The organism is Marinimicrobium locisalis (assembly GCF_039822625.1).
Lineage (GTDB): Bacteria > Pseudomonadota > Gammaproteobacteria > Pseudomonadales > Cellvibrionaceae > Marinimicrobium > Marinimicrobium locisalis.
Genome location: NZ_JBDLLG010000022.1, coordinates 1 through 105,075, shown reverse-complemented (window position 1 = coordinate 105,075; position 105,075 = coordinate 1). Strand labels below are relative to the sequence as shown.

87 protein-coding genes, 2 tRNA genes and 1 pseudogene are annotated in these 105,075 nt (G+C 59.1%); 54 read left to right on the top strand and 36 right to left on the bottom strand.

Translation table 11 applies throughout. The features are described 5' to 3' along the window. Positions 1–102 precede the first annotated feature (102 nt). The 3 genes from AAE514_RS14525 (at position 103) to AAE514_RS14515 (ending at position 4,628) form a co-directional block, all read left to right on the top strand. The gene (locus tag AAE514_RS14525; protein WP_347332274.1) at positions 103–1,053 is read left to right on the top strand and encodes a glycoside hydrolase family 43 protein; all 951 of its coding nucleotides are present in this window, start codon (positions 103–105) and stop codon (positions 1,051–1,053) included. 29 nt (positions 1,054–1,082) lie between these two features. After that, complete coding sequence (locus AAE514_RS14520; protein ID WP_347332273.1) at positions 1,083–2,123, top strand: arabinan endo-1,5-alpha-L-arabinosidase; 1,041 nt, start codon at positions 1,083–1,085, stop codon at positions 2,121–2,123. 117 nt (positions 2,124–2,240) lie between these two features. Next, positions 2,241–4,628: a beta-L-arabinofuranosidase domain-containing protein gene (locus AAE514_RS14515; protein ID WP_347332272.1), complete on the top strand. Its 2,388-nt coding sequence runs from the start codon at positions 2,241–2,243 to the stop codon at positions 4,626–4,628. Between the two features lie 293 nt (positions 4,629–4,921). Here the strand turns inward: AAE514_RS14515 and AAE514_RS14510 are convergent, their stop codons facing one another. After that, on the bottom strand, positions 4,922–5,587 hold the full coding sequence (locus AAE514_RS14510) for an SDR family oxidoreductase (protein ID WP_347332271.1): 666 nt from the start codon (positions 5,585–5,587) through the stop codon (positions 4,922–4,924). Positions 5,588–6,006: 419 nt separating this feature from the next. Between AAE514_RS14510 and AAE514_RS14505 the strand changes: the two genes are divergently transcribed. The 18 genes from AAE514_RS14505 (at position 6,007) to AAE514_RS14420 (ending at position 29,429) form a co-directional block, all read left to right on the top strand. After that, positions 6,007–8,814 (top strand): TonB-dependent receptor, encoded by a 2,808-nt coding sequence (locus tag AAE514_RS14505; RefSeq protein ID WP_347332270.1) that lies wholly within the window; start codon positions 6,007–6,009, stop codon positions 8,812–8,814. A 209-nt stretch (positions 8,815–9,023) separates the two neighbouring features. Continuing rightward, a complete protein-coding gene (locus tag AAE514_RS14500) occupies positions 9,024–10,085 on the top strand; it encodes an aldose epimerase family protein (protein ID WP_347332269.1) in 1,062 nt (353 codons plus the stop codon). A gap of 191 nt (positions 10,086–10,276) precedes the next feature. Further along, the gene (locus AAE514_RS14495) at positions 10,277–12,166 is read left to right on the top strand and encodes a family 43 glycosylhydrolase (RefSeq protein ID WP_347332268.1); all 1,890 of its coding nucleotides are present in this window, start codon (positions 10,277–10,279) and stop codon (positions 12,164–12,166) included. Between the two features lie 257 nt (positions 12,167–12,423). Continuing rightward, entirely contained in the window at positions 12,424–15,852 is a 3,429-nt protein-coding gene (locus AAE514_RS14490; protein ID WP_347332267.1) for a LamG-like jellyroll fold domain-containing protein, read from the top strand. 103 nt (positions 15,853–15,955) lie between these two features. After that, the gene (locus tag AAE514_RS14485) at positions 15,956–18,751 is read left to right on the top strand and encodes a TonB-dependent receptor (RefSeq protein ID WP_347332266.1); all 2,796 of its coding nucleotides are present in this window, start codon (positions 15,956–15,958) and stop codon (positions 18,749–18,751) included. A gap of 521 nt (positions 18,752–19,272) precedes the next feature. After that, on the top strand, positions 19,273–20,013 hold the full coding sequence (locus AAE514_RS14480; RefSeq protein WP_347332265.1) for a FadR/GntR family transcriptional regulator: 741 nt from the start codon (positions 19,273–19,275) through the stop codon (positions 20,011–20,013). Between the two features lie 72 nt (positions 20,014–20,085). Next, positions 20,086–20,586, top strand: coding sequence for a transcriptional regulator NrdR (gene nrdR, locus AAE514_RS14475; RefSeq protein ID WP_347332264.1), 501 nt, complete (start codon positions 20,086–20,088; stop codon positions 20,584–20,586). 4 nt (positions 20,587–20,590) lie between these two features. Continuing rightward, positions 20,591–21,706, top strand: a complete 1,116-nt coding sequence (gene ribD, locus AAE514_RS14470) for a bifunctional diaminohydroxyphosphoribosylaminopyrimidine deaminase/5-amino-6-(5-phosphoribosylamino)uracil reductase RibD (protein WP_347332263.1) — start codon at positions 20,591–20,593, stop codon at positions 21,704–21,706. Between the two features lie 21 nt (positions 21,707–21,727). After that, positions 21,728–22,387, top strand: a complete 660-nt coding sequence (locus AAE514_RS14465) for a riboflavin synthase (protein WP_347332262.1) — start codon at positions 21,728–21,730, stop codon at positions 22,385–22,387. A gap of 37 nt (positions 22,388–22,424) precedes the next feature. Beyond that, positions 22,425–23,543, top strand: coding sequence for a bifunctional 3,4-dihydroxy-2-butanone-4-phosphate synthase/GTP cyclohydrolase II (ribBA, locus tag AAE514_RS14460; RefSeq protein ID WP_347332261.1), 1,119 nt, complete (start codon positions 22,425–22,427; stop codon positions 23,541–23,543). Between the two features lie 74 nt (positions 23,544–23,617). Further along, positions 23,618–24,088 carry a 6,7-dimethyl-8-ribityllumazine synthase gene (gene ribH, locus AAE514_RS14455; RefSeq protein ID WP_347332260.1) on the top strand — a complete coding sequence of 157 codons (471 nt, stop codon included), beginning with the start codon at positions 23,618–23,620 and terminating at the stop codon, positions 24,086–24,088. A 2-nt stretch (positions 24,089–24,090) separates the two neighbouring features. After that, positions 24,091–24,543: a transcription antitermination factor NusB gene (gene nusB, locus AAE514_RS14450; RefSeq protein ID WP_347332259.1), complete on the top strand. Its 453-nt coding sequence runs from the start codon at positions 24,091–24,093 to the stop codon at positions 24,541–24,543. A gap of 52 nt (positions 24,544–24,595) precedes the next feature. Beyond that, positions 24,596–25,576, top strand: a complete 981-nt coding sequence (gene thiL, locus AAE514_RS14445) for a thiamine-phosphate kinase (RefSeq protein ID WP_347332258.1) — start codon at positions 24,596–24,598, stop codon at positions 25,574–25,576. Continuing rightward, positions 25,576–26,067 (top strand): phosphatidylglycerophosphatase A family protein, encoded by a 492-nt coding sequence (locus AAE514_RS14440; RefSeq protein WP_347332257.1) that lies wholly within the window; start codon positions 25,576–25,578, stop codon positions 26,065–26,067. The genes thiL and AAE514_RS14440 overlap by 1 nt, the downstream gene beginning before the upstream one ends. A 55-nt stretch (positions 26,068–26,122) precedes the next feature. Then, positions 26,123–26,776: a GTP cyclohydrolase II gene (gene ribA / locus AAE514_RS14435; protein WP_347332256.1), complete on the top strand. Its 654-nt coding sequence runs from the start codon at positions 26,123–26,125 to the stop codon at positions 26,774–26,776. 190 nt (positions 26,777–26,966) lie between these two features. After that, a complete protein-coding gene (gene dapB / locus AAE514_RS14430; protein WP_347332255.1) occupies positions 26,967–27,773 on the top strand; it encodes a 4-hydroxy-tetrahydrodipicolinate reductase in 807 nt (268 codons plus the stop codon). A 26-nt stretch (positions 27,774–27,799) separates the two neighbouring features. Continuing rightward, positions 27,800–28,582 carry an endonuclease/exonuclease/phosphatase family protein gene (locus AAE514_RS14425; protein WP_347332254.1) on the top strand — a complete coding sequence of 261 codons (783 nt, stop codon included), beginning with the start codon at positions 27,800–27,802 and terminating at the stop codon, positions 28,580–28,582. Positions 28,583–28,631: 49 nt separating this feature from the next. Next, entirely contained in the window at positions 28,632–29,429 is a 798-nt protein-coding gene (locus AAE514_RS14420) for a transglutaminase-like domain-containing protein (RefSeq protein ID WP_347332253.1), read from the top strand. A 15-nt stretch (positions 29,430–29,444) separates the two neighbouring features. On the opposite strand, the gene AAE514_RS14415 is transcribed toward AAE514_RS14420, so the two are convergent. Further along, complete coding sequence (locus tag AAE514_RS14415) at positions 29,445–30,032, bottom strand: NnrU family protein (protein WP_347332252.1); 588 nt, start codon at positions 30,030–30,032, stop codon at positions 29,445–29,447. A 60-nt stretch (positions 30,033–30,092) separates the two neighbouring features. Here AAE514_RS14415 and AAE514_RS14410 point away from each other — a divergent pair, with 60 nt between their 5' ends. After that, on the top strand, positions 30,093–30,503 hold the full coding sequence (locus tag AAE514_RS14410) for an MAPEG family protein (protein ID WP_347332251.1): 411 nt from the start codon (positions 30,093–30,095) through the stop codon (positions 30,501–30,503). Positions 30,504–30,553: 50 nt separating this feature from the next. Here the strand turns inward: AAE514_RS14410 and AAE514_RS14405 are convergent, their stop codons facing one another. Both AAE514_RS14405 and AAE514_RS14400 read right to left on the bottom strand, forming a co-directional pair. Next, positions 30,554–31,525, bottom strand: coding sequence for a calcium/sodium antiporter (locus AAE514_RS14405; protein ID WP_347332250.1), 972 nt, complete (start codon positions 31,523–31,525; stop codon positions 30,554–30,556). Between the two features lie 114 nt (positions 31,526–31,639). Then, the gene (locus tag AAE514_RS14400; RefSeq protein ID WP_347332249.1) at positions 31,640–33,706 is read right to left on the bottom strand and encodes a catalase; all 2,067 of its coding nucleotides are present in this window, start codon (positions 33,704–33,706) and stop codon (positions 31,640–31,642) included. A gap of 251 nt (positions 33,707–33,957) precedes the next feature. Here AAE514_RS14400 and AAE514_RS14395 point away from each other — a divergent pair, with 251 nt between their 5' ends. The 5 genes and pseudogenes from AAE514_RS14395 to AAE514_RS14380 all read left to right on the top strand — a co-directional run bounded on the left by AAE514_RS14395 (position 33,958) and on the right by AAE514_RS14380 (position 36,897). Beyond that, positions 33,958–34,188, top strand: coding sequence for a ChaB family protein (locus AAE514_RS14395; protein WP_347332248.1), 231 nt, complete (start codon positions 33,958–33,960; stop codon positions 34,186–34,188). An 85-nt stretch (positions 34,189–34,273) separates the two neighbouring features. Continuing rightward, positions 34,274–35,524 (top strand): permease, encoded by a 1,251-nt coding sequence (locus AAE514_RS14390; protein ID WP_347332247.1) that lies wholly within the window; start codon positions 34,274–34,276, stop codon positions 35,522–35,524. Beyond that, positions 35,521–35,565, top strand: a pseudogene (locus AAE514_RS18685) (hypothetical protein); the annotation flags it as partial. The gene AAE514_RS14390 and the pseudogene AAE514_RS18685, both read left to right, overlap by 4 nt. Next, a complete protein-coding gene (locus tag AAE514_RS14385) occupies positions 35,566–35,697 on the top strand; it encodes a hypothetical protein (RefSeq protein WP_347332246.1) in 132 nt (43 codons plus the stop codon). Positions 35,698–35,928: 231 nt separating this feature from the next. Further along, positions 35,929–36,897, top strand: a complete 969-nt coding sequence (locus AAE514_RS14380) for a virulence RhuM family protein/type II toxin-antitoxin system death-on-curing family toxin (protein ID WP_347332245.1) — start codon at positions 35,929–35,931, stop codon at positions 36,895–36,897. A gap of 170 nt (positions 36,898–37,067) precedes the next feature. On the opposite strand, the gene AAE514_RS14375 is transcribed toward AAE514_RS14380, so the two are convergent. Genes AAE514_RS14375 through AAE514_RS14360 form a run of 4 tightly spaced genes read right to left on the bottom strand, consistent with a single transcriptional unit; the run spans position 37,068 to position 40,525 of the window. Then, on the bottom strand, positions 37,068–37,700 hold the full coding sequence (locus tag AAE514_RS14375) for an ABC-type transport auxiliary lipoprotein family protein (protein ID WP_347332244.1): 633 nt from the start codon (positions 37,698–37,700) through the stop codon (positions 37,068–37,070). Next, complete coding sequence (locus AAE514_RS14370) at positions 37,697–38,593, bottom strand: MlaD family protein (RefSeq protein ID WP_347332243.1); 897 nt, start codon at positions 38,591–38,593, stop codon at positions 37,697–37,699. The genes AAE514_RS14375 and AAE514_RS14370 overlap by 4 nt, the downstream gene beginning before the upstream one ends. Position 38,594: 1 nt before the next feature. Beyond that, a complete protein-coding gene (locus AAE514_RS14365; RefSeq protein WP_347332242.1) occupies positions 38,595–39,398 on the bottom strand; it encodes an ABC transporter ATP-binding protein in 804 nt (267 codons plus the stop codon). Beyond that, on the bottom strand, positions 39,395–40,525 hold the full coding sequence (locus AAE514_RS14360) for an MlaE family ABC transporter permease (protein ID WP_347332241.1): 1,131 nt from the start codon (positions 40,523–40,525) through the stop codon (positions 39,395–39,397). Before AAE514_RS14360 ends, AAE514_RS14365 begins: the two co-directional genes overlap by 4 nt. A gap of 413 nt (positions 40,526–40,938) precedes the next feature. Here AAE514_RS14360 and carA point away from each other — a divergent pair, with 413 nt between their 5' ends. The 3 genes from carA to greA all read left to right on the top strand — a co-directional run bounded on the left by carA (position 40,939) and on the right by greA (position 45,875). Continuing rightward, a complete protein-coding gene (carA, locus tag AAE514_RS14355; RefSeq protein ID WP_347332278.1) occupies positions 40,939–42,099 on the top strand; it encodes a glutamine-hydrolyzing carbamoyl-phosphate synthase small subunit in 1,161 nt (386 codons plus the stop codon). A gap of 81 nt (positions 42,100–42,180) precedes the next feature. Next, positions 42,181–45,402: a carbamoyl-phosphate synthase large subunit gene (gene carB, locus AAE514_RS14350; protein WP_347332240.1), complete on the top strand. Its 3,222-nt coding sequence runs from the start codon at positions 42,181–42,183 to the stop codon at positions 45,400–45,402. Further along, positions 45,399–45,875, top strand: coding sequence for a transcription elongation factor GreA (gene greA / locus AAE514_RS14345; protein ID WP_347332239.1), 477 nt, complete (start codon positions 45,399–45,401; stop codon positions 45,873–45,875). Before carB ends, greA begins: the two co-directional genes overlap by 4 nt. Before the next feature lie 92 nt (positions 45,876–45,967). On the opposite strand, the gene AAE514_RS14340 is transcribed toward greA, so the two are convergent. After that, complete coding sequence (locus tag AAE514_RS14340; protein ID WP_347332277.1) at positions 45,968–46,270, bottom strand: YhbY family RNA-binding protein; 303 nt, start codon at positions 46,268–46,270, stop codon at positions 45,968–45,970. 67 nt (positions 46,271–46,337) lie between these two features. Between AAE514_RS14340 and rlmE the strand changes: the two genes are divergently transcribed. The 7 genes from rlmE to AAE514_RS14305 all read left to right on the top strand — a co-directional run bounded on the left by rlmE (position 46,338) and on the right by AAE514_RS14305 (position 52,988). Continuing rightward, positions 46,338–46,958, top strand: coding sequence for a 23S rRNA (uridine(2552)-2'-O)-methyltransferase RlmE (rlmE, locus tag AAE514_RS14335; RefSeq protein WP_347332238.1), 621 nt, complete (start codon positions 46,338–46,340; stop codon positions 46,956–46,958). 100 nt (positions 46,959–47,058) lie between these two features. Then, positions 47,059–48,996 carry an ATP-dependent zinc metalloprotease FtsH gene (gene ftsH, locus AAE514_RS14330; RefSeq protein ID WP_347332237.1) on the top strand — a complete coding sequence of 646 codons (1,938 nt, stop codon included), beginning with the start codon at positions 47,059–47,061 and terminating at the stop codon, positions 48,994–48,996. A 131-nt stretch (positions 48,997–49,127) separates the two neighbouring features. Beyond that, positions 49,128–49,964, top strand: a complete 837-nt coding sequence (gene folP / locus AAE514_RS14325; protein ID WP_347332276.1) for a dihydropteroate synthase — start codon at positions 49,128–49,130, stop codon at positions 49,962–49,964. Positions 49,965–50,002: 38 nt separating this feature from the next. Then, positions 50,003–51,340, top strand: a complete 1,338-nt coding sequence (gene glmM / locus AAE514_RS14320) for a phosphoglucosamine mutase (protein WP_347332236.1) — start codon at positions 50,003–50,005, stop codon at positions 51,338–51,340. Positions 51,341–51,535: 195 nt separating this feature from the next. Beyond that, positions 51,536–52,291 (top strand): triose-phosphate isomerase, encoded by a 756-nt coding sequence (tpiA, locus tag AAE514_RS14315; RefSeq protein WP_347332235.1) that lies wholly within the window; start codon positions 51,536–51,538, stop codon positions 52,289–52,291. Between the two features lie 56 nt (positions 52,292–52,347). Next, a complete protein-coding gene (gene secG, locus AAE514_RS14310; protein ID WP_347332234.1) occupies positions 52,348–52,722 on the top strand; it encodes a preprotein translocase subunit SecG in 375 nt (124 codons plus the stop codon). Positions 52,723–52,903: 181 nt separating this feature from the next. Next, a tRNA-Leu gene (locus tag AAE514_RS14305) sits at positions 52,904–52,988 on the top strand. Positions 52,989–53,252: 264 nt separating this feature from the next. Here AAE514_RS14305 and AAE514_RS14300 read toward each other — a convergent pair. The 6 genes from AAE514_RS14300 to AAE514_RS14275 form a co-directional block, all read right to left on the bottom strand. Beyond that, positions 53,253–53,642 (bottom strand): hypothetical protein, encoded by a 390-nt coding sequence (locus AAE514_RS14300; RefSeq protein WP_347332233.1) that lies wholly within the window; start codon positions 53,640–53,642, stop codon positions 53,253–53,255. A 45-nt stretch (positions 53,643–53,687) separates the two neighbouring features. Further along, positions 53,688–54,071 carry a hypothetical protein gene (locus AAE514_RS14295; protein ID WP_347332232.1) on the bottom strand — a complete coding sequence of 128 codons (384 nt, stop codon included), beginning with the start codon at positions 54,069–54,071 and terminating at the stop codon, positions 53,688–53,690. A 34-nt stretch (positions 54,072–54,105) separates the two neighbouring features. After that, positions 54,106–55,164, bottom strand: a complete 1,059-nt coding sequence (locus AAE514_RS14290) for a LysM peptidoglycan-binding domain-containing protein (RefSeq protein ID WP_347332231.1) — start codon at positions 55,162–55,164, stop codon at positions 54,106–54,108. 342 nt (positions 55,165–55,506) lie between these two features. After that, positions 55,507–55,851 (bottom strand): DUF805 domain-containing protein, encoded by a 345-nt coding sequence (locus AAE514_RS14285; protein WP_347332230.1) that lies wholly within the window; start codon positions 55,849–55,851, stop codon positions 55,507–55,509. Between the two features lie 500 nt (positions 55,852–56,351). Continuing rightward, positions 56,352–58,052, bottom strand: coding sequence for a BCCT family transporter (locus tag AAE514_RS14280; protein WP_347332229.1), 1,701 nt, complete (start codon positions 58,050–58,052; stop codon positions 56,352–56,354). A 302-nt stretch (positions 58,053–58,354) separates the two neighbouring features. After that, on the bottom strand, positions 58,355–59,122 hold the full coding sequence (locus AAE514_RS14275; RefSeq protein ID WP_347332228.1) for a MauE/DoxX family redox-associated membrane protein: 768 nt from the start codon (positions 59,120–59,122) through the stop codon (positions 58,355–58,357). A 377-nt stretch (positions 59,123–59,499) separates the two neighbouring features. On the opposite strand from AAE514_RS14275, the gene AAE514_RS14270 reads away from it, so the two are divergent. After that, a complete protein-coding gene (locus AAE514_RS14270) occupies positions 59,500–61,776 on the top strand; it encodes a cellulose binding domain-containing protein (RefSeq protein ID WP_347332227.1) in 2,277 nt (758 codons plus the stop codon). A gap of 73 nt (positions 61,777–61,849) precedes the next feature. Here AAE514_RS14270 and AAE514_RS14265 read toward each other — a convergent pair whose 3' ends face one another. Beyond that, positions 61,850–66,400: a two-component regulator propeller domain-containing protein gene (locus AAE514_RS14265; RefSeq protein ID WP_347332226.1), complete on the bottom strand. Its 4,551-nt coding sequence runs from the start codon at positions 66,398–66,400 to the stop codon at positions 61,850–61,852. Positions 66,401–66,512: 112 nt separating this feature from the next. Further along, positions 66,513–66,992, bottom strand: coding sequence for a DUF6231 family protein (locus AAE514_RS14260; RefSeq protein WP_347332225.1), 480 nt, complete (start codon positions 66,990–66,992; stop codon positions 66,513–66,515). 168 nt (positions 66,993–67,160) lie between these two features. On the opposite strand from AAE514_RS14260, the gene AAE514_RS14255 reads away from it, so the two are divergent. Then, complete coding sequence (locus tag AAE514_RS14255) at positions 67,161–69,614, top strand: bifunctional acetate--CoA ligase family protein/GNAT family N-acetyltransferase (RefSeq protein WP_347332224.1); 2,454 nt, start codon at positions 67,161–67,163, stop codon at positions 69,612–69,614. A gap of 18 nt (positions 69,615–69,632) precedes the next feature. Here AAE514_RS14255 and AAE514_RS14250 read toward each other — a convergent pair whose 3' ends face one another. Together AAE514_RS14250 and AAE514_RS14245 are read right to left on the bottom strand one after the other, a co-directional pair. Next, positions 69,633–70,580 carry a histone deacetylase family protein gene (locus AAE514_RS14250; protein ID WP_347332223.1) on the bottom strand — a complete coding sequence of 316 codons (948 nt, stop codon included), beginning with the start codon at positions 70,578–70,580 and terminating at the stop codon, positions 69,633–69,635. A gap of 34 nt (positions 70,581–70,614) precedes the next feature. Then, positions 70,615–71,334: a DUF1499 domain-containing protein gene (locus AAE514_RS14245; RefSeq protein WP_347332222.1), complete on the bottom strand. Its 720-nt coding sequence runs from the start codon at positions 71,332–71,334 to the stop codon at positions 70,615–70,617. Positions 71,335–71,414: 80 nt separating this feature from the next. Here AAE514_RS14245 and AAE514_RS14240 point away from each other — a divergent pair, with 80 nt between their 5' ends. Next, positions 71,415–72,131: a DUF6445 family protein gene (locus tag AAE514_RS14240; protein WP_347332221.1), complete on the top strand. Its 717-nt coding sequence runs from the start codon at positions 71,415–71,417 to the stop codon at positions 72,129–72,131. Positions 72,132–72,244: 113 nt separating this feature from the next. On the opposite strand, the gene AAE514_RS14235 is transcribed toward AAE514_RS14240, so the two are convergent. Further along, positions 72,245–73,777, bottom strand: coding sequence for an alpha-N-arabinofuranosidase (locus AAE514_RS14235; RefSeq protein WP_347332220.1), 1,533 nt, complete (start codon positions 73,775–73,777; stop codon positions 72,245–72,247). A 207-nt stretch (positions 73,778–73,984) separates the two neighbouring features. After that, positions 73,985–74,764, bottom strand: coding sequence for a 4'-phosphopantetheinyl transferase family protein (locus AAE514_RS14230; protein WP_347332219.1), 780 nt, complete (start codon positions 74,762–74,764; stop codon positions 73,985–73,987). Positions 74,765–74,995: 231 nt separating this feature from the next. On the opposite strand from AAE514_RS14230, the gene AAE514_RS14225 reads away from it, so the two are divergent. Beyond that, complete coding sequence (locus tag AAE514_RS14225; protein ID WP_347332218.1) at positions 74,996–76,108, top strand: S-(hydroxymethyl)glutathione dehydrogenase/class III alcohol dehydrogenase; 1,113 nt, start codon at positions 74,996–74,998, stop codon at positions 76,106–76,108. A gap of 12 nt (positions 76,109–76,120) precedes the next feature. Then, positions 76,121–76,960 carry an S-formylglutathione hydrolase gene (gene fghA, locus AAE514_RS14220; protein ID WP_347332217.1) on the top strand — a complete coding sequence of 280 codons (840 nt, stop codon included), beginning with the start codon at positions 76,121–76,123 and terminating at the stop codon, positions 76,958–76,960. Positions 76,961–77,242: 282 nt separating this feature from the next. Here the strand turns inward: fghA and AAE514_RS14215 are convergent. Next, positions 77,243–77,319: transfer RNA gene (locus AAE514_RS14215), tRNA-Ile, on the bottom strand. Positions 77,320–77,551: 232 nt separating this feature from the next. Here AAE514_RS14215 and AAE514_RS14210 point away from each other — a divergent pair. Further along, positions 77,552–78,448, top strand: a complete 897-nt coding sequence (locus AAE514_RS14210; protein WP_347332216.1) for a DUF3014 domain-containing protein — start codon at positions 77,552–77,554, stop codon at positions 78,446–78,448. A gap of 113 nt (positions 78,449–78,561) precedes the next feature. Next, complete coding sequence (gene nagK, locus AAE514_RS14205) at positions 78,562–79,452, top strand: N-acetylglucosamine kinase (RefSeq protein WP_347332215.1); 891 nt, start codon at positions 78,562–78,564, stop codon at positions 79,450–79,452. A 97-nt stretch (positions 79,453–79,549) separates the two neighbouring features. Here the strand turns inward: nagK and AAE514_RS14200 are convergent, their stop codons facing one another. Beyond that, positions 79,550–80,512 (bottom strand): DUF4382 domain-containing protein, encoded by a 963-nt coding sequence (locus AAE514_RS14200; protein WP_347332214.1) that lies wholly within the window; start codon positions 80,510–80,512, stop codon positions 79,550–79,552. Positions 80,513–80,736: 224 nt separating this feature from the next. On the opposite strand from AAE514_RS14200, the gene AAE514_RS14195 reads away from it, so the two are divergent. Both AAE514_RS14195 and AAE514_RS14190 read left to right on the top strand, forming a co-directional pair. Further along, entirely contained in the window at positions 80,737–81,600 is an 864-nt protein-coding gene (locus tag AAE514_RS14195; RefSeq protein ID WP_347332213.1) for a DUF6502 family protein, read from the top strand. Beyond that, positions 81,597–83,081: a DUF5666 domain-containing protein gene (locus tag AAE514_RS14190; protein WP_347332212.1), complete on the top strand. Its 1,485-nt coding sequence runs from the start codon at positions 81,597–81,599 to the stop codon at positions 83,079–83,081. Before AAE514_RS14195 ends, AAE514_RS14190 begins: the two co-directional genes overlap by 4 nt. Positions 83,082–83,145: 64 nt before the next feature. Here the strand turns inward: AAE514_RS14190 and nagA are convergent, their stop codons facing one another. From nagA to AAE514_RS14165, 5 genes are all read right to left on the bottom strand, one after another. Then, a complete protein-coding gene (gene nagA, locus AAE514_RS14185; RefSeq protein ID WP_347332211.1) occupies positions 83,146–84,285 on the bottom strand; it encodes an N-acetylglucosamine-6-phosphate deacetylase in 1,140 nt (379 codons plus the stop codon). Between the two features lie 145 nt (positions 84,286–84,430). Then, positions 84,431–85,720, bottom strand: coding sequence for an ATP-binding protein (locus AAE514_RS14180; RefSeq protein ID WP_347332210.1), 1,290 nt, complete (start codon positions 85,718–85,720; stop codon positions 84,431–84,433). Beyond that, complete coding sequence (locus AAE514_RS14175) at positions 85,717–86,415, bottom strand: winged helix-turn-helix domain-containing protein (RefSeq protein WP_347332209.1); 699 nt, start codon at positions 86,413–86,415, stop codon at positions 85,717–85,719. The genes AAE514_RS14180 and AAE514_RS14175 overlap by 4 nt, the downstream gene beginning before the upstream one ends. A gap of 34 nt (positions 86,416–86,449) precedes the next feature. Further along, positions 86,450–86,794 carry a DUF3019 domain-containing protein gene (locus tag AAE514_RS14170; protein WP_347332208.1) on the bottom strand — a complete coding sequence of 115 codons (345 nt, stop codon included), beginning with the start codon at positions 86,792–86,794 and terminating at the stop codon, positions 86,450–86,452. Positions 86,795–86,867: 73 nt separating this feature from the next. Then, on the bottom strand, positions 86,868–87,857 hold the full coding sequence (locus AAE514_RS14165; RefSeq protein WP_347332207.1) for a MipA/OmpV family protein: 990 nt from the start codon (positions 87,855–87,857) through the stop codon (positions 86,868–86,870). Positions 87,858–88,190: 333 nt separating this feature from the next. Here AAE514_RS14165 and AAE514_RS14160 point away from each other — a divergent pair, with 333 nt between their 5' ends. The 3 genes from AAE514_RS14160 to AAE514_RS14150 all read left to right on the top strand — a co-directional run bounded on the left by AAE514_RS14160 (position 88,191) and on the right by AAE514_RS14150 (position 92,064). Continuing rightward, positions 88,191–90,296: a beta-propeller domain-containing protein gene (locus AAE514_RS14160; RefSeq protein WP_347332206.1), complete on the top strand. Its 2,106-nt coding sequence runs from the start codon at positions 88,191–88,193 to the stop codon at positions 90,294–90,296. 111 nt (positions 90,297–90,407) lie between these two features. Further along, positions 90,408–90,860 (top strand): DUF6174 domain-containing protein, encoded by a 453-nt coding sequence (locus AAE514_RS14155; protein ID WP_347332205.1) that lies wholly within the window; start codon positions 90,408–90,410, stop codon positions 90,858–90,860. A gap of 79 nt (positions 90,861–90,939) precedes the next feature. Continuing rightward, positions 90,940–92,064, top strand: coding sequence for a tetratricopeptide repeat protein (locus tag AAE514_RS14150; RefSeq protein ID WP_347332204.1), 1,125 nt, complete (start codon positions 90,940–90,942; stop codon positions 92,062–92,064). 157 nt (positions 92,065–92,221) lie between these two features. Here AAE514_RS14150 and pal read toward each other — a convergent pair whose 3' ends face one another. The 6 genes from pal to AAE514_RS14120 form a co-directional block, all read right to left on the bottom strand. Continuing rightward, positions 92,222–92,701 carry a peptidoglycan-associated lipoprotein Pal gene (pal, locus tag AAE514_RS14145; protein WP_347332203.1) on the bottom strand — a complete coding sequence of 160 codons (480 nt, stop codon included), beginning with the start codon at positions 92,699–92,701 and terminating at the stop codon, positions 92,222–92,224. Between the two features lie 247 nt (positions 92,702–92,948). After that, positions 92,949–94,229 carry a glutamate-1-semialdehyde 2,1-aminomutase gene (gene hemL / locus AAE514_RS14140; RefSeq protein WP_347332202.1) on the bottom strand — a complete coding sequence of 427 codons (1,281 nt, stop codon included), beginning with the start codon at positions 94,227–94,229 and terminating at the stop codon, positions 92,949–92,951. A gap of 57 nt (positions 94,230–94,286) precedes the next feature. Further along, positions 94,287–94,904 (bottom strand): thiamine phosphate synthase, encoded by a 618-nt coding sequence (thiE, locus tag AAE514_RS14135; protein ID WP_347332201.1) that lies wholly within the window; start codon positions 94,902–94,904, stop codon positions 94,287–94,289. A gap of 63 nt (positions 94,905–94,967) precedes the next feature. Further along, positions 94,968–95,801, bottom strand: coding sequence for a bifunctional hydroxymethylpyrimidine kinase/phosphomethylpyrimidine kinase (thiD, locus tag AAE514_RS14130; protein WP_347332200.1), 834 nt, complete (start codon positions 95,799–95,801; stop codon positions 94,968–94,970). Positions 95,802–95,835: 34 nt separating this feature from the next. After that, the gene (gene hemJ, locus AAE514_RS14125) at positions 95,836–96,261 is read right to left on the bottom strand and encodes a protoporphyrinogen oxidase HemJ (protein ID WP_347332199.1); all 426 of its coding nucleotides are present in this window, start codon (positions 96,259–96,261) and stop codon (positions 95,836–95,838) included. A 29-nt stretch (positions 96,262–96,290) separates the two neighbouring features. Beyond that, positions 96,291–98,048 (bottom strand): chloride channel protein, encoded by a 1,758-nt coding sequence (locus tag AAE514_RS14120; protein ID WP_347332198.1) that lies wholly within the window; start codon positions 98,046–98,048, stop codon positions 96,291–96,293. Positions 98,049–98,190: 142 nt separating this feature from the next. Here AAE514_RS14120 and argC point away from each other — a divergent pair, with 142 nt between their 5' ends. Genes argC through erpA form a run of 4 tightly spaced genes read left to right on the top strand, consistent with a single transcriptional unit; the run spans position 98,191 to position 100,891 of the window. Further along, positions 98,191–99,237, top strand: coding sequence for an N-acetyl-gamma-glutamyl-phosphate reductase (gene argC, locus AAE514_RS14115; protein ID WP_347332275.1), 1,047 nt, complete (start codon positions 98,191–98,193; stop codon positions 99,235–99,237). A gap of 46 nt (positions 99,238–99,283) precedes the next feature. Next, positions 99,284–100,024, top strand: coding sequence for a DUF6776 family protein (locus AAE514_RS14110; RefSeq protein WP_347332197.1), 741 nt, complete (start codon positions 99,284–99,286; stop codon positions 100,022–100,024). A gap of 37 nt (positions 100,025–100,061) precedes the next feature. Beyond that, on the top strand, positions 100,062–100,478 hold the full coding sequence (locus AAE514_RS14105) for a bactofilin family protein (RefSeq protein WP_347332196.1): 417 nt from the start codon (positions 100,062–100,064) through the stop codon (positions 100,476–100,478). A gap of 56 nt (positions 100,479–100,534) precedes the next feature. Beyond that, positions 100,535–100,891: an iron-sulfur cluster insertion protein ErpA gene (gene erpA / locus AAE514_RS14100; protein WP_347332195.1), complete on the top strand. Its 357-nt coding sequence runs from the start codon at positions 100,535–100,537 to the stop codon at positions 100,889–100,891. Between the two features lie 20 nt (positions 100,892–100,911). On the opposite strand, the gene AAE514_RS14095 is transcribed toward erpA, so the two are convergent. Both AAE514_RS14095 and AAE514_RS14090 read right to left on the bottom strand, forming a co-directional pair. Beyond that, the gene (locus tag AAE514_RS14095) at positions 100,912–102,045 is read right to left on the bottom strand and encodes an anhydro-N-acetylmuramic acid kinase (RefSeq protein WP_347332194.1); all 1,134 of its coding nucleotides are present in this window, start codon (positions 102,043–102,045) and stop codon (positions 100,912–100,914) included. Continuing rightward, positions 102,046–103,392: a peptidoglycan DD-metalloendopeptidase family protein gene (locus tag AAE514_RS14090; RefSeq protein ID WP_347332193.1), complete on the bottom strand. Its 1,347-nt coding sequence runs from the start codon at positions 103,390–103,392 to the stop codon at positions 102,046–102,048. Positions 103,393–103,673: 281 nt separating this feature from the next. Between AAE514_RS14090 and tyrS the strand changes: the two genes are divergently transcribed. Continuing rightward, positions 103,674–104,981: a tyrosine--tRNA ligase gene (gene tyrS, locus AAE514_RS14085; RefSeq protein WP_347332192.1), complete on the top strand. Its 1,308-nt coding sequence runs from the start codon at positions 103,674–103,676 to the stop codon at positions 104,979–104,981. Positions 104,982–105,075: the final 94 nt, after the last annotated feature.

The window sequence follows — 105,075 nt, the reverse complement described above, 5'->3', positions numbered from 1 at the left end:
ACCTGTCCCTGACATCGAGCACTGAGACCTTGCAAACGGGGAGGAGACCATATACGGATAAGCGAAGCGCATCCGCCATTTCTGAATATTGAAGAGGTATCCATGGCTGAACTACTGAAACCCCTGATCGAACAAAGAGCCGACCCGTACATCCACAAACACACCGATGGTTATTACTATTTCACGGCGTCCGTTCCGGCCTATGACCGCCTGGAGTTGCGCCGCGCCAAAACCATCGCTGGCCTGCCGGACGCCGAGCGCGTGGCCGTTTGGCACAAACCGGATACTGGCCCTCTTTGCGAACTGATCTGGGCTCCGGAAATTCATTTCAATCAGGGCGCCTGGTACATTTATTTTGCGGCGGCTCCGACTCGCGAAATCAAAGATGGTCTGTTCCAGCATCGTATGTACTGCATCAGCACCGAGGCGGCCAACCCGCTGGAAGGGACGTGGACCGAGCCCAAGCAGATCGACACCGGCATGGACACCTTTTGCCTGGACGCCACAACCTTTACCCACAAAGACCAGTTGTACTACGTCTGGGCACAGAAAGAAGAGGGCATTCCCGGTAACTCGAACTTGTACATCGCCCCCATGGATAAGCCCGATGCGATTGCCGGTGAGCCGGTGCGCTTGACCGTGCCCGAGTTGGAATGGGAAACCCGAGGCTTTCTGGTGAACGAAGGCCCCGCCGTGCTTATCCGCAACGGTCGTATCTTTCTGACCTACTCTGGTAGCGCGACCGATGAGAATTACTGCATGGGCATGCTCTGGGCGGATCAGGACGCGGACCTGCTGGACCCCAAGAGCTGGACTAAGTCCCAGAAGCCGGTGTTCCAGAGCGATATGGATAACGCCCTCTACGGTCCCGGCCACAACAGCTTTACCGTGGCTGAAGACGGCAAGACCGACATGCTGGTCTATCACGCGCGGACTTACACCGAAATCGAAGGTGACCCGCTGTGGAATCCCGATCGGCACACATTTATTAAACCCATCAAGTGGGACAGCGACGGTTTCCCGGTTTTCGGCAAGCCGTCCATGGTGGAATAGACCACGCTCTTTGAATGAGGTACGAGATAATGAATGTAACACAGTGGTTAAAGAACGTGGCCGCCGCTTCGATGGTGCTGGCTGCGCTGGGCTGTCAGGCAGAGCAGCCGAAGCAGGTCAGCATTCACGATCCGGTAATGGCCAAAGAAGGGGATACCTATTACCTGTTCAGTACCGGGCCGGGTATCACCATCTATAACTCTGAAGACATGGTGCACTGGCAGCGTCAGGGCCGAGCCTTTAAGGGTGAGCCGGACTGGGCCAAAGACGTGGCCCCGGAATTTAATGGTCATTTGTGGGCACCGGACATCATTTACAATGAAGAGACCGAGAAGTGGTACCTCTACTACTCGGTTTCCGCCTTTGGCAAAAACACATCGGGTATGGGCGTAACCACGACCCCAACCCTGGACCCCGAGTCCGACGATTACGGATGGGAAGATCAGGGCATGGTTATCCAGTCCGTCCCCAACCGGGATATGTGGAACGCCATTGACCCGAACGTTATTGTCGATGATGAGGGAGACGCTTGGTTCAGCTTCGGCTCCTTCTGGGGCGGCATGAAGATGTTCAAACTTAACGAAGACTGGACGGCCCCGGCGGAACCGCAGGAGTGGTACACCATCTCCAAGCGCGAGCGCTCCATTCTGGTGGATGACACTGAAGCCGGGCCCGCGGAAATCGAAGGGCCTTTCATTTTCAAGCACGGCGATTACTACTACCAGTTCGTCTCTTGGGGCCTGTGCTGCCGCGGTGCCGACAGCACCTATCATATGGTGGTGGGACGCTCCAAAGACGTGACCGGACCCTACGTGGACAAAGAAGGTACACCCATGAACAAGGGCGGTGGTACCGTGCTGCTAAAAGGCAATGAGGATTGGTACGGCGCGGGCCACAACAGCGTTTATACCTTTGATGGCAAGGACTACATGGTATTCCACGCCTACGAGGCGGCGGACAACGGCTTGCAGAAACTCAAGATTGCCGAGATCGAGTGGACCGACGATGGCTGGCCGGAAATTGATCCCGCCGTACTGAACGAGTACCATAGCGTTCTGATTGAAGAATAAACGGTGGATTGCCCTACGCGTGCACTCGTTACCGCGTAGGGCACGGTAAGGCGATAGCCGCCACCTGCCATAAATGATCAATTGTCCCACCATGATCACAATAACCTGGTGAGCCCCATGCAAAAACTTCTCCCAGCCCTATTCGCCGCCACCCTAGTCGCCGGCTGCGCCCAAACCAACGACCGCACCGAACCCACATCAGCCGCCGTTGAAACCTTCCCCCTCGGCAGCGTCCGTCTCCTCGACGGCAGTCCGTTCAAAAACGCCGAACAGACCAACCTGCAGTATATCTTCGCCATGGACCCGGACCGCCTTCTGGCCCCGTACCTGCGCGAAGCGGGGCTGGAGCCAAAAGAGGATACTTACGGCAACTGGGAAGGCTCGGGCCTGGACGGTCATATCGGTGGGCACTACCTGACGTCGCTGGCATTGGCCTATGCCTCCACCGGCAATGGCGAAGCCTTGAGCCGCCTGAACTATATGCTTGATGAGCTGGAGCGTGCCCAGGAGGCCAACGGCAATGGCTACTTGGGGGGCGTGCCGGGAAGTACAGAGCTGTGGGATGAAATTGAACGCGGTGATATTGACGCCGACTTGTTTGCTCTCAACGATAAATGGGTGCCTTGGTACAACGTGCACAAAGTGTTTGCCGGTTTGCGCGACGCTTACATTTACACCGGCAGCGAACAAGCCAAGCGCATGTTGGTGAACCTGTCCGACTGGACGATCGATCTGGTGGACGGTCTGACCGACGAGCAAATTCAGGCCATGCTGCGCACTGAATACGGTGGCATGAACGAAGTCTTCGCCGATGTGGCCGAGATCACCGGAGAGGAAAAATACCTGACCCTCGCCCAGCAATTTTCTCACCGCCTGATACTCGACCCGTTGTTGCAAGACAAGGACCGATTGAACGGTTTGCACGCCAATACCCAAATTCCCAAAGTTATCGGCTACAAGCGGGTATCGGAACTCAACGGCGATGAAAGCTGGAGTGAAGCCGCCGACTTTTTTTGGCACACGGTCGTTTACGAGCGCTCCGTGGCCATTGGCGGCAATAGTGTTCGCGAGCATTTCCATCCCACCGATGACTTCAGCTCCATGGTCAGCGACCGGGAAGGGCCGGAAACCTGTAACACCTACAACATGCTCAAACTCTCCAAGATGTTGTACGACGACGCGGCGCAGCTTGAGTACATCGACTATTACGAGCGCGCGCTCTACAACCACATCCTGTCCAGCCAACACCCGGAACATGGCGGGTTGGTGTATTTCACCTCCATGCGTCCGGCCCATTACCGCATGTATTCCCAGCCGGAACAGGCGATGTGGTGCTGTGTCGGCTCCGGTATCGAAAACCATTTCAAGTACGGGGAAATGATCTACGCCCACCGTGGTGAGGATCTGTTTGTAAACCTGTTCATCCCCTCCCGTTTGACCTGGGAAGCGCAGGGCATTTCCCTGGCTCAGGAAACCGCGTTTCCCGACTCGGAGACCACGCGATTTACGGTGGAGCAGGGCGGTGGTGACTTCTCCCTGAACCTGCGCTATCCGGTATGGGTCGCTGAGGGGGCGATGCAAGTGAGCGTCAACGGACAGTCCGTCGAGGTGGGCGCCGAGCCTGGAGAATACGTAACGGTCGGTCGCCACTGGCAAACGGGCGACAAGGTCGAGGTGACCTTGCCGATGACCACGCGTCTGGAACAGCTGCCGGACGGGTCAGATTATTACGCCGTGCTGCACGGCCCGATTGTGTTGGCCTCCAAAACCGACGTGTTCGAAAACGAGACCCTGAACTTCCTGAGCGACGACAGCCGTATGGGGCATATTGCCCAGGGTGCATTGTGTCCTCCGGAAGCGACCCCGGTAATGGTATCGGAACCGGAGGAGTTTTTGACCCAACTCAAGCCGGTGACGGGCCGGCCCCTGACGTTCGCCGCGAACGCCGGGTTGGATGTGCCGGACCAGGAAACGGTGGAGCTGGTGCCGTTTTTCCGAGTGCACGATAGCCGCTACACGGTTTATTGGCCTCAGGCCGGTGGTGACCAAAGTGCAGCGCGGATAAAAGAAGAACGGGCGCGCCTTGCGCTGGAAGCACTCACCATCGACAAGGTCGCGCCGGGCGAGCAGCAGCCGGAGGCCGATCACTTTTTTGAAGGTGAGGATACCGAAGCCGGTGTGCACCAGGGTCGCCACTGGCGCCATGCGAAAGGTTGGTTCAGCTATGACTTGCGGGACCCGCAGCAACAGGCCAAATTTCTACGTATTACCTATTTCGGCCCGGACGCCGGGCGCGAGTTCAGCATCAGCATTAACGGCCAGAAAGTGGCGGATGTTCAGCTGGAAGAGGGGAAGGGAGCTGACTTCTATTACGTAGACTATCCGCTCCCGACCGACCTGGTGCGAGAGGCAGATGATGGGGTGCTGACGTTGAAGTTTGAAGCCAAGCCGAGCTCAATCGCCGGTGGCATCTACGGCGTCCGCCTGCTGCGCGACAAGCCATAACCCGCGGCTGACGAAGCCCTGTCGTATAGGGTAGGTCGGTCCGACGCCTCGGAGGCGGTAGCCGCCACCTACCAAAAGAACCACATCGAGGCGAGGAAGCGTGACGTGTGGCAACGGTAGGTGGCGGCTACCGCCTTACCGTACCCTACCCCGTTCCAGATGGTCCCATGCGGAATAGGTAGGGCACGGTAAGGCGTCAGCCGCCACCTGCCATCATGGGTCAGACGAACCCATAGCCCGTAGGGTCGGATTAGCCAAAGGCGTAATCCGACAACGCGGTTATACCTTCCACGTTACCAGGGCAACACGCTTCCATTCGAGTGCCAAAACGTCCCGGTGTTCTCCAACGTCAATTCATCAATCCGCTGCACCAGCCGTTGAGCCGCCTCATCCGGCGTAAGGTCACCATGGCCGCCAATCATTTCGGTACCCACCAGCCCGGGGTGCAGTATGGCCACCGCCACGCCCCGACCTTTAAGGTCTTCACTCAAGGACTTACCCGCCGCGTTCAACGCGGCCTTGGACATGCGGTAACCATAACGGCCGCCGCTGGTGTTATCGGCAATAGAGCCCATGCGGCTGGTAATCAGAGCCACCTTTCCGCCATCGGAAAGCCGCTCGCTCAGCGCTTCGGTCACTAGCAGTGGCCCGAGCGCATTGGTATCGAACTGCGCGCGAATGGTGTCGGGGGTAAGCGAGCCCAGGGACTCATCCCGCAAAATACCCGCGTTGTTGATCAATAAATCAACGTTTACCCCGTCCAGCGCCTTCGCCAGCCGGGCGACGCCCTCCTCGGAGCTAACGTCCACCCCGTCCACGATGTGAGCGCCACTGTCCGCCAGAGCGTCAGACGCCTGGCGGCAGGCGGCGTAAACGGTATCTCCCCGCTCCAGGTAGCGCTTAACGAATGACAGACCAATGCCCCGGTTGGCGCCGGTAACCACCACGGTTTTACTCATACAGACCTCCTAGCCATTGAATTACCCATAGGAATGGGGCGTTTAGGCCCCTTTTCAACCCTTTTGATCTTATAGTTCCTGTGAGTATAAGCATATTTTATGACGAATTAATGGAATAAGTACGAGTTAAGAGCTATAAATAACGTTAAGAAAGGAGCCTAAGTGGACGAAAAGTGCCACCAAAAAAGGAAAATTACTTCAAAAAGGTAATTAATGCGCCGAATCGCCTAATATACGGACGGTTTTAAGCTGCGGTATTGGATTATTACGCAAATGTATTACAAAATGTTGATGGTCATTTTATAATACGATAGTATTCTTTTGCTCCATTTGAAAAATAACCAGTTACCTCGGCAGCAAGCCGAAAAATATCGGTCCCTCTCCGGGGTACACATGCAAACCGCAGGAGAGTTGCAAATATGTTTAAGCGTTCCCTACTGAGCCGCAGCATCGCTGCCTCTATCGCGTTGGCTAGCGTCCCCATGCTGGCCCAAGCCCAAAATGAGCCCGTGCTAGAGGAAGTCGTTGTCACGGGTATCCGTGCCAGTCTCGACAAAGCTCAAGACATTAAACGCGATTCCATGCAGGTCATGGACGCTATCGTTGCCGAAGACATCGGCAAGCTACCGGACAACAACGTGGTGGAATCGCTGCAGCGGGTTTCCGGTGTTCAGGTGACCGACCGCGGTTCCGGTGAAGCGAGTACCGTGACCATTCGAGGTCTGACGGACGTCAGCACCACGTTGAATGGCCGCGTTATGTTCACCGCTTCCGGCCGCGCACTGGCGCTGGCTGATATGCCCTCCACTTTGGTTAACCGGGTCGATGTCATAAAAAGCCGCTCGGCCAGCCAGTATGAAAACGGCATTGCCGGTCAGATCAATGTACATACTTTCCGCCCGTTTGATTTCGATGGTTCCCGGGTTCAGTTGAATGCCCGCGGCATTTATCAGGACCAGGCGGAAAAAACGGACCCGAATATCAGTGCGCTGTTCAGCGACCGCTGGGACACCAGTGCCGGTGATTTTGGTGCTTTGCTGAACGTGTCGTATGCTCGTACCAGTTATCGTGACCAGAATGTCCAAGCGGGTGCGCAGGTCCCTTACGCCACTGAGAATCCCCCCGAAGGGTCAGTGCTTGCACCGCTACAGCGCATTCGCCCTGATGATCCCGATGACGTTATTGCGGAAGACCCGGTATGGCAAACTGGCTTGCAAAATGGTTTGCCGATCGCCGAAGGCTCTACCATGCAAATCAACGGCACGCCTACCGAGTATTACCTGGCGCGCGATGCTATTTTCCAGAATGACCTGACGGGTGAGCGCGAGCGTTCGGCCGCCAACCTGTCACTGCAATTCGCCCCCAACGACGCCTCTGAGTACACCTTTGAAGCCATTTACAACGGCTACCGCAATGAGATGTCAAACAACCTGCTGTTTTCCTTTGTGGACTGGCACGGTGCGGTAGGGGCCGATCCGGCGGAAAGTTTCGAGCTCTATGAGGGCACCAACGTCATCAAGTCGCGCACAGTTGGGTTCCCCTACACCTTCGTCAGTGGCGATGTCACCGACGCGCAGACTGATAGCTTTATGTACGCCCTGACTGGTGAGTGGGAGTTGACCGACAGTCTGCAAGTCAAGTCCGACCTGGTGTACCAGGACAGTGAGTTTGAGGATGAGTTTACGGCCCAACGCCTGGACGGTGTGCAGTATCAGGTGAACGCCGACTTTGATGATGTGGCCGGATTTACCTTTTCTGACGACGAAACAACCCCCGACGTGGACGAGTCTGATGTGTCTAACCCTGAGCGTTGGACCATGGCCCAATTCTACGATAACGGCAATCGCAACGAAGGTTCCGCGGTGACCTTCACCACTGATGCCGATTATGACACTGGCTGGGACATTCTCCATACTCTGAACTTCGGCATCCGCTATGATGACCGCGATGCGGCGGAGTTTGACCGTGATCAGGCGCAGAACGACCCGTGCCCGGCTGTTGTGGACGATGCCTCGCTCTGCCAGCCCGGTACCTACCCCGACATGGCACACGTTAATAACGGCTTTATGGATGGCGAAGCGGTGACCACCACCAGCTGGTACAGCCCCAGCGCTGGCTACGTCACCAACAATAAAACCGAACTGTTGAACCTGTATCAGCTGGAAGTGGACCAGCCGCTGCTGGAAACGTTTAACATCAATGAGAAGAACACGGCGCTCTACGCTACCGGCCAGTTCACTATGGGTGATTTGGATGGTGAGCTCGGTTTCCGCTACGTTGATGTTCAAACGGACATGCGGTTTTACGAGCATCCGGCCGAAGGCCCCGTTGAGATTACTCGCGACTCCAATGACACCACCGAATTCCTGACGGACTTGATGTTGCGCTACTTTATCACCGATGAGCTGCTGGTGCGTGCCAGCTACGGTGAGACCCTGCGCATGCCGGATTTTGTCGACCTAAATGCCAACATCACCTACGAGGATGATGTGACGGATATTGGTTACGGCACCGCCTCGGGTGGTAACCCCAACCTGAAGCCGACGACCTCGCAGAACTACGACTTGTCGTTGGAGTACTACTTTGGGGATGCTAGCTCGGCCTACGTAACGTTGTTCCGTCGCGATATCGAAAACCTGGTGGTGTCTTTCCGGAACCGGATTGAGGCCGACGTTCCGGGCTTCAATGCCGACAGCTTTGTACTGACTCAGCCGAAGAACGCTTCGGAAGGTATGCTCGATGGTGTGGAAGTTGGTTTCAACTACTTCCCCGACAACCTGCCGGGTGCACTGGACGGCCTGGGTGTGACGTCCAGCTTGACCTCGCTGGATTCCGAGCAGACCAACCCTCAGACCAACGATGAAGGTGAAGTTACAGGCTACGAGACAGGCCCGATGTACGGCGTATCCGACACCTCCTACAACCTGACTCTGGCCTACGAGCGCGACGCTTTCGATGCGCGCCTGTCCTATGTATGGCGTGATAACTTCCTGTACGAGGACGACGCGGCCTCGTTCGCCAACCCGCTCAGCATCTACCACGATGCCGAAGAGAGCCTCGACATGCAGGTTAGCTATGACGCGACTGACAGCCTGACCCTGACCTTCGATGCGACTAACCTGACGGGTGATCTCTACAAAACCAGTTATGGCGACAGTCCGTACCATTCATCGGCCGCATCGCTGTACAGCACAACGTACGCCTTGGGTGTCCGCTACTCCTTCTAAGGAGTCTCGGGTAAAGCAAGACGTTACGCTGTTTTAAATCCAAGCCGAAACTTGGCCAACTCCTCGGGGTTGGCCTTTTTTGTGTGGGAATACGAAGAATCTTATGAGGCCACATAAGGCATGGCCCTTGCGTGGTGAAGGGGGATACCCCGGGGTCTGTGTTATATTATTGCCAAAATGTCACGCAATAACATCGAGGAAACGTTGTAATGGCTGGTAAAGCGTCTGTTAACTCCAAGGTCTTCGGTCACCTGCCGGATGGTCGCGAAGTCACTCAATTCTCATTGACTAACGACTCCGGCATGGAGGTCCGGTTGCTGAATTATGGGGGTATTATCACCCACGCATTTGTGCCGGACCGGGACGGCAAACTGGCGGACGTGGTGCTGGGGTTCGATACCCTCGAGCCCTACCTCACGGACTCGCCGTACTTCGGTGCGCTTATCGGCCGGTTTGGTAACCGAATTGCTGGCGGCCGTTTCACACTCGATGGGGTGGATTATGTGTTGGAGCAGAATGACGGCGAGAACCACCTCCATGGCGGGGTGGAAGGGTTTGATAAGAAGCTGTGGGATGCCGAGCCTCTTGACGATCAGAGGGGCGTGCGCCTGACGCTGACCAGCGTCGATGGTGACCAAGGGTACCCGGGGAATCTTAAGGTTACGGTGGACTACCGGCTGACAGAAGATAACCAGTTAGTCACCGAGTACTGCGCGACAACGGACAAAGCCACGCCGGTGAATCTGACGCAGCACAGCTACTTTAATCTCGCCGGTGCCGGTACGGTTCGTGAACACCAGCTTACCTTGAACGCCCCACAATTCACCCCGGTGAGTGAGAAATTGATTCCAGAGGGGGACTTGGTGGACGTCAATGGCACCGCATTTGACTTCACCTCTACAAAGGCCATTGGCGCCGACATCGATCAGGACGATACCCAGCTTAAACGGGCCAACGGAGGCTATGATCACAATTTCGTGATCCGGCGCGGGGGGTTGGAAGGGGAAGTGTTGGCGGCTAAGGCCTATGAGCCTAAATCCGGTCGCGAGCTTGAAGTTTGGACGGAAGAGCCTTGCTTTCAGTTGTATACGGGTAACTTTCTGGATGGGTCCACCGAAGGCAAAGGCGTTAAACATGTCCGCCACGGCGCTTTTTGCGTGGAACCCCAGCATTTTCCCGATTCGCCCAATCAGTCCCGTTTCCCTTCCGTCATCTTGCGCCCGGGCGAGCGCTATCACACTCGGATGAGCTTCCGGTTCTCAGCCCTGTAGGGAGCCCCCCTTTTTGCCATCGAGACAGCCGTGGGTGAGCCATTACCCGCGGCTTTTTATTGGGTGCTTGTTACCCGAACCTCCAGTCATCGCCAAGAAAAACCATGGGACTAAACTAAGCTCTATTGATAATACAAAATATAATAGTATATTATCGAGGTGCGAGGTGATGACATTCAACGAGGTAAATAATGAAAAATGCTATTCAACGCCTACTGGGCGTGGCAGGTGTATTGGCGGCCCTAATAGCGGGTGGCTGTGCCACTCAGGGCACCACCACCGAAGAGACGGCTGAGCGCGACGGCACTTTTACCAACCCCCTGTTTCCCAACGGCGCGGACCCCTGGCTGGAGTACTGGGACGGTAACTATTACCTGACCACTACCACCTGGACGGCCGAGCTGGTGATGCGCAAATCGCCGACCCTGGCGGGCCTGGCTGATGCCACCCCGGTCAACGTCTGGTCCGATACCGACCCCAAGCGCAACGCCAACTTCTGGGCGTTTGAATTTCACCGCCTGAAAGGCCCCAACGGCTACCGCTGGTACGTCGTGTACACCGCCGGCGAAGATGGCACTCTGGATAATCAGCACCTGAACGTGCTGGAAAGCGTGGGAGACGATCCCATGGGCCCCTATGAGTACAAGGCGCCCATAATGCCGGATCAGTGGAACATTGATGGCACCTACCTGGAACAGGATGGCAAGCTCTACTTGTTGTATTCCCAATGGCACGGGGACGAGCAGCTGAACCTGATCACCGAAATGGAAAATCCCTGGACCCTGAAAGAAGGGTCACCCAAAACCGTGATCACCCGTCCGGAGCTGGATTGGGAAATCAGTGGCCGCAAGGTGACCGAAGCGGCGCAGATTCTTCAGCGCAATGGCCGGACCTTCATGATTTATTCGGCCAGTTACTGCAACACGCCCGACTACAAACTGGGCATGCTCGAATTGGTGGGCGAGAACCCGCTCAACGCAGAGCACTGGAAACAGTACCCGGAGCCCGTTTTCCAGCGTGGCAACGGCGTCTATGGCCCCGGCCATAACGGCTTCTTCCCCTCCCCGGACGGCACCGAAGACTGGCTGGTGTACCACGGTAACTCCTCGGTAGAGCACGGCTGTAGCGCAACCCGCTCGCTGCGTGCCCAGAAATTCACCTGGAACGAAGACGGCACGCCGAATTTCGGCGAACCGGTACCCGAAGGTGAGCCGGTGCAGCGCCCCTCCGGGGAAAACGGCCCGCTGGTGACCCGCATTCAGGGGCAGCCCTTCCAGTTGGTTAACGGCACCACCGACCTATGCCTGGATATTGCCACCAACCCGGAAGACAACCGTACCCGTCAGGCGGCCTGTAATACCAACAATGGCCAGTGGGTGATCGATCCGGTGACCGACGGCTACTTCCGTATTGCCAACAATCACGACAGCAAGTTCCTGGAAGTGGAAAACTGCAGTAGCGGCGACAACGCCCGTGTGCGACAGGCGGCCTGGCGCAACAACGCCTGTCAGGAATGGAGCCTGGAGCCGGGTGAGGGTGGCCACAGTGTCATCACCAACCGCGCGACTGGTAAGCCTCTGGCCGTGGCCGGTTGCTCCGCCAACGAAAACCAGTCGGTACTGCAGCAGAGTGAGGACAGTGTGTGCAAACAGTGGCGCCTGCAGCCAATGAATGAGGTAGCGATTCTCAGCGAACAAAGCGGTCGGGCCGTCAGTGTGGCGAGCGAGGGCGACAACGTTGAGCAACGCGCCTGGAGCTACCGCGACAGCCAGAAGTGGCGCTTTAGGCCCACCGATTCAGGTTACTTTGAATTGAGCCCGGTAAGTGCCGGTGATCAGTGCCTGGCGGTAACCGACGAAGCGGTCGTGCCCGGGGCCAACCTGGAGGTGGATGAGTGTGGCTCAAAAACCAGCCAGTGGGGGCTCAAGTTCCTCGAGGGCGGCGCCGTGAGTCTGGTCAACCGCTATACCACCGAGGTGGTCGATCTGGCCCACTGCGGCCTGGCCGATGGCACCAACCTAGCCCTCGGGCCGGACCTGGAAAGCAAGTGCCAGCGCTACCACTTGAGAGCGCTGCCCTAGCGCTCGCTACCCCCTCCTCCTACCGGCGGCCGAGGCCTCTTCTCGGCTGCCTCTGTTCACTGCGGTCCATCGCGAAATTTCTCTTCACCAAGTCTTTACTTACAGAAAATAATGTGCCACTATCGTAGCATAGTATTATTGTCATACATAAAAAGCGCAGTAATACCGTTTCCCAAAGTAGCCGGTTCCTGCGGTGCCGGGACTCTTTGAAGAACAGATAACAGCTCACAAAATAACAACCCACAGAGGTACAACCCATGAAGCTCACGAGTCTAGTGTTTGTCGCTGGCAGCCTGCTGGTGCTAGCGGGCTGCGGTGGCAGCGACGACAACAAAACCTCCTCGACCCGCCCGGCCTCGGAAGAGCCAACCTACAGCAAACCGGCCCTGGCCGCTGATCTTGAACTCACGCAAGACGGTTCAATTGGTTGGGAGGACTTTAGTGTCCATGACCCCTCGGTTATAAAAACTGACGGCACCTATTATATTTTTGGGTCTCATCTTGCCGCTGCCCAATCGGATGACCTCATCAACTGGAGCGAGCTCGTCCCCCTCATCTCTGAAAATCACTTAGTGGATGAAAGCGAGCTGTTTGGCAATAACTACACCTCGGAAATCGCGGAAGGTATCGCTTGGACCGACGGCTACACCGGAAACTGGGCCGCGGATGTAGTGAAAGCACCCAACGGTAAATTCTGGTTCTACTACAACCACTGCGCTCAAGAAGATGCGGCTGAACCGGGACAACCCGGGGACTGTAACAACCGTTCTTACTTGGGGCTGGCTGAGTCTGATTCGATTGACGGCCCCTACAAAGACAAGGGTGTATTCCTGCGCAGCGGTTACCGCTCGGCCGCAGAGTTCGAGCAGTTTCCGCTGGACGACGGTCAGACCAGTTGGAGTGGCGCGGTTGATCCGAACGTGATCGACCCGACCGCCTTCTATGACCGAGACGGCAACCTGTGGATGGTCTACGGCTCCTACTCCGGCGGCATTTTCGTGCTGGCGATGGACGAGACCACCGGCATGCCCGAAGAAGGCCAAGGCTATGGCACCCATCTGGTGGGCGGCGACTACCGCGCGATAGAAGGGGCCTTTGCCATGTATAGCCCGGAAAGCGATTACTTCTACCTGTTCTACTCCGTGGCCGGTTTTGCCGCCGACGGCGGTTATAACATTCGCATTGCCCGCTCCCGGAATCCCCAGGGCCCCTACATGGACCCGGCGGGGAACAACATTGCGGATATCGACGGCACCCTGGAAATCGGGGGCAAGTTGATGGGTGGCTTTGAGTTCACCAAAGAGTTGGGCGAAGCGGGCGAGTCCTGGGGTTACCTGTCTCCAGGCCACAACTCCGCTTACTACGACGAGGAAAGCGGCCGCCATATCTTGGTGACCCACACCCGTTTCCCGTCCACCTCAACCGATTACCCGAACACCCCCGAAGCGCACGCCGTTCGCGTGCACGAAATGTTCGTCAACAAGGCCGGGTGGCTTGTTGCTTCCCCGCAGCGCTATGTGCCGCTTGAGGGCGAGAACACGGTGGATGTTGAAGACATTCCCGGTTACTACAAATTTATAAACCATGGGACTGAGAGCAACACTTCGGCTATCCGCTCGGACTACGTCACTTTGAATGAAGACCGCTCCGTTACCGGCGCCGATACCGGCTCCTGGTTCCCCCAGGGCGGTGACGCCATCCGCCTGGAGCTTGAATCCGGCAGTTACAACGGTGTGGTGAAGTGGCAGTGGGATGATAGAAAAGGTGAGCTTGTACCGACGTTCTCCGCCATGGCCGCCAGCGGCGCGACCGTCTGGGGTAGCCGTACGGATCCGATTTCCGCGACAGCGGAGGCGCTGGCAACCGTTGAGCAAGAACTTGAGATCAAGCCCGAGCTTACGGTAGAAGACGAAGGCTACGCTATTCCCATGACAGGTAAGAGCGGTGCCACTATTTCCTGGGAGAGCAGTAACGAATATTACATCGGTACCGATGGCTCCGTGTTCATTCCCACCCCGGATCGTGGGGACCAGTCCGTTATTCTGATGGCCACCATTGAGCTCAACGGCCAAGCCACGACGAAAGAGTTTGCCGTCACGCTCACGGCTCGGCCCGAGTTCAAAAATGCCGTGGCTCACTACACCTTCGATGGTGTGCTTGCCGACACCCTGGGTGACTATGCCAATGCTCGCACGACGGACAATAACCTGGAGAATGTCAATGCCACCGCAGAGACTTACGCCCAGGGTTATGCCGATCAGGCCTATGACTTTAACGGTGCTAACGGTGTGAGACTGCCGGACAACATCATTCAGTCCGATGCGTACACGGTGTCGTTCTGGGCGAGCGCGGAAGCGCTGACCGCCTATACCCCCGCCTTCTTCGCTGCTGCCAACCCTGAACAGTGGATTAGCTACATTCCGGATGAAGCCTCTCATTTCACCACTACCGCACTGCTCTGGAGCCGGTACTTCGAGAACGGCGTGGAAGATTGGGGCGAAATTATTCACACCGATAAGGCGCCATTGAACGAGTGGCAGCACGTGGCACTCACCTACACCGATGGGACCATGCGCCTTTATATCGACGGGAACTTGTCGGGCTCCATGCCCCGGCCTGATATGTTCAGCGCCGCGGGCGGTGCCTTTGCCTTGGGCGTGAACTATGGTTGGGATGTTCCCTTTAACGGCTTGATCGACGAGTTCATCGTGTATGACTACGCCTTGAGCGGCCTGGATATTCGCGGCGCCGCCATGAACAACCTGACCAGCCCCTCGCAGTTTGCCGGCTTCGTGAAGGACGCTCTGGAGTTGGGTGATCTGTCAGCCGTCCGTGGGAACTTTGAGTTGCCCCGAGTCGGACCGTTTGTCTCCGGTATTAGCTGGGAGTCAGACAGCAAAGCGTTCCTCAATCCGGTGAACGGTACCGCCGTGGTGAACCAACCCACCGCGTTGGAGGGTGATCAGACCCTTACGTTGACCGCCACCATTACCTATCAGGGGTTCACGGATACCAAAGAGTTTGAGGTTACCGTGAAGTCCATGGCGCCCGCCGAGTACAGCTTTGAGGGCGACCTGGATGAGTTTAGCGGCTCCTATGACGCTGGCTCCGTCGCGGGTAACCGAATCGATAATACCGGAAGCAGCGTGGATTACGTTGACGGTGTTAAAGGCCTCGCGGTTCACCTCAACGGTACCAACGGGGTGCGGTTGCCCAACAACCTGATTACCAGCAGCAACTACTCCGTGTCGCTGTGGCTGAAGCCGACCGCCTTTAGCGACTACACCACCGCCTTCTTTGCCGGTGCCGGCCCGAATGCCTGGATCAGTCTGGTTCCTTCCATGGGAGAGACCGCTAACACCCGTCTCTGGGCGAACATGGATGCTTTCTTTGATGGCGGCGAGTTGGACTACCGTATTCCGGCAAACGAGTGGACTCATATTGTTATCGTCTCCGAAGGCGACAGTACCGGGACCTTGAAGCTCTATGTCAACGGTTCACTGGAAATCGAAACCAGTGGTCTCCCGAGCGTGTTTACCGTGGCGGGAGAAACCAACGAGTTTGCGCTGGGCGTCAACTATTGGGATACGCCGTTCAACGGCGCGGTTGACGAGCTGAAGGTCTTCAGCGAAGCGGTGACCGCCGACTCGGTACAGGAGCTGTACGAAGAAGGTGCGGTCGAGTAATTGAGGGAGGGGGTGCGAGCCCCCTCTGCCCGCTCCCCCGGTCGCGCCCCACTAGGGCGCTTAGGGGAAGAGCGAATTTTAATAAAAATTCTGGAGTCGAATCATGTACTCAAAAACAGCGTTATCCAGTGCAATATTGGCGGTCATGTTGACACAGTCCGTGTCCGCGCAAGAGTTAGACCCGGTATTGGAAGAAATTGTCGTTACCGGTATCCGCAGCAGTTTGAACAAAGCGCTTGATATTAAGCGCGACAGCACCCAAATCGTGGATTCGATTGTCGCGGAAGATATCGGTAAATTCCCCGACAACAACGTGGTGGAGGCCCTCCAGCGCGTAACCGGCGTACAAACCACAGGGCGTGGTGCCGGCGAGGTAAGCACGGTGTCCATTCGTGGCCTGACCGATGTTCACACGACCGTTAACGGCCGGGACGTGTTTACCGGCACGGGCCGTGCCGTAGCGCTACAGGACATCCCGGCCAGCTTGCTGGCGGGGGTTACCGTTTACAAAACCCGCTCGGCCGAGCAAGTGGAGCGCGGCATTGCGGGCTCCATTGATATCCAAACACACCGCCCCTTCAATTTTGACGGCGCTCAGGTCGTGGTGGCGGGCCGCGCGATCTATTCTGATCAGCCTGAAGCGGTAGACCCGAACGTCAGTGCGCTGTTCAGCAACCGCTGGGACCTGGGTGATGCCGGTGAGTTTGGTGCGCTGCTGAATGTTTCCTACGCCGAAACCACCTATCGTGACGATACCATCACCGCCGGGGCGGTCTTCCCGTTCTTTACCGATGAGCCACACTATCAGTACGCGCCCTACGAACGAATTCCCAATCAGCACTCTGATGGTAGCGACATTTGGCAAGCTGGCCTGGAGCGGGGCCTTCCCTACGCCGAAGGTTCTACCCTGAACGTGGGGGGAACCGACGTAGAATACCTGATGATGCGCGATGCCATCTTCGGCACCTCGTTTACCGGCGAGCGCGAACGTCCGGCGGCCAGTGTTTCTTTGCAGTGGGCGCCCAACGAGGAACTGGAGTTTGTGGGTGAAGCGTTTTATACCGGCTATAGAAATGCGTCCCAAAATGCCATGTGGTTCAGCAATACCTTTGAGAACCAGAACGGCAATATTGATGTTCCCCTCGTGTACGAAGGCACTAACGTTGTTAAGGAGCACCAAGGCAAGCGCAATGGCGCGTTTCAAAGTGGTGACTCTTCCTATGGCGAGACGGACAGTTTTCTGTATGCACTCGGTGCCACCTGGGAGCCTACCCATAACCTGACCGTCAATTCAGAGCTGGTTTACCAGGACAGTGAGTTCTCCACGGATTTCTTCGCCATGCGATTTGATCGCGTCGGTTATGGATTGGATGTGGACTATAACGATCGTGACGGGGTTCCCGGCTTGGTCTTGTGGGACGACCCGAGCACGGCGAACGTTGACGAGTCGGCCATGGCGGCGGTCGCTAACTGGAACGCCGGTACGGTTTATGACAATGGCGATGCCAACAACGGCGACGCTTCCACCTTTACCGTTGACGCCGAATGGGAGCTGGATAACCGCTTCATTAGCGCTGTTCGAGCGGGAGGGCGCTACGAGGTTCGCACCGCCGAGGCGTTCACTCGAACTCAGGAGGCCGGCGGCGGGCAGCCCCTCGAAGAGTTGATCGATGAGCTGGCCCAGGCGGATGCGGCCGGTGACGGCTCTGGCCTGGTGTTTACCGTCGAGGACTACTTCGATGGCCGGGCGAGTGTCTTCGACCGCTACATCACGGCCGACGGCACCTATATGTTGGATAATGCCTCCGCCGTTCGCACCGCCTATGGGCTTGAAGCAGAGGCGGTTTACAAGACCTTCGACATTGAAGAAACCTCCGCCGCCGCCTATGTAACGGCCGACTTCCTGTTGGGCGATCGCGTCAGTGGCGAGCTGGGCGCTCGGTATGTTTCCTATGAGCAGGATATGCAGTTCTGGACCGAGACGGAAAATGCCGAAGGGACCGGAGAGGCGAACAAAGTCCTGCCCAGCCTGGTCGTCAACTGGGATATCACCAACGACCTCATCGGCCGCTTCGCCTATACCCAGACGCTACGGATGCCGGCCTTCGCCGACCTGAACGCGCTTCAGTACTGGACGCCGCCCTTGACCGAAGGGGCGACCTACGGCACGGGCACCGGTGGCAACCCGGAACTTGAGCCGACCGAATCCACGAACTACGACCTTTCGCTGGAGTGGTACTTTGCCGACGGTAGTTCCCTCTACGGCACCCTGTTCAAGCGGGAAATCGAAGGGCTAGTGGTGCCCGGCCGGACGATTGTCATGAGACCCGACGCCGAGAACGAAGGGGAAGAAATACCCCACATTCTCAGTGCGCCGATGAATGCCTCGGATGGTGAGCTGTCCGGTGCGGAGCTCGGGCTGGTTTACTTCCCGAACAATCTGCCCGAGGCTCTGGATGGATTGGGCGTGCAGGCGAGCTACACCCTGCTTGACTCCTCCCAGTCCACACCGGAGTTCAATACCGAGAACGGCCGCATTACCGGCTACGTGGACTCGGAGATGAGCGGTGTGTCTGACTCCTCCTATAGTATGGTGGTCGCTTACGACAAAGAGTTGTTTGATGTGCGCCTGTCCTATGTGTGGCGGGAGGCCTTTTACACGGGGAACGAGGCGGCCATCTTTGCCAACCCGATTCAGTTCTGGAATCGTCCCGAACAGAGCCTGGACTTTCAGTTCAGCTACGATGTGAGTGATAGCTTGTCGGTGACGTTTGATGCCACCAACTTGTTGGATGACGTCTACCAGAGCTACTACGGGGAAGGGAACCAAAACCTCTTTAACTTCAGCAACGGTATTTACTCCAGGACGTTTGCCCTTGGAGCTCGTTACCGGTTCTAAGAGTGTCCTGCTAGCCCTTTGGGGCAAGTGCTTTCAAACCCGGCCAAGTGCCGGGTTTTCTCGTCCTATAGGAAGACACCTCCGCGCTTGTCCCAAAAAACCGGGCGAGGCTTCATGGATGTGTTCCCTGATATTGACTTGTACAACTATTGTAATATAATACCAATTATCCAAAGGCGAATCGGAAATTGGACCGAAACGCTGGAGCCAGGGTGATCTTCTCTCCCACGACGTCACCGGGGTTCATTTGGATTCTCCTTAAGGCTATGAAGGCCGTCGGCGATGCCAAGCAGGTCGGCGGGTTTTGTGTCTCTCACTCGATGTTGGTTGATATCGAGGTCTCCCTCGCCCTTGTACCGGTCGGTACAAGGGCTTTTTTTATGAGTAAACTTATTCTCGCCAAAGGGGTTATTATCTGATAATTCCTTTATTGAACTTTGTTGACTAACGCGCTACCTTTGCAGGCTTAGATCCGAAATACCAATAACCAAGCTCAATCCCAACACCCTGGATTCACCGTTATGGCCGTATTTGAACGCAACTTTAACCTTTCTCAGCGTATGACCCAGGAGCTGGGCAAGGCGATCGTGTGCGGTGTGTACCCAAAGGACGAGAGTCTGCCCACCGAGGCAGAGTTGTGCGAGCAGTTTGGCGTCAGCCGTACCGCTGTGCGCGAGGCGGTTAAAATGCTCTCGGCCAAGGGGCTGATTTCCAGCCGCCCGCGTCAAGGCATTCGCATTTTGCCTGAACAGGAGTGGAACATCTTTGACTCCGACCTGCTGCGCTGGTCCCTGGAGGGTAATCCTTCTCTGCGGGTGCTGCGGGAGTTTCTTCAGATGCGCATTGCCATCGAGCCCGAGGCGGCCTCTCTGGCGGCCCGCTTTGCCGATGACAGCCGTATCCAGGCCATCGAAGAAGCGCTCGAAGGCATGCGCCAGGCCAAGAACAAACCGGAAGAGGGCTTGCAGGCGGACATTAACTTCCACGTGAGCATTCTGTTTGCGAGTCAGAACCGGTTTTATATCCGGCTGCGCGACTTCATTCAGACCGCGCTCAATGTCAGTATCCGCCACACCAACGTCATCAAAGGGGACCAGGACGCGATCATCGACGATCACGCCAAGGTCTACCACGCCATTAAAAACCGCAATCCCGAGCGGGCCAAGGCGGCCATGCTGCTGTTGATTGACGAGGCGCTGACCTTTATTGAAGGCGAGCTGGTCGAAGCGGGCGAAGTGGTGCCGGCACCCACTACGAGCTGACCGGGTTCTGGGGCGTTAGTGGCAAACTGTGCTAAGATGCGCGCAGTTTGAGAACCCACGAGGCCCCGTGCCATGCACTGTCCTTTCTGCGGCGCTGAAGATACCAAAGTCGTCGACTCCCGACTGGTGGCCGAAGGCGACCAAGTTCGCCGTCGTCGCCAGTGTCTTTCCTGCAATGAGCGTTTCACCACCTACGAAATCGCCGAGCTGGTGATGCCTCGCATTATCAAGCAGGACGGTACCCGTGAACCGTTTGATGAAGCGAAGTTGCGCGCCGGTCTGCTGCGGGCGCTGGAAAAACGCCCCGTCAGCATCGAATCCATAGAGTCGGCCATCAACCAGATCAAGCACTTCCTCCAGGCCACCGGCGAGCGTGAAGTCCCGTCGCTGAAAGTCGGCGAAAAGGTCATGGATGAACTGCGCAAGCTGGATGAAGTGGCCTATGTGCGCTTCGCCTCCGTATACCGTCGCTTCAAAGACCTGAACGAATTCCGACAGGAGATTGATCGGCTCGAACGGCACGAACCCGACACGCCCGAAGCCGACGCCCACACAACCAAGGCAAAGATATAAGCCCATGCCCCTAACGGAGCTGGACAGTCATTTTATGGCCCGCGCCCTGCGTTTGGCGGAGCGCGGCCGCTATACCACCATGCCCAACCCCCGGGTGGGGTGTGTGCTGGTGCGTGACGGCGAGCCGGTGGCCGAGGGTTGGCACGAGCAGGCGGGCCGAGCCCACGCGGAAATCAACGCCATCAACAACGCCGGCTCCCGCGCACCGGGGGCCACCGCCTACGTGACGCTGGAGCCCTGCAATCACACCGGCCGCACCGGGCCCTGCAGCCAAGCGTTGGTGGATGCCGGCATCGCCCGGGTGGTCTACGCTATGGAAGACCCGAACCCGCAGGTCGCCGGGCAGGGGCTGGAAACGCTCCGTCGGGCCGGCGTTGACGTTGTGGGCCCGCTGATGGAAGAGCAAGCCCGGGCGCTGAATGCCGGCTTTATCAAACGGATGGAGCAGGGGCGGCCTCTGGTGCGGTGCAAGCTGGCCATGAGCCTGGATGGCCGAACCGCCATGGCCAGCGGTGAAAGCAAATGGGTTACCTCGCGCCGGGCCCGGGAAGACGTACAGCGCCTTCGGGCGCGCAGCTGCGCCATTGTGACCGGCGTGGATACGGTGTTGATGGACCAGGCAGCGCTGACGGTGCGAGCCGCCGAGCTGCAACTGGACGACGCCGAGCGTATTGCCGAGCGCCAGCCACTACGAGTGGTGCTGGATTCTCACGCTCGCATGAAGCCCGATGCTCCCCTGCTGCAACACGCGGGGCCGGTGTTGTTGGTTCACGCCGGCGATGTTCCCCACCAAACGTGGCCCGCACAGGTGGAGACGTTGAGCCTGCCGGGTCGGCAGGGCCGCATAGACCTCAAAGCGTTGCTGGAAGAATTGGCCCGCCGTGATTGTAACGAGGTGTTGGTCGAGTCCGGCGCAACCCTCGCCGGAGCGTTTCTGGGGCTTGGGCTGTTGGATGAGGCGATCATTTACATGGCGCCCAAGCTGCTGGGCAGCAACGCCCGCCCCCTGTTCCAGTTGCCACTGGATACCATGGCGGCGCAGTTGCCCCTGAAGATTCACGATATTCGCGCCATCGGGCAGGATTGGCGCATCACCGCCAGCCCGGATCCGGAAGGGTAACGGTTAGTAGAGAAAACGCACATGTTCACAGGCATTATTGAAGCGAAAGGCCGGGTGGCCCGCCTTGAACCCAAAGGCGGCGACCTTCGGTTGTTGATCGAAACCGGCGACCTGTCGCTGGCGGACGTACAGCTGGGCGACTCCATCGCCACCAACGGTGTTTGCCTCACGGTGGTGGACTTGCCGGGCAATGGCTATTGGGCCGATGTCTCCGGCGAGACCCTGGAGCACACCACCGTTGGAACCTGGTCGACCGGCCAGCCGGTTAACCTGGAAAAGGCGCTGACCCCCACCACCCGGTTGGGCGGGCACATTGTCAGCGGCCATGTGGATGGGGTGGGTGAGGTGGTCGAGCGCTACAGCGACGCCCGCTCGGAGCGCTTTACCCTCCGCGCCCCCGATGCCCTGGCAAAGTACATTGCCCACAAAGGCTCGATTACCGTCGATGGCACCAGCCTGACGGTGAATCAGGTCGATGGGGCCGAGTTTGAGTTGAATATCGTCCCCCACACCCTCAAATGGACCATCATGGACAACTACCGGCCCGGCACCCGGGTCAACTTGGAAGTGGATGTCCTGGCTCGTTATCTCGAACGGCTGTTACTGGGGGACAAGGCGGCGGAAAGCGGGGGTGGCCTCACTCTGGACTTTCTGGCTGAACACGGTTTTACGCGCCGCTGAGCGAAGCGGCCATGAAGTGAAGGTTGAAAAGGTGGTTATGGAACTGAACACACCGGAAGAGCTGATCGACGATCTGCGCCAGGGCAAAATGGTCATCCTGATGGATGACGAGGATCGCGAAAACGAAGGCGACCTGATTATGGTGGCCGAGCAGGTGCGGGCGGAGGACATTAACTTTATGTCCACTCATGCCCGCGGTTTGATTTGTCTGACCCTGACGCCCGAGCGTTGCCAACAGCTTGGTCTGCCGCTAATGGTCTCCGACAATCAGGCGCGCTACTCCACCAACTTCACCGTCTCCATCGAGGCGGCCGATGGAGTTACCACTGGCATTTCAGCGGCCGATCGGGCCCGTACCGTGCGGGTAGCGGTCGGGCGGGACGCCCAGCCACGGGAAATTGTCCAGCCGGGGCATATTTTCCCGATCATGTCCCAACCCGGTGGGGTAATGAGCCGGGCCGGCCACACCGAAGCCGGTTGCGACCTGGCCCGCCTAGCCGGTTTTGAACCAGCGGCGGTCATTGTGGAGATTATGAATCCGGACGGTTCCATGGCGCGGCGCTCCGATTTGGAGGCCTTCGCCCAGACACACAACCTGAAAATCGGTACCATAGCGGACTTGATTCACTACCGGGCGGTGAAAGAGAAAACCGTTGAGTGCATCAACCGCCGCCAGGTAGAAACCGAATTTGGTCCCTTTGAGCTGCTAACCTACCGCGACTTGGCTCGCGGTGACCTGCATTTTGTCATGCTCAAAGGGCATGTGGACCCCGCCGAACCCACACTGGTGCGAGTTCATGTGATGGACGTGGCCCGCGACCTGATCGGGCTGAAACGTCCGGGCGAAGGGGCCGCTCGCTCCTGGACCTACCGCGAGGCGCTCCAAACCATTGCCGACCAGGGCCAGGGCGTGATGGTGCTAATCTGCCACGATGAAAGCACCAACAAGGTCGAGGAAGGCATTGACTGGATGCTTTCGGGGAAACAGCCGGTTCGCAGCCCGGACCAAGTGTACAAGCAGGTGGGTACCGGCTCGCAGATACTGCGGGATTTGGGGGTGCGTAAGATGCGTCTGATGTCCGCCCCCATGCGCTTTACCGCACTCTCCGGTTTTGATTTGGAAATCGTTGAACACCTGGAGCCGGACGCTCACTGAGCGCCTCCGGCCACCTCACACTATTGCTCGCTACTGATGTGGGCGAACGTTACAAGACAAGAGACAACACCGCTATGAGTCAAATCAAAGTTGTAGAAGGCGATTTCGCCGCTAGTAAAGGTCGCTACGCGCTGCTGGTCAGTCGCTGGAACAGTTTTGTGGTCGAGAGTCTGAAAGACGGTGCTCTGGACACCCTGCGCCGCCATGGCATCAAAGATGACCAGGTGACTATCTTCTACGCGCCGGGTGCCTTTGAGTTTCCCCTGGTGGCACAGCGCATCGCCGCCAAAGGTGAGTTTGATGCGATCATCGCCCTCGGAGCGGTCATTCGCGGCGGCACGCCTCACTTCGATTATGTCGCGGGAGAGTGCACCAAGGGGCTGGCCCAGGTCTCCCTGAACGCCAATGTGCCGGTGAGCTTCGGGGTGTTGACCGTGGACACCATTGAGCAGGCGATAGAACGCTCCGGCACCAAAGCCGGTAACAAAGGGGTGGAGGCGGCCTCCACCGCACTGGAAATGGTTTCATTGCTGGGACGAGTCTAATCATGCCCGAACCAACCAAAGCCCCCACACCCGCCGCTCGCCGAAAGGCGCGGCACTACGCCATGCAGGGGTTGTATCAATGGCAGATGGCCGGGGCCAACCTGGGCGCCATTGAGGCGGAGTTTCGCACCGACAACGACATGACCCATGTGGACGTGGACTACTTCCATGAGCTGCTGCACGCGGTGCCTCAATATCTGAGCGAAGTGGAATCCGTGTTTGTGCCCCACCTCCAAGGGCGCAGCCTGGAAGAGTTGGACCCGGTCACTCTCGCGCTGTTGCGCCTGGGCAGCTACGAGCTCAAGTACCGGGTGGATGTGCCCTATAAAGTCGTCATCAACGAGGCGGTGTCACTGGCCAAAAAGTTCGGCGCCGCGGAAAGCCATAAATTTATCAACGGGGTGTTGGACCACGCGGCCAATGACGTCCGCGCCATCGAGAAAAGCGCTCGTTAATTACGGCGCTCAGCCCCGTTCTACGCCAACATCGCCAACTGAACGGACTACAATGGGTGAATTCGAACTGATCCGCCATTACTTCCGCCAACACAGTGCCGAGTCCACCCCGGAGTCGGTGCTGCTCGGCGTGGGCGACGATGCCGCGCTGTTGCAACCACCGGCCGGTGAGTCCCTGGTGGTCACGGTGGATACCCTGATGGCCGGTGCTCACTTTCCCCAGGACGCCCCCGCCGAGGAGATCGGCCAGCGAGCGCTGCGGGTCAACCTCAGCGACCTCGCCGCCATGGGCGCCAGGCCGTTGTGGTTTACGCTGGCGCTGACGCTACCCGAGGCCTCCGAAGAGTGGCTGCGGGGCTTCAGCCGGGGCCTGTTCGCCGCCGCCGAAGAATACGGTTGTACCTTGGTGGGCGGTGATACCACCCGTGGGCCGCTGTCCATCACCGTTCAGGCCATGGGGGCGGTACCCACGGGGCTGGCTCTGCGCCGTGATGGCGCCAGCGCCGGGGATTACGTCCTGGTCACCCACACCCTGGGGGATTCCGCCGGCGGCTTGGCCGTGCTTCAGGAGCGCTTGAGCAAGGATCCGGGAGATGAGGTCCGCACCTTCCTGACCGAACGCTACTGGCGGCCCATGCCGCGCCTGGAGGCCGCCTCTCGGCTGACGGGTATTGCCAGCGCGGCGTTGGACATTTCCGACGGGCTGCTTGCCGACCTCGGCCACATATGCGAAGCCAGTGACCTGGGAGCGGAGATCTTCGTGGAAGATTTGCCGCTCTCCGCAGCGCTACAGGCCGCCACCGATCAAACCCAGGCCCGAGAGTGGGCCCTGACGGGCGGCGATGATTACGAACTGTGCTTTACCGTGCCCGAGAGCCAGATGGGCGAGCTCGGCATGCTGATCGCCTCCGGCGAACTGCAGGCGAGCGTTGTCGGCCGCATGCGGGCCGGCAGTGGGGTAGACTGTCGTTTACACGGCGAACCTTTTGCCACCCAATCCTTTGCGACCCAACAAGGTTATACCCATTTCTGATGCGTAAGCCCAAGCCCCAATACCCGACCCTGGGCGCCCTCTGGCGCAACCCCAACCACTTGTTTGCCTTCGGCTTTGGCAGCGGCCTCTTGCGCCCGGCCTCCGGCACCTTTGGTACCGTGGCGGCCGTACCGGTGTACTGGCTCATTCAGGACTTGTCTGTGCCCCTCTATAGTCTGTGGCTGCTGGTGACGTTTGCCCTGGGGGTCTACTGGTGTGATCGCAGCTCCAAGGCTCTGGGTGTTCACGACCACGGCGGCATTGTGTGGGATGAGATGGTGGGCTACTGGCTAACCCTGTTTCTCGCGCCCGCGGGCTGGCAGTGGATGCTCCTCGGCTTTGTGTTGTTCCGCTTTTTCGACATTCTCAAACCATGGCCCATCAGCTGGCTCGACCGGCGCGTGCACGGTGGCTTCGGCATCATGATTGATGACGTGCTGGCCGCTGTTTACGCCTGGCTGGTGCTTCAGCTGGTGGTTTTCCTTGTTTAACGGTTTGTTGGTTTAAAATGGTGGGCTCTGACTCACCCGCTTAAGAGGTCTGTGCGTGACCATACGCTTTGTAGAATCATCCAAGCTGCCGACGCCCTGGGGCATGTTTACCATGCATGGGTTTTCCGACGATCAATCCGATAAAGAGCACTTGGCGCTAACCTTGGGTGACATCAGTGGCGAGGCCCCGGTCTTGGCTCGTGTTCATTCTGAATGCCTAACCGGGGATGCTCTGTTCAGTATGCGTTGCGATTGCGGCCCTCAATTACAGGCGGCGATGCATAAGATTGCGTTGGAAGGACGGGGGGTGATTTTTTATCTCCGTCAGGAAGGGCGGGGAATTGGTCTGCTGAATAAGATCCGCGCCTATCATTTGCAGGATTGTGGGGCTGACACGGTGGAGGCGAATGAGCGTCTCGGGTTTGGGGCGGATATGCGCGATTACGGCATTCTCAAGCCGATGTTGGAGCATTTGAATATTCGTTCGCTCAAGTTGATGACGAACAACCCGCGCAAGGTTAAGGCGTTGCGGGATATGGGGATTACGGTGGCGGAGCGTATTTCCCACCAGACCGGGCGCAACCCGCACAATGCCCGCTACCTGGAAACCAAGCGGGGCAAGCTTGGGCACTTGTTCGCCGATGATGACGATAGCTGGATTTCCCAAGAGCCTCCGCCGTCGAAGGACGAGGGCGAGTCAGGCAAGTAGGTTATATTCGATACCGGTCCGGTTGGGGGTAAGGCTTTCCAAGACACGCTGCAAGTACGTCCCTGTACGCTCGAGAGCGCTAGTCCCACGGCTCACGGTCTTGGAAAGCCTTACCCCCAACCGGACCTCAGTGCCACACGATAAACTGAATGTGACTTGAACTTGAGAAGTAATTGATTAAGGAAACACTATGACCATCAAGATTGCCATCAGTGGCGCTTCCGGCCGTATGGGGAAAGCCCTGATTGAAGCCGTCAGCGCGAATGACCAGACGACTCTGACCGCCGCCATCGAGCGCCCCGAGAGCACGCTCATCGGCGCAGATGCTGGCGAACTGACCGGCATGGGGAAGCTCGGCGTTGCGCTCAGCGGTGACGTCGCGGCGGTGATCGATCAGTTTGATGTGCTGATCGACTTCAGCGCGCCGGCGGCCACGCTGAAAAACGCCGCGCTTTGTGCCGAGCATGGCAAGGGCCTGGTGGTCGGTACCACCGGTTTTAACGAACAGGAAAAGGCCGAGCTGGAAGGGCAGAGCAAAGCGACCGCATTGTGTATTGCCGCCAACTACAGCACCGGCGTAAACCTTTGCCTGAAGCTACTCGACACCGCCGCGCGGGTCATGGGTAACGACGTTGATGTGGAAATCTACGAGGCCCACCACCGGCACAAGGTGGATGCGCCCTCCGGTACCGCGCTGCGCATGGGGGAAGTCGTGGCGGATGCGCTGGGGCGTGACCTGAATAAGTCGGCGGTTTACGGCCGCGAAGGTCAAACCGGCGCCCGCGACCGGGATACCATTGGCTTTGCCACCGTGCGCGGCGGCGATGTGGTGGGTGACCACAGCGTGATGTTTATGGCCGATGGGGAGCGGGTGGAAATCACCCACAAGGCCTCCAGCCGGCAATCTTTCGCCCGGGGCGCCGTGCGCGCGGCTCTTTGGCTTTCCAGTCAGAAGCCCGGCCTGTACGACATGCAGGACGTGTTGGACCTGCACTGAATGGATGCCCCGCGCGAGGTCCGACCATGAGTTGCACGCTGCGCATACTGACGGTGAACACCCACAAGGGCTTCAGTCTGTTCAACCGTCGCTTTATCCTGCCGGAGCTGCGTGAAGCGGTGCGCTCGGTGGGGGCGGATATTGTGTTTCTGCAGGAAGTGCTGGGGGAGCACCAAGGCTGGTCCCGCCGGCTGGGTCCGCAATGGCCGGCGGCTTCCCAGTACGAATTTCTCGCCGACACCATCTGGCAGGATTTTGCCTACGGGCGCAATGCGGTTTACCCCAAGGGGCACCACGGCAATGCGCTGTTGAGTAAGTACCCGATCAAACAGTGGGACAATCACGACATCTCCCTCAGTCGCCTTGAGCAGCGCGGAATGCTGCACTGCACGCTGGACCTGGTGACCGAGCCCTTGCCGCTGCACGCCATTTGCGTGCACCTGAACCTGCGCGAGCATCACCGTCAGCGGCAGTTGCGCCGTTTGTGTGAGCTGGTCAACAGTATTCCGGAACACGAGCCGGTAGTGGTCGCCGGAGACTTCAACGACTGGCGCGGTCGGGCCCAGCGGCTCCTGGCCGAGCAGGCCGGTCTGCGCGAGGTCTTTACCCAGGAGTATGGCCTACCGGCACGCTCCTTTCCCGCCGGTTGGCCCATGTTGCGGTTGGATCGTATCTACGTACGTTCGGCCCGAGGGCACGCGCCCATCGTGTTACCGCGCAAGCCCTGGTCCGGATTGTCCGATCATAAGCCCCTATTGGCCGAAATTGAGTTAGAGTGGGAACAGGGCCACTATAAAACCGGTCCTTAACCACGAGTAAAGTGAAAAAGCCGAAAACCCCAATAGCCTGGAGGCCGACATGTGGCTACGCGCCGGTTGCGAAATTCAGTTTGATGAGAGTGAGCCCGCGCCGTTTATCCTGATGTTGCGCCCGCGCAGCGGCACCCACCAGTGGGTGGCTCGGGAGTCCTACACGTTTTCCCCGAGTATTCCGGCGCGTGAATACACGGACCCCTACAACAACCTTTGCCAGCGCCTGATTTCCCCACCGGGCAAGTTTGTGATTCGAACCTCCGCCGATGTGCTGACCGAAGACACCATTGAAGTGGCGCCGGGTGCCCCCTTTGTGCCCGTGCAGGATCTGCCGAATGACGTATTAACCTACCTGCTGCCCAGCCGTTACTGCGAGTCGGACCAGTTTATTCTGATGGGGCGGGAAATTACCGGCGATGCCAAGCCGGGGTATGACCAGGTGGCCCGTATCGAGCAGTGGATTCGCCAGCAGTTTCGCTACAACCCCGACGCCGCGCACTTTCAGCTCTCCGCTGCTGACTTCAACCAAATGAACGAAGGCGTCTGCCGGGACTTTGCGCACTTGGGCATCGCCCTGTGTCGCGGGCTCTGCATTCCCGCGCGCATGGTGGTGGGTTACCTCTACAAGCTCGAACCGATGGACTTTCACGCCTGGTTCGAGGCCTATGTGGACGGGCGTTGGTACACCTTTGACCCCACTCAGCATGAACCGCGAGGCGGGCGTGTGCGGGTGGCTTACGGACGGGACGCGGCGGACGTGGCGGTATTTAACCAGTTCGGCCCGGCCCTGTACCCCACGCGGATGGAAGTCCACGTGGAGGAGCTGGACAGTCCGCCGCAATAGGCGCGGTGGCAGGTGTTAGCCCATGGCCCCCATGGGCGCTACACCGATCAGCACCTGGTGTAAGTACAGCGCAAATACAACCCAAGCCACGAGTCCCACCACCAGCGTGATGCCGTCGCGCCCGAGCGAGCCAGGGTCTCGGGTCACCCCGGCGAGACGGTCCCGGCGGCGCATAATGGCGAACGCGGCGATGGCCCACACCAGAAACGCGCCGAACAGTAATACGTCCGCCACCGTGCCGTTGGCGAGCAGGTGGGCAAACGCCCAAATTTTGGTGCCCAATACCATCGGGTGGCCGACCTTGGCCTTGATCCGGCTCCCCGGCACATACGTAGCCACAAGCAGAATGAAGGCGGGAAGGGTCAGTAGCGCCGCCAGGTGGCGGGTCCACACCGGAGGGTGCCACAGCCAAATGGGTTCACCGCGAGCCAAACCGTAACCCCAAATAATCAACACGAAACCAACCAGCGACACTGCGGCGTAGGCTACTTTCCAGGTGGGCGCACCCAGGCGGGTTACCATGCGGTCTCGCCAATCAGGGGCAAACAGGCCGGTCGAGTGACTCCCGAGGAAAATCACCAGGCCGAGAATCAGAATTTCCATACACGTGTCCTTTAATCTAAAGCCATGAAGTGGTCACAATCGTAACAGGAGAATAGCGCAATGAGTGAGGAATACCAGCTGGCGTTTTGGGGGGTGTACTTAGTACTCATCACCCTAGTGGTCCAAATGTTGGCCGCGAGTGCGAGCAAGGCCAGCCAGCCGGGAGCGGTGCCCGGTAAAATCGATGAATCCCTCTCTCACGATTCGTTCGTGTTCCGTTCTCACCGGACGTTTATGAACTCGCTGGAAAACCTGCCGTTGTTTCTGGGTACGGTGTTTCTGGCCTTTTTTGTTGGAACGGACCCGACTTGGGTGGGGGTATTGGTCTGGGTGTTCGCGCTCTCGCGCCTTGCTCACATGGGGCTGTATTACGCGATTGCCACCGAGCGCAATCCGAGCCCGCGCAGTTATTTTTATTTGCTGGCGTTGCTGGCGAACCTGATTTTGCTGGGCGCAATCTTCGTGGTTTAAACGCACCGCTCACGGTTTAGGGGCGCCCGTGTTAAGGCGCCCCGTAACGGTTAACCAAATACCGTGTAAATCAAATAGGCGGTATAGCTGGCGTAAGCCAGCACCAAAACGCCGCCCTCAACGCGGTTGATGCGCCCTTGCCGGCCTCGCAAGCCGTAACCGAACACGAACAGTGATAGTGTCAACGCACTCATAACGACCACATCCCGGCTTAACACGTCGGGGTCCACCGCCATTGGATGAATGGCGCCGGCAATGCCCACCACGGCCAGGGTGTTGAACAGGTTCGAGCCGATCACGTTGCCCAGCGCCAGGTCGTGCTCGCCTTTGCGAACTGCGGCGATGGAGGAGGCCAGCTCCGGCAGGGAGGTGCCGATGGCCACAATGGTCAAACCGATAATCACATCGCTCACGCCCAGTGCCGTGGCGATATCCACCGCGCCCCAGACCAGCAGACGAGAGCTACCGACCAAAAGCACCAGCCCGATGGTGAGCCACATTAGGGACTTGGGCAGCGGCATGGGGTGTTCCTGAAGCTCCTTATCCATTTCTCCGCCGAGCACATCTCCTTTTCCGCGCATGCCCTGCCAGATGCTCCAACCCATAATCACCGTGAAAACCACCAGCAGAAGAATAGCATCGAGCCGGCTGATCTCCAGGTTCCACACCACCCAAACCGAGAGTACGGTTACCAGGGCCAGTATCGGCAGCTCCTTGCGCAATACCTGCGAGTGCACGGCAATTGGGCTGAGCACCGCCGTCAGGCCGAGGATCAAGGCGATATTGGTAATGTTGGAACCGTAGGCATTGCCCAGCGCCAGGCCGGGGCTACCTTGGGAAGCGGCGAGGGCGGAGACCACCATTTCGGGGGCGGAGGTTCCAAAGCCGATGATCACCATGCCGATCAGCAGCGGCGGCATGCCCAGATGACTGGCCGTGGAAACGGCTCCGTCCACAAAGCGGTCGGCACTCCATACCAGAATGATTAAACCGACAATGACAGCGCCCAGGGCAAGCAGCATGGAAAGACCTCGTCAAGAAACAGAGCGCCGCATGATCCAGCGTCGCTGTGATGCTGTCAAGCCTCGGGCGTCAACCTGGAAGGGGCCCAGGTTGACGCCCGCGAGCGATAGGGACTATGGGCGAGCCCAATACCGAAGCTCGGCACACTGTTGGATAAACGCCTTAACAGAGGCCTCATCCTTCAGCGGCGTGCACCCTTGGTCCTGGGAGTAGGCGATGCCCGACTCGTGCAAAAGCGTTTGGCCCTCGGAACTGAAACCGATGAATTTTTTGTGATGGAAGGCGTCCCGCACAAAGTTTTGCGCCGGTGGCAGGGCGCTCAGGGTTTTGACGCCTTCTTTGCTGGGCACCACGACCACCGCATCAAACAGAACGGAAGGGCCACCGTCGACTTTGTGAGTAACGGCCACGGCTCGTCCCTTATCGTCCTTAATTTCGCCACTGTGCGGCGCCACGGTTTCCGCTACGGCGCCTTCTTGTTTCAAAACGCTTTCAATGCTGGAAAGCAGATCGCCATCGGCACCGTCAGTGAGAAGGATGCCCAGCTTGCGGCCCTTAAAGTTCTTGGGTCCGTTCTTCAGGATGCTGAGCGCGTCCGAGGCCGGAAGGTCGTCGCGGGGGTTTACTGCCGGTTCGGCTGCCTTCGGCAAGGGGTCGATACCCAACCCCTGGGCCACGCTCTGGGCCAGGGCAGTGTCCACATTCAGCAGGTGCGACACCATCCGCTCGCGAATGGCAATTGTCTCTACTTTGCTCAGCTCAAAGATAAAGGCATCGGCAATGTGCGTCTGCTCCTCCTCGGTTTGGCTAATATAAAACTGTCTGGCTTGACTGTAGTGGTCCGAAAAGGTTTCGGAGCGCACCCGCTGCTTGTCCCCGCTGACCTGCGACGGGTAGCTGGTAAAGCCTTTGTCGGGGTTCTCCCTCGGGCCGCCTTCCTCCTTGCCCCAGCTATTGGGCTCGTAGTTGGCTCGGCCTGTCGGGTTCTTCATGGCCATGTGCCCGTCCTGCTGAAAGTGGTGCATGGGGCACTTCGGCGCGTTAACCGGAATGTGGGTAAAGTTGGGGCCACCCAAGCGCTTCAGTTGAGTGTCCAGGTAGGAAAAATTGCGCCCTTGCAGCAAAGGGTCGTCGGTAAAGTCAATGCCGGGGACGATGTTCTGGGTGCAGAAAGCGACCTGCTCGGTTTCCGCAAAGAAGTTGTCCACCACCCGGTCCAACACCAGCCGCCCGACGGGGCGAACGGGAACTTGCTCCTCTGGAATGATTTTGGTGGGGTCGAGAACGTCGAACTCGAATTCTTCCGCAAACGTCTCATCAAAAACCTGAAGGCCGAGTTCCCATTCCGGATATTGGCCGCTGCAAATGGCATCCCAGAGGTCGCGCCGGTGGAAGTCCGGGTCAGCCCCGTTGATCGTTAGGGCCTCATCCCACACCACGGATTGCAGGCCCCCTTTGGGTTTCCAGTGAAACTTCACAAACGTGGATTTGCCGCTGGCATCGACCATGCGAAAGGTGTGGACGCCGAAGCCTTCCATAAAGCGAAAGGAGCGGGGAATGGCCCGGTCGGACATGGTCCACATTAGCATGTGGACGCTTTCCGGTGTCAGAGTGACGAAATCCCAAAAGTTGTCGTGGGCGGTCTGAGCTTGCGGAAAGCCCCGGTCCGGCTCCTGTTTGGCGGAATGAATCAAGTCGGGGAATTTAATCGCATCTTGAATAAAAAAGACGGGAATATTGTTGCCGACAATGTCCCAGTTCCCTTCCTGTGTGTAGAGCTTGACGGCAAAACCGCGAACGTCACGGGCCAGGTCCCCGGAGCCTTTGTTGCCTGCCACGGTGGAGAAGCGGACAAAGGCGGGTGTTTTTTCACCTTTGCGCTGAAACAGATCGGCGCAGGTCAAATCCGAGAGTGAGTCGTAGTTTTCAAAATAACCGTGGGCGCCAAACCCTCGGGCGTGAACCACCCTCTCCGGTATGCGTTCGTGGTCAAAGTGAAACAGCTTTTCCCGCAGAATCTGGTCTTCCATCAGCGTGGCGCCGCGGGGACCCGCCCTTAATGAATTTTGGTCATCGGCGATGGGGGTGCCCTGCTGGGTCGTCAGGGTGTTGGCCTCTGTGTTGGCCTGCTGGTGCAGTTCGCCGCCATTGCCGTTTTTGCTGCCATAGTCGTCGCTCATGATGCATTCTCCTTTGGTGGTTGCGGACACGTGCGCCGAAAGCGGCCGGCGGTTCGACCACTGGCGGAACGTGGTAGGTTTTTCTATGTCGAACGCAATAATTAAGGTGTTTGCCATGGCGGATGCCACTAACACCGTGACCTAGGATTCCTCGAGTGGTTCACTGAAATGAAAGTCGACCGTTGGATAACCACCCGTTAATGCGCCATGGTTCAGGCGTTGCTTAATGAATGAGCATAGGAGGATTTCGCATGCCTTACCAAAAGAATTCGGAATTACCGGATGGGGTGAAGAACAATGTGCCATCCCATGGGCAGACCATTTACCGCAAGGCGTTCAATTCCGCCTGGGATGAATATAAAGACAGCGATGATCGGCGCGGTAACGCCAGCCGGGAAGAGGTGGCCCACCGCGTAGCTTGGTCCGCGGTCAAGGAGGAATACCACAAAGAGGGAGACCAGTGGGTCAGAGATAAATCGTGAGGTTGGCGGGACACCTATTTGTGTTTTATGGCTAGGGCCTTTAGGGTAATAGCAACGACTCTATGCGATTTAACAGGAGATAAGGATGGACCAGTTTTTTTCGCTGTGGCACGAAGCGGCCCGTACCTCCGTGGGTTTTTTCTGGATGGCCTTTTGGGCCTTTGCCCTGGGCTACCTTATCAGCAGCTTGATTCAGGTGCTTGTCACTCAAGAGCGAATGCAACGGCTAATGGGCAAAGACGGGCCGCGAAGCGTTGGGCTCGGCACTTTTTTCGGGTTCCTATCCAGCTCTTGCAGTTTTGCCGCTTTGTCCACCACCCGTGCGCTCTTCAATAAGGGCGCGGGGCTGGCACCCTCCCTTGCCTTTATGTTGGCCTCCACTAATCTTGTGATCGAACTCGGGATGGTCATCGCGATCTTTCTCGGGTGGCAATTCGTGGTGGGCGAATACGTCGGCGGCGTGCTTCTGATTCTGGTGGTATGGCTGTTGGTTCGCGTGACCCGTCCACGGCGGCTGGAAGCCCAGGCCCGAAAAAAGATGGACGACGGCGAAGAGGAAGAACACGGCGAGCACAAAAGCTGGAAGGAAAAAGTGACGAGCCGGGCCGGTTGGCAGCAGATCGGGCAGACCTATGTCATGGAATGGCAAATGGTCTGGAAAGACGTTCTGATTGGTTTCACGGTGGCCGGTATTATTTCCGCCATGGTGCCTGAGAGTTTTTTCCAAATGCTGTTTATCGGATCCGGCGGAGAGAACGCCGCCAACCCCGGTTTTGGCGCCGTGCTCGCACAAACCCTGGTGGGGCCACTAGCGGCCTTCTTCACCTTTATCGGCTCCATGGGCAACATCCCGCTTGCCGCGGTACTATTCGCGCAAGGCGTTACTTTTGCCGGCGTCATGGCGTTTATTTTCTCTGACTTGGTGGTGCTCCCGGTGCTTCGCATCAACGCCGCCTACTACGGTTGGAAAATGGCCCTGTACATCTTGGCCTTGATGTTGATCGGCATCGTTTCCGTGGCAATGACGATGCACTACGGCCTGGCCGCACTGGATATGCTGCCGGACTCCTCCAACGCCAAGAGCCCGGGCGAGCGCGAGTTTTTTCAGGTGAATTACCAACTCGTCCTGAACCTAGTGTTTGCGGCAGTCACAGCGGCGCTCTTGTGGTTATGGCGGCGCGCCCAAAAGGCGCACTCCCACGGCGGGCATGAACACCACGATCACGGCGGCAGCTCCCTGACCGACCGGGTGTTGCAGGTACTGGCCTCCGTCGCCGCTCTCTGGCTGGCCGGTGGCTGGCTGGCGGGTGCCTTTTCAGCGCCGGGCGCGGCATAGCGGTACGCGAGTACCGGGCCTACGCTGGCCCCGCTGACTACGTGCTGTTTGTCGACAAGGTCGCTTTGGGCGTTATTGAAGCCAAGCCCGAGGACTGGGGCCAGAAAGTCACTACCGTCGAGCCGCAATCCCAGACCTGCGCCGCCGCCAACCCCGTCAAGAGGAGCTACTGAACCTGCTGGACCAGTCTCAAATCACGAGAGAGCAGTTAGAGGCATGGTTTATTGGTCTATCCCAGCTGAAAATCCGGTTACTGAGGGCGCTTTTGGTTTGCCTCTGGGAGGCATGAAAAGGGGTCAAACCAGTGAAGGATGGCAACTAATGCTGTTTTTATATACAGTTTTCTCGTGCTATTCTTACTTGGTTAGTCCTTATTCTAGCGGGGTAAACCACAGGGAGGCTCCATGAATGAAATAGTGATTTTTGAAGGTGACGGCCAAGATGTGGAGGTACGCTTGGAGGCGGAAACCCTTTGGGTGACGCAGTCCCAGATGGCAGAGTTATTTGCTACCACCACAGACAATATCAGCCTTCACTTAAAAAATGTCTTTCAGGACAATGAGTTAGAGGAAGGCGCAACTACCGAGGAATTCTCGGTAGTTCGAAAAGAGGGGCAGAGGGAAGTTAGGCGGAAACTTAAGCACTACAATCTTGATAGCATCATTTCCGTGGGTTATCGCGTCAACTCCACCCAGGCGACCCGCTTCCGCCAATGGGCAACTCGTGTGCTCCGCGAACACCTCACTCAAGGCTACAGCGTCAATGAGCACCGCCTTGCTCGGCAGGGCCTGGATGAACTGACCCAGGCCGTGGATCTACTGGGCAAGACCCTGGCCCGGCAAGAACTGGTGACCGACATTGGTCGCGAGGTGGTTGGCCTGATTTTGGGCTACGCCCGCACTTGGCGCCTGTTGTTGGACTATGACGAAGACAAGCTGGCCCTGCCGGCGGGCAGCCGCCCGGCCAAGGGTGTACTGGCTTATGCAGAGGCGCGGCGGGCACTGGATGCACTTGCGGCTGAGCTGAAAAGCAGGAGAGAGGCCAGCGAGCTGTTTGCCCGCGACCGGGGCGATAATCTATCGGCCATACTCGGTAATATCGAGCAAAGCATGTTTGACGAGCCTCTGTACAAGACCCGTGAAGAGCGGGCGGCTCACCTATTATACTTTGTCATTAAAAACCACCCATTCTCTGATGGCAACAAGCGCTCTGGCGCCTTTCTTTTCCTTCTCTATCTTCGGCAGGAGGGAATGCGACTGCCTCTGGATGAAATGGGTTTGACTGCGCTGACCCTGCTGATTGCCGAGAGTGACCCAAAAGCCAAAGGTCTAATGGTTCGTCTGGTGATGAACCTACTGGCCCCCAATACCTGAGAGGCGAGACCTGAATGAGTCCGACCGCCCCAATAGCTTCCAAAGTCTGGAGTTTCTGCCTCACGCTTTGATTCGTGCCATGGTGGGTTGCGTACGTTCGGAACCTACAAGAATGTCTGGTATTACGATTATCGTACCAGTAGGGTAATGAGCCAGCCGCTTTTCTCAGGCTAGCGAGGGTCGCTCTGCGACTCGGCCTCTTTCCGGCTCCAATCAACTACTTGGGTGCTCAGCGTCTTGCCCGCCTGTCCGAAGGCGTCTACCACGTCTTCCAGTTGGTTGCTTCGGCTGGGTTGGCGTACGTCGAAGCGCTCGGTGGCCACGACCTGCTGAGAGGCGCTTTGAATCAGTTGGGCCTCCAGGGCGATGACGACCTCGGTCGAACCGTTCCGGTATTCGCCGTGAAAAGCGCGCAGGTCACTGGTCAGAACCAGGTCCGTTCGGGCGCTGCTGCGTTCGCTGAGCACCGCTTCAAAGGCCCCGCTCTGGCGCAGTGTTTCAATCAGGCGCTCGCGCACCAGGGCCGGGGCGTTGTCACTCCAGCGCCCGTCCGGGAAGACATTGATTTTGGAGGCCTCGGGCTTGACCAGAATTCGGGTGCTGTTGAGGGGGCCGTTGGCGCTGGGGGTGTCCAGGCGCAAAGTCAGCGGCAGCGTTTCGACGGAGGCGACCGAGGTGGCGGGGCTCAATTCATAGACGGCGGTCTGCTCCTGGCTCGGAAAGGGGCTGCAGGCGGCCACCCACAAAGTGGCGCCCAGGAGTCCGGCAAGGCTGAAACGGGGCGGCAAGCGTAGGCGTATCACGGGTTGAACTCCTCAATGGCATCGCGCCCGAACAGCAGGTCCGAGGGGTCCTCCTCCAGGTGGCGCGACAATTGTTGCAGTGAATCCAGAGTGCTGCGCAGCTCGCGCAGGGCTGGGCCCAGGTCATTGATGCCGCGCAGCCCCTGCTCCAGTGAGCCCCGATTGTCGTTCACCAGTTGCTCCAGGGTGGCGAGGGTGCGGTTGGCGCGCTCCAGGGTCTCGCGTCCCTGGTGGTCCACCAGAGTGTTCATACGCACGGTCAGTTGGCTGGCTTCGGTCATTAGCCGGTTGAATTGCGCCAGCCCGTCGGTGATCTCGCCCCGTTGCTCTGCCAGAGTGTCGGTGGTGGCTTTCAGGTTGTGAATCACTCGGGTCAGGTTCGCCGTATTCTCGTCCGAGAGCAGCCGGTTGGCGTTTTCCAACAGCCGGTTGATGTTGGTGATGATGGTCTCGCCATTGGCCAGCAGGTCGCTCAATGGCGAGGGCTCGGCCTGAATCAGGGCAGGGTTTTCCCGGTTGCTTTGGAGTCGCGGGCTGCCCGGGTCGCCGCCGCGCAACTGAATGCTCATCTGTCCGGTAATGTTGGCCAGCGCCAGGCTGGCAGTGGTGTCCTCGGTGATGGGGATGTCCCGGTACACCCGGATGAGGGCGAGCACCCGGCGGGGGTTCTCGGGGTCGAAGTCCAGCCCCACGACATCCCCCACTTCAATGCCGCTATAGAGCACGGCGTTGCCTACCGCCAGCCCCGTGACCGCGCGGTCGAACCCGATATCGTAGTAACGATAGTCCCGGTCGGAGGTGGCCTGTCCCAGCCAGAGCGCAAACAGCAGGGCGGCGCCGATGGCGAGCACCGTAAACAAACCGATCAATACGTGATGGGCTCTGGGTTCCATATCAGCTCTCCTGATGGGGCTGGGCCGCAGTCTGGGCAGCGCGGCCGCGAGGGCCATGAAAGTAGTCGTGAATCCAGGGGTCGTCGTGGTTGGCCACCACCGGCAGACGATCGGCCACCAGTACGCGCTGCTGCGCCAACACCGCCACGCGGTCACAGGCAGTATACAGAGTATCCAAATCGTGGGTAATGAGGAACACGGTCAGCCCCAGGGCGTTGCGCAGGGTGACAATCAACTCGTCAAAGGCGGCGGCGCCAATCGGGTCCAGCCCGGCGGTGGGCTCATCGAGAAACAGGATTTCCGGGTCAAGCGCCAGAGCGCGGGCCAGGGCGGCGCGCTTGATCATGCCTCCCGACAGCTCCCTGGGGTATTTGCGGGCGGCCTCCTTGGGGAGCCCGGCCAGCGCCAGTTTCACCCGGGCCAGATACTCCGCGTCCCGGCGCTTCAGGCGCGCCTGTTCAATCAGGGGCAGAGCGACGTTCTCCTGCAGGTTCAGCGAGCTGAACAGCGCGCCCTGCTGAAACAGAACACCAAATGGGCAGGCCAGGGTGGTCTCGGTTGGCGCGCCGGGCTGTTGCAGGTTGCGTTCGACCACTTCGATGCGCCCGGCCTGGGGTTTGTGCAAGCCGATGATGCTGCGCAGCAGCACCGACTTGCCGGTGCCCGAGCCGCCCACAACGCCGAGAATTTCACCCTGAAGAATATCCAGATCCAGCTGCTCATGGACGCTGACCGAACCAAAGCGGTTGGTCAGCCCCCGAATGGTGATCAGGGGGCCATCACTATTTACGTGGGAGCGACTCACCAGCCCATCTCCATGAAAAACAGCGCCGCGACGGCGTTGAGCAAAATGACCATAAAGATGGACTGAACCACGCTTGAGGTGGTGTGCTCACCCACGGACTCGGCACTGCCGGTGACTTTGAAGCCCTCCACGCAGCCAATCACGGCGATCACAAAGGCGAAAAAGGGCGCTTTGCTGATGCCCACCAGGAAGTGGTGCTCGGGAATGTCGTTCTGCAGAATGGTCACGAACTGCAACATCGATATGTCCAGAGTGAAGTAGCAGACCAGCATACCCCCGAAAATGCCGCTGAGCATGCCGACAAACGCCAGTATGGGGAGGGCGATCATCATGGCGACCACTCGCGGTAAGACCAGCAGCTCCACCGGGTTGAGCCCCAGGGCCTGTATGGCGTCTATTTCTTCGTTGGCTTTCATGGAGCCGAGCTCGGCGGCAAAGGCGCTGGCGGTGCGCCCGGCGAGCAAAATGGCGGCGAGCAGCACTCCAAACTCGCGCAGAAAAGAATAGGCCACCAAGTTCACGGTGTAGATGGTAGCCCCGAACTCTTCCAGTACGGTGGCCCCCAGAAACGCAACCACCGCCCCCACCAGGAACGTCAGCAGCGCCACAATAGGTACCGCCTCCAGGCCGGTTTGCTGGAGGTGGGCGCACAGCGGAGTAATGCGCCAGCGGTGTGGTTTGGGCAGGTTCTTTACCAGCGTCACCATCACCACGCCGATAAACCCGAGCAACATTTTCTGTTGGCGCCAAAGGGCTTCCGTACGCCGTCCGAGATCGGCCAGCGATGCGGCCAACGACGAGGGCCGCGGGTGTTTGGAGGGGAGGGGCTGGCAGAGGGTCTCGGCAATGGTTTCCAGCAGAGCCTGCCGAGCGGGCGACAGCTCGTCGGCCCAGTCGGCCACGCGTGTCAGTCGCTCGGCGCCGATCAGCTCTACCAGCAGAGCGGCGCCGGCGGTGTCGACCACATCGATGGTACCGAGCTCGATCGGGGTCTCGGCGGGAATGGGGCCGCATTTGGCAACGCGGGCCTTGAGGACGCGGTAGTGCCCCAGAGTCCAGTTTCCGGTAACCCGAATGCCACCGTCATGGTGCTCGACACGTCCGGCTTGTGATTGAATCGCTGCCATTGTCAGAGGCCCGCAGGCCAATTCTCGCTGTGAAAATCAGGGTTGAAGGGGCAGTGTAGCAGCTGAGTACCCCGGAGCGCAGGCCTGGGCTGCGCAGAATGGCGACCGTTTGAGGTCGGCGATCAGGAAACCGGCATTTCCATTGGACAGCACCCGCCACCTCGCGTAAAATTGCGGCGAAATTACACTTGGCCTAAACGCCGGTCAGCAGGATTGTCTCAAAGCGAGATGGGCTTAGAAACCCTTACCAAGGGGTGTTCGATGTCATCTCGCTTTTTTGCACCCGCGGCCGGGCTTTCACTCGCGCGCAGTCCGTCTAGCATACCGCTGATTTCGCACCCTCCGGGTTGTGCGGCTGCCTCGTTGAGCCTGTGGAAAGGCGTGAAATGCCCGGTGACACGGCCGTTGTTACCATGCTTGAGGAGGTTGACTTGACTACTGGGGCTCCCACACCCGCTGTACTTGTACTAGAAGACGGCAGTATTTTCCGCGGTACCGCCATTGGTGCCGAAGGCCTATCAGTGGGCGAGGTGGTGTTCAATACCTCCATGACCGGCTACCAGGAAATCGTGACCGATCCCTCCTACGCGCGGCAGATCGTCACTCTGACTTACCCTCACATCGGCAATACCGGCACCACCTCCGAGGACTCGGAGTGTGAGAAGAGCTGGGCCGCCGGTCTGGTCATCCGGGACCTGCCGCTGCTGGCGAGCAACTTCCGCAGTGAGCAGAGCCTGCCGGAGTGGCTGAAGTCGCAGAACATCATCGGTATTGCCGATATCGACACCCGCCGGCTGACCCGTATCCTGCGGGACAAGGGCGCCCAGAACGGCTGCTTGATGGCCGGCGAGATCGACGAGGACAAAGCCCTGGCGGAAGCCAAGGCTTTTGCCGGCCTCAAGGGCATGGACCTGGCGAAGGAGGTCAGTGTTAAGGCGTCCTATAAGTGGAACGAGGGCACCTGGCAACTGGGTAAAGGCCACGTCACCCCAACTGGCGAGCGCCCCTACAAAGTGGTGGCGTTCGACTATGGCGTAAAGCGCAATATCCTGCGCATGCTCGTCGACCGCGGCTGCGACATTACGGTGGTCCCGGCCCAGACGCCGGCCCGCGAGGTGTTGGCGATGAAGCCGGACGGCGTGTTCCTGGCCAATGGCCCCGGCGACCCGGAGCCCTGCACCTACGCCATTGAGGCGATTAAGGAAATCGTGGATACCGACCTTCCCGTCTTCGGTATCTGCCTGGGCCACCAGCTACTGGCTCTGGCCTCCGGCGCCAAAACCCTGAAAATGAAGTTCGGCCACCACGGCGCCAACCACCCGGTGCAGGACCTGGAAACCGGGCGGGTGATGATCACCGCTCAGAACCACGGTTTCGCCGCCGATGAAGCCACTCTGCCGGATAACCTGAAAGCGACGCACCGCTCGCTCTTTGACGGCTCGCTGCAGGGCATCCACCGCACGGACAAGCCCGCCTTTAGCTTCCAGGGCCACCCGGAAGCCAGCCCAGGCCCTCACGATGCCGACGGGTTGTTTGACCACTTTATTGATTTAATGAAAGACGCGAAACGGTGAACGGGGCGCGCTGAGCCCAGCGCTCAGGCACCGATAGAGGCACCGAGAACCCTTTGAACCGATTCGCAGAGCGAGACTGAGATGCCAAAACGTACCGACATTAACAGCATTCTGATCCTGGGCGCGGGCCCCATCGTGATCGGCCAGGCCTGTGAGTTTGACTACTCCGGTGCCCAGGCCTGTAAGGCCCTGCGCGAGGAGGGCTACCGGGTAATTCTGGTGAACTCCAATCCGGCTACTATCATGACCGACCCGGCCATGGCCGATGCCACCTACATTGAGCCCATCGAGTGGCAGACGGTGGAGAAGATCATTGAGAAGGAAAACCCGGATGTGGTGCTGCCCACCATGGGTGGTCAGACCGCGCTGAACTGTGCCCTGGACCTGGCCAAGCACGGCGTGCTGGAGAAGTACGGCGTGGAGCTGATCGGCGCCAATGAAGCGGCCATTAACATGGCTGAGGACCGCGACCTGTTCGACCAGGCCATGAAGCGCATCGGCTTGGAGTGCGCCAACGCCAAAATCGTCCACTCCATGGAAGAGGCGATGGAAATGCCCAAGCAGTTTGGCTTTCCCTGCATTATTCGCCCCTCCTTTACCATGGGCGGCTCCGGCGGCGGGATCGCTTACAACTGGGAAGAGTTTGAAGAAATCTGCCAGCGCGGTATCGAGCTCTCGCCCGTCAACGAGCTGTTGATTGACGAGTCCCTGCTGGGCTGGAAGGAATACGAGATGGAGGTCGTTCGGGACAAGAACGATAACTGCATCATCATTTGCGCCATCGAAAACTTCGACCCCATGGGCGTACATACCGGTGACTCCATCACCGTGGCCCCGGCTCAAACCCTGACCGACAAGGAATACCAAATCATGCGCAACGCCTCGTTGGCGGTGCTGCGTGAAATCGGGGTGGAAACCGGCGGCTCCAACGTACAGTTCGCGGTAAACCCCGATGACGGGCGCATGGTGGTGATCGAGATGAACCCGCGGGTGTCCCGCTCCTCCGCCCTGGCCTCCAAAGCCACCGGCTTCCCGATCGCTAAAGTCGCCGCCAAGCTGGCCGTGGGCTACACCCTCGATGAGCTGCAAAACGAAATTACCGGCGGTGCCACGCCGGCCTCGTTCGAGCCCTCCATCGATTACGTGGTAACCAAGATTCCGCGTTTCACCTTCGAAAAGTTTGGGGATGCGGATGCCCGCCTGACCACCCAGATGAAGTCTGTGGGCGAGGTGATGGCCATCGGCCGAACCTTCCAGGAGTCTCTGCAAAAAGCCATGCGCGGGCTGGAAGTGGGCTCATCGGGCTTTGAGTCCAAGGTGGATCTGCAGGATAGCGATACGCTCTCTCGCCTGCGGCGCGAGCTGAGTACCCCGGGCGCGGAGCGTCTGTGGTACCTGGGGGATGCGTTCCGCACGGGCATGAGTGTAGAAGAAGCATTCGAGCTGTCCAAAATCGACCCCTGGTTCCTGGTGCAGGTCAAAGACCTGATCGACTCCGAGCAAGCCCTGGAAGGCAAGGCCGTGCAGAACCTGGACGCCGACCTGCTGTTCCGCTTGAAGCGCAAGGGTTTTTCCGACAAGCGATTGTCGCTGCTGTTGCATACCAGCGAACAGGCCGTGCGCAGCCGCCGGCACGAACTGAACATTCGCCCGGCCTACAAACGGGTGGACACCTGCGCGGCGGAATTCGCCACTTCCACCGCGTACATGTACTCCACCTACGAGGAGGAGTGCGAAGCCCACCCGAGCGATAAGCAAAAGATTCTGGTGATTGGCGGCGGTCCCAACCGCATCGGGCAGGGCATTGAATTTGACTACTGCTGCGTGCACGCGGCCTTCGCCATGCGCGATGAAGGTTACGAGACCATCATGGTCAACTGTAACCCGGAGACCGTCTCCACCGATTACGACACCTCCGACCGGCTGTTTTTCGAGCCGGTAACGCTGGAAGATGTGCTGGAGATTGTCCACACGGAAAAACCCAAGGGCGTGATTGTGCAGTTTGGTGGGCAGACGCCGCTGAAACTCGCCCGGGCACTGGAAGCCGAGGGCGTGCCCATTATCGGCACCACCCCGGATGCCATCGACCGGGCGGAAGACCGCGAGCGCTTCCAGGGCATGATTCAAAAGCTCAACCTGAAGCAGCCGCCCAACGCTATTGTCCGCTCCTTTGAAGAAGCGCTGATTGCGGCCAAGGAAGTGGGGTATCCGCTGGTGGTGCGTCCCTCCTACGTGCTGGGCGGCCGGGCCATGGAAATCGTGTATAAAGAAGAAGAGCTACGCGGTTACATGACCACGGCGGTCGAGGTGTCCGAAGACGCACCGGTGTTGCTCGATCACTTCCTCAGCTCGGCCATCGAGGTAGACGTGGATGCGGTCTGCGACGGCCAGGATGTGGTGATCGGCGGCATCATGCAGCACATCGAACAGTGTGGGGTTCACTCCGGTGACTCCGCCTGCTCCCTGCCGCCGTACTCGCTGCCCCACGAGGTGCAGGACGAAATGCGCGAGCAGATCAAGGCCATGGCGCTAGAGTTGGGCGTGGTCGGGCTGATGAACACTCAACTGGCCTACCAGGACGGGGTTATCTACGTGATCGAGGTGAACCCGCGCGCTTCTCGCACCGTGCCGTTCGTCTCCAAGTGCATTGGCGTGTCCCTGGCGAAGGTGGCAGCGCGCTGCCAAGCGGGCATTAGCTTGAAAGATCAGGGGTTCACCAAGGAAATTGTGCCGGATTACTACAGCGTGAAAGAAGCGGTTTTCCCCTTCAACAAGTTCCCCGCTGTAGATCCCATCCTCGGGCCGGAAATGAAGTCCACCGGCGAGGTGATGGGGGTGGGAGATACCTTTGGCGAGGCGTTCGCCAAGTCCCAGCTTGGCGCGGGCAGCAAGCTGCCCACCAGCGGCACCGCCTTTATCAGTGTGCGGGACGTGGACAAGCCCGGCGTGGTGGTGGTTGGCAAAGAGCTGCACAGCCTTGGTTTCAAACTGGTGGCCACCCGTGGCACGGCCGCGGTCCTCAAGGAGGCCGGCCTGACCGTTGATGTGGTGAACAAGGTCGTCGAAGGGCGCCCCCACATCGTGGATATGATCAAGAACGACCAGATCAACCTGATCGTCAATACCACCGAAGGGCGGCAAGCGACACGCGACTCCGCCTCTATTCGTCGCAGTGCTGAAAATCACCGGGTCTACTATACTACGACCCTGGCCGCCGGTGAGGCGGTGTGCATGGCACTGCGTTTTGGTCAATTTACAGAAGTGCGGCGCTTGCAGGAGCTGCACGGGAGGATTGGTGCATGAACAAGGTACCGATGACAGTGGAAGGCGCGGAAGCCCTGCGCCACGAGTTGGATGATTTAAAAAAGGTTCAGCGCCCGCGCATTACCCAGGCCATCGCCGAGGCGCGCGAGCACGGGGACCTGAAGGAAAACGCCGAATACCATGCGGCGCGCGAACAGCAGAGCTTCTGCGAGGGCCGCATCCAGGAGATTGAAGGTAAGCTAAGCAACGCCCAGATCATCGACGTGAAGGCCATTGAGCCTTCGGGCAAAGTGATCTTTGGCACTACCGTGACCATCGTCAACACGGAAACCGACCAGGAAGTGCGCTACAAGATCGTGGGCGATGACGAGTCCGACGTGAAGAACAACAAGATTTCCGTCAACTCACCCATAGCCCGTGCCCTGATCGGCAAGGAAGAAGGAGACATCGCCATGGTGAAAACCCCAGGCGGCGAAGTCGAATACGAAATCGACAAAGTAGAGCACATTTAACACGCGAACGGGCACGGCGCGTGGACGTAGGGTAGGTAAGGGCGCGGAGCGCCCGCCACCTACCATCCTTGCCCCAATGAACCCGCTCCGCTCTACCGCAACAAATTCGACAACTTCGGGTTGGGCTTCGGATTCGCCCGATACAGCAGCGCAATCTTGCCCACCTGCTGAACCAGCTCCACCCCGGGCAGGGCCGCCAGCTCATCGAGCAGGATTTTGCGGTCCTCGCGCTCGCCCACCGCGATCTTGACCTTGATCAGCTCGTGGTCATCCAGCGCGCGGTTGAGCTCGGCGCGCACCCCGTCACTCAAGCCGTTGTCGCCCAGGGTGACAATAGGCTTTAGGTTGTGTCCCAGGGCTCGGAACTGTTTCTTGCGGTCGGCGCTCAGCGGCATGACAATACCTTCAAATCGTTCGGGTGGAAAAAGCCCGTCATTGTAACCCATCTCCGCCGGAACCATCATGGCCAGATCGAAAAGCAGCAACCGCTGGTTGGACGAACACTTCAACGACCCCTACGTAAAGCAGTCCCAAAAGGACGGCTACCGCTCCCGGGCCAGCTACAAACTGGTGGAGCTGGACAAAAAGGACAAACTCCTTAAACCGGGCATGACCGTGGTGGATCTGGGCGCGGCGCCCGGAGGCTGGTCCCAGGTGGCGGCGGAAAAGGTCGGAGAGCGCGGCCGGGTGCTGGCCTCGGACATCCTCCCCATGGATGCCATCGCCGGGGTCGATTTTATCCAGGGCGACTTTACCGAAGAGGCCGTGTTGGAGCAGCTTCTTGCAACGTTGGGCGAGGCCCGGGCCGACCTTGTAATCTCCGACATGGCCCCCAACATGAGTGGTATGAACGCTGTGGACCAGCCTGCCGCCATGTATCTGGTGGAACTGGCCCTGGATATGGCCCACCAGGTATTGAAACCTGGCGGGCATTTTGTTGCCAAAGTGTTTCATGGCGAGGGGTTTGACCCCTTGTTGCGAGACACGCGCAACGCTTTTGCCAAGGTGGCAGTGCGCAAGCCCGACGCCTCCCGCGCCCGCTCCCGGGAGGTTTACCTGGTGGCCCGGGGTTATAAAGGCTGATTTATGCCCTGATAGGGCGTCTTTATTGGTATGAAGGTGCCTTTGGGCACTATACTGTCACCGAATTGCAGTGAAAAACGAGGGTACCTCCTTGAACGACATGACCAAAAATCTCATCCTCTGGTTGATCATCGCCGCCGTGCTGTTCACGGTCTTCCAGGGGTTCAACCAGTCGACCACCAGCGAGCCCCTCAGCTATTCGGACTTTGTTCAGGCGGTGCAGAACGACCGTGTGCGCGAGGTCACGCTTCAGGGGCTCACCGCCCGCGGTACCTACTCTGACGGGAGCGAGTTCCGGACCACCCTGCCGCAGATCGGCGATCAGCAGCTAATGAACGACCTGCTGAACAACAACGTCACCGTCTACAACAAAGAGCCGGAGCGCCCGAGCCTTTGGCATCAATTGCTGGTGGCCAGTTTCCCGATCCTCATCATCATCGCGGTCTTTCTGTTCTTTATGCGCCAAATGCAAGGCGGCATGGGGGGTAAAAGTGGCCCTATGAGCTTTGGCAAAAGCAAGGCCAAGCTTTTGGGGGAAGACCAAGTTAAAACCACCTTTTCCGACGTGGCCGGCGTGGACGAAGCCAAGGAAGAGGTGCAGGAACTGGTGGAGTACCTGAAAGACCCCTCCAAATTCCAGCGCCTGGGCGGCCAGATTCCGCGCGGCGTGCTTATGGCCGGCCCTCCGGGTACCGGTAAAACCCTGCTCGCCAAGGCGATCGCGGGGGAGGCGAAAGTGCCATTTTTCTCCATCTCCGGCTCCGATTTCGTGGAAATGTTTGTCGGCGTGGGCGCCTCGCGCGTGCGCGATATGTTCGATCAGGCGAAAAAGCAGGCGCCTTGCATCATCTTTATTGATGAAATTGACGCCGTGGGCCGCCATCGCGGCGGCGGCCATGGCGGTGGCCATGACGAACGTGAGCAAACGCTCAACCAGCTGTTGGTGGAAATGGACGGCTTTGAAGGCAATGAAGGCGTCATTGTGATCGCCGCCACCAACCGCCCGGATGTGCTGGATAAGGCCTTGCTGCGACCCGGCCGCTTTGACCGTCAGGTGGTGGTTGGCTTGCCCGACATCCGGGGCCGGGAGCAGGTGCTGAAAGTCCACATGCGCAAGGTGCCCATCGACGAGAGCGTCGAGGCCCTCACCATCGCCCGGGGTACTCCCGGCTTCTCCGGCGCGGACTTGGCCAACCTGGTTAACGAAGCCGCTCTGTTTGCCGCTCGCGGCAATAAGCGCCTGGTGACCATGGAAGAGTTTGAAAAGGCCCGGGACAAAATCATGATGGGCGCGGAACGCCGCTCCATGGTGATGAGCGAGCAGGAAAAAGAAAATACGGCCTATCACGAGGCGGGCCACGCCATTGTGGGCAAAATCGTGCCAGAGCATGACCCGATCCATAAGGTCACCATTATTCCTCGTGGCCGGGCATTGGGTGTGACCCAGTTCCTGCCCGAAGGCGACAAGTACAGCATGAGCCGGCGGGCGATCGAATCCAGCATTTGTACCCTGTTCGGCGGCCGGATCGCCGAGGACATGACCCTCGGGTCGGAAGGCATTACCACCGGTGCGTCCAACGACATCGAGCGGGCCACCGAGCTGGCGCGCAACATGGTCACCAAATGGGGGCTCTCCGAAAAGCTGGGGCCGCTGCATTATGGGGAAGACGAAGGCGTAATGCCGGGCACCGGCTCGGTCAACTACTCGGGGGAAACCTCGAAGATGATTGACCAGGAAACGCGCCGTATTATTGATGAATGCTACAAGCGGGCCGAGCAGATTCTGCACGATAACCGCGACATTCTGCAGGCCATGAAGGACGCCCTGATGGAGTACGAAACCATCGACTCCGAGCAGGTGGACGACCTGATGAACCGTCGCAAAGTCCGTCCTCCGAGAGACTGGCATGACGACGACTTCAATGGTCACCTCCGCGGTCAAGGTGGTGGCGGTGAGTCCGCCGACGGCAAATCCTCCGACAAGGGTGCTGATGACAAAAAGTCCGGCCCCATCGGTGGCCCCGCCGAAGACCACTAAGCGGTCTGTTATAATCCCCGGCCAAGCGCCCTTGATGAACCATTGAGGACGCTTGCCGGGGATTTGTGTTCCCGCCCCCTCAAACCAGCCGATAGTTTGGAACCGTAGCTTTGTTGCCGACACCTCAGCCCATGCGTTTTGGCCGTCACACACTGGACCTGTCCCAGCCCCGGATCATGGGCATTCTAAATACCACGCCCGACTCGTTCTCCGACGGGGGTAGCTACTACCGCGACGGACGCCTGGCATTGGATTTGGCCCTAGAGCGGGCTCGGCAGATGCTGGCTGAAGGCGCTGAGATAATCGACGTCGGCGGCGAATCCACCCGCCCGGGCTCCACGCCGGTGAGCGAGGCGGAAGAGCTCGACAGAGTCGTACCCGTGGTCCAGGCGCTGGTGAACGAGCTGGGCGCCCTGGTGTCCGTGGATACCAGCAACCCGACGGTCATTCGGGAGACGGCCAAGGCCGGCGCCGGTTTGATTAACGATGTGCGGGCGCTGCAGAAAGAAGGCGCCCTGGAGGCGGCCGCGGCTACCGGTTTACCGGTCTGTCTGATGCACATGCAAGGCACGCCCGAAACCATGCAGGCCCACCCCCGCTATGATGACCCCGTGGAAGATGTGAAGTCCTTCCTGACCACCCGGGTTGAAGCCTGCCAAACTGCGGGCATTACCGCCGAGCGTATTCTGCTGGATCCGGGCTTTGGCTTCGGAAAAACGTTGGAGCACAACCTGGCCCTTTTGCGCCGGCTGGACGAGTTCCGGGCCCTGGGTTTCCCCGTCTTGGTGGGGCTATCCCGCAAGTCCATGTTGGGTAAGTTGTTGGGCCGAGAGGTCAATGAGCGACTGCCCGGTAGTCTGGCGCTGGCACTGGCCTCGATTCAGCGCGGCGCCGCCGTCATTCGGGTACACGATGTCGCGGCAACTCGCGATGTTCTGGCCGTACAGGCCGCCCTGGCCGAGGCGTAAGATTAACGAATAACACTTTAAGGGGAGCAAGGAACCTTATGGCGCGACAATATTTCGGAACCGATGGTATCCGCGGCGAGGTGGGCGAAGCGCCCATTACCCCGGACTTTATGTTGAAGCTGGGCTGGGCCGCCGGCCGAGTGTTGGTGGACCGTTTCTCTGGCCCCAATATGATCCTGATCGGCAAAGACACCCGTATCTCCGGCTACATGTTCGAGTCGGCCCTCCAGGCCGGGCTTATTAACGCCGGCGTCGATGTCGGGCTTCTGGGGCCCATGCCCACTCCCGGCATCGCCTACCTGACCCGGACTTTTCAGGCCCAGGCCGGCATTGTGATCAGCGCCTCCCACAACGCCTACGGCGACAACGGCATCAAATTTTTCAGCGGTAACGGCACCAAACTCCCGGACGATGTGGAGCTCGCCATCGAAGAGCAGCTCCAGCAGCCCATGACCACCGCTGATCGCCTGGGCAAAGCCCGCCGGATTGAAGACGCCTCCGGCCGGTATATCGAATTCTGCAAGGGCACCATGCCCTGGGGTTTCAGTCTCCAGGGGCTGCAGATAGTGGTGGACTGTGCCAACGGCGCCACCTACCACATCGCCCCCAGCGTCTTTAGCGAGCTCGGCGCCAAGGTCATTCCCGTGGCGGCGGACCCCAACGGCACTAACATTAACCGTGGCTGCGGCTCCACCAAGACCGAAATGGTCAAAGAGAAGGTGATGGAGTTGGGGGCGCACCTGGGTATTGCCTTCGACGGCGATGGCGACCGGGTCATGTTCGTGGACCACCGGGGCGAGATCGTCGACGGCGACGAGCTGCTCTACATCATCGCCGATTACCAGCAACGCTACAGCGGCGGCTGCGACGGGGTGGCCGGCACTCTGATGAGCAACTTCGGCATGGAGCTGGCTCTCAAGAAAATTGGTGTTCCGTTCGGGCGCGCCAAGGTTGGGGACCGCTACGTCATCGAAATGATGCGCGAGAAGGGGTGGACGCTCGGGGGTGAATCCTCCGGCCATATTGTGTGCAGCAATGTCACCACCACTGGGGACGGCATTATCTCTGCCCTACAGGTATTGTTAGCGCTCACTACCATGGGCGACTCGCTGCACAACATCAAAAAAGGCATGTATAAAATGCCGCAAACCATGATCAACGTACGCCGCTCCCGCCAGATCAACTTGGACGAGGACGCCGCCATCCAGGCGGCCATTGCCGATGTCGAGGCACAGCTGGCCGGCAGCGGTCGAGTGCTCCTGCGTCCTTCCGGCACCGAGCCCGTGGTTCGGGTAATGGTAGAAGGGGAAGACAAGGTCAGGGTTAAGGAGCTGTGTCAGGAGCTGGCCGCCGCCGTGGAAAAAGCCCTCAATTAGATCGGTTGCCAGCGGGAGCCTGCCACGGCCCGCTGAGCTACACTGATGGAAAACACGGGCATAAAACGCCCGTGAGAGGGCTAAACCAAAGTCCACCAACCGACCAGCTGAGAGAAATGCGGGGCCGGGAGCGATTTGGGATTGTATGTTCTCCCCAACTTCGCTAACATTGGCGCCCGCTTTAAGGGGGACCCCTTGAACGAGAGTAAAACACGCCGGCGTTTGGTCGTCGGCAACTGGAAAATGAACGGTAACCTGGCAACGAACGCCGAGTTGCTGGATGGCATCACCGCCCAGTGGCAGGGCGTAGACGGCGTGGACGCGGCCCTGTGCCCCCCGTTTGTTTACCTCAGCCAAGCGGCTCACGCACTGAAAAACAGCGTGATTGAGCTGGGGGCCCAGAGCGTCAACGAACACGACGCCGGCGCCTTTACCGGAGAGATTTCCGGGGCGATGTTGGATGACTTGGGATGCCGCTACGTGATCGTCGGTCACAACGAGCGGCGCCGTTTGGAAGGCGAAACAGAAGCCCGCGTGGCGGATAAGTTTCACGCTGCCCTTCAGGCCGGACTGATACCCATCCTTTGTGTGGGAGAGTCCGAACAAGAGCGGGACGCCGGCCAAGCGCTCGAAACCATCGGCCGCCAGTTGGGGGTCGTCATCGAGCGTGTCGGGCTTCAGGCCTTTGAGAACGCCGTGGTTGCCTACGAGCCCGTATGGGCGGTAGGCACCGGAAAAGTGGCCAGCCCCGAGCAAGCGGAAGAAGTGCATCGCTTCATTCGCGCCGAGCTGGGCAAGTTAGGGCCACAGACACAAATTTTGTACGGAGGCAGCGTCAAGCCGGGCAACGCCGAACAACTGTTCGCCCTGCCGGATATTGACGGAGCCTTACTCGGCGGCGCTTCACTGAACGCCGACGACTTTGTCGCCATTTGCAAAGCTGCCGGTTAACGCGGTGGCTTTGAAACGCTCACGGAGCGTTATTGCTTAGAGAGAAGAGAAATACCATGGAAAACCTCGTTCTCGCGGTACATGTACTGACAGCCCTGGCCATTATTGCCCTCATCCTGCTTCAGCAGGGCAAGGGCGCGGTCGCTGGCGCCTCCTTCGGTTCCGGCGCCTCGCAAACCGTATTCGGCAGCCAGGGCGGCGGCAGCTTCTTTACCCGCATGACTGCGATCTTCGCCGTCGTATTCTTCGCCACCAGTTTTGGTTTGGCCATCATCGCCAAAAACAAAGCCGGCGTTGCAGGCGACGCGGACATCCCCTCGGCGGTAGAGCAGCGGGCCCCGGCCGCGGAAGAATCCGAAGTCCCGGAAGTAGAAGGTAGTTCAACCGCCCCGGCGGAAGAAGTCCCCGAAGCACCGGAGTCTTCAAACTAAGTGAGTTCGACAAGTAGTTAGATTAACCCGTTTAATGCTCAAGTGGCGGAATGGGTAGACGACGCACATGGATGTGCTAGTGTCGCGGGAGGCAGGATGCCGGGAGCGACCACGCGTAGCGTGTCGGAAATGTGGCACGGACTACGCAAAGAAAGAAACAGTTAGATTGACCCCGTTTAATGCCCAAGTGGTGGAATTGGTAGACACGCTATCTTGAGGGGGTAGTGGCGCAAGCCGTGCCGGTTCAAGTCCGGCCTTGGGCACCATATTAAAGAAGGCTCTCCTTGCGGAGGGCCTTTTTTTATGTGTGCCAGTCCGGACCGAGGTCCGGCGTTGACTCGGCGCTTCCCTGCGCCTCGGTCCTTCGGACCGGCGTTGCCGTCCTAATTTGTTCCAGACCAATTAGTGGGCACCATACTAAAGAACGCTTCCTAGCGGAGGGCCTTTATCAAGCTTGTTGCCAGGTGGAAAGGCCGCCCACAATCGCGCCAAGCACCTCGCCAGAGGCTCTGAGCCAACAGAGCCTGCAACTAAAGGAAAGTGATAAGCGGCAACGAGAACCATGCAATTCCAGCCAAAGTTCCGATGATCATTAGGGAAAACTGAATGATACAGGTGGCCCGCAAACCCTTGCCGATGGGCAGGGGCGTTTCAAGGCCTTTGAAGCGTCGTTTTTTTGCCATGGTAGGCCAGGCAACCAAATAAATATAGTTGATGGCCTTGACCAGATACAGGGGGAAGAACCGGTAGTTGATCTGTTCCGCACGATTAAAGTAGGGAGCCTTAAACAGAATTGGGTCCAGTCGTGAGGATAGCAGCCGGTGAAGGATATACAGTACAGGGTAATAGATTGCACCGATCGCGAATATGATTAGCGTGAGGATAAACCCGACGAGTACAAGTGGCTGGGTGTCTTCCATAGGCCATTCACAGTGGCGTTATTAAAACGTAGAGGTTCTGATTGGTTACGCAAACGCCAGGAATAGAACCCAAATAATTCCCACCAGCACTCCAAATATCATCAGGGAAACCTGAAAGATACAAGTGGCTCGCAAGCCCCTGCTAATAGGCAAGGGCGTTTCAAGGCCTTTGAAGCGGCGCTTCTTGGCCATGGTGGGCCATGCTACCAAGTAGATATAGTTGATGGCCTTGACCAGGTACAGCGGGAAGAACCGGTAATTAATTTGTTCCGCACGATTAAAGTAAGGCTCCCTAAGCAATATTGGGTCCAGGCGCGGAGAGAGTAGTTTGTGAAGAACGTACCACATTAACAAGGCCGGAATATTAATTGCGAAGCCAGCGGCTGTCAGAATGATTGCCGTTAACATTATTGGGGTTACTTCTGACATTTATCTGTTAGCTCCGCATGTTCCGAGGTGATCATCAGCGCTGAAAAGTGCCTAACCCTTGCGTGATCTGTTGTGTGGCGGACGAACTGGTTGATCGGCCCGTGCGGCAGATTGCGTCTATATTGGCCTCCTCAACGAAATCGATTTGTCGACCATGCCGATCATAGAACCGTCTCGATAATATGCTGCCGCCGTAACCGGACGCGGCACCGCCAGCGCCGACAATCAGTGCACCCACCCACCCCACGGGGGTTGCCATGGCTGCGACGGCTATACCAGCACCAACAGCATACAGCAAACCGCCAAATACGCCCCCCACACTCTCCACCAGTATTTCATTCTGCCGATCCCTAGATTCAGTATGCGCGATTTCATGGCAGGCGAGGCCCAGTCCCGCCACTGAGAGGACGACGCCACCCCGGCTGGCCACCTTTGACAGGCTGCTCATCCGGCTGATCTCCCGGTCAATTCTGGCAGTGGGTGATACCCCGTTTCGGCGAGAAATTCGAATCACTTCTCCGGGCGTGCGGTCGCCGTAGAGGATGCCCTGCGTCGGTCCCAGGTTTCTCGACAGCTTCTCCAGCGCCTTGCGGCGGCGGTAGTCGTACTGGTTTTTGGTCAGTTCACCGCTTTGGTAGGCTTCATAGTGAGTGGCTACCTCTCCCACCAGAGGCGTGTTGCTCTTGAAGGTTGTTTTAATCGTGGAGAGGGCTGTCGATCCAGCGCCGATCAAAAAAGGCGAGGCTCTGTGCATGAAGGCTCGCTCCTCGGGGGCGGCCTTCTGCCAATCGGCATTCAGCTGATCAAACCAGGGGGCGTGGACCAGGTCGTCAACTAGATTGACGTTGTGGGGGAAACCCTTGGGTGCGGCGCAGTGCTGGCGCGGAACGCTGAGTTTGATGATTTGCCCGGGGCGGATCAGGTTCGGGTTTCGAATATGATCGTTGGCCTGTAGGATCTGCTGAATAATACCCTGAACCTTGTTCTGGCTCATTGATCCGTAGTAGCGCGAAATAATCCGGTGGAGGTTGTCGCCAGGCTGAATCTCATAGGCGACAAGGTCAAACTGGCTGGAAGCGGCGGGCGCGTTCATCGGGGTTCTCCTTTTCCATGTCTTGGTGACTTGGCGGGATTGTACAGAGCCCATTACTCCCTCGATGTGAAGCGGGTCACAAATAAGGGGTCTAGCTTATCTCGGGGGACGGTGCCGGTGTTATTTGAGCCAATAAATATCCTTATTAATCAATAGGTTGAAGAGAATTTTCAAGTCCAGGGTGCGCCCTTTCCCTGGGGCTCGGCCTACGGCCAGCTTCGCTGTGCCAATTTGCTCTCGGCAAATTGGTAGACGCCATATGAACCCCCGTAGAGGGCGGATCGGTCCGACGTTTCGGAGCGGCAAGCGCATCCGCCGAACCGGGGGTTTTAGCGATTAAAGCTAAGCTGGCGCCTTAGGGTTGGGGCCGTAGTCATTGGCCGCATCGCTGTCCTGAACGAGGAATACAAGCAGAACAATCGCTCCGATAAGCGGGATGAGTGAAATCAGCTGCCACCAACCGGTCCGACCGGTATCGTGTAGGCGTCGCGCGGCGATGGCGATACTGGGAACCAGAAGCGCCAATGCATAGATTGTCGTTACAAACATAGTGCCAAGAACCGCATCAATGACGACGGCGACCACATAGAAAATGAGGTAAAACAGAACATACATCCAGTATTGCTGCCTGGTTGCTCGACCTGTGAAAGTGGCGTACTGCTTGAGTGCATCCGTAAAGTATTCCATTTTATATCCTTGATTGGAGAGTGTGATAAGAGATTGGCACGGGAGACCGAGGCGTACAGCTATCAAAATAGAGCCTGAAAATCCTCATGGCGACCTTGGGGCTCTTTATAATTCTCGCTATAGCAAAGGTTCCGTTGATCGATTTTTATGCAGGCCTGGGTGGCCACATAGCAGCCATAATGTAGTTTATCAATCCTGGCGTGTCCACCCATGCTCGGGAACACGGTTCCGGGGCCGAGGGACAGGGGTTGGAGCTCCTGGGGTCAACTAAAGCATCAAGTTGGCGTAAATCGAAAACGAGAGCCAGCCTATGCCAAGCAAGGTGCCGAGTACCATCATGTAAAACTGAAAGATACACGCGGCCCGCCATGCCTTGCCGATGGGTACGAGCCTCTCAAGCCCTTTCCAGTGAGAAATAGGCTCATTCCGGTTGCGAGAGTGTAGCAAAAGTCACTGTACAGAGACCCATGAGCCTGTCACGGGGTTGAGGCGCTCAATGGTTACGTTTGAAGTTTTGTGTTTTCTGAATCGGGCTGTACCGAATCCTCGGCACAGGTCGGGTCGGGGCACTCCTCCGGCACGGTGGGGTGAGTTTCTTCCTCCTTTTGACGCTCCGCTTCACGTTCGGACTCCCGCAACAGCCACTGCTCCATGCGGGCGTGGATCATTGCGTTTTTCTCGTCGCGTCGCCGAATGTCCGTCGCAAGGTCTTTGTGAAGAGAGAAAGCCATTAGGACCATCAGCAACATAAAAGGAAAGGCGGCGATAATGGAGAGGGTACGAAGGCCGTACAGGCCGCCACTGAGCAAGAGCACGGACGCCATTAACAGCTGCAAGCAGCCCCAGAGGACGCGAACAAAGCGTGTGGGAGTGAGTACGCCTTTAGAGGTGAACATGCCCAGTACGAAGGTGGCTGAATCCGCGGAGGTGACCACAAACATGGAGACCAATATGACCGCCAGAACAGCGGCAACCACGCCCCAGGGCAGCTGGTCGAGGAGCACGTACAGCCCGGAGGGGACTTCCTGGGCCACGGCGTCGGCGATACCGACGCCTTCAAACAGCTCGAAGTGGATGGCGGAGCCCCCAAAGGTCGAGAACCACAGCATGCTCAAGGCCACGGGGACCACCATTACCCCCATGACGAACTCCCGAATGGTTCTTCCCCTTGATATTCGGGCAATAAAACTGCCCACGAAGGGTGCCCAGCTTAAGCCCCATGCCCAGTAGAACATGGTCCACTGCTCCACCCATTTTTCGTCGGAGTGGGGGGCGGTTACCAGGCTCATTTCGATAAGGTTTCCGAGGTACTCGCCCAGCGTCTGGGTGAACTCGCCAAAAATAAAGGCCGTTGGCCCCGTGACCAGGACGAAGAGCAGGAGGCCGCTTGCGATTATAAGGTTGGCGTTGCTGAGATGGCGTATGCCCTTATCGAGTGGCGTCATGGCCGAAATGGTAAACAGCGTTGCAAGCCCTCCCAGGATCATAAACTGCGAGATCGTTGAGTAGTCCATTACACCCAACCTGGAGAGGCCGCTATTGACCTGCAGCGCGCCCAGCCCCAGAGTCGTGGCGACCCCGAACAAGGTGGATACTACCGCCAGAATATCAATGGCTTTCCCCCAACCGCGGTCTACTCGCTCTCCCAATAGGGGGCGAAAGGTTTCGCTGATCAACCCATAGCTGTTGTGGCGAAAACGGACATAAGCGATAGCCAGGCCCACAAGGGTAAAATTGGCCCACTGGTGAAAACCCCAGTGAAAAAACGAGTAGCGCATGCCCAGCTGCGCCGCTTCTACGCTGCGCGGTTCGGCAAGGCCCAGGGGCGGGTCGTTCAAGTGCATGATGGGTTCCGCCACGCCCCAGAACACCAGTCCAACGCCCATGCCGCCCGAGAAAATCATGGCCAGCCAGCTGGTGAAGGAGAATTCCGGCAACTCGTTCTCCTGGCCCAGGCGAAGGTTTCCGAACCGGGAGAACGCCAAAAAAAAGATAAATAGCACAAAGCCGGTGGTGGCCATCAAGTACATCCAACCCACATTTTTGGCGGTTGCATCGAGGATTTTCTGGGCGATTGCTTCAACAGTGTCCGGTTGAAGGGCGGAGGTGACGACAAAGGCGGTAATAATGAGTAGTGAGGTGTAGAAAACCACCCCTACATCACCGAGGTGTTGCTTCAGGAAAGTCGTTAATCGGTTCATAGCCTGCTCATTGAAGGTTGCTCACCCTAGGCGGCCGCGCTGTAATCAGAGGCTGAGTCGTTGCCAGTCCCGCTGATGGGCCCTTGATGCCTAGAAACCTACCGCCAAAGCCCCTCGTCATGTAGGGCAATTCGGCTAACGCCAACTGTACCAGTTCTTGGAGGGTGAAAGGTAAGGCTCGCGCCACCGGGAGACGATGGGCACAGCGATGAGCCGTGTACAGGCAAGAGTGGCTCCTGGATAACAGAGTGGTAATCCAGGAGCCCCCTTTGGGGCGGGGATTATATGGTGGAGCGAACCACTCACATTAGGTACATCTTTATGGGCATCCAAAGCCCCATTAGGATCATAATCAAATTTTCCGTCAAGGACACAAAGCCCAGCGGCACGTTCGAGTCGCCGCCTGCGCAAGCACACTTAAGCTCGCGTTTGTCGATATAAACGGCCTTAAATACGGAGACTGCTCCCACGGTACCGATAAAAAGTGCCGCTGGGGCGGCCAGCCAGATCAGCGCCCCCGCTATCATTAGGATACCGGCGAAGGTTTCTGCAAAGGGATAAACGTAGCCGTAGCGCACCTGTTTCTGAGCCAGCAAGTCGTAATTGAGAAACATGGTGCTGAAGCTTTCCAGGTCTTTGAGCTTCTGCAGGCCCAGCAAACACATGGAAATGGCGATAAACCACTCCAGGGTGCGTATCGACCATAGTGTGTCCAGTGCCGCCCAGGCCAGGGCTAACGCCATCAGGAAGGCGGTCGAGAAAATCGCGACGATGGGTTGGTAACTGACTTCTTTTTCGCTCGGCACCTCCAACCCCAAATACCTTCGTACTTCCTCATAGCCGCCAATGCGCTCGCCATCGATAAAGGTTTGCGGCGTGGTATCCACTTGGTGCTTTTGTTTGAAGGCATCGGCCTCCTCGCGTGTTGTCAGGCGGTGGTCGTCCACCTCGAAGCCTTTTCGCTTTAGGAGGTTCTTGGTCTTGAGGCCGAACGGACAGATGTGCTCCTCGGTCTCCATGCGGTGGAGCTCAGCGGTTTTACCGTGCGATTGAGTCTCATCGTGTGCCATATCAAGCTCTCCAGTGCCAAATGTAAACGAACGTTGCGCTGAGTGCGCCACTCCTGCTATAGCCACCTGGCGGTGGGCCGTCAGGTCGAATTGCTTGCTGTTCTATTCATAGGGCGCCGTCATCGGGAATGAGTTCCCCAAGAAGCACGGATAAAGGGTTTGAGGACACTGTGGAGTGCGGGCGAGTTCACGTTTTGGTGTTTTTGTAAGTGATTCGCGTCTCATATATAAATCGTTGGCGCTTGGCCCCACATCTCGCATTTCCGCCTTTGTTATTGTCCCTTCTGCTTGGTTCAGTCTGGCTGGTTGACGGTACGCGGCTGCGTATCGCCTAAGCACTACCAATAAAATTCATAATCAGGTCGGAGGTGAGAGTGATGGTTCGTTTAAAAAATGGGTATTCAGGTATTGCGTTAGCACTGGGGTTTAGCGCGCTGACGAGCAGTTATCCCGTCGCCAGCCAAGAGGCCGCCAACTCGATGGCGCAGTGCGATTACCGCATTAGCCATGAGTGGGGCTCGGGCTTCACGGCCGAAGTGACCCTTACCAACACCGGAAGCACGGTTATCGAGGGCTGGCAACTTAGTTGGCAGTACGATGCCAACACCCTCGCTAGCGCATGGAATGCCCAAGTCAGTAGCGGCGGGGGCGTTTACACGGCCACGCCAGCGGGCTGGAACAACGCCATTGGCCCAGGCCAGACCGTGGCCTTTGGCGTGCAGGGCAATACCAACGGTGGCGACCCCGAAACGCCCTCGCTGGATGGCGAGATTTGCACTGGCGGCGCAGCCTCCTCAAGTAGTAGCCGCTCCAGCGAGGCCAGCCTCGGCAGTTCATCCAGCTCCACTGCTGCGCCCTCGGGCGATAATTTAGCCATGACGGCGCAGGCCACGACTTCTTACGTATCTCCCTGGGAAACGCTGGATGCGGTCAATGATGGCAGTACCCCCGCCCATTCGAACGATAAATCCAGCGGTGCCTACGGTAACTGGAACAACCCTGATAGTTATCAGTGGGTTGAGTATCAATGGCCCCAAGCGGTCCGGCTCAGTACATCGGAAATTTATTGGTTTGATGACGGCGGTGGCGTATTAACGCCCACGGACGCTTACCTGGAGTACTGGGATGGGTCCAATTGGATTCAAGCCGGTGACCTTCCGCTCACTGCCGATACCTTCAATGCGCTCGACCTGGGCGACATTGTTACTGACCGAGTTCGGGTGCAAATGACCAATCGCACCCAGTCCACTGGCATACTGGAATGGAGGGTCTGGGGGACGGTGCCTTCAAGCGCTTCCAGCAGCTCAAACAACTCCAGCCGTTCCGATTCAAGCAGTTCTGGCAGCTCCGGCTCAGGGGAAGGTGGCCCTGTTCCCTACCAAGGGGTTACCGATGAATACACTCATCTGAACGTCAATACGTCCAATGCTCAATACATGGACTCTGACCGCTTTCGTGCCTATTATGGGGGTGGCGGCTTAAATGGGGGCCAGGGCAACTTGGCCAACGTACCGGCCAACCAGATAGCCCACGGCCTCGATCACCTGGAAGCGGCGTACGAGTGTTTTGTGAATGAATGGGGCTTTCGCTCCACAGGCCTGTCGGTACACACAGATGATGGGCCTTATTACAAAATGAACTTGTATTCCACAACCACGCTGAACGCCGGCGGCGCCATGGGCGCCAACGCGGGCATGGGGTTGAGTTTCATCGAGTTTAGGGACAATGCCTTGAGCCGGCCAGAAACCGCGGTGCACGAGTTTGGCCATAGCCTGACCTACACAGATTACAACTGGGTCGATCAGGGAGCCACCGGCGCCTGGTGGGAGGCCGTCGCCAACTGGGTAGCCGATACTTACAACACGGACGCCTTATGCGAAGACGTTCGGGCGAGTAAAGGGTTGCCGCGAAACAGGGACACCATTATTAACCTGGACACCAACATTGCCTCCTCGCATTTGACCATTGTCAGCACGAGTAACTATTATCAGGCTTGGCCGCTGTTAACCTATTTGACGAACAACCCCGATCACTACCCGGGTATCGGTCGAATGGCAGTGCCGGACCTGTTCTCAAACCACCGGCGCAACAACGAAACGCCGTTGCACGTGCTGCAAAGATTGGTCTCGCCCGTTTCCGTACAGCAAGTCATCGGGCGTTACTGGGCTCGCATGGCCTACCTGGATATCGGCCACTCCAAAGCCCAGGCGCGCTATTTGAACGAGCGCAACAACCCGGCGTTCCGGTCACGTGCGTACACCAACCTGGACGCTCTTGGCGATGGCGTCTATCGAGTACGACCGGATCGCGAGCCCGCCTATGCTGGCGCTAACATCACGCCGCTCCATGTGACCGGAGACGGTCAGGTGAATGTTCAGATAACGAACCTGGGCAACGGCTTGAGCGACAGTGATTTCACCGCAACCCTCAGCATCCGCAACACCCGCTCGGGCAATGTGCGCTATGTGGACCTGGTTGGTGGCGCGGGTAGCGCTATGGTTGGGAACGACGAAGAAGTGAGCCTTGTGGTCGCCAACACCCCGCAAAGCCTGTATCAGTACGACGCCTTCCAGAGTACGGAATCCAGCCCGGAATCAATCGGATTGCGTTATGACGCTGACATCGAGGGCGCCGCGCCGCAACACTTACCCTAGCGATTCATGGCAGTGGGAAGGGCGCCGGGCAGGGTTAGCGGGCGCTCTTTTACGGTTTGGGGTGGTTGCTGGTTTAGTGGTCATTGTCTGGCAGGTTGTTTTTGTCCCCAAAGGCAACACGTCCGGCGGAACAACGTACCACCAACTGGCCGCGTTCAATCTGCTTCTCGAGTGTTTCGCTGGTGCCTGGGTTGGGGTCTCCATCGGGTGGCTCGGTGCCTTCTTCCAACCCCACCCAGCAATTGCGTCCGACGCGTTTGGCGGCGTAGAGGGCCCGGTCGGCGGTGTCGATTACCTGTTCCCAGGAGAGCAGCTCCGGCTGTTTCTGGTAGAAAGGAAAAGCGGCGTAGCCGATTGAGCAGGTTTTGTGCAAAGTTTTTCCTCGCCCGATGTCAAAGCGGGTGTTTTCCACGGCCGTGCGAACCCGTTCGGCCAAGTTGGGGGCATCGGCGCGGTTGCTAAAGCGGGCGACCAGCAGAAACTCCTCCCCGCCCCAGCGCACTAGGTAGTCGGTCTCGCGCATTGCCTCGCGCAGGACTTGGCTCATGCTCTCAAGCACTTGGTCGCCGGCGGTGTGGCCGTAGGTGTCGTTGACGGGTTTGAAGTGATCAATGTCCACCAGCAGAAAGAGGCAGTCGCTGTCGGTGGGGTGGGGCGCCTGATTGTCTCGCCACTGACTGTAGCCACGCAGAGAAAGACCGGCATCGTTGGGGAGCTGCTGATTGAGAAAACGCCGGTTGTACAGGCCGGTGAGCGGGTCGGTGATGCTGGCCAGCTCGAGCTGTTCGTAGGCGCTGCGGGTTTCCTCCTGGGCTTGTTCCAGTCCCTGGTTGATACGCTTGAGCTCGCGGGTGCGCTCGGCGACTTTTTTGTCGAGGTTGCGGTGAATGTCGAGAAACTGCAAATGGGTGTTGACCCGCGCGAGCAGTTCGTCGCGGGAAAAAGGTTTGCTGACAAAGTCGTTACCGCCGGCTTCGAACGCCTGGACTAGGTCGCTGATTTGGCGCTTGGCGGTGAGAAAAATCACCGGCAGCTCCAGGGTGGAGTACCGCTTGCGGAGGGTGCGGCAGGTTTCGTAGCCGGAGAGGCATGGCATCATGATATCGAGCAACACCAGGTCGACATTCGGGTGCTGTTCGATAAAGTTCAGGGCGCTCTCGCCGCTGTCGGCCTCGCTGACCCGGTAGTTGCCCAGCGTCAGGTAATTGGCCAGGACCTGTCGGTTCACCGGCTCGTCGTCCACCACCAAGATGTGAGCACCGCTATTGTGTTGGGTATCGGGCAAGGCCACTTGCGCTTCCGCCACCTCCGCCGCCGGTAGCGGCTCTGTGGTTGGTGGTGTGGCCGTCTCGGCCGGCTCGGCGTGGGGCAAGTTCCGGGCGCTGGGCAAGGTGACGGTGAAGGTCGAGCCGTTGCCGGGTTCGGAATCCACGGTCAGTTGGCCGCCGTGCAAGGTGACCAGTTGATGGGTAATGGACAGGCCCAGGCCGGTACCGCCGTAAAGTCGGGCATTGGTCCCGCTGGCCTGCCGGAACGCTTCAAACAAATGCTGGAGCTCGCGGGGAGCAATGCCGGGGCCGGTGTCGGAGACCGAAAAGCGAATTTCGTCGGTAGCGGGCAGCGCCTGGGCGGTCACTTCGATTTGCCCGCGTTCGGTGAACTTGACCGCATTGCCTACTAGGTTGTGCAAAATCTGTAGAAGCCGGTCTTCGTCGGCGCAGACGTGTTCCAGCTCCGGCGGCACTCGGTTGATCAGGGTGATCGGTTTGGCCCCCACCAGCGGACGGGTCAGGGTCAGCACCACTTCCACCACCACATGCAGGTCCACCGGCCGGGGATGGAGCTCAATGCCTTGGTCGCGTAGCTTGGCGAAGTCGAGAATGTCGTCCACCAAGCCGGCCAGCCGTCGGCCACTGGCTACGATCATGGCAAGGTTCGAGCGGGTGGCATCGGGTAGCTCGCCGGTGGCGCCGTCGAGCAGCGATTCGGACAGGCCGATGATGCCGTTTAGCGGGGTACGCAGCTCGTGGGAGGTGTTGGCGAGAAAATCGTCCTTGAGTTCGTCCACTTGCTGCAGACGCTGGACCACCTTGCGTTCCTGCGCCAGTTTCTGGCGCTGGGTATGCACGAGCCAGCCCATCAGTCCGGTGAGGGCGAGAGCGTAGAGGGCGTAGGCCCAACCGGTTTGCCAAAGGGCCGGTTCTACCCCCACCCGCAGGGTGCGGGGCTTATCGTTCCACAGGCCGTCGTTGTTGGCGGCCTTGACCTGAAAGCGGTATTCGCCGGGGTCGAGGTTGGTATAGGTGGCGGTGCGTTTGTTGCCCACCCGGTGCCAGTCATTCTCGAAACCCAGTAGCCGATAGGCGTAGCGGTTGTTCTCCGGCGAGCGATAGTTAAGCGCACTGTACTCGAAGGTCACCACACTTTGGTCCGGCTGTAATGTTATTCGGTCGGCGAAAGCGATGCTTTGGCCGGGGCCTTCGCCTTCCCGCACGGCCGGCAGGGACTGGTTGAGCACCTGAATGTCAGTGATGAATACCGGCGGCGCGTGGGGGTTGGGTTTCAACTGCTGCGGGCGAAACAGGGTAAAGCCCTTGCTGCCGCCAAAGAAGAGCTCGCCGTCCCGGGTCAGCAGGCTGGCATCGCGGTTAAACAGGTTGCCGATCAGCCCCTGTTGGCGGCTGAAGTTTTGGAACTCCTCTTGCTCCAGGTCCAGGCGTGAAAGCCCCTGGTGGGTGGCGGCCCAGAGCTCGCCCTGTTCATCCTCGACGATGCTGGTGACGGTGTCATCGGCCAGCCCTTCCTCGGTGGTGTAGGCGCGAAAGGTCTCGCTCTGGTAGTCGAACCGATTGAGCCCTCCGCCCTCGGTGCCTACCCACAGGTTGCCTCGGCTGTCTTCGTGCAGTGAGCGGACGAAATTGTTGGACAGGCTGTCGGGGTCCGCGTCGCTTTGGTGGTAGTGAGTGAATTGGCCGCTCTCCTCGTCCAGTCGGTAGAGGCCGCCCACGCCGCCCACCCACAGGTTGTGGCGGCTGTCTTCGTACACCACGCGGGCGTAGAGGTGGCTGTCTCCGGCCAGCTGCTCGCGGCTGGGCTGAAAGACGGTGAAGTCGTCGCTCTGGCGGTTGTAGCGGGCCAGGCCGGCGTCGGTGGCCACCCAAAGCCGGCCCTGGTGATCGAGCGTCAGTCCCCAGGGTTCGTCGCCGGGCAGAGACTTTGGGTTGTCTTTTTCGGCGCGGTAGTGACGTATCTCCCCCGTTTCCAGGTCCATGCGGTTAAGCCCGCCGGACCAGATGCCCAGCCACAGATATCGCCCCTGTTGCTCGATGGCGAGTATGGTATTGCCGCTCAGGGTGTTCTCCCGGTTTTCGTCTCGGGTGATGCGGGTGAACGCGCCGCTCTGGCGGTCCCAATGGTTGAGGCCGAAACCGGTGCCGATCCATAGGTCGCCTTGAGGGTCTTCGTGGGCCGAGACCACGCCTCCATCGGTGATGCTGTTATCGTCCAGGGGGTCGTGGGCGTAGTTGTTGAAGGTCGAGGCGGTCTTGTCGATCCTGTCTACGCCAGCGGGGAAGTAGCCCACCCAAATGTCGCCCTGCCGGTCTTCGTAGACCACGTTGATCACATGATTGCCCGGAGTCTGAGGTCGGCCTTCCACATAGGAGTAACCCTCGAATTGGCCGGTCTGGGGGTCGAAACGGTTGATGGCCGAGCCGTCTCCGACCCAGTACTGGCCGTCCGAGTCGCGAATGATGTCCCAGATGGTGGTGCTTTTTTCGTGATTGTCGTTGGGGTAGCGGACAAAGTCGCCGTTGTCGCGATCATAGCGCGCCAAGCCGCCGCCATAGGTGCCGAACCAGACTTGGTTGCTATCGTCGACGTAGACCTCGCGCACGTCATTGTCGCTGATGCTGCGCGGGTCCTCCTCGCGGTGGGCGAAGTGGGTCATGGTCTCGGTGCGGGGGTTGAAGCGGTAGACGCCTTGTTTTTGGGTGCCCAGCCAAAGCTGCCCGTTCTGGTCCCGGGCCACCGCCCAGATGCTGGAGTCTTCTTCCAGGTCCGCTTGGGCATCGGGCAGAGGGAGGTGGCGGTAGTCGTTGGCGGTTAGATGATAGCTCAGCAGGCCGCCACGGCTGGCGATCCAGAGTCGTTCCTCCGTTCTGACCAGACCGCGCACGTCGTTAACGCTGGACCCGAAGGCGCCCTCGTCCGGGTGGCGATGATGGGAGAAGCGGCCGGTGTCGGCGTTGAAGTAGTCCACGCCGTCGCGGGTGGCGAGCCAGAGGTCGCCGCCCTCGGCGGGTAAAATCTGATTAACGTAGTTGTGGCTGAGGCCCTCGGGTCGATTCGGGTCGTGGTGGTAGAGCTTCAGCTCGTAGCCGTCGTAGCGGCCCAGGCCGTTGGCGCCGGCAAACCACATAAACCCCTGGTCGTCTTGAGCGATGCTGTTGATATAGCCCAGGGCCGAGACCTCATCCGGCAGTATGTGTTTGAAACTGGGGGTGGCGGCCATCGCGGGCCCGGCAAGACCAAGCAATACCGCCACCAGAACGGAAAAAAGCCTAAACAGCCGGAGCGGCTCGGGAAGGGGCCTGTCGGTGGGGGCGGTGTCGGTCAAAAACAAGCGTTACAACTCCATAGCGGTCGTCGGCTCGCGCCGAGGGGCGGAGAGTTATGGTTATCGCCCTTGGGGGACGTTGCACCAGTATAGACCAAGGGGAAGGGCGCTTGATCGGTTACCACCGCGCCTTATCCCACATTTCCGGGTTGGCCCAATACTTGGGGTTGTTCCACGTACGTTTGTGGTTGTAGCTGTCGATGTTGTAGGTATAGAGCGTAAGCTTCCTGTCGCCATCTTCCAGACGAGCCTGGCGTTTGAAGCCCAGGCCGATGAAGTCGCTTAGGGTCCAGCCGCTTTGGTTGTCCACCAGCACGGCGATCTGCCGGGTACCGTAGTTGCGCAATTGCCCGATCAGGGTCTGGCCCTGGGGGCGGTCGAGCTGCTCTAGCGCTTCGGTGACCAGAGCCAGGTCCTGGGTTTGGGGAAGGTTGAGTCCCTCGGTGGTGTCCTCAGGTGCGAGGCAGGTGATCTGGCAGTCGCTGTGCTGGGCTTTCCAGCGCTCGGCGAGGCCTTGGCCCGTTTCGCCAAAGGCGGCAATGGTCTGGGGCTCACAGCGATCGATCAGGTTGGCGAGGGCTTGTTCGGTTTCAGTCATGGCGCACCTGGTTGGTTCCAGTGTAAGGGGCAGTATCACACCGTTTTTCGAGTGCTGGCAAGGCGGTGGTCTGCGGAGGCCACTCGCTCCAAGGTGGTAACCTGCCTGGACTCTACGCGCCGTTGTGGAGAGTTGCTATCATCAAGGTTTTACGGCGGCGGAGCCTGCATGAGTCTCAAGCAGATCGACCAATTGTTGAACCCGCGCTCGATAGCGGTGATCGGGGCCTCGAACCTGCCCAACCGCCCCGGCAATGCGGTGATGCGCAATTTATTGCAGGGCAATTTTGCCGGGCCCATTATGCCTGTGACGCCAAAGTACCAGGCGGTCAATGGGGTCCTGGCCTACCGCTCCATCGCGGCGCTGCCCGAGGTGCCGGACCTGGCGGTCATCTGCACTCGCGCGGCCCGGGTGCCGGCGTTGATTCAGCAGTTGGGCAAGAAGGGCACGCGCAGCGTTATTGTGATCGCCGCCGGGTTGGACCAGCTGCAAACGGCCCAGGGCACCAACCTGCAGGAGCAGATGCTGGCCATTGCCCGGCAGTGGGGCGTTCGGCTATTAGGGCCGAACTCCCTGGGGCTATTTGTGCCGGGTATTGGCCTGAACGCCAGTTACGCCCATACCCACGCGCTGCCCGGCAAGGTGGCCTTTGTGTCCCAATCTTCCGGAGTCTGCGTGACCATTCTCGATTGGGCGCGCCGGCGACAAATCGGCTTTTCCCATTTTATTGCGCTGGGTGACGGCGCCGATGTGGATTTTGATGAGCTCATCGACTACCTCGGCCGAGACCCCAAAACCCGCGCCATTTTGCTTTATATCGACAGTATCCGCGATGGGCGTGCGTTTATGTCCGCCGCTCGGGCGGCTTCCTCCGGCAAACCGATTTTGGTGATTAAGGCCGGTAACTCGGCGGAGGTGAGCTCTGCCACCAGCCGCCAGCCCCCCGAGCGCCGGGGCGCGGATCTGGTGTACGAGGCGGCCTTTCGGCGCGCCGGTATGCTGCGGGTTCACGACCTGCGGGACCTGTTCGCGGCGGTGGAGACCCTGGCCTATGGGCGTGAACTGCGGGGAGAGCAGTTACTGGTTCTGGGCAACGGCAATGGCCCGGCGGCCATGGCGGCGGATGCGTTGGTGCAGCGGGGCGGGCACTTGGCCCCCCTCAGAGAGGAGGTTCAGGGCCAGTTGCGGCCTCTTATTCCCAGCGGCGGGCGAGCGGCCAACCCGGTGAACCTGTTGGGCGACGCCACGCCGGAGCTGTACCGGGAGACCCTGCAGGTGCTGCTCGACAGCGGTAAGCCGGACAATATTCTGGTGATGCATGCGCCCTCGGCGTTGCATCCGGGAGAGGTTTACGCCGAGGCGGTGATCGACGTCTGGCAGAACAAGCGCGGGCGCAAACCCAATCTGCTGGTGAATTGGATGGGGGAGGAGGCCGCTTATAACGCCCGCCAACGGTTTGCGGAAGCGGGCATTGCCTCCTTCCGCACCCCCGAAGGGGCGGTGGCGGCGTTTATGCACCGGGTGCAGTACCGCCGAAACCAGAAGCTCCTGTCCGAAACCCCGGACTCGGTCAGCGAGCTGATTCCTCACCACCCGGAACGGGCGCGGGAACTGATACGCCAGGCGCTTGAGGCCGAGGAATGCGCGCTGGGTGAGGCCGAGGGGGCTGAACTGGTGCAAGCCTACGGCATCCATACCCTGGCGGAGAAGGAAAGTGACCGTTACGGGGATGCGCTCTCCCTGCGCATTCAGGTTCGCCCCGATCCGGTGTTCGGCCCGGTCATTGCACTGGGCGAGGCCGGCTCGGTCTGGGAGTGGCAGCGCAACGCCGTAGTGGCTTTGCCGCCGCTGAACATGGCCCTGGCCCGCTACCTGGTGATTCAGGCGCTGGCGGAGGGAAAAATTCGCGAACGCCACCAGTCCATTGAGCGCCACTCACTGTGTTTGTTGTTGAGCCAGGTAAGCCAGCTGGTGGTGGACAACCCCGAGCTGGCGGAACTGGACCTCAACCCGGTGGCCATGCGCAGCGGCGTCTATACCGCGCTTGAGGTATCGGTGCGCTTGGCGCCCGCCGCCCAGGCGCTGCCCCTGGCTATTCGTCCCTACCCCAAGGAGTTGGAGCAACGGGTCGAGCTTAAAGGCGGTCGCTCGGTGCTGTTGCGTCCCATTCGTCCGGAAGACGAAGCGCGTCAGCAGGCCTTTGACCGGGCTCTGAGCAAGGAAGACCGCTACAACCGCTACTTTGGCGAAGTGTCCGAGTTCTCCCACGAACAGATGGCTCGGGTCACGCAAATTGATTATGACCGGGAGATGGCCTTTATCGCCACCGAACGGGATGAGCGGGGCGATGAGGTCACCCTGGGGGTGGTTCAGGCTCAGATGGACCCGGACAATCAGGAGGCCGAGTTCGGCATCGCTATTCGCAGTGACCTCAAAGGCAAGGGCCTGGGCTGGCTGCTGATGAACAAGATGATTGATTACTGTCGGCACAGCGGGACCCGCTATCTGGCCGGCTGCACCATGCCCCAAAACCGGGGCATGGCCAACCTGGCCCGAAGCCTCGGCTTTCGGGTGCGCTATAACGCGGAAGAGGAGGTCATCGACATGCGGCTCGAACTGTAGCGGCGCCCCTGCATAGGGTTAGAGCTTTGCCAGCGCCTTGATGTGCACCACCGCGCTGCGTCCCAAGGCCGACAGGTGGTAGCCACCCTCCAGCGTCGACACAATGCCCCGGCAGTGGTGGGCCGGGTCGGCGTGGTCGCGGCTGTTGTCCACGAGGGTTCGTAGCTGCTCACTCACCCATTGATAATCCCGGTCGGACAGCCCGATGGAGGACATATCGTCCTCTTCGTGGGCGTCAAAACCGGCGGAGATCAGCAGCAGCTGGGGTTTGAACTTTTCCAGTGCCGGCAACCAGCGTTCGGAAATCGCGGCCCGAAACTCGTCGCTGCCACAGGTGGCCGGGAGGGGGACGTTGACGATGTGCTCGGCCTTCACATCAACCGGCGTGCCTGGGTAGAAGGGGTGCTGAAAGCTGGAACAGAATAGCACTCGGGGCTCGTTAAAGAACATGACCTGGGTGCCGTTACCGTGGTGCACATCAAAGTCGGCGATGGCGACCCGCTCCAGGCCGTGATGCTCCAGCGCATGGGCGGCGGCGACCGCCACGTTGTTGTACAGGCAAAACCCCATGGCCCGGTCCGGCTCGGCGTGATGACCGGGTGGGCGGACATTGCAGAAAACCGCATCGGTCTCCCCCGCCATGACCAGGTCGACCCCATGGGCCGCGGCGCCGGCGGCGTGTCTGGCCGCTTCGAGCGTGCCCGGGGAAAGATAGACATCGGTGTCAAAGGCGACAATGCCTTCCGAGGGGGCGGCCTGCTCCAGGCTATCCAGATACTCCGCGTCGTGGACTCGCAGCAGTTGCTCGCGGGTGACCGCCGGCGCCTGTCGGTGCATGACCAGCCCGTTTATACCGCTGGTGAGCAAGCGGTTGTCGATGGCATCCACGCGTTGCGGACATTCGGGGTGGCCCTCCGGCATTTGATGCTGGTGGCAACTGGGGTGGCTGATAATGGTCGCAAGCATGTCCGTTCACTCTGTCCGGTGGAAGTAAGAATAATTATAGGGCTTCCTGAAGCTTTTCCATGAAAAGTCGAATGCGCTGGGCATTGGCCCCCACATCGCTTTTACCCAGGCGGGATTTACTGCGCACATCCACTCGGCTGCCGTCCTCGTGAGGCTGAATGCGGATGACAATGTCATCCTTAAACCCAAACCAAAACGTGGTGTCGGTCGCCTCGATTCGGCTGGGCACTTCCGCGCCGGCGAGCCTCCACCCCTGACCTTCCACTACGGAAAGGGCGGCTTCGAACACCGCCTCGCGGGGTTGCTTCACCACCAGGGGTCGAATTTTCGGATAGGCCTCGCGTTGTTGCTGGGCGGTCTCCTCCCCGGCGTATTCCGGCGGGTTGGGGGCGTCTTTGCGAAGGGGCAGCACGGCGACGAACGCCGGTGGGTTCTCCAGGTCGGTGCTAATGTCGTGGATCGGCGGTACCGACTTTGCGGTCTGCCACTGGCTGAAGGGCAGGTAAAAACTGAACAGACCCACCACCGCGGAAATGGCCAGGGCGGAGGTAAAGCGACCGTGAGGCTTGCGCCACAGCGCGTAGCCAATAATCAGCGGCACGCTGGCAATGCCGACAATGGCGCCCCAGCGAAGCAGGGTAAACGCCTGCCCCAGCTCCAACCAGCCGTTGCGGTAACTGGGGCCGGCGACAATCACCAGAAAGAGAGCAATAAACCCACTGAGCACGGCAACGATGCCGAGAACTTTTTTCATAACGAGGCCTTGTTGTGGTTCGGTTGATAACCTGAGTACACTTTACCTCCCATTTTCGATCACAAACAGGTTGGCGTCCAATGGCCGTTGTTCAAGAGCCGGTTTTACGCCGGCACCCGGAGTGTCGCGTTCAGGTGGATACGATTGGTCGGGAGCGTCAGCCCGTGGTGTGTATTGATACCTTCCTCGACGGGGCCGATGCCCTGCGCTCGCACGCCATTGCCCAGGGCGGCTTTCACGATAATACGGGGTTTTATCCCGGCCTGCGTACCCCCGCACCGCGGGCCTACTACCAAGTGTTATACGAGAACCTGCCGGGGCTGATCCGCGAGGTGTTCGGGCTCGGCCCCGAGGAACTCGCCAGCGTGGAGTCCTCTTACTCCCTGGTGACCACGCCGCCCGAGGCGCTTCATCCGGTGCAGAGAGTTCCTCATTTTGATTCCAACAGTCCGACCGAACTGGCGATGATTCACTTTCTGTGCGATGGGGAGCAGGGAGGAACCGGTTTTTACCGCCACCGGCAGACGGGCTTTGAGACGGTGGACGGATCGCGTCGAGAGGCTTTTCTGGCGTCACTGGAAGCCGATGCCAAGTCAGGGAAGATCCCCCCGCCGAGCTATATCAACGGTGATACGGACCAGTTCGAGCGGATAGCCTCTTACGAGGCGAAGTTCAACCGGTTGCTGCTGTACCGCTGCACCAGTTTGCATTCGGGGAATATTGCCGAAGGGTTTTCGTTTGACGCCGACCCGGCGAAAGGACGATTGTCCATCAACACGTTTTTGTTGAATCGCTAAAGGAAAGGGCGGAGCCGGGCTCTGACCGCTGAGGCCTCGGCCCGATCCGCCCTACCGCGGGTTCGGTAGGGCGGACAAGCGAAGCGCATCCGCCACTCCCTCAACAAAAACGCTTACAAAGTCAACGTCACCAATGACTTCGCGGGCATGTCCACAATCAACTTGCCCCCTTCAACACGGGCGCCGTTAAACTCGGTGGGCTCCAAGTTGTTCGGCTTGTCAAAGGTGTTGTGGGCGTTCATGGCCTCGGCGGTCAGAATCCGGGCGGCACGCACGCTCGTCGCATCCAACTCTTCCAGCTCAATCTCCACGGTGCGCGCCTCGTTCGGATCGATATTGGTCAGGCTGATATGGGTGCGGCCCTCTTTGTCCTTGGAGGCAGTAGCACTGAGAGCGGGCAGGGCGTCGCCGTCATAGCGATACTTGCCGCGCTTGAGCTTGAACTTCAGTGCGGTTGCATCGCGGTGAACCTTGTACATGTCAAACACATGATAGGTCGGGGTCAGCAACATTTTCTCGCCGTCGGTGAGGATCATGGCCTGCAGCACGTTCACGGTCTGAGCGATATTGGCCATCTTTACCCGATCCAGGTGCTGGTGGAAAATGTCCAACGTCACCGAGGCGGTTAGCGCATCGCGCAGGGTGTTCTGCTGATACAGGAAGCCGGGAATGCTGCCTTCCTCTTGTTCGTGCCAGGTGCCCCACTCGCCCACAATCAGCCAGACCCGCTTTTCGGGGTCGTGCTTGTCCATCATTTTCTTGTGGCCGGCAATAATTTCGTCCATTTTGATGGCGCGGTCCATCAGTTCGTACCAATCGCTCTCGTCGAAATCGACCGCCTGGCCCTTGTGGGTCTCCCAGTCGCCCTGGATGGTATAGTGGTGCAGGTCCAGCCCGTCGATCATGTCCCCGGCCCGCTCCATCACCACGTCGGTCCAGTTGTAGTCGTCCCCGGCGGCGCCGGCGGCGATGCGGAAGGGTTTAACGTTTTCATAGGGGTGCAGGAAGGTCGCAAACCGGCGGTACAAGTCGGCGTAATACTCCGGGCGCATGTTACCGCCACAGCCCCAGCTTTCGTTGCCCACGCCCCAGTATTTGATGTTCCAGGGCTCTTCCCGGCCGTTTTCGGCGCGCATTTTGGACATGGGGCTTTCGCCTGGGTGGTTCACGTACTGCCACCAGTTGGCCATATCTTCAACGGTGCCACTGCCCACATTGCCCACCACAATGGGTTCGGTGCGCAGCTCGTCCACCAGGTTCATAAACTCGTGGGTGCCTACGGAGTTGTCTTCGGTCACTCCGCCCCAGAGGTTGTTCACCACGGAGGGGCGTTCATCCTTGGGGCCGACACCGTCCTGCCAGAAATAGTAATCGGCAAAGCAGCCACCGGGCCAGCGCAGGTTAGGGATGCCCAGCTCGTTGAGGGCGTCGACCACCTCGTCACGGATGATGTAGTCACCGTTGCCGTCTTTTTTCCACAGGCCGTCGTAAATGCCACGGCCCAGGTGCTCGGCGAAATGGCCGTAGATGTGCGGGCTGATGGTGCCCACGCTTTCGTCGGTTTCCACGGTCATTTTGTGGGTGGAGGCGGCCATCGCCGGCACGGCCAGGCTGACGGAGAGAATGAGGGAACTCAGCAGTTTCATAGGCGATCCTGTTTATTAACGTCTTTATTGAAAGGCAAGCTTAGCCTCGTTTGTGGCAATAAAATATCATACGATAAATGCCAAACGCGAGCCTTTACGGAGCTTTACCCTCTGCGGAGTACCGGCACCGGCGGAGGGCCGGCGAGGGGAAGGGGGTAGAGGGCTGGCAGTGGGCACAGCCGCCAGGGGGAGGGCCCCGGGCCGAGCTTACCGAAGCTGAATGAAGTGCCCTTGGCACTCCAAGGGTTCGATGTCCTTGCCGGGAATGAGCTTATAGAACTGCGTAGAGGCATCCTGAGCCCGAGGCTGGCGCAGCGCCAGCGACAGGCAGTAATCGTCGTCCAGCTCGTAATGGTGAAATTGCCACCGGCTGGGGTCATCCTCCAGGGCGGAGTCGAATTCGGCGCTAATCAGCCCATTGTTGTCGATATGAAAGCGGGCCTTGTCCAGCCCGTTGGCAATACCCAGGCCGCGAGCCTTCAGGTAGGCTTCCTTCAGCGTCCAGAGACGGAAGAAATGCTCGGCTTGGCGCGCCTCCGGCAAAGAGGCGAGGGTCTCTGCCTCTTCGGCGCTGAAAAAGCGCTGGGCGAGCTCGCACAGGGAGGCCTGATGCTGTCGGTGTTGAAGATCGACACCAATGTCGTTGTCCACCGTGACGCCGATGGCCAGCCAGTCGCCGCTGTGGCTGAGGTTAAAACTCAGTTCGTTCATTGGGGACTGATCCGACAGCCGGGGCTTACCCCGGGCGCTGCGCTCGAATTGCCACGCCTTGGGCGGAACGCTGTCGGAGTACTGTGACAAACTGGCGCGCAGCGCGGCTCGGGTGATCAGTTGGCTGTCTTGCAGCGCCCGGCGCGAGAATGCGTCCACCCGCTGGTGCTCCTCATCGCTGAGCCATGCCCGATAGGCGCCGCGCTGCTGCTCAAGGTCAACGGTGCGCTGGTCCACCAGCCAAAGGTGGACGATTTCATTTGGCATCAGAATCATTTACTGGCTCAGGGTGTCATGAGTGGCTTTGCCATTGTTATGGGGGGACGGCTCCCCAAAATCAACTGTCCGGGGGGAAACGCCGTATCCCCTGACTTCGTGAACCCGAAAATTGGAAGCGGCCGGGAGATGGACCCTAGCCCTCAGGGTACCTACGTCCCGCTCCGATGAGTCGGCTTTCTCGGGTTTTAACCGCTACACTTGACGCATTGTTAAATGAAGGAGATGTTCATGATCCAATCACGTGCGGCCGTGGCCTGGGGGCCGGGGCAACCCTTGTCTGTCGAAACCGTGGAGGTTATGCCTCCCAAAGCCGGGGAGGTGCTGGTGCGGGTGGTGGCCTCCGGTGTCTGCCATACCGATGCCTTCACCCTTTCCGGGGAGGACCCGGAAGGCAACTGGCCGGCTATTTTGGGGCATGAAGGGGGTGGCATCGTCGAGCAGGTCGGCGAAGGCGTGACCGGTCTGGCAGTGGGCGACCACGTTATTCCGCTTTACACCCCCGAGTGTGGTGAGTGTAAATTCTGCCGCTCCGGCAAAACCAACCTCTGTGGGAAAATCCGCGCGACCCAGGGGAAGGGAGTAATGCCCGATGGCACTTCCCGTTTCTATAAAGACGGCGAGCCCATTCACCATTACATGGGCTGCTCGACATTCTCGGAGTACACCGTGCTGCCGGAAATTTCTCTGGCAAAAGTGAATAAAGAAGCGCCGCTCGAAGAGGTGTGCCTGCTCGGCTGCGGCGTCACCACCGGCATGGGCGCGGTGCTGAATACCGCCAAAGTGGAGCCGGGGGCGACCATCGCCATCTTCGGGCTGGGGGGCATCGGGTTGTCTGCCATTATCGGTGCGACCATGGCCGAGGCCGGTCGAATTATTGCCATTGATATCAACGAGCGCAAGTTCGACCTGGCCAAAAAACTGGGCGCCACTGAGTGCGTTAACCCCAAAAACTATGACAAGCCCATCCAGGAGGTGATAGTCGAGCTGACCGACGGTGGGGTGGACTACTCGTTTGAGTGCATCGGCAACGTCAATGTTATGCGCTCGGCGCTGGAGTGCTGTCACAAGGGTTGGGGCGAGTCCGTGATTATTGGCGTGGCGGGCGCCGGTCAGGAAATCAGCACCCGTCCGTTCCAGCTGGTAACCGGCCGGGTGTGGCGGGGCAGCGCCTTTGGCGGAGTGAAAGGCCGCACGGAGCTGCCCGGCATTGTCGATCAATACATGCGCGGCGAGTTCAAGCTTGATGACTTTATTACCCACACCATGCCGCTGGAGAAGATCAACGATGCTTTTGATCTGATGCACAAAGGCGAGAGCATTCGCAGTGTGATTCACTTTTAAGGAGGAGGCGTTATGACACTGGAAATCCAAAGCAACAACAAGTCGTTCGGTGGGTGGCATCGCCAGTATACCCATGAATCCGAGGTGCTCAACTGCACCATGCGTTTTGCGGTGTTTTTACCTCAAGCGGCCGAAGAGGGTAAGGTGCCGGCGCTTTACTGGCTTTCCGGGCTGACCTGTACCGATGAAAACTTCATGCAGAAAGCCGGTGCGCAACGCGTGGCCAATGAATTGGGCTTGGCGATTGTCGCGCCGGACACCAGCCCCCGGGGCGAGCAGGTACCGGATGCCCCCGACGGGGCTTTTGATCTGGGCCTGGGGGCCGGCTTTTATGTCAATGCTCTGCAGGAGCCGTGGGAAAAGCATTACCACATGTACGATTACGTGTTCCGGGAGTTGCCTCAGTTGATTGAGCGCGAGCTGCCCATTAACAGCGAGCGTTCTATTGCGGGCCATTCCATGGGCGGACACGGGGCCCTGGTCATGGGCTTGCGCCACCAGGATATTTATCGTTCGATTTCCGCCTTCAGCCCCATTTGCCACCCCATGGACTGCCCCTGGGGTCGAAAGGCCTTTACCGAATACCTGGGGGATGATGAAGGCTTGTGGCGCGAGTACGACGCCAGCGAATGGTTGAAAGAGGAGGGCAGTAAGTTGCCCATTCTGGTGGATCAGGGCGAGGCGGACAATTTCCTCCACGAGCAGCTCAAGCCAGAGACCTTAAAAGCGGCGGCGGAAGCGTCGGGCGCACCCCTTACGCTGCGCATGCAGCCGGGGTATGACCACAGCTATTATTTTATCGCGACGTTTATCGAAGACCATTTGCGCTTTCACGCGAAGCATCTGAAGTAATCGTTATCCCATATTGTCCGGGACTGGGGGCGTCTCTGAAATGGAGCTCGAATTAATTTGTCGAGCAGGTCCTACTATGGGGTCGCGGCAAGGGAGTCGGCGGTATTGTGGCCTCGAGGGGCCGCGATAGTTAGGGCAGGCGTCCACGCCGTGTATATAGGGGGATAAAAGCTCAAAAAGTCGGCTAAATCCACATTTCGGGGGGTGCTAGCCCACCATAGTTTGGCCTAAACGGGTAGCTTATGGTGTCAAGAACAAATAAAGGCCGAGGTGGCAGTGAAATGGTGGGCCCTGCTGGACTTGAACCAGCGACCAATCGATTATGAGTCGACTGCTCTGACCAACTGAGCTAAGGGCCCGGGTAGGGAGGCCGGCATTATAAAGACATGGGGCGGGCGTGACCAGCCCGAAGTGTCGTCCGATGATTTGGGCGCGGCAATTGGCCCCTGATGATTTTGTCGGTGCCAGGCTGTAGAGGTGGGAGGGATACTGTGCTACAAATAAAAAAGTACAGTGGAACGGGTAGCGGACACCGCCAGTCCATAAGACTGGTAGTATGGAACTGCAAGCATTGACGAAAAGGGTTGGAAAATGGCGAACGACGAGCAGCAAAATACGGAAGAACAATCGAACCAGCGGGGCCCGGTGGTCACTATTGCGCTGGTAGTGGTCGTGGTAATTGTGATTATTGCCCTCAGCGTGTATTTATTCGGTCGCAATGAGGAGGCGGAACCGGCGGAGCCGGAACCCGCACCGGTTCAAGCCCCTGAGCCAACCACTGAGCCTGAACCCGAACCCGAGCCGGAACCAGCGCCTGAACCCGAACCGGCGCCCGAGCCAGAGCCAGAGCCAGAGCCAGAGCCGGAACCGCTCCCGCCTCTGGATGAGAGTGACGAGCCGGTGCTGGAGTCGTTGGAAGAAGCCACCGACAATGAACAGGTGGACAACCTGCTGGTGAATGAAGAGTTGGTTCGCAAAGCGGTCCGGGCCGTTGCGGCGGCTCAGGAAGGCAAAGTGGTCCATGAGTACCGCCCGGTGGTCTCTCCGCCGCCCCCGCTGGCGGTGGCCAAGGTGGGAGAGGCTCGCACCGAGGCCGAGCAGGAGTACCGGCTGCTGGAGGAGAACTATCGGCGCTATGACCCTTATGTGGCCCTGCTTACCCAAAGTGAGCCGGAGGCGCTGGCTTCCTGGTACCAGCGCTATCGCCCGTTACTGGAAGAGGCCTACGATGAGCACGGGGCTAATAGCGGCAAGTTCCACGACTTGGTGATCAATACCATTGATGAGTTGCTGGCGGCGCCGGAGCCTCCGGAAGATATTCGGCTACATCGCCCCAAAGTCTTTTACGAATACCGCGATCCCGAACTGGAAGCGCTGTCAGACCTGCAGAAGCTCATGATCCGGATTGGCCCGGAGCACCACCGGCAGGTCAAGCAGGCGCTCCGCTCGCTGAAGTCCGAACTGGAGGCGCTGCCCGAACCGGAATAGTGACTCGCGCTTTTCGGCGAAAACCGGCCAGGTGATACTTGGCCGGTTTTTTTGTGTCTCGTGGCGGCGTTAACTGGCTTGCCGCTCGTATTTACTCAACAATGAGGTCGTCTATGGTGAGTGCCCCAGCCAATGAGCACTACTTTTTAGGCATTGATGGTGGCGGGAGCAAGTGTAGAGCCTCCCTGGCGGAGGCCGAAGGTTGTGTGTTGGGTTCGGCGCTGGCCGGCCCGGCCAACCCGCTGCACGGGCTGGAGCAAACACTGCACTCCATCGAAAGCGCCGCTTGCCGCGCGCTGGAGGATGCGGGCCTGCCGCCAAGCGCCCTGGCCCGCCTGGTGGTTGGGGCGGGCTTGGCGGGCGTTAATCTCCCCAGCTTGTACAAAGCGATTCGCGATTGGCCTCACCCGTTCGCCTCCCTGTACCTGACCACGGATTTACGAGTCGCTTGTCTCGGCGCCCACCAAAGGGATGACGGAGCGGTGATTGTGACCGGCACGGGGTCCTGTGGCTATGTGCGAACTGACGGTACCGACCTCCTGGTCGGCGGCCACGGCTTCCCCTGTGGCGACCAGGGCAGCGGGGCCTGGATGGGCCTGGAGGCCATCAAAGCGGTGCTGCTGGCCTCGGATGCTCTGGGGCCGCCGACGGCGCTTACCGAGTCTCTGGCCGAGCAGCTCCAAGCCCGTGGGGTGGCGATTGTGGAACGCATGGCCGGCCGGGCTTCCAGCGAGTATGCCAAGTTGGCGCCCTTGGTATTCTCCGCCGCGGAGTCTGGAGACTCCGTGGCGCTGCGAATTGTGGAAGACGGCGCGAGCTACATCAGCGAAATGGCTAGGAAGCTGCTCGCTTATGGGCCCGTTGCTCTGGCGCTGATCGGCGGCATGGCCGAACGTTTGACGCCTTGGCTCGCCTCCGACATTGCCGCGCAACTGACGCCACCAAAAGGGCCGCCCGAGGAGGGCGCGCTGTTGTTTGCCCGCCAGCAGCACGCCTTGGTCTGAACCGGTTGATACTTTCAACCTACCCATCTGACAGGCATAAAAAAGCCGCGAGTCCACAAGGGGCTCGCGGCAAAAGCGGCGCGTCAGGCCAAAAAAACTATAGAGCGTCGGCGCTGGCTTCGGCGTCCGAGGCAAAATTCACTTCTGTCGTTGTGTCGGCTTCTACCGTGGCGTTGGCGGTGCCGACGAAGGTCAGGCTGTCTTCGGCTTCCGGGTCATCGGCGCTGGCCCCGCAGGTGTAGGCCAGGGTGTAATCGCCTTCATCAAGAAAGCCCACTTCGTAGCCATAACCGCCTTCCACTTCGCTCACCAGTGCCGTGGTCATCGGGTCGGACTCGGTGCCGCGCACATCGCTGACGGTGGCATCCGCGCCGGTGAAGACATACACCGCGCCGGTTTGAGTGGCCGGGTCGGCGCACTGCTCGCTCATCAGGGTGCCGTCCACCGAGCCGCTGATGGTGCCGGAGGCGGTATTGTCGATCAGGCGCAGCGCGGGTTTGAGAATGGCGCCGCCAATTTGCTGGGCGGGAGGCAGAACCACGGACTTTCTCAAGTCAAAGTCGATGGTGAAGTCCGCGCCGGTGTTGGCGGTGACGGTGAAGCCGCTGACCAGTTTCAGTCCGGTTTGGCTGCCGCTGGGAACCCATAGCTCCAGTTGGCTGCCGTCGGTCATTTCAATGTAGGAGTCGCTCACACCGTCGGCTTCGGCGTTTACATGCAGGCGAATCCACTCGTAGTCGCCAGTGGGGACTTCTTCGCCGGCTACCAGATCTTGCGAGGCGGAGCCCTGCAGGGCGAGCAGGTCGATCTGCTTGGCTTCCTCGAAGGTAAATTCGATCACCTCGCCATCAGCGGGTTGAATGGAGACACCGCTGAATTCCACAAAGACGTGGTTGGCGGAGTCGATCGCCGCATCGGTCACGGCCAAGTTAAAACTGCCGGTAGTGTCGCTGGAGTCGTTGGTGCCGCCGGAATCGCTGCTGCTTCCACCACAGGCGACCAGGGCCGTCAGGGAAGAGGCGATCAGGAGCTGGAGTGGATGCTTTTTAAACGTTTTCATAACTTACCTCATTGGGATGTCATTAGGGTCTAAGTCCGGCCATTCAGCACGCTTGTACTGATATTCAGCTTTCTTCTAAAAACGCGGCTTTTAGAAGAGACCACACTTTAGAGGGCGTTTCGGATCCCTCGTAATCATCCATATTTGACACTATAGTCCCAAAAAAATAATTGTAAATAGCGATTTCGGTATTTTTATGAAAAATTTGACGCTATAATCCCAACATGAGCGACAGAACCCAGCGGGCGCTCGCCAGAGCCCTCTACAAGATGTTGCGTCCCATGGTGCGGTTGCTGCTGCGCCATGGCGTTTCCTATCGCTTGTTTGCCGACATCGCCCGCCATGTCTATGTCGATACGGCGCGGGAAGACTTTGCGATCCCGGGGCGTAAGCAGAGTTTGTCGCGAATGGCCGTACTGACGGGTATCAACCGCAAAGACATTGCCAAGCTGCAGGACCGCCCCCACCCTCTATCGGATGCCCCGGCGGAGAAACCGACCCCGGCGGCACGGGTCATCACCGCCTGGCTGAACGACGTGCGCTTTCATTCGGCCGAGGGCGAACCCGCCACGCTTCCGATTGAGGCCAACACCGCGAGCCCCTCCTTCTCAAGCCTAGTGCAGGAGTACAGTCACGATGTGCCGGTGCGTGCCCTGTTGGACGAGCTGGAACGGATCAAGGCGGTGACCCGCGACGGGGAGACGGTGGCGTTGCTTGCCCGGGGGTACATTCCCGTGGAGGATATGCAGGAGAATATCCGTATATTCGGAACGGCGGCGGCGGACCTGATGCGCACCATGGACCACAATATTGCCAAGGAAGGGCCGGCTCCCTTTATCCAGCGCACCGTGTCCTATACTCATATCCCTGAAGCGCTGTTGGAACAGATACGCCAGCGCAGTGCCCGGGAGGGGCAGGAGTTTCTGCTAAAGGTGAATGACTGGCTGGCCGATAGCGACCGGGAGCATACGCAGCGGGAGAGCCGGATTGAAGGCCCGGAGCTGGAGAGTCCCCGTACGGTCAGGGCCGGAATTGGCCTCTATTATTTTGAAGAGCCTAGCGAAGCAACGCGCGGAGAAGAGACATGAGACCAATTAGACACCTGGCCACGCCGCTGCTGGCAATGCTTCTCGGGGGCTGTCTGGGTGACAGCGACTCGGTGGCCGGTATTGAGGGGACGGGCAGCCCCGCCACGGTGGTGAGCGGGAGTGTGACGGCCTACGGTAGTATTTATGTGAACGGCGTCCATGTTGAAATCGATACCGCGGATGTTTCAGTGAATGGCGCGCCGGCCGGGGTGGAAGATATCCAGCTTGGCATGGTGGTGGATGTCGAACTGGCCGAGCTGGACGGTGACCAGGCCGTGGCCGATGAAGTACGGTACACCCGCTTGTTGCAAGGCTCAATTGAGAGCGTGACCGAGTCCAGTGATGCCCGCAAAGCGCTAAAGGTGCTGGGGCAGACGGTGATTGTTTACGATGATATTCAGTTTGACGGTGTGGCCTTTGAAGCTCTGTCAGAAGGGGTCGGTATCGATGTCAGCGGCCACGTTGATGACTCGGACCGCCTGGTGGCCTCCCGCGTCAGTGCCGCAGAATCAGTGACGCCTGAAGTGGTCGGTGTCGTGGAAGCGCTGGATGAGCAGACACAGCGTTTCCTGATCAACGATCTGTGGGTGAGCTTTTCGGGTTCGGATATCACTGGGGGTGAATTGGCCGAGGGCACCAAGGTTCGTGTGAGCGGGGGTGTTTTAAACGAAGACGGTTTAGCCGCCGAAGCCGTGTCGATCCTCAGCCGTCCAGAACTTGAAGACGGTACAACGCTTTCCCAGGAAGGGGTTGTTGGCCGCTTCGGTACTATTGGTGACTTTGACGTTGCCGGTGTCCGAGTGAACGCCTCCGAGGCGGAGCTCGACGGCACCGAAGCGCTGTCCAGTGGAGTCAGAGTGGCTGTGAAAGGCACGATGGTTGAAGGGGTGCTAATGGCCGAACAGCTTCGGGTGTTGCGTAACGGCGTAAACCGCATACGCACGGAAGTGGGCGCTGTGGAGGAGCAGGCGGGCGTTGTGACCCTAATGGGACGCGCCTACCACGTCACCGACCTGACGGCGTTTGAAGATGCCGCCGCCGGGCGGGGGCGCCACAGTGAATTCAACCTTTCGCAACTGCGAGCGGGGGATGCGGTGGAGGTGTTTGCGTTCTACCGGGGCGAAGAACTGGTGGTGACCCGCATTAAGCGCTTGGAGCCCGCGGACCAAAGGATTGAGATCAGAGGACCGGTAACGGCGATTTATCCAGAGAATCAAAGCATTCGCGTGACGGGTGTAACCGTCTGGTTGAACGGTGCGGAAGGGGCGGAGCTTCTGAGCGAGCTCCGCCGGGGCGACCAGGTCCAGGTGGAAGGTCAGTTAACCGGCCAGGAGCAACTGGAGGCCAGTTCCCTGCGGTTGTCGGAGCTACCGGCCAATGCCAAGGGTGGGTGTCCTGATTTTGTGCCGCAGTGCGGCGGCCGGCCGGACGTCGGTGCGGGCGGCGGCCCCGGTACTCAGGAACAGGCTCTACGCTTCTGAGTAGCGGGTGGCTGAAAGCTACCGACATGCTTGCGGGTGACGCTGTTGAACGGCTCGTGAGCACTCAGAGTTGGCGCGCGCCATCAATCCAGCTGGCGCGCAGGTTCAGCTTCTCATCCACCGCCACCAGGCTGGCCCGGTAGCCCGGCGCCAGCCGCCCCAGCTCATGCTCCAGCCCGAGCATCTGGGCAGGGTAAAGACTGGCCATCCGCAACGCTTCACCCAACGGCAGCTTCAGCTGGCTCACGCTGTTGCGCACCGCCGCCAGCATGTCCAGGTCTGAGCCGGCGAGGGTGCCCTCGGCAGTCGCGCAGCGGCCGTTTTGCGCCCGAATGACTTCCCCCTTCAAGGTAAACTGTTTGTCCTCGGCGCCCACAGTGGGCATGGCGTCGGTTACCAGAATCATTTTGCCCCGCGCCTTGGCGGCAATGGCCACCTTCAGGGTGGTGGCGTGCACGTGATGCCCGTCCACAATCAGGCCGCACCAACTGTTTTCATCTTCCAGCGCGGCGCCCACCACACCGGGTTCGCGGCTGGTCATGGGCGTCATGGCGTTGAACAGGTGGGTAAAACTGCGTACTCCCGCCGCCAGGGCGGCGCGAGTTTGGTCGTAGTCGGCGGCCGTATGTCCCGCGGCTACCATAACGCCGCGCTCGGTTAACTGCCGGATCATTTCGGGCGTGGTTCGCTCGGGCGCCAGCGTGACCAGGGTAAAGCCGGTCTCCAGTGAGGCAAGCAACTCTACTGCATTGGGCGTCAGACGCCGAAACTTCTGGTCATCGTGGACGCCCTTGCGTTGGGGGTTGAGAAAGGGACCCTCCAGGTGAATGCCCAATACACCGGGGGTTTTTTGAGTCATCGCTTGGCGAACGGCGTCAATCGCGCGCTCCACTACGGCTAGGTCGTCGCTAATCAGGGTCGGTAGGAAGCCGGTGGTGCCATAGCGGGCGTGAGCCTGGCCTATTCGTTCCAGGGTTTCCACGGTGGGGGCGTCATTAAACAGTACGCCGCCCCCACCATTGACTTGGGTGTCTACTAACCCGGGTACCAGCCGGGTGCCGGTCAGGTCAATGCGCTCCGCCTCTCCCGGGATTTGCTCAAGTGCGACTAAGGCGCGGATTCGGTCCCCTTCCACCAGGACCGCCAACCCCTCGTGCCACTGCTCGCCGGTGAACACTTCGGCATTGATCAACGCTTGCATCATTACTGCGCCTCTCGCATCAGGTGGTATGGGTCACGTGGTGGCGGATGTGCCGAACCCACTGTTTGGGACGGCCATCTATGGGGGAGTATAGGCCCGGCACTATATCATAGCGGGCCGCTGGGCTCGGTCGCAGGGAACTGAGGATCTAATCGACGTCGGTCGCTTGAGCGGACCAGTGCAGCGTAAAGCGGGCGCCGCCGCTCTGGGCGGTGTTTACCTGCACGTCTCCCAGATGCCAGTTCATTACCCGCTGGACAATGGCCAGCCCCAGACCAAAGCCGGCGCTGTGATGTTCGGGCGCCTCGCGCAGGCGAACGAAAGACTCAAAAATGCGTTCTTGCTCCTCCTCGGGAATGCCGGGGCCGTCGTCTTCCACCGTGACCCAAAACTCATCCTGCCGGGCCTCAAGGGTAATGTCGATCCGGCGGTGGGCGTAGCGCAGAGCGTTCTGAATCAGGTTGTGTAAGGCACGCTCCATTAGGGACCAGTCGCACACCACCGGCTGGGTCAGTTCCTCCGAGTGCAGGTAAAGTTGTGGCGGTTGAGGCAGGTGGCCGCCCAACCGCAGCCAGAGGTCGTGGACCAGGGCTGCCATGTCCCCCGGGGTTAGAAGCAGGTCAGGCCGGGTTTCGAAGCGGGCGTAGTGCAGCAGCTGGTTCACGAGCTGATCCATCTCCGCCACGTCGGCGCGTACGCTTTGCAGTTTGCGTTGCAGGTTGTTTGGGTCGCCATTGGCCTCGGCCATTTCCAGGGCGAACTTCATCCGCGCCAGAGGGGTGCGCAGCTCGTGGGAGACGGCGTGGGTCATTTCCCGTTGTGAGCGCAGCAGCTCCCGGATTTGCAGGGCCATTTGGTTGAAGGCCTGGCCCAGTCGGTTGGCCGCCGAGTGGCCACTTAGGGTGACCAGTGGCGCCTCCGGGTTGTGTCCCAGAGCCTGCGCATGCCGCTCCAGGCGGCTCAAATCCCTGGTTAGGGGCCATAGCCAGAAGAACACCACCGCGGCCAGCGCGCCGTAAAACACCAGCGCGAGGAGCGATTCAAGTCGACGCGAGGCCTCTGGGGTGACCTCCCCCAACACTAGGACGTAAGGGGCCTTCTTAAGCTTGCGGTAGTGATACAGGTTGCCGTTCGCGTCCTCGAAGGAAAGCGCTTCGTCGGCGAGTAGACGTTTTTTGATGGGCTCACCGGAGATATCCTCCAGTGGAATCAGCCGGACGTCGGCCAAGCCCTGGCGGGCAACATCGTGAACCAAGGCCCGGGTTTCAGGCAGGGGCCGCTCGGCTCCGGCCAACTGGAGCACTTCGGTGAGTGTGGCCCCCGGGGGTTGGGCTTCACGCTCGGTCTGATAAGTATTCCAAAGCTGATCCAATGCCCAGCCAAGCCCGAGAATGGCGAGCACAATCAGTAGGTAGAGCGATAGGAACGCCCGCTTCAAGCCTCGCCCCAGGCGTCGGCTATAAACAGATAGCCCCGGCCCCAGATGGTTTTGATTCGGGTGGGGTTGTCCGGATTATCGCCCAGCTTTTTGCGCAACTGGGAGACCCGCACATCAATGGTGCGGTCCATGCCGTCATAGGGTCGGCCGTACAGCTCGCGGAACAGAAAGTCCCGGCCCACCACATCGCCGGCCCGCTGGGCCAGCAACCAGAGCAAGTCGAACTCATGGCTGGAGAGTTTGACCGGCTCGCCCTCGAGCTGCACCCGGCGCGAGCCGCTATGGACTTCAAGGGAGCCAAAGCTCAGCGTTTGAGGGGTGCTGGGCGCGGCGGGTTCTACCCGGCGAAGCAGGGCCCGAATGCGGGCGAGGAGAATTCTCGGCTCGGCGGGCTTGATCACATAGTCATCGGCACCGAATTCCAGCCCGAGAATCTGATCGGCGTCCTCGTTGCGGGCGGTGAGCATCATGATCGGACCTTTGAAGGTCGGACGCAGGTCGCGGCAGAGCGTTAGCCCGTCCTTGCCCGGGAGCATGATATCCAGGATGAGTAAATCCGGCTGCAGTTGGCGGACCCGCTCCGGGACTCGGTCCCCCCGGTCTTCAATGGCCACTTGAAAGCCGTTGTCACTGAGGTAGTCGCGCACAAGGTTGGCTAAGCGGTGATCGTCTTCGGCGAGCAGTATTTGTTGCATAGGGCGTCCGGGCTCGGGTTTGGGGGTTTCCGGGTCAAAAAAAGTTCCAGGGTTTTCGGCGGCGCGAGCGGAACTCGGTGTATTCGCGAATCACCTCAAACAATTCGCTGGCCAGAAGCTCGCCATCGAGGGTGCGCCGAAGCTGAAATTGCAGGCTTTCATCGGTGTCGGCCCGATAGCGGTACTGGCCTTGATCGTTCTTCTCCCAGCAGGCGAGGGGCTCGTTTTCCCGGTCTACGAACAGACACAGGGCCTGGGTTTCTCCGGTCTGCCACTGGATATCTACCCGCTCTTCACAGCGCGCCTGGTTGGCGGAGAGGGCACATACGCTGGGGGTTAAGTCCAGCTTGGGCTCGGCGGCCGCGCCGGTGGTGGCCACAAGGGAACCGACCAGCGCCAGAAGGGGCTGAAGAGCGATGTGTTTGGTTGTTCGGTACCTCAGTTGCCCGAGTCTAAAAATGGTACACGCCCCCGAAAAATATCTGCATCACCTGATTGCGGTCGACCAGGGGGCTGTGACGCATGGCCTCGCTCAAGTGTTCGTACTGAACGCTGCCAAGCCAGCGCCAGTGTTGGCCGGTGGGTCGCGTCCAGCTCAAGCGCACAAACGGTGATGTACCGCTGGCGGGTTGATAAGCGGGTCGAGCGGTGCCGGCCTCCCCCTGGGTGACGCCGTAATAGTATTCCATCACCTCGGCGCTTTTCCAGTTAAACCCCACACTCATGCCCAAATGGTGTTCCTGTGCCTGGGTGGCGGTGCTGAGGGCGAAGCGAAGCGCTTGGCCGTCGTGCACCCCACTGGCATCGGATAGAGCTTGTAGTTGCCACTCGAACCGGCCCATTTGGCCCGAGCTTTCCAGGCCTGCCAGAGCGGCAATATCCCTCTCTCGAAGCTCCGGTAGCGGGGCCTGTTGAGGTTCCTCCCGGGCCGGGCTGTCCTCGCTTCCATCCCCCACTGGGTCGGAGCTGCCACCGTCGTCTGCCACGTAATCTCTTGCCGGCATTTCGGGGGAGTCGCTCACGAAGCCGTTGGTGGGTGTAGCCAGGCCCCCGTCCAGGAAAAAGCGCCCCCAGTCGTCCTCAAAAAAGTAAAGGCCGTCGCCGCCGGCGGTCACCAGTGCATTTAACATCCAGCTCGGTCGATCCACCAAGGTGTAGCCCAGGTCCAGGTTGTCGAGAAAGAATCGCTTGCCGTAGTAGGTGAGCTGCGGAATCAGCACCAGGGGGATGTCGTCGGCCGAGGCAATGGGGTTGGTGCGCACGCCAGCACCGATGGCGACCTGAAACTCCCAGGTTCCCGCCGCTACGCACCGATCATTGGCCTCGGTGCAGCCACTGTGGGGGGTGGCGCCAAGCGGTTGATGCCACAGCGCGAGCGCGAGACAAGCCGCGAGAATCGCGTTGGGGGAAAGTAGAAACTGTCTCAATAGCGTATGGGGCATGATCAAAGCGTCATCGTTATTCGAGGATCGGGCGCCGGGGCGCGCCAGCCATCTTCATTGGCGGCCCTCATAGGCGCTCGTTCTCGGCGGTTCATTTCCCCTATTGTGCCGGGAATCGCGCCGCAAAGCCGTCACCGCTTTGTGAGAGTCTGTAAAAAGCTGTAAGGCTGCGCCCGTGCAATGGCCATGGCTTACAGAAAATTACACTCTTTCGCAGATGCGCAACAGAAATCACGGTGGTGGCGCCGTAGAGTGGGTGAATGATGACATAAACCTTCGTGTCTGGACACCAGCCCGGCGTTTGGACGTTAACCCTTTGAGGATGGACTCGCGATGCGCAACCGCTCCCTAACGCTCTCCCTACTCGGCCTTTCTTTCCCCTTGTTGTCGGTCCCTTTGCTGTCGGGCTGCGGAGGCTCAAGCGGGGACTCCGAACCCCCGCGGGGCCGCTATGATATCGACTATAGCAAGCTGCGCTGGGATGACCCGGCGCTGGAGCCCCTGACCAACGAACACCAACCCGAGGAGGTGGTGGCGTATTTGCGCAATGGCCTTCGGCTGAGCCTGGGGCAGGCGGGTTGGAGCGTGGATCACCCGGTTGCCGAGGAAAGCGCCGACAATAGTCGCTCGCCGACGCCGGAAGTGACGGGTGACGATAGTGGCTCTAGTTACTCACAGACGAATATCCATGTTGAGGGCGTGGATGAGGCCGATCGCCTCAAGTATGACGGGCGCCACCTGTTTGTGGCTGAGTCGCCGCGGTACTCTCCCCAGACCTTTTCCGAGGACTCGGATGGAGGGATGGAGGACTCTGTACCCGAACCGCCGATGACTCAGTCCCTCAGCATCTACCGCACCCAACCCCAAGAGGCGAGCGCTCAGCCCCTGGCGCAATACGATTTTGTTCGCGACCAGGACAGCCCACTAGTGCTTTCGCAGCTGTATCTTGAACGAGATGAAGAGGGTGCTGCCGAGTCGGTTCTGGCGCTGAGTGACAGCCGAATGAGTTACGGCGGCTGGGGGTGGGCCAGCATGCCGGAGATTGCGTTATACCAGGGCCGGACTCGGGTGGAGTGGGTGAATGTTACCTCGCCCGCCAACCCCACCCTGACCGGGGCGGTGGATATTCAGGGCACCTTGCTCAACAGCCGTAAAGTGGGCGATGTTCTTTATCTGGTTTCCCGGACGCGCCCCGCCATTGATGGGATGACGCGTTATCCAAATGACGATGAGGCGCAAGCGCAAAATGAGAGGCTGATCCAAGGGGCGAGTCTGGAGAGCCTCCTGCCGCGCTACCAAGTCGATGGCGCAGAGCGCCGCCCCCTGGTGACAGAAGGCGAATGCTACCTGCCACAAGCGCTCGAGCCCGATGAAGGTTACGCTGATATTGTTACTGTCAGCGCGTTTGATACCCAGACTCGTGAGCGTTTGGGGGCGGTCTGTGTCAATGCGAGGCTCGCGGGCGTGTATATGTCTCTGGAGAATGTCTACTTGGCGGCCGAAGGGGGACATTGGGACGAGCGCAAAACCGCCGTGCACAAGTTTGCGGCAAACGATGGCGCGATTGAATATCGTGGCACCGGTTTGGTGCCAGGCGGATTGGGCCGTACCGACCCGGCCTTTCGAATGGATGAGCAAGAGGGCTTTTTACGCATGGTCACAAGCGGGAGGGACGAGTCTGGCGACTTGGTCCATTCTCTGCATATTCTCCATGAGAACGACCAAGCCGAGCGGGAACTTGCCGTGGTGGCGCGCCTGCCTAATGACACCCACACTGCGCGGATCGGTAAGCCAGGGGAAGACATTTACGCGGTACGCTTTTTGAGGGACCGGGCCTATATCGTCACGTTCAGACAAGTGGATCCATTGTACGTGATTGATGTGGGAGACCCGCTGGCACCGAAAGTGTTGGGGGAGCTGGAAATCCCCGGTGTCTCGGATTACCTCCACCCCATAGATGGAAATTACCTCGTTTCCATCGGGCGTTCGGCCTCGGAGGACACCGGCAGGTTTACAGGCGTAAAAGTGGAACTTTTTGATGTGCGGGACGATCAAAACCCGCGAAGCGTGGCTACTCTGGAAACCGGGGGCCGTAGTGAGGCTTTGTCCGACTTGCAGGCGTTTAACTTTATTCGTGCCAATGATGACGAGTTGCGTTTTACGATTCCCGTTTCCCGTTATGAACAGCAGTGGGAATGGCAGGATTCCGGTCTACACTTATTCTCTGTGACTGGGCTTTCCGCGGAGCAAGCGGAATTAAACGAAGCTGGCGCGTTGATTACCGAAAGCGCTGACCAGACCGGTGCTGATTACCCACGCGCCAGTGGCAATGGTCGCAGTCGGCTGCACGGCGATGCCGTCTACTACCTGCATGGCAACGAGATTTGGGCGCGATTCTGGGGCGATGCTCAGTCCCCCAATGGGCCGTTCCTGTTTTGATGGACGCTCGTGTTTTCGAGTCGTTACAGCTTTTAGTGCCCCGGCACACGTTTGTGGCCCGGTTGGCTTATATGCCCCCGTACGCTTTTATGCAAAGGAGCCGCGTTTAACATGCAAACCTTTTTCATGATTTCGATGAACATCGCCTCCAACGGCGATGCTCCAGAGCCTCAGGCGCTCCTGCAGTTGCGTCGGCGGCTGCGGGATAAGTCCTACACCCCCGAGTCGGAACTGGCCTATTACCGCCAGCTGTGGCAGCTCAGCGGTTTTGATAACTACCAGTTTACGTTGAGTCGGCGCGGAGGCGGCTTGCCCACGGCGGATATTCGCGTGCGCGTTGTGGGTGGCCAAGTGGCCGGTGCTCACCACCTGGACACGGGAGCACCGGTAGCGGTGGGGGAGGTCGTCGGCACAATGGAGGACTATTTTATCGAGCTGGAGCAAGCTTTGAAGCAGGGCGAAGGCGGAGTCCAGGTTGAGTATCATTCGCTTTACGGCTACCCCCTCAGCTTCTGCCTGAGCAAGTCGCTTGCGGGGCAATTTGAGCACCGGCAACTGGCCTGAAGGCGGCGCAAAAAATGCTATAATGGGAATATAGCCGGCGCCGTTGGCACCGGCGAGCCACCGCGCGGGAGGTGTTCCCATGAGCCTTCGCTATATCCTGCTGGCCATCGTGGTTAGCTTAAGTGCCTGCACTCAACTGGAGCCCCTTCCAGAGTGGGTTCAGACACCGACTCCCCAAGAGCTGGATGAAATTCTGTCCGGGGAGGCCCTATTTGACGCCCCAGTTTCCGATGACACCCCCCCAGACTACCCACTCTTTGAGTTGACCCCACAGATGCGGCTGGTGGCCGATGAAGTGGCGATGCAGCATCGTAGCGCGGCCGCCCGTGCCCAGGCGCTACACCAGCGGTTGCTCTCCTCCCCGATGGCGGGAGGGCTGGGCATGCGTTACAGCGCCCTGCATACCGCCACTGCCCGAGAGGCGTTTGAGGAGCGCCAGGTCAACTGCCTGAGCTTTACCCTGATGTATGTGGCTATGGCTCGTCATATGGGACTTAAGGCGGAGGTGAATGATGTAAAAGTTCCGCCGAGTTGGGACTTGCGCGATAACGAGACATTTCTATTGTTTCGCCATGTTAACGCCAAAGTGATGTTGCCGTTCGGGGATCAGTTGGTCATTGACCTGGAGATGGAGCGCTACAGCCCGATGTACGATCAGACAGTGATCGAGGACCAACGCGTGGCCGCACAGTTTTACAACAACAGGGGGATGGAGTTGATCGCCGAAGGGCAATCTCGGGCCGGTTTTTTGCATTTACGCAAGGCGCTGTCTTTGGACCCGCAGCAGGGGTTTGTCTGGAACAACCTGGGCACCTTGTACCGAGGCAAAGGGCACTTACACAAGGCGGAAACAGCCTACTTGCAGGGGCTGGCACAGGCCCCCACAGACCTGACATTGATGAGCAACCTAAGCGGTCTGTATCAGTCAGCCGGCGAGGAGGAGAAAGCGGCTTACTTTTATCAGCGGGCACGTGCGCACCGCAATGGCAACCCCTATTATCTGTATTCCCTGGCTCAGGAGCAGTTGGCTGAGGGCAACCTGGTAGAAGCCGAGCGTTACGTTAAAGCGGCCATGAAGCAAGAAAACCAGGAGCCGCGCTTTTATACCCTGGCTGCGGAAATATACGAGCGCCGGAACTTGCCTGACAAGGCGGAAGCCATGCGTGAGCAGGCGGAGCGTTGGAAGGGAGAAGTGTATTTGTAAGGAACACAAGCGCTAACGCTAATTGGAAACGACGCTTCCTACAAGTGATCCGTTTCTGCGGGAACCATTGTTCCTTTACTCATAACAGAGTGCGCAAGGCTAATACAAAGACGGCGCCCAAAGGCGCCGTCTTTGTATGCGGGTTTTGAGCGTTCGTTTACTGAACAATCATTTCCACGCGACGGTTCTGCGAGTAGGCACGCTCGGTGCTGCCCTGTACTGCGGGACGCTCTTCACCGTAGCTAATGGTTTCGATGCGGCTGGCGGATACGCCTTGCAGTACCAGAAAATCACGTACGGCTTTGGCACGACGCTCGCCCAGGCCCATGTTGTACTCGCGGGTACCGCGCTCGTCGGCATGGCCTTCCAGACGGACGTCTTCATCGCTTTCCTTCAGGCGCTCGGCGTGAGCAACCAAGGTAGAACGCGCGTCGGGCTTGAGGGTGGATTTGTCAAAGTCGAAGTAGAAAGTGGTGTCCAGCTCCGGCTCCGGCTCGGGTTCCGGGGCGGGTTCGGGCTCCGGCTCAGTCATGGTGGGCTCTTCGGTGGGCTCTTCCTGGGTAGAGGTAGAGCTACAGCCTACAAGGATACCCGTTGCCGCGATAAGAATTAGAAAGCTTTTCAAAAGGTTGTTCATCTTTATCTCCCGATTTGGTGAACAGAAGTGTATTCCATAAAAAAACAGTTTCGTGCGGTAAAGCTATGGAGTCCGTAACAGCACGTTCGTTCCCTAATAGCGAGTCCCGAAACAGCTAGCAGGCGGAAGTTCTGCCCGGCCCAGCGCCCAAGGATTGAGGAACCTCCGCCAAGATTAAGCGTTAGGCGCGGTGGAGGCAAGTCCCCGCGCTTAAATTTGTGGTGTGGTTAACCTTTACTGATGGGCCTTAGAGCGTTTTGAACACCTCGCGAGCCGCTGAGAGCGTCTGCTCAATATCACTTTCGGTGTGAGCCGCTGACATGAACCCGGCTTCGAAGGAGGCCGGTGCAAGGTAAACCCCGTGCTCGAGCATACCGTGGAAGAAGCGGTTGAAGCGCTCGGTGTTGCAGGCCATGACCTGGTCATACCGGCTAACGGTTGCCTCTTCGGTGAAGAAGAAGCCGAACATACTGCCCCGGTAGTTGGTGGTGAAGGGGATGCCCGCCTCATCCGCAATGCGTTGCATCCCTTCGGTTAGCTGCCGGGTTCGCTCTGTGAGTTGCTCGTAAAGCCCTTCCCGGGCCAGCTCTCGCAGTGTGGTCACGCCGGCGGCGGTAGCCAGTGGATTGCCCGACAATGTGCCCGCCTGGTACACCGGGCCGGTGGGCGCCACCATCTCCATAATATCCCGGCGCCCCCCGAAGGCACCGACCGGCAGGCCGCCGCCGATGACTTTCCCAAGGGTGATCAGGTCGGCTTTTACATCGAACAGACCCTGCGCGCCTTTGGGGCCCACACGGAAACCGGTCATTACCTCATCGAAAATCAATACCGCCCCGGAGTCATCGCAGACTTCACGCAGAGTTTCGAGAAAACCCGTAACCGGAGGGATACAGTTCATGTTGCCCGCCACCGGCTCGATGATAACGCAGGCGATCTCTTCTCCCATTTCCTTAAACACCTGGCGAACCTGGTCGGCATCGTTATAAGTCAGAGTCAGGGTGTGCTCGGCCAAGACGGCGGGTACCCCCGGGGAGCTGGGGACGCCAAAGGTCAAGGCACCGGACCCCGCCTTGATCAGCAGCGAATCCGAGTGGCCGTGGTAGCAGCCTTCGAATTTCACAATCTTGTCCCGCCCGGTGAAGGCGCGGGCGAGGCGAATCGCGCTCATGGTCGCTTCGGTGCCGGAGTTGACCAAGCGCACCAAGTCCATGTTGGGAACCCGCTCGCACAGGGTATCGGCCAGCTCGGTTTCCCGCTCGGTTGGGGCACCGAAGCTTAGCCCGTTTCGCGCGGCGGCGATGACCGCTTCGGTTACCGGAGCGCAGCCGTGCCCTAGTATCATTGGACCCCAGGACTGGACATAGTCAATATAGCGTTGACCGTCGGCGTCCCATACGTAAGCGCCCTCGGCACGTTCGACAAACCGAGGGGTGCCGCCGACGGCTTTGAAAGCCCGAACCGGGGAGTTAACACCGCCGGGGATGTGTTTCTGCGCGCGGGTAAACAGCTCTTCGGATCGACTCATAAAATTCTGTCCTCTATTTAATTAGGGGCGGTAATGAATGGCAGTGTACAGCTTCTCTCACGGTCTCAGGCGCCGGTACGCCCGGGCTTGGCTTTCGATATCGTGGGCGCCAAATACGTTTTCGCCCACCGCCACCCGATCGGCGCCCGCGCTGAGTGCTTGCCGGGCATTATCCAGAGTGATGCCGCCAATGGCCACCAAGGGGGTGTGCTCGAACGCCCGCCGGGCTTCATTTAGCAACGCCAGCGGAGCGGGAGGCGCGTGTGGTTTGGTCTGGGAGGGGAAAAATCGGCCAAAAGCAAGATAGGTGGCGCCATCCGCCAGAGCCTGGCGAGCGAGGGCCATGGAGGCATGGCAGGTCACGCCGACAATCGCGCTCGGCCCAAGGCACTGGCGCGCTTCGCGGGGGCTGCCATCCCCCTGGCCCAGGTGGACCCCGTGGGCGCCACAGGCGAGGGCCAGCTCGAGGTCATCGTTAATAATGAGCTTTGCGCCATAATCGCGGCAAAGCGACGCTAGGGCTGTCGCCTCGCTCCGCCGGCGCTGGGTGTGTTGGGACTTGTCTCGGTACTGCACCCACCCGACGCCGCCGCGCAGGGCGGCTTCCACCGAAGTCAGCAGCTCGCTGCCCAGGGATTGAGTGGTGGCAATAGCATAGAGTGGGTGTTCGGGCATGGTGACCTCCGAGTTCACGGAGGCGCAGTTTACCGTTTAACTCCTGTCGGGAAAACGGCCGAATCAGCAGCCGCCGCCGGGCCCGCGTTTGCCGGAGTGGTTACGGTCCGCCCAGAACAGCCGGTTGGGAATACTGTGGCCCATTCCCAGGCGACGGCTGACTTGCAATGTATGCCAAGTGAAATTCTGCCCCTGCTCTACCGCGTCCATCAAGCGCAGGCCATGAGCCAAGTAGGCGCTAATGCTGGCCGAGAGGGTGGCCCCGCCCCCGTGGCTCAAAACACTCAGCCGTTCCCACTGGTACTTCTTCACCAGCCCCTGACTGTTGTACAGGCGGTTCTCATAGTGAGCCTGGGTGCGTCGCGCGCCCGATATTAAGGCGTATTCACTGCCGGCTTCCAGAATCTCCTGAGCGCAAGCGTCCAGGGTGTCGCCCTGTTGGGCCAGTTCGTGGGCCTCCACCAGATCCGGCGTGATGAGGGTGCACAGCGGCAGTAGCAAGCTTTTGAGGGCATCCCTCAGACTTTCCGCTTCGGCCGGAGGGCTATCCGCCAGTTGAGTGGTGGGTTCAAGCACGACGGGCAGGTCGGGGTAGTCTCTGAGAATCGTATGTACCGCTTCGATGTGGTTAATCTGCCCCAGAAAGCCGAGTTTGATGGCCTTTACCGGCACATCTTCCAAGACGGCACGCACCTGTTCGATGAGGAAGGTCGTTGGAACGGGATGCAGATCCTTAATACTGCGGGTATCGCGGGCGCAGAGGGCGGTGACAACTGGGGTGCAGTGGCAACCGAGACTGGCGCAGGCCTCGATATCCGCCTGTATACCCGTGCACCCTGAAGGGTCCTGGGTGGACAGTGCTAAAACCACGGGGACCTGTTGATCAATGGACGTCATGCCACACCTCCTGGAGCAGGTGTTTGCGGATCGGTCAGTGCCAAGGTTTGACCACCGCCAGTACAATAATGCCGATCAGCAGAAACACCGGAAACTCATTAAACCAGCGGAAAAAAACGTGACTCCGTTGGCAGCGGTCCTCTCGGAACTGGACGAGAAACCGACCGCATACAAAATGATAGACCACCAGGGTGGCTACCAATGTCATTTTTAACCAATACCAGCCGCTTTCGTGATAGTAATCCCAGTTTCCGCCGGAAAGCCACAGGCCAAGCGCCACCGTCGCAATCAGACTGGGCGTGGCAATCCCCCGATACAGCTTGCGCTCCATGACCTTAAAACGCTCCCGGCTGATGCTGTCTTCACTCATAGCATGGTAGACAAAGAGCCGAGGAAGATAAAACAGGGCTGCAAACCAGCAGACCACAGCGACCAGATGAAAGGCCTTAACCCAGAGCATGATCTCTCCTGTTGGCGAGAGTGAGTGATTTATAGTCGGTAATAGCTTTCGAGCTGGTCCCGGGTGAGCAGTCCGGCAATGCCGCCACCCGGCGCGGGGACGTACAGGGCGTCCACCTGGGCCTTATTCAAGGCCTGCCAGGCTTCGTAGAGGTTGGCGCTGGGCGCGATGGCGACCATTTCCAGGCGACGTGCGGGAATTCCCAACAAGTCGAGCGTGGCACCCTCCTCTTGCTCGGCTTCGCCGGCCTCACTGAGTTGTTCAAGATAACGCACCAAAGCGGCGGGCTCCACCAGTATCTGTTTCTCTTGTAGCACAATCCACTCTGGTTGCAGCTTCAGAACTCCGCGGGCCTGGGTGAGGCTCAGTTCCCGCTGGGCGTGCCAGAAGCGGCGGTGCATTAGACTGCGAACGCCCGTACGGCTGAGCAGCTGTTGCATAAGCTGCGGGCGGTTGCTCTTGCCATCTTGCTCTAAGAGGGTGGAAAACAAACCTTCGCTGCGGAAAAGCCAGCGCGTTGCCAGACAGGCGACTACCACGACCAACATGCCCGGAAAGAGAATGCCCGGATTATAGGTTAGCTCGAGAATGGCGATAATGGCCGCCAGCGGCGCATTGATGACCGCCGCCATCATCGCGCTCATTCCTACAATGGCGTAGACCCCCGGTTCGCTTACCTCAAGCGGTAAATAAGCAGCCATTACCCCGGCCGCGCCCCCCAGGCACGCTCCCATCACTAAACTGGCGCCGATGACGCCCCCGGGAACCCCTAGCCCCAAGATCAACGCGGTCACCACCAGCTTGGCCATTAAAATTTGAACGAGCAGAGGCCCCGCTAACTCCCCGGCCAGGGCGCTGTCGATAGTGTCATACCCCATCCCCATGAGCTGGGGCACCAACAAGCCCCCGACGCCGCCGATCAAGCCGGCCAGCGGCAGACGTATCCACAGCGACCAGCGTTTGGTGTGCTTGGTGCAATAGCAGTGAAGTCGAATGTAGAGGGCGGCCGCCGCGGCGATCAGCAGCCCCATTAGCGCCATCACCGGGAGTTCTCCCAGGTGACCGGTGAGCTGACGCCCGTCCACGAAAACAATATCCGGCCCAAATGCCAACTGGGTCAGGGTGGTGCCCGCCACGGCCGCCAGGATGACCGGAATGAAGCCGGCAATGGTGTACTCCATTAAGACCACCTCCATGGCAAAGATCACGCCGGCCATGGGGGTGTTAAAGGAGGCGGCAATGGCGGCGGCGACCCCACAGGCCACCAATGGCCGCAGGCTGTTGTTGGGCAGCTCCAGCCACTGCCCCAGCTTACTGGCGCTGGCCGCCCCCAGGTGGACGGCGGGCCCCTCCCGCCCGGCGGAATGGCCGGTTATCAGCGCGATGGCGCCTCCAAAAAATTGAGCGGCGGCGTTGCGCAGAGGTAGGTAGCCCTGGTGGTTGTGCAGCCGATCCAGGACATGACCCACGCCGGTTTCCCGGTGGCGGGGGGAGAACCAGTGCATAAGCAATGCAATAAGCAGGGCGCCGGCCACGGGCAAGGCGAAACGCCACTCTGGGGGCAGACCCTCAAAGTGCTCGCCGCTCACTGGCAGGGCGCTACCGAGCGTGCCTTCCACCAGCCAGCGAAACAGAACGATCACGCCCGCGGCTAAAATTCCGCTGGCCAACCCCAACAAAGTCAGTTGGGGCAAGGCGTCCACGTGAGCGAGCCGGTTGCGCCAACGCTCGGCGGTGAGCCGGCGGCGCTGGCGAAAACGTTCCAGGGGAGTAGGCTCGGGCGGCATGGGGCTCCTTTGCGGTCGAGGGACTTTGAGCTTCGCACTTTCGGTTTCTGTGGAAGGTCCGTATTATAGGCCGTTTCGAGGCTCGGGGGCCAAGCTCCGGCCCGTGATCATTTGTGGTTTTGTAGCAGAGAGAGGTTTGCTTGTGATTAACGTGGGTATTGTGGGGGGCACCGGCTATACTGGGGTCGAGCTGCTGCGCTTGTTGGTAAAACACCCGGAAGTAAGTGTGTCCGTGATTACCTCCCGGGCCGAAGCCGGTATCCCCGTCGCGGATTTGTACCCCAACCTGCGCGGTCATACCGACCTTGTTTTTTCAGAGCCGGATGTCAAGCGTCTGGGGGAGTGCGATGCGGTGTTCTTCGCCACCCCGCACGGCGTGGCGCAGAACTTGATGCCCTCGCTTCTGCAGACTGGCACTCGAGTCATTGACCTCTCTGCGGACTTCCGGTTGCGCGATACTGAGTTGTGGGGTCAGTGGTATGGCCAGGCCCACGGCTGCCCGGAACTGGTCAACGAGGCCGTTTACGGGCTGCCGGAAGTGAACCGCGACGCCATAGGGAGCGCTCGCCTGGTGGCCTGTCCGGGGTGTTACCCCACGGCCGCGCAATTGGGCTTTCTGCCGCTGCTGGAGCAAAACCTGGTAGCCACCGATAACCTTATTGTGAGCGCCGCCAGCGGGGCCACGGGCGCCGGCCGCCAAGCCAAGGTGGATACCTTGCTTACGGAAGTGAGCGGCAGCTTTAAGGCCTATGCGGCGAGCGGCCATCGGCATTTGCCCGAAATCGAGCAGGGGTTGCGTGATGTTCAGCCCAAAGCCGCTGACCCGGCGCGGGTGACCTTTGTGCCCCATCTCTTACCCATGATTCGCGGTATCCACGCGACACTATACGGGCGAGCCCTTGAGCCAGAGGCGCTGCCGGATTTGCAGGCGCTTTACGAGCAGCGCTTTGCCAATGAGCCTTTTGTCGACGTGTTGCCCGCGGGGGCGCACCCGCAAACCCGCTCGGTGAGGGGGTCGAATCTTTGCCGTATTTCCGTTTTTCGCCCACAGGATCGTGATACGCTCGTTGTGCTCTCCGTGATTGATAACCTGACCAAGGGGGCATCGGGTCAGGCGGTGCAGAACATGAACATCATGTTCGGCTTTGAGGAGACGGCCGGTTTGGACCTTGTGGCGCTGTTGCCGTGACCTCACTCCGGGCCGTTGAGATGGTTTCAAAGAGGGCGCAGATCCTATGGCAGAAGTGAAAGGCAGCAAACAGCACCGGATGGTGGTAGTGCCGTACCGGCCCGTCAGGCGCGTGCTAGTCGCCCTGGTGCTCTTGGTATTGACTGCCGCCGCCATCGGTGCGAGCTATTACTGGGGGTATCATCAGGGAGCCTCCGAGCAGTCGGGGGCGGTAGCCGAGCGCAATCGTCTGAGACAGGAAGTGGCGGCGCTGACCGAAGAGTCCGAACAGTTGCGACAGCAAGTGGCGAACTTGCGGCTGGGGGCTGAGGTGGATCAGCAGGCCTCCCAGGAAATGCGCAATCAGGTCATTGAGCTAAAGGAGGAGATCGCCGCACTGGAGGAAGATATCACGTTCTATCGGGGCCTGATGTCGCCCGGAGACAACAACACGGGGCTGACGATCGGCTCCTTGAACGTGTTGGCGACCGGTATTCCGCGGCAATTTGAATACAAGCTGGTCGTGCAGCAGCTCGCCACTGACCACCAAGTGCTCAATGGCAACCTGACGTTCAAAATTGTAGGGCGCCGAAATCAGCAGACGGAAACACTGTCGCTCCACCAGATTTCCGAACAGGAGGACAGTGAAAACATTCGGCTGCGGTTTCGCTACTTTCAGAACATTGAAGGGCGCTTGACGCTTCCCGAGAACTTTGAGCCTGAACGAATCGAGATTGTGGCCCGTTCCAGCGGGCGCGACTCGCAAACGGTGGAAAAGAAATTCGGTTGGTTGGTGCAGGAATTGTAACCTAACGCTGATTACGTGGTTAATAAAAGGCAACGCTATGGCATTTTCAAGCAATCACACGCTGATTTCCCGCGGCACCAAAGTGGTGGGCGATCTGCACTTTACCGGCGACCTGCAAATTGAGGGAGCAGTGGTAGGCAATATCATCGCTGAAAGTGGGAATGACGCCAAACTGGTGGTGGCCGAAAAAGGCTCTGTTGAGGGCGAAATTCGGGTCCCGATGGTGGTCATCAACGGGAAGGTTAACGGCAATGTCCATTCAATCAAGCATGTTGAGTTGGCCGCAAAGGCGGTGGTGGAAGGCAATGTCCATTACCAGCTAATCGAGATGGTCAAGGGGTCGCAGGTTAACGGTAGTCTGGTTTACAGTGGGGCCGAGGCTCAGAAAAAAGGCGCCAAGAACGACGTATCTGGGCCGGCTAAAGACGATATTAAGACAACGGCCAATACTTGACTATTTTGGTCGGGTAAGACGTATAATGCCTATTGAAGTCATCATTGGAGTCATCAATGTCTGCGCCTGAAGTATTTGTGCCCGGCGCGGTGCTGGACGTTACCCCCAGCGCCGTGGCCAAAGTTCGCAATCTTGTCGAAGAAGAGGGTAACCCTGACTTGAAGTTGCGGGTGTTCATCACCGGCGGCGGCTGTTCTGGGTTTCAGTACGGTTTTGCGTTCGATGAGGTGGCGGCCGAAGACGACGCGGTGGTTGACCAGGACGGCGTGAAAGTACTGGTCGATGCCATGAGCTACCCTTATTTATTGGGGGCGCGGGTGGATTATCGCGAAGACCTTCAGGGCGCCAAGTTTGTGATCGAGAATCCCAACGCAGCCAGTACCTGTGGTTGCGGCTCTTCCTTTTCTATCTAGGCTCTAGCCTGCCCGAGTGCTTACCTTTGGGCAGGGTAAATACCCCCCAGAATCTGGGGCGCCGAGGCCCCCGTGACCGCCGGCAAATTGCTGGACAGCCCGCTAAGGGTTTGTTTTGCCATCCACGCGAATGCCACCGCCTCTACCCAGTCCGCAGGCAAACCCAGCGAATCGGTTTGTCCCACGCTCGTACCGGGAAGCAGGGCGCTCAGCGCTTCCCGTAGCTGGCTGTTATGGGCGCCGCCACCACAGAGGTACACCTCACACTCTCCGTTTTGGGCCAAGAGCGGGACAAGGCTGTCTACAATGGTGCGCGCGGTCAGTGATAGCAGCGTCGCCTGCACATCTTCCGGCCTGAGGGTCTCATCCAGCTGCAGCAGGCACTCATCCAGCCACGCCAGGTGAAACTCTTCGGGACCGGTGCTTTTGGGCGGGGTTAAACGAAAGAAAGGGTGAGTTAGAAAAATCTCAAGTAATGAGTCGTTAGGGGTGCCACTGGCGGCCCACTGGCCATCGGCATCGAACGCTTTCCCCTGTGTCCTTTGTACCCACGCGTCCATAAGATTGTTGCCTGGTCCGGTATCAAAGCCAGTGGTCGCGTCAGAGGCCGGCAGCCAGGTAACGTTGGCAACACCGCCAATGTTGATGACTGCCCGATCAATACCATCATTGTGGAATAACGCATGGTGCAGGGCCGGAACCAGGGGTGCACCGTGGCCTCCGGCCGCCATGTCGCGGCGTCGAAAATCGGCCACGGTGGTAATACCGGTATGGTGGGCAATCAGGTTGGGGTCCGCTACCTGCAAAGTAAACGGTTCCGTTTTCCCGTTACCGGGCGGACGGTGACGAAGCGTCTGGCCATGACTGCCGATTGCGGCAATATCGCGGGCGCTAAGGCCGGCCTTTTCCATCAGCTGGTTGGCTGCCTGAGCAAATGCCACCCCGAGCTTGTGGTCCAGGTCGCCAAGCTGATCAATCTCGTCGGGACCCGGCTGGGCGAGCTGATGGATGACGGCTTTGGTGCTCACATCCAGAGGCTCGCTGTGGTGGGCAAGCAGGCGGGGGGTGCCGGACTCAAAGTCCACCAGCGCCGCGTCAATGGCGTCGGCGCTGGTGCCGGAAATCAGCCCGATGTACAGCTCGGAGCTGGGCATTTAGTTGGCCTGCAGGTCTTTGCTCAGGCTCGCCAGTTGAGTGTCGCGCTGATATTTTTCCAGCTCGGCCAGGATGGGCTGAACTTGTGACTCGAAGCGTGCCATTTCGGAGGAGGGTACTGATTCGGCTTGCGGTAGCTCCACGGTAACCGGGTTGCGGACCGCGCCGTTCATGTAAAACTCATAGTGCAGGTGAGGGCCGGTGGCCAAGCCGGTAGAGCCGACATAACCAATGGTTTGCCCTTGTTTGACGCGAGTGCCAGAGCGTACGCCCTTGCGGAAGCCGTTCAGGTGAGCGTACAGGGTTTGATAGGTTTGGCCGTGCTGCACAATAATGGTGTTGCCGTACCCGCCTTTGCGACCGGCAAATTTGACCCGTCCATCGCCAGAGGCTTTAACCGGGGTGCCTCGTGGCGCCGCATAGTCGGTTCCCTTGTGGGCTCGTATGGTGTTGAGCACCGGGTGGCGCCGGTTTGGGTTAAAGGGAGAGCTGATCCGGGTAAACTCCACCGGGGTGCGCAAAAAGGCGCGTCGCATGCTGCGGCCCTCAGGAGTATAGTAATTTGAGTCGCCGTTGGCCCCTATGTAGCGCACGGCTTCATAGGTGGTGCCTCGGTTGGTGAACTGAGCCGCCAGGATCGGCCCATTGCCGATTTTCTCCCCGTCGAGGAAGTGCTCTTCAAACAGCACGCTGAAGGTGTCGCCACGGCGAATATCTAAAATAAAGTCGATATCCCAACCAAAAATTCCGGCGAGCTTCATGGTGAGGTTGTCTGTCATGCCAGCCGCCTGGCCCGCGAGAAAGAGGGAGCTGTCAATGGTGGCTCGCCGATAGGCGATTTGAACATCGGGCGTACGCTCAAGCTCTTCGGCGTCGAAGCTGCCTTCGGCTCGGATGAATCGCAGGCTGCGCAGCCGGTCGCGCTGGTAGACCAGTTCCTCCAGCTGCCCGTCTTGAGAGAGGCCGAAGGTGATTTCGTTGCCTGGCATAATGCGCCGCAACGCCCGGGCCTCGGGGGCTTGGTCAATCAGTTCATAGAGGTCGCGGTCAGTGAGGCCGGCGCGCTTGAACAGTACGGAGAGACTGTCCCCGGACTTAACCGTGTAGCTGGTGCGGGTCAGTTCGGAGGCTGGCTCCGGTGGTGCAGAAACAGCGGCTTCGTTGGTGGGCGCTTCGCTTTGCTCGGTCGCGGCCGGCAGGCGAGCCGTCTCAGTCTCAAACGACGCCTCAGACTGGGTTAAATCCAGTGTCAATGACCGGCTTTGGCGCTCGGATTTCGCCTCTCCCCCGGTCGATGACAGGGTTAATGCCAGCGCCAACCCAACAAAAAGAGAGCTCGCCGCCATAACATGGCTGCGTGGATATTGGCGCAGGAAGGCTGAAAGCCGCTTTTTGTTCGTGTTTTCAAAGGGTTTCATGGAAAACTTAAACCCGTTATCTAAGTGTGGCTGTGGTCTTAAGTTATAACAGAATTCCAGCCTAATAGCACCCCGTAAATAAGCAATAGATCAAATTGGCGCCGAATGGCGCCCATGCCCTTGTTTTTACGGGCGGATTCGGTATCTTGACAGCCCTTTTTGTCGGCCCCCGAGGGGGTGTCCATCCAATTCAAATAGAGAGTGCAGCAATGGCAGCAGTGGAACCCGGTTTGCTTCAAGACCTGCAGAGTCGCGGGTTAGTCTCCCAGACATCGGGCGGGGATGCGTTGAATGACTATTTGGCCGGCGGGAGCCGCACTCTCTATAGTGGTTTTGACCCTACGGCGGACAGCCTTCATATCGGGCATTTGGTGCCGCTTCTGGCGCTTAAGCGCTTTCAGCGTGCGGGGCATAAGCCCATCGCCCTGGTGGGGGGCGCCACAGGCCTTGTCGGCGACCCGAGCTTCAAGGCGCAGGAGCGCAAACTGAACACCCCCGACATTGTCTCTGGTTGGGCTGATAAGCTGAAAGGCCAGGTCAGCCGTTTTGTGGATTTTGATTGTGGCGAGACCTCGGCGGAAGTGGTGAACAACCTGGATTGGGTTGGGCAGATGAGCATTCTCGACTTCCTGCGGGATGTGGGGAAGCACTTCGCGGTCAACAATATGATCTCGAAGGAGTCCGTGCGCCAGCGTATCGAGCGGGAGGGGGAGGGGATCTCCTTTACCGAGTTTACTTATATGTTGCTTCAGTCCCTGGACTTCGCTGAGCTGTATAACCGCTATGACTGCACGCTGCAGATAGGTGGTAGTGACCAGTGGGGCAATATCACCGGGGGCATCGACTTGACTCGCCGCCTGCACGGTGGCCAGGTATATGGCCTGACGCTGCCTTTGGTCACCAAGGCGGATGGCACCAAGTTTGGCAAGACGGAGAGTGGCACCGTTTGGTTGGACCCCGCGAAAACCTCGCCTTATGCCTTCTACCAGTTTTGGCTGGGGACGGCGGATGCCGACGTTTATAAGTTTCTGCGCTACTTTACCTTCCTCTCTCTGGAAGAGATTGAGCGGATAGAGAGTGAGGATCGCGAGCGGCAGGGACGTCCGCAGGCACAAAGCGTCTTGGCTCGGGAGATGACGGAGCTCATCCATGGCGTCGATGGGCTGATCGCCGCCGAGCGAATCACCGAGGCGCTGTTCAGCCATGACCTGTCCAGTTTGGGTGAGGGAGATCTGGAGCAGCTGAAGCTGGACGGGCTGCCGTTCTCGGTGCTTGAGCGTGAGGCCCTGGGTAAAGAGCCGTTGACCCAGCTGCTGGTGGACGCGGGCATGGCTGCCTCCGGCAAGCAGGTAAAAGATGCGCTCGGCCGTGAGGCGGTAGTGATCAATGGCGTTGCTCGCGGTTCGGAGGACAACCTCCGGGTGGCCGAGTGTTTTGCCTCTGGTTCCGCGCTGTATGGGCGTTTCTTTATTTGTCGTCTTGGTAAGAAGAAGTACCATCTGTTTGAGGTGCGTTAAGAGGCTCCATTTACCGTCTCTGGTCGCCGCCTAAAAAAGTTTAAAAAAGGGCTTGCGTGGTCCGTCATTGATCCGTATAGTTCGCGCCTCTTCC

Excerpts from the sequence above, each read along its gene's own strand:
- AAE514_RS14525 (WP_347332274.1), top strand. The coding sequence starts at position 103 with ATGGCTGAACTACTGAAACCCCTGATCGAACAAAGAGCCGACCCGTAC.
- AAE514_RS14520 (WP_347332273.1), top strand. The coding sequence starts at position 1,083 with ATGAATGTAACACAGTGGTTAAAGAACGTGGCCGCCGCTTCGATGGTG.
- AAE514_RS14515 (WP_347332272.1), top strand. The coding sequence starts at position 2,241 with ATGCAAAAACTTCTCCCAGCCCTATTCGCCGCCACCCTAGTCGCCGGC.
- AAE514_RS14510 (WP_347332271.1), bottom strand. The coding sequence starts at position 5,587 with ATGAGTAAAACCGTGGTGGTTACCGGCGCCAACCGGGGCATTGGTCTG.
- AAE514_RS14505 (WP_347332270.1), top strand. The coding sequence starts at position 6,007 with ATGTTTAAGCGTTCCCTACTGAGCCGCAGCATCGCTGCCTCTATCGCG.
- AAE514_RS14500 (WP_347332269.1), top strand. The coding sequence starts at position 9,024 with ATGGCTGGTAAAGCGTCTGTTAACTCCAAGGTCTTCGGTCACCTGCCG.
- AAE514_RS14495 (WP_347332268.1), top strand. The coding sequence starts at position 10,277 with ATGAAAAATGCTATTCAACGCCTACTGGGCGTGGCAGGTGTATTGGCG.
- AAE514_RS14490 (WP_347332267.1), top strand. The coding sequence starts at position 12,424 with ATGAAGCTCACGAGTCTAGTGTTTGTCGCTGGCAGCCTGCTGGTGCTA.
- AAE514_RS14485 (WP_347332266.1), top strand. The coding sequence starts at position 15,956 with ATGTACTCAAAAACAGCGTTATCCAGTGCAATATTGGCGGTCATGTTG.
- AAE514_RS14480 (WP_347332265.1), top strand. The coding sequence starts at position 19,273 with ATGGCCGTATTTGAACGCAACTTTAACCTTTCTCAGCGTATGACCCAG.
- nrdR (WP_347332264.1), top strand. The coding sequence starts at position 20,086 with ATGCACTGTCCTTTCTGCGGCGCTGAAGATACCAAAGTCGTCGACTCC.
- ribD (WP_347332263.1), top strand. The coding sequence starts at position 20,591 with ATGCCCCTAACGGAGCTGGACAGTCATTTTATGGCCCGCGCCCTGCGT.
- AAE514_RS14465 (WP_347332262.1), top strand. The coding sequence starts at position 21,728 with ATGTTCACAGGCATTATTGAAGCGAAAGGCCGGGTGGCCCGCCTTGAA.
- ribBA (WP_347332261.1), top strand. The coding sequence starts at position 22,425 with ATGGAACTGAACACACCGGAAGAGCTGATCGACGATCTGCGCCAGGGC.
- ribH (WP_347332260.1), top strand. The coding sequence starts at position 23,618 with ATGAGTCAAATCAAAGTTGTAGAAGGCGATTTCGCCGCTAGTAAAGGT.
- nusB (WP_347332259.1), top strand. The coding sequence starts at position 24,091 with ATGCCCGAACCAACCAAAGCCCCCACACCCGCCGCTCGCCGAAAGGCG.
- thiL (WP_347332258.1), top strand. The coding sequence starts at position 24,596 with ATGGGTGAATTCGAACTGATCCGCCATTACTTCCGCCAACACAGTGCC.
- AAE514_RS14440 (WP_347332257.1), top strand. The coding sequence starts at position 25,576 with ATGCGTAAGCCCAAGCCCCAATACCCGACCCTGGGCGCCCTCTGGCGC.
- dapB (WP_347332255.1), top strand. The coding sequence starts at position 26,967 with ATGACCATCAAGATTGCCATCAGTGGCGCTTCCGGCCGTATGGGGAAA.
- AAE514_RS14425 (WP_347332254.1), top strand. The coding sequence starts at position 27,800 with ATGAGTTGCACGCTGCGCATACTGACGGTGAACACCCACAAGGGCTTC.
- AAE514_RS14420 (WP_347332253.1), top strand. The coding sequence starts at position 28,632 with ATGTGGCTACGCGCCGGTTGCGAAATTCAGTTTGATGAGAGTGAGCCC.
- AAE514_RS14415 (WP_347332252.1), bottom strand. The coding sequence starts at position 30,032 with ATGGAAATTCTGATTCTCGGCCTGGTGATTTTCCTCGGGAGTCACTCG.
- AAE514_RS14410 (WP_347332251.1), top strand. The coding sequence starts at position 30,093 with ATGAGTGAGGAATACCAGCTGGCGTTTTGGGGGGTGTACTTAGTACTC.
- AAE514_RS14405 (WP_347332250.1), bottom strand. The coding sequence starts at position 31,525 with ATGCTGCTTGCCCTGGGCGCTGTCATTGTCGGTTTAATCATTCTGGTA.
- AAE514_RS14400 (WP_347332249.1), bottom strand. The coding sequence starts at position 33,706 with ATGAGCGACGACTATGGCAGCAAAAACGGCAATGGCGGCGAACTGCAC.
- AAE514_RS14395 (WP_347332248.1), top strand. The coding sequence starts at position 33,958 with ATGCCTTACCAAAAGAATTCGGAATTACCGGATGGGGTGAAGAACAAT.
- AAE514_RS14390 (WP_347332247.1), top strand. The coding sequence starts at position 34,274 with ATGGACCAGTTTTTTTCGCTGTGGCACGAAGCGGCCCGTACCTCCGTG.
- AAE514_RS14380 (WP_347332245.1), top strand. The coding sequence starts at position 35,929 with ATGAATGAAATAGTGATTTTTGAAGGTGACGGCCAAGATGTGGAGGTA.
- AAE514_RS14370 (WP_347332243.1), bottom strand. The coding sequence starts at position 38,593 with ATGGAACCCAGAGCCCATCACGTATTGATCGGTTTGTTTACGGTGCTC.
- AAE514_RS14360 (WP_347332241.1), bottom strand. The coding sequence starts at position 40,525 with ATGGCAGCGATTCAATCACAAGCCGGACGTGTCGAGCACCATGACGGT.
- carA (WP_347332278.1), top strand. The coding sequence starts at position 40,939 with ATGCTTGAGGAGGTTGACTTGACTACTGGGGCTCCCACACCCGCTGTA.
- carB (WP_347332240.1), top strand. The coding sequence starts at position 42,181 with ATGCCAAAACGTACCGACATTAACAGCATTCTGATCCTGGGCGCGGGC.
- greA (WP_347332239.1), top strand. The coding sequence starts at position 45,399 with ATGAACAAGGTACCGATGACAGTGGAAGGCGCGGAAGCCCTGCGCCAC.
- AAE514_RS14340 (WP_347332277.1), bottom strand. The coding sequence starts at position 46,270 with ATGCCGCTGAGCGCCGACCGCAAGAAACAGTTCCGAGCCCTGGGACAC.
- rlmE (WP_347332238.1), top strand. The coding sequence starts at position 46,338 with ATGGCCAGATCGAAAAGCAGCAACCGCTGGTTGGACGAACACTTCAAC.
- ftsH (WP_347332237.1), top strand. The coding sequence starts at position 47,059 with ATGACCAAAAATCTCATCCTCTGGTTGATCATCGCCGCCGTGCTGTTC.
- folP (WP_347332276.1), top strand. The coding sequence starts at position 49,128 with ATGCGTTTTGGCCGTCACACACTGGACCTGTCCCAGCCCCGGATCATG.
- glmM (WP_347332236.1), top strand. The coding sequence starts at position 50,003 with ATGGCGCGACAATATTTCGGAACCGATGGTATCCGCGGCGAGGTGGGC.
- secG (WP_347332234.1), top strand. The coding sequence starts at position 52,348 with ATGGAAAACCTCGTTCTCGCGGTACATGTACTGACAGCCCTGGCCATT.
- AAE514_RS14300 (WP_347332233.1), bottom strand. The coding sequence starts at position 53,642 with ATGGAAGACACCCAGCCACTTGTACTCGTCGGGTTTATCCTCACGCTA.
- AAE514_RS14295 (WP_347332232.1), bottom strand. The coding sequence starts at position 54,071 with ATGTCAGAAGTAACCCCAATAATGTTAACGGCAATCATTCTGACAGCC.
- AAE514_RS14290 (WP_347332231.1), bottom strand. The coding sequence starts at position 55,164 with ATGAACGCGCCCGCCGCTTCCAGCCAGTTTGACCTTGTCGCCTATGAG.
- AAE514_RS14285 (WP_347332230.1), bottom strand. The coding sequence starts at position 55,851 with ATGGAATACTTTACGGATGCACTCAAGCAGTACGCCACTTTCACAGGT.
- AAE514_RS14280 (WP_347332229.1), bottom strand. The coding sequence starts at position 58,052 with ATGAACCGATTAACGACTTTCCTGAAGCAACACCTCGGTGATGTAGGG.
- AAE514_RS14275 (WP_347332228.1), bottom strand. The coding sequence starts at position 59,122 with ATGGCACACGATGAGACTCAATCGCACGGTAAAACCGCTGAGCTCCAC.
- AAE514_RS14270 (WP_347332227.1), top strand. The coding sequence starts at position 59,500 with ATGGTTCGTTTAAAAAATGGGTATTCAGGTATTGCGTTAGCACTGGGG.
- AAE514_RS14260 (WP_347332225.1), bottom strand. The coding sequence starts at position 66,992 with ATGACTGAAACCGAACAAGCCCTCGCCAACCTGATCGATCGCTGTGAG.
- AAE514_RS14255 (WP_347332224.1), top strand. The coding sequence starts at position 67,161 with ATGAGTCTCAAGCAGATCGACCAATTGTTGAACCCGCGCTCGATAGCG.
- AAE514_RS14250 (WP_347332223.1), bottom strand. The coding sequence starts at position 70,580 with ATGCTTGCGACCATTATCAGCCACCCCAGTTGCCACCAGCATCAAATG.
- AAE514_RS14245 (WP_347332222.1), bottom strand. The coding sequence starts at position 71,334 with ATGAAAAAAGTTCTCGGCATCGTTGCCGTGCTCAGTGGGTTTATTGCT.
- AAE514_RS14240 (WP_347332221.1), top strand. The coding sequence starts at position 71,415 with ATGGCCGTTGTTCAAGAGCCGGTTTTACGCCGGCACCCGGAGTGTCGC.
- AAE514_RS14235 (WP_347332220.1), bottom strand. The coding sequence starts at position 73,777 with ATGAAACTGCTGAGTTCCCTCATTCTCTCCGTCAGCCTGGCCGTGCCG.
- AAE514_RS14230 (WP_347332219.1), bottom strand. The coding sequence starts at position 74,764 with ATGATTCTGATGCCAAATGAAATCGTCCACCTTTGGCTGGTGGACCAG.
- AAE514_RS14225 (WP_347332218.1), top strand. The coding sequence starts at position 74,996 with ATGATCCAATCACGTGCGGCCGTGGCCTGGGGGCCGGGGCAACCCTTG.
- fghA (WP_347332217.1), top strand. The coding sequence starts at position 76,121 with ATGACACTGGAAATCCAAAGCAACAACAAGTCGTTCGGTGGGTGGCAT.
- AAE514_RS14210 (WP_347332216.1), top strand. The coding sequence starts at position 77,552 with ATGGCGAACGACGAGCAGCAAAATACGGAAGAACAATCGAACCAGCGG.
- nagK (WP_347332215.1), top strand. The coding sequence starts at position 78,562 with ATGGTGAGTGCCCCAGCCAATGAGCACTACTTTTTAGGCATTGATGGT.
- AAE514_RS14200 (WP_347332214.1), bottom strand. The coding sequence starts at position 80,512 with ATGAAAACGTTTAAAAAGCATCCACTCCAGCTCCTGATCGCCTCTTCC.
- AAE514_RS14195 (WP_347332213.1), top strand. The coding sequence starts at position 80,737 with ATGAGCGACAGAACCCAGCGGGCGCTCGCCAGAGCCCTCTACAAGATG.
- AAE514_RS14190 (WP_347332212.1), top strand. The coding sequence starts at position 81,597 with ATGAGACCAATTAGACACCTGGCCACGCCGCTGCTGGCAATGCTTCTC.
- nagA (WP_347332211.1), bottom strand. The coding sequence starts at position 84,285 with ATGATGCAAGCGTTGATCAATGCCGAAGTGTTCACCGGCGAGCAGTGG.
- AAE514_RS14175 (WP_347332209.1), bottom strand. The coding sequence starts at position 86,415 with ATGCAACAAATACTGCTCGCCGAAGACGATCACCGCTTAGCCAACCTT.
- AAE514_RS14165 (WP_347332207.1), bottom strand. The coding sequence starts at position 87,857 with ATGCCCCATACGCTATTGAGACAGTTTCTACTTTCCCCCAACGCGATT.
- AAE514_RS14160 (WP_347332206.1), top strand. The coding sequence starts at position 88,191 with ATGCGCAACCGCTCCCTAACGCTCTCCCTACTCGGCCTTTCTTTCCCC.
- AAE514_RS14155 (WP_347332205.1), top strand. The coding sequence starts at position 90,408 with ATGCAAACCTTTTTCATGATTTCGATGAACATCGCCTCCAACGGCGAT.
- AAE514_RS14150 (WP_347332204.1), top strand. The coding sequence starts at position 90,940 with ATGAGCCTTCGCTATATCCTGCTGGCCATCGTGGTTAGCTTAAGTGCC.
- pal (WP_347332203.1), bottom strand. The coding sequence starts at position 92,701 with ATGAACAACCTTTTGAAAAGCTTTCTAATTCTTATCGCGGCAACGGGT.
- hemL (WP_347332202.1), bottom strand. The coding sequence starts at position 94,229 with ATGAGTCGATCCGAAGAGCTGTTTACCCGCGCGCAGAAACACATCCCC.
- thiE (WP_347332201.1), bottom strand. The coding sequence starts at position 94,904 with ATGCCCGAACACCCACTCTATGCTATTGCCACCACTCAATCCCTGGGC.
- thiD (WP_347332200.1), bottom strand. The coding sequence starts at position 95,801 with ATGACGTCCATTGATCAACAGGTCCCCGTGGTTTTAGCACTGTCCACC.
- hemJ (WP_347332199.1), bottom strand. The coding sequence starts at position 96,261 with ATGCTCTGGGTTAAGGCCTTTCATCTGGTCGCTGTGGTCTGCTGGTTT.
- AAE514_RS14120 (WP_347332198.1), bottom strand. The coding sequence starts at position 98,048 with ATGCCGCCCGAGCCTACTCCCCTGGAACGTTTTCGCCAGCGCCGCCGG.
- AAE514_RS14110 (WP_347332197.1), top strand. The coding sequence starts at position 99,284 with ATGGCAGAAGTGAAAGGCAGCAAACAGCACCGGATGGTGGTAGTGCCG.
- AAE514_RS14105 (WP_347332196.1), top strand. The coding sequence starts at position 100,062 with ATGGCATTTTCAAGCAATCACACGCTGATTTCCCGCGGCACCAAAGTG.
- erpA (WP_347332195.1), top strand. The coding sequence starts at position 100,535 with ATGTCTGCGCCTGAAGTATTTGTGCCCGGCGCGGTGCTGGACGTTACC.
- AAE514_RS14095 (WP_347332194.1), bottom strand. The coding sequence starts at position 102,045 with ATGCCCAGCTCCGAGCTGTACATCGGGCTGATTTCCGGCACCAGCGCC.
- AAE514_RS14090 (WP_347332193.1), bottom strand. The coding sequence starts at position 103,392 with ATGGCGGCGAGCTCTCTTTTTGTTGGGTTGGCGCTGGCATTAACCCTG.
- tyrS (WP_347332192.1), top strand. The coding sequence starts at position 103,674 with ATGGCAGCAGTGGAACCCGGTTTGCTTCAAGACCTGCAGAGTCGCGGG.